This is a genomic window from Rhizobium sp. LEGMi-198b, from assembly GCF_054114205.1.
On sequence record NZ_JBSYVH010000005.1, the window covers coordinates 172,596 to 287,938 of the forward strand.

The 115,343-nt window shown below is 57.0% G+C and carries 96 protein-coding genes and 7 pseudogenes (1 of these 103 only partly in view); 35 read left to right on the top strand and 68 right to left on the bottom strand.

What is annotated here, in order from left to right; translation table 11 throughout:
* Together ACXHXG_RS20050 and ACXHXG_RS20055 are read left to right on the top strand one after the other, a co-directional pair.
* Positions 1-458, top strand: the 3' portion of a protein-coding gene (locus tag ACXHXG_RS20050) for a CDP-alcohol phosphatidyltransferase family protein (RefSeq protein WP_457900420.1). The gene continues 163 nt to the left of window position 1, outside the view; only the last 458 of its 621 coding nucleotides appear in the window; the start codon falls outside the window, past its left edge; its stop codon occupies positions 456-458.
* A 433-nt stretch (positions 459-891) separates the two neighbouring features.
* A complete protein-coding gene (locus tag ACXHXG_RS20055) occupies positions 892-2,517 on the top strand; it encodes an asparagine synthetase B family protein (RefSeq protein ID WP_457900421.1) in 1,626 nt (541 codons plus the stop codon).
* A 296-nt stretch (positions 2,518-2,813) separates the two neighbouring features.
* Here ACXHXG_RS20055 and ACXHXG_RS20060 read toward each other — a convergent pair whose 3' ends face one another.
* The 7 genes from ACXHXG_RS20060 to ACXHXG_RS20090 form a co-directional block, all read right to left on the bottom strand.
* A complete protein-coding gene (locus ACXHXG_RS20060) occupies positions 2,814-4,286 on the bottom strand; it encodes an alkaline phosphatase family protein (RefSeq protein WP_457900422.1) in 1,473 nt (490 codons plus the stop codon).
* 257 nt (positions 4,287-4,543) lie between these two features.
* Positions 4,544-5,548 carry a membrane dipeptidase gene (locus ACXHXG_RS20065; protein WP_457900423.1) on the bottom strand — a complete coding sequence of 335 codons (1,005 nt, stop codon included), beginning with the start codon at positions 5,546-5,548 and terminating at the stop codon, positions 4,544-4,546.
* A 76-nt stretch (positions 5,549-5,624) separates the two neighbouring features.
* The gene (locus ACXHXG_RS20070) at positions 5,625-6,428 is read right to left on the bottom strand and encodes an ABC transporter permease (protein ID WP_457900674.1); all 804 of its coding nucleotides are present in this window, start codon (positions 6,426-6,428) and stop codon (positions 5,625-5,627) included.
* 69 nt (positions 6,429-6,497) lie between these two features.
* Positions 6,498-7,433 carry an ABC transporter permease gene (locus ACXHXG_RS20075; RefSeq protein WP_457900424.1) on the bottom strand — a complete coding sequence of 312 codons (936 nt, stop codon included), beginning with the start codon at positions 7,431-7,433 and terminating at the stop codon, positions 6,498-6,500.
* On the bottom strand, positions 7,433-8,425 hold the full coding sequence (locus tag ACXHXG_RS20080; protein WP_457900425.1) for an ABC transporter ATP-binding protein: 993 nt from the start codon (positions 8,423-8,425) through the stop codon (positions 7,433-7,435). The genes ACXHXG_RS20075 and ACXHXG_RS20080 overlap by 1 nt, the downstream gene beginning before the upstream one ends.
* Positions 8,422-9,447: an ABC transporter ATP-binding protein gene (locus ACXHXG_RS20085; RefSeq protein WP_457900675.1), complete on the bottom strand. Its 1,026-nt coding sequence runs from the start codon at positions 9,445-9,447 to the stop codon at positions 8,422-8,424. Before ACXHXG_RS20085 ends, ACXHXG_RS20080 begins: the two co-directional genes overlap by 4 nt.
* Positions 9,448-9,488: 41 nt before the next feature.
* Complete coding sequence (locus tag ACXHXG_RS20090; RefSeq protein ID WP_457900426.1) at positions 9,489-11,060, bottom strand: ABC transporter substrate-binding protein; 1,572 nt, start codon at positions 11,058-11,060, stop codon at positions 9,489-9,491.
* 578 nt (positions 11,061-11,638) lie between these two features.
* Here ACXHXG_RS20090 and ACXHXG_RS20095 point away from each other — a divergent pair.
* From ACXHXG_RS20095 to ACXHXG_RS20110, 4 genes are all read left to right on the top strand, one after another.
* Positions 11,639-12,556, top strand: coding sequence for a LysR family transcriptional regulator (locus ACXHXG_RS20095; RefSeq protein WP_457900427.1), 918 nt, complete (start codon positions 11,639-11,641; stop codon positions 12,554-12,556).
* Positions 12,557-12,673: 117 nt separating this feature from the next.
* Positions 12,674-13,912, top strand: a complete 1,239-nt coding sequence (locus tag ACXHXG_RS20100) for a pyridoxal phosphate-dependent aminotransferase (RefSeq protein WP_457900428.1) — start codon at positions 12,674-12,676, stop codon at positions 13,910-13,912.
* Entirely contained in the window at positions 13,887-14,759 is an 873-nt protein-coding gene (locus ACXHXG_RS20105; protein WP_457900429.1) for an isocitrate lyase/phosphoenolpyruvate mutase family protein, read from the top strand. The genes ACXHXG_RS20100 and ACXHXG_RS20105 overlap by 26 nt, the downstream gene beginning before the upstream one ends.
* 115 nt (positions 14,760-14,874) lie before the next feature.
* Complete coding sequence (locus tag ACXHXG_RS20110; protein ID WP_457900430.1) at positions 14,875-15,318, top strand: hypothetical protein; 444 nt, start codon at positions 14,875-14,877, stop codon at positions 15,316-15,318.
* Here the strand turns inward: ACXHXG_RS20110 and ACXHXG_RS20115 are convergent.
* The gene (locus ACXHXG_RS20115; RefSeq protein ID WP_457900431.1) at positions 15,301-17,313 is read right to left on the bottom strand and encodes a DNA/RNA non-specific endonuclease; all 2,013 of its coding nucleotides are present in this window, start codon (positions 17,311-17,313) and stop codon (positions 15,301-15,303) included. The genes ACXHXG_RS20110 and ACXHXG_RS20115 overlap by 18 nt on opposite strands.
* Before the next feature lie 173 nt (positions 17,314-17,486).
* Between ACXHXG_RS20115 and ACXHXG_RS20120 the strand changes: the two genes are divergently transcribed.
* The 3 genes from ACXHXG_RS20120 (at position 17,487) to ACXHXG_RS20130 (ending at position 22,414) form a co-directional block, all read left to right on the top strand.
* Positions 17,487-18,353: a S1/P1 nuclease gene (locus ACXHXG_RS20120; protein ID WP_457900432.1), complete on the top strand. Its 867-nt coding sequence runs from the start codon at positions 17,487-17,489 to the stop codon at positions 18,351-18,353.
* Positions 18,354-19,994: 1,641 nt separating this feature from the next.
* Positions 19,995-21,935 carry a HAMP domain-containing methyl-accepting chemotaxis protein gene (locus ACXHXG_RS20125; protein ID WP_457900433.1) on the top strand — a complete coding sequence of 647 codons (1,941 nt, stop codon included), beginning with the start codon at positions 19,995-19,997 and terminating at the stop codon, positions 21,933-21,935.
* A complete protein-coding gene (locus ACXHXG_RS20130) occupies positions 21,935-22,414 on the top strand; it encodes a chemotaxis protein CheW (RefSeq protein ID WP_457900434.1) in 480 nt (159 codons plus the stop codon). Before ACXHXG_RS20125 ends, ACXHXG_RS20130 begins: the two co-directional genes overlap by 1 nt.
* A gap of 552 nt (positions 22,415-22,966) precedes the next feature.
* Here the strand turns inward: ACXHXG_RS20130 and ACXHXG_RS20135 are convergent.
* Both ACXHXG_RS20135 and ACXHXG_RS20140 read right to left on the bottom strand, forming a co-directional pair.
* Entirely contained in the window at positions 22,967-23,401 is a 435-nt protein-coding gene (locus ACXHXG_RS20135; RefSeq protein ID WP_457900435.1) for a hypothetical protein, read from the bottom strand.
* Positions 23,402-23,410: 9 nt separating this feature from the next.
* On the bottom strand, positions 23,411-23,959 hold the full coding sequence (locus ACXHXG_RS20140; RefSeq protein ID WP_457900436.1) for a hypothetical protein: 549 nt from the start codon (positions 23,957-23,959) through the stop codon (positions 23,411-23,413).
* A gap of 265 nt (positions 23,960-24,224) precedes the next feature.
* Here ACXHXG_RS20140 and ACXHXG_RS20145 point away from each other — a divergent pair, with 265 nt between their 5' ends.
* The 3 genes from ACXHXG_RS20145 (at position 24,225) to ACXHXG_RS20155 (ending at position 27,416) form a co-directional block, all read left to right on the top strand.
* Complete coding sequence (locus ACXHXG_RS20145; protein WP_283052041.1) at positions 24,225-24,392, top strand: hypothetical protein; 168 nt, start codon at positions 24,225-24,227, stop codon at positions 24,390-24,392.
* Between the two features lie 88 nt (positions 24,393-24,480).
* The gene (locus ACXHXG_RS20150) at positions 24,481-25,464 is read left to right on the top strand and encodes a SctD/MshK family protein (RefSeq protein ID WP_457900437.1); all 984 of its coding nucleotides are present in this window, start codon (positions 24,481-24,483) and stop codon (positions 25,462-25,464) included.
* A gap of 23 nt (positions 25,465-25,487) precedes the next feature.
* On the top strand, positions 25,488-27,416 hold the full coding sequence (locus tag ACXHXG_RS20155; RefSeq protein WP_457900438.1) for an FHIPEP family type III secretion protein: 1,929 nt from the start codon (positions 25,488-25,490) through the stop codon (positions 27,414-27,416).
* A gap of 34 nt (positions 27,417-27,450) precedes the next feature.
* Here the strand turns inward: ACXHXG_RS20155 and ACXHXG_RS20160 are convergent, their stop codons facing one another.
* The 17 genes from ACXHXG_RS20160 to ACXHXG_RS20240 form a co-directional block, all read right to left on the bottom strand.
* Positions 27,451-28,248: an EscU/YscU/HrcU family type III secretion system export apparatus switch protein gene (locus tag ACXHXG_RS20160; RefSeq protein ID WP_457900439.1), complete on the bottom strand. Its 798-nt coding sequence runs from the start codon at positions 28,246-28,248 to the stop codon at positions 27,451-27,453.
* Positions 28,235-29,044: an EscT/YscT/HrcT family type III secretion system export apparatus protein gene (locus tag ACXHXG_RS20165; RefSeq protein ID WP_457900440.1), complete on the bottom strand. Its 810-nt coding sequence runs from the start codon at positions 29,042-29,044 to the stop codon at positions 28,235-28,237. The genes ACXHXG_RS20160 and ACXHXG_RS20165 overlap by 14 nt, the downstream gene beginning before the upstream one ends.
* Positions 29,045-29,054: 10 nt before the next feature.
* A complete protein-coding gene (locus tag ACXHXG_RS20170; protein ID WP_004672590.1) occupies positions 29,055-29,324 on the bottom strand; it encodes a flagellar biosynthetic protein FliQ in 270 nt (89 codons plus the stop codon).
* Between the two features lie 71 nt (positions 29,325-29,395).
* On the bottom strand, positions 29,396-30,049 hold the full coding sequence (sctR, locus tag ACXHXG_RS20175) for a type III secretion system export apparatus subunit SctR (protein ID WP_457900441.1): 654 nt from the start codon (positions 30,047-30,049) through the stop codon (positions 29,396-29,398).
* On the bottom strand, positions 30,049-31,068 hold the full coding sequence (sctQ, locus tag ACXHXG_RS20180; protein ID WP_457900442.1) for a type III secretion system cytoplasmic ring protein SctQ: 1,020 nt from the start codon (positions 31,066-31,068) through the stop codon (positions 30,049-30,051). The genes sctR and sctQ overlap by 1 nt, the downstream gene beginning before the upstream one ends.
* Positions 31,068-32,384 carry a FliI/YscN family ATPase gene (locus tag ACXHXG_RS20185; RefSeq protein ID WP_457900443.1) on the bottom strand — a complete coding sequence of 439 codons (1,317 nt, stop codon included), beginning with the start codon at positions 32,382-32,384 and terminating at the stop codon, positions 31,068-31,070. The genes sctQ and ACXHXG_RS20185 overlap by 1 nt, the downstream gene beginning before the upstream one ends.
* The gene (gene sctL / locus ACXHXG_RS20190) at positions 32,377-32,940 is read right to left on the bottom strand and encodes a type III secretion system stator protein SctL (protein ID WP_457900444.1); all 564 of its coding nucleotides are present in this window, start codon (positions 32,938-32,940) and stop codon (positions 32,377-32,379) included. Before sctL ends, ACXHXG_RS20185 begins: the two co-directional genes overlap by 8 nt.
* Positions 32,937-33,563: a hypothetical protein gene (locus ACXHXG_RS20195; RefSeq protein ID WP_457900445.1), complete on the bottom strand. Its 627-nt coding sequence runs from the start codon at positions 33,561-33,563 to the stop codon at positions 32,937-32,939. The genes sctL and ACXHXG_RS20195 overlap by 4 nt, the downstream gene beginning before the upstream one ends.
* Before the next feature lie 2 nt (positions 33,564-33,565).
* On the bottom strand, positions 33,566-34,369 hold the full coding sequence (sctJ, locus tag ACXHXG_RS20200; RefSeq protein WP_457900446.1) for a type III secretion system inner membrane ring lipoprotein SctJ: 804 nt from the start codon (positions 34,367-34,369) through the stop codon (positions 33,566-33,568).
* A gap of 5 nt (positions 34,370-34,374) precedes the next feature.
* Positions 34,375-34,851, bottom strand: a complete 477-nt coding sequence (locus tag ACXHXG_RS20205) for a hypothetical protein (protein WP_457900447.1) — start codon at positions 34,849-34,851, stop codon at positions 34,375-34,377.
* A gap of 50 nt (positions 34,852-34,901) precedes the next feature.
* Complete coding sequence (locus ACXHXG_RS20210) at positions 34,902-35,150, bottom strand: hypothetical protein (RefSeq protein ID WP_457900448.1); 249 nt, start codon at positions 35,148-35,150, stop codon at positions 34,902-34,904.
* A gap of 371 nt (positions 35,151-35,521) precedes the next feature.
* Positions 35,522-38,359: a hypothetical protein gene (locus tag ACXHXG_RS20215; RefSeq protein ID WP_457900449.1), complete on the bottom strand. Its 2,838-nt coding sequence runs from the start codon at positions 38,357-38,359 to the stop codon at positions 35,522-35,524.
* Between the two features lie 305 nt (positions 38,360-38,664).
* A complete protein-coding gene (locus tag ACXHXG_RS20220) occupies positions 38,665-41,232 on the bottom strand; it encodes a hypothetical protein (protein ID WP_457900450.1) in 2,568 nt (855 codons plus the stop codon).
* 1,233 nt (positions 41,233-42,465) lie between these two features.
* Positions 42,466-43,437, bottom strand: coding sequence for a helix-turn-helix transcriptional regulator (locus ACXHXG_RS20225; protein ID WP_457900451.1), 972 nt, complete (start codon positions 43,435-43,437; stop codon positions 42,466-42,468).
* Positions 43,434-43,715: a hypothetical protein gene (locus ACXHXG_RS20230; protein ID WP_457900452.1), complete on the bottom strand. Its 282-nt coding sequence runs from the start codon at positions 43,713-43,715 to the stop codon at positions 43,434-43,436. Before ACXHXG_RS20230 ends, ACXHXG_RS20225 begins: the two co-directional genes overlap by 4 nt.
* 773 nt (positions 43,716-44,488) lie before the next feature.
* The gene (locus ACXHXG_RS20235; RefSeq protein WP_457900453.1) at positions 44,489-47,428 is read right to left on the bottom strand and encodes a sensor domain-containing protein; all 2,940 of its coding nucleotides are present in this window, start codon (positions 47,426-47,428) and stop codon (positions 44,489-44,491) included.
* Between the two features lie 1,064 nt (positions 47,429-48,492).
* Positions 48,493-49,125, bottom strand: coding sequence for a TetR/AcrR family transcriptional regulator (locus tag ACXHXG_RS20240; protein WP_457900676.1), 633 nt, complete (start codon positions 49,123-49,125; stop codon positions 48,493-48,495).
* A 121-nt stretch (positions 49,126-49,246) separates the two neighbouring features.
* Here ACXHXG_RS20240 and ACXHXG_RS20245 point away from each other — a divergent pair, with 121 nt between their 5' ends.
* Positions 49,247-49,990, top strand: coding sequence for an SDR family NAD(P)-dependent oxidoreductase (locus ACXHXG_RS20245; protein ID WP_457900454.1), 744 nt, complete (start codon positions 49,247-49,249; stop codon positions 49,988-49,990).
* A 183-nt stretch (positions 49,991-50,173) separates the two neighbouring features.
* Positions 50,174-51,106 (top strand): zinc-dependent alcohol dehydrogenase family protein, encoded by a 933-nt coding sequence (locus ACXHXG_RS20250; RefSeq protein WP_457900455.1) that lies wholly within the window; start codon positions 50,174-50,176, stop codon positions 51,104-51,106.
* Positions 51,107-51,342: 236 nt separating this feature from the next.
* On the opposite strand, the gene iolE is transcribed toward ACXHXG_RS20250, so the two are convergent.
* The 7 genes from iolE to ACXHXG_RS20285 form a co-directional block, all read right to left on the bottom strand.
* Entirely contained in the window at positions 51,343-52,260 is a 918-nt protein-coding gene (gene iolE / locus ACXHXG_RS20255) for a myo-inosose-2 dehydratase (protein ID WP_457900456.1), read from the bottom strand.
* A gap of 54 nt (positions 52,261-52,314) precedes the next feature.
* Positions 52,315-52,608 (bottom strand): MurR/RpiR family transcriptional regulator, encoded by a 294-nt coding sequence (locus tag ACXHXG_RS20260; RefSeq protein WP_457900457.1) that lies wholly within the window; start codon positions 52,606-52,608, stop codon positions 52,315-52,317.
* Positions 52,609-52,662: 54 nt separating this feature from the next.
* Positions 52,663-53,682: a Gfo/Idh/MocA family oxidoreductase gene (locus ACXHXG_RS20265; RefSeq protein WP_457900458.1), complete on the bottom strand. Its 1,020-nt coding sequence runs from the start codon at positions 53,680-53,682 to the stop codon at positions 52,663-52,665.
* Between the two features lie 20 nt (positions 53,683-53,702).
* Positions 53,703-54,497: a TIM barrel protein gene (locus ACXHXG_RS20270; RefSeq protein ID WP_457900459.1), complete on the bottom strand. Its 795-nt coding sequence runs from the start codon at positions 54,495-54,497 to the stop codon at positions 53,703-53,705.
* Between the two features lie 85 nt (positions 54,498-54,582).
* Positions 54,583-55,371, bottom strand: coding sequence for an ATP-binding cassette domain-containing protein (locus ACXHXG_RS20275; protein WP_457900460.1), 789 nt, complete (start codon positions 55,369-55,371; stop codon positions 54,583-54,585).
* Positions 55,371-56,492 carry an ABC transporter permease gene (locus tag ACXHXG_RS20280; RefSeq protein ID WP_457900461.1) on the bottom strand — a complete coding sequence of 374 codons (1,122 nt, stop codon included), beginning with the start codon at positions 56,490-56,492 and terminating at the stop codon, positions 55,371-55,373. The genes ACXHXG_RS20275 and ACXHXG_RS20280 overlap by 1 nt, the downstream gene beginning before the upstream one ends.
* Before the next feature lie 117 nt (positions 56,493-56,609).
* Entirely contained in the window at positions 56,610-57,563 is a 954-nt protein-coding gene (locus tag ACXHXG_RS20285) for a sugar ABC transporter substrate-binding protein (RefSeq protein WP_457900462.1), read from the bottom strand.
* A 180-nt stretch (positions 57,564-57,743) separates the two neighbouring features.
* On the opposite strand from ACXHXG_RS20285, the gene ACXHXG_RS20290 reads away from it, so the two are divergent.
* Complete coding sequence (locus ACXHXG_RS20290; RefSeq protein WP_457900463.1) at positions 57,744-58,739, top strand: LacI family DNA-binding transcriptional regulator; 996 nt, start codon at positions 57,744-57,746, stop codon at positions 58,737-58,739.
* A 577-nt stretch (positions 58,740-59,316) separates the two neighbouring features.
* Here ACXHXG_RS20290 and ACXHXG_RS20295 read toward each other — a convergent pair.
* Entirely contained in the window at positions 59,317-59,730 is a 414-nt protein-coding gene (locus tag ACXHXG_RS20295) for a winged helix-turn-helix transcriptional regulator (RefSeq protein WP_457900464.1), read from the bottom strand.
* 63 nt (positions 59,731-59,793) lie between these two features.
* Here ACXHXG_RS20295 and ACXHXG_RS20300 point away from each other — a divergent pair, with 63 nt between their 5' ends.
* A complete protein-coding gene (locus ACXHXG_RS20300) occupies positions 59,794-60,204 on the top strand; it encodes a DoxX family protein (protein ID WP_457900465.1) in 411 nt (136 codons plus the stop codon).
* A 386-nt stretch (positions 60,205-60,590) separates the two neighbouring features.
* Positions 60,591-61,601 carry an AraC family transcriptional regulator gene (locus ACXHXG_RS20305; protein WP_457900466.1) on the top strand — a complete coding sequence of 337 codons (1,011 nt, stop codon included), beginning with the start codon at positions 60,591-60,593 and terminating at the stop codon, positions 61,599-61,601.
* Positions 61,602-61,899: 298 nt separating this feature from the next.
* Here the strand turns inward: ACXHXG_RS20305 and ACXHXG_RS20310 are convergent.
* From ACXHXG_RS20310 to ACXHXG_RS20335, 6 genes and pseudogenes are all read right to left on the bottom strand, one after another.
* Positions 61,900-62,573 (bottom strand): annotated as a pseudogene (locus ACXHXG_RS20310) (methyl-accepting chemotaxis protein); the annotation flags it as partial.
* Complete coding sequence (locus ACXHXG_RS20315) at positions 62,534-62,803, bottom strand: hypothetical protein (RefSeq protein WP_457900467.1); 270 nt, start codon at positions 62,801-62,803, stop codon at positions 62,534-62,536. The pseudogene ACXHXG_RS20310 and the gene ACXHXG_RS20315, both read right to left, overlap by 40 nt.
* On the bottom strand, positions 62,800-64,224 hold the full coding sequence (locus tag ACXHXG_RS20320; protein ID WP_457900468.1) for a methyl-accepting chemotaxis protein: 1,425 nt from the start codon (positions 64,222-64,224) through the stop codon (positions 62,800-62,802). Before ACXHXG_RS20320 ends, ACXHXG_RS20315 begins: the two co-directional genes overlap by 4 nt.
* Before the next feature lie 445 nt (positions 64,225-64,669).
* Positions 64,670-65,872 (bottom strand): aminotransferase class V-fold PLP-dependent enzyme, encoded by a 1,203-nt coding sequence (locus ACXHXG_RS20325; RefSeq protein ID WP_457900469.1) that lies wholly within the window; start codon positions 65,870-65,872, stop codon positions 64,670-64,672.
* 1,022 nt (positions 65,873-66,894) lie between these two features.
* Complete coding sequence (locus ACXHXG_RS20330; RefSeq protein ID WP_457900470.1) at positions 66,895-67,236, bottom strand: hypothetical protein; 342 nt, start codon at positions 67,234-67,236, stop codon at positions 66,895-66,897.
* 592 nt (positions 67,237-67,828) lie between these two features.
* The gene (locus ACXHXG_RS20335) at positions 67,829-68,404 is read right to left on the bottom strand and encodes a TetR/AcrR family transcriptional regulator (protein ID WP_457900471.1); all 576 of its coding nucleotides are present in this window, start codon (positions 68,402-68,404) and stop codon (positions 67,829-67,831) included.
* 215 nt (positions 68,405-68,619) lie between these two features.
* Between ACXHXG_RS20335 and ACXHXG_RS20340 the strand changes: the two genes are divergently transcribed.
* Both ACXHXG_RS20340 and ACXHXG_RS20345 read left to right on the top strand, forming a co-directional pair.
* Entirely contained in the window at positions 68,620-69,474 is an 855-nt protein-coding gene (locus tag ACXHXG_RS20340) for an MBL fold metallo-hydrolase (protein WP_457900472.1), read from the top strand.
* A gap of 536 nt (positions 69,475-70,010) precedes the next feature.
* A complete protein-coding gene (locus ACXHXG_RS20345; RefSeq protein ID WP_457900473.1) occupies positions 70,011-70,619 on the top strand; it encodes a DUF2026 family protein in 609 nt (202 codons plus the stop codon).
* A gap of 63 nt (positions 70,620-70,682) precedes the next feature.
* On the opposite strand, the gene ACXHXG_RS20350 is transcribed toward ACXHXG_RS20345, so the two are convergent.
* The 4 genes from ACXHXG_RS20350 to ACXHXG_RS20365 all read right to left on the bottom strand — a co-directional run bounded on the left by ACXHXG_RS20350 (position 70,683) and on the right by ACXHXG_RS20365 (position 77,685).
* Positions 70,683-72,143, bottom strand: coding sequence for an HlyD family type I secretion periplasmic adaptor subunit (locus ACXHXG_RS20350; RefSeq protein ID WP_457900474.1), 1,461 nt, complete (start codon positions 72,141-72,143; stop codon positions 70,683-70,685).
* On the bottom strand, positions 72,140-74,317 hold the full coding sequence (locus tag ACXHXG_RS20355) for a type I secretion system permease/ATPase (protein WP_457900475.1): 2,178 nt from the start codon (positions 74,315-74,317) through the stop codon (positions 72,140-72,142). Before ACXHXG_RS20355 ends, ACXHXG_RS20350 begins: the two co-directional genes overlap by 4 nt.
* Positions 74,318-74,380: 63 nt before the next feature.
* Positions 74,381-76,981, bottom strand: a complete 2,601-nt coding sequence (locus ACXHXG_RS20360) for a Tle-like phospholipase domain-containing protein (RefSeq protein WP_457900476.1) — start codon at positions 76,979-76,981, stop codon at positions 74,381-74,383.
* Complete coding sequence (locus tag ACXHXG_RS20365) at positions 76,981-77,685, bottom strand: hypothetical protein (RefSeq protein WP_457900477.1); 705 nt, start codon at positions 77,683-77,685, stop codon at positions 76,981-76,983. Before ACXHXG_RS20365 ends, ACXHXG_RS20360 begins: the two co-directional genes overlap by 1 nt.
* Before the next feature lie 1,225 nt (positions 77,686-78,910).
* Between ACXHXG_RS20365 and ACXHXG_RS20370 the strand changes: the two are divergent.
* A pseudogene (locus ACXHXG_RS20370) lies at positions 78,911-79,126 on the top strand (flagellin); the annotation flags it as partial.
* Here ACXHXG_RS20370 and ACXHXG_RS20375 read toward each other — a convergent pair.
* From ACXHXG_RS20375 to ACXHXG_RS20395, 5 genes and pseudogenes are all read right to left on the bottom strand, one after another.
* Positions 79,110-79,490, bottom strand: coding sequence for a recombinase family protein (locus ACXHXG_RS20375; RefSeq protein WP_457900478.1), 381 nt, complete (start codon positions 79,488-79,490; stop codon positions 79,110-79,112). The pseudogene ACXHXG_RS20370 and the gene ACXHXG_RS20375 sit on opposite strands and share 17 nt — an antisense overlap.
* 8 nt (positions 79,491-79,498) lie before the next feature.
* Entirely contained in the window at positions 79,499-79,756 is a 258-nt protein-coding gene (locus tag ACXHXG_RS20380; RefSeq protein ID WP_457900479.1) for a hypothetical protein, read from the bottom strand.
* 91 nt (positions 79,757-79,847) lie between these two features.
* Positions 79,848-80,150: pseudogene (locus ACXHXG_RS20385) on the bottom strand (ATP-binding protein); the annotation flags it as partial.
* A gap of 21 nt (positions 80,151-80,171) precedes the next feature.
* Positions 80,172-80,353: pseudogene (locus tag ACXHXG_RS20390) on the bottom strand (IS21 family transposase); the annotation flags it as partial.
* Positions 80,354-80,643: 290 nt separating this feature from the next.
* A complete protein-coding gene (locus ACXHXG_RS20395; protein WP_457900480.1) occupies positions 80,644-81,678 on the bottom strand; it encodes an IS110 family RNA-guided transposase in 1,035 nt (344 codons plus the stop codon).
* A 168-nt stretch (positions 81,679-81,846) separates the two neighbouring features.
* On the opposite strand from ACXHXG_RS20395, the pseudogene ACXHXG_RS20400 reads away from it, so the two are divergent.
* Positions 81,847-82,071, top strand: a pseudogene (locus ACXHXG_RS20400) (transposase family protein); the annotation flags it as partial.
* A gap of 324 nt (positions 82,072-82,395) precedes the next feature.
* Here ACXHXG_RS20400 and ACXHXG_RS20405 read toward each other — a convergent pair.
* From ACXHXG_RS20405 to ACXHXG_RS20430, 6 genes are all read right to left on the bottom strand, one after another.
* Positions 82,396-82,833 carry a hypothetical protein gene (locus tag ACXHXG_RS20405; protein WP_457900693.1) on the bottom strand — a complete coding sequence of 146 codons (438 nt, stop codon included), beginning with the start codon at positions 82,831-82,833 and terminating at the stop codon, positions 82,396-82,398.
* Positions 82,830-84,002 (bottom strand): Fic family protein, encoded by a 1,173-nt coding sequence (locus ACXHXG_RS20410; protein ID WP_457900481.1) that lies wholly within the window; start codon positions 84,000-84,002, stop codon positions 82,830-82,832. The genes ACXHXG_RS20405 and ACXHXG_RS20410 overlap by 4 nt, the downstream gene beginning before the upstream one ends.
* A 262-nt stretch (positions 84,003-84,264) precedes the next feature.
* The gene (locus ACXHXG_RS20415) at positions 84,265-84,684 is read right to left on the bottom strand and encodes a hypothetical protein (protein ID WP_457900482.1); all 420 of its coding nucleotides are present in this window, start codon (positions 84,682-84,684) and stop codon (positions 84,265-84,267) included.
* Positions 84,685-84,710: 26 nt separating this feature from the next.
* Positions 84,711-85,460 (bottom strand): sulfite exporter TauE/SafE family protein, encoded by a 750-nt coding sequence (locus ACXHXG_RS20420; protein ID WP_457900483.1) that lies wholly within the window; start codon positions 85,458-85,460, stop codon positions 84,711-84,713.
* Between the two features lie 166 nt (positions 85,461-85,626).
* Positions 85,627-85,917, bottom strand: coding sequence for a hypothetical protein (locus ACXHXG_RS20425; protein WP_457900484.1), 291 nt, complete (start codon positions 85,915-85,917; stop codon positions 85,627-85,629).
* Between the two features lie 418 nt (positions 85,918-86,335).
* The gene (locus ACXHXG_RS20430) at positions 86,336-87,331 is read right to left on the bottom strand and encodes a helix-turn-helix transcriptional regulator (protein WP_457900485.1); all 996 of its coding nucleotides are present in this window, start codon (positions 87,329-87,331) and stop codon (positions 86,336-86,338) included.
* An 817-nt stretch (positions 87,332-88,148) separates the two neighbouring features.
* Here ACXHXG_RS20430 and ACXHXG_RS20435 point away from each other — a divergent pair.
* Positions 88,149-88,343, top strand: a pseudogene (locus tag ACXHXG_RS20435) (PIN domain-containing protein); the annotation flags it as partial.
* 311 nt (positions 88,344-88,654) lie between these two features.
* On the opposite strand, the gene ACXHXG_RS20440 reads toward ACXHXG_RS20435, so the two are convergent.
* A complete protein-coding gene (locus tag ACXHXG_RS20440) occupies positions 88,655-89,758 on the bottom strand; it encodes an aminotransferase-like domain-containing protein (RefSeq protein ID WP_457900677.1) in 1,104 nt (367 codons plus the stop codon).
* Positions 89,759-89,917: 159 nt separating this feature from the next.
* Positions 89,918-90,058: pseudogene (locus ACXHXG_RS20445) on the bottom strand (GntR family transcriptional regulator); the annotation flags it as partial.
* Here ACXHXG_RS20445 and ACXHXG_RS20450 point away from each other — a divergent pair.
* The 5 genes from ACXHXG_RS20450 to ACXHXG_RS20470 all read left to right on the top strand — a co-directional run bounded on the left by ACXHXG_RS20450 (position 90,057) and on the right by ACXHXG_RS20470 (position 95,571).
* Complete coding sequence (locus tag ACXHXG_RS20450; RefSeq protein WP_457900486.1) at positions 90,057-91,340, top strand: MFS transporter; 1,284 nt, start codon at positions 90,057-90,059, stop codon at positions 91,338-91,340. The pseudogene ACXHXG_RS20445 and the gene ACXHXG_RS20450 sit on opposite strands and share 2 nt — an antisense overlap.
* Positions 91,341-91,430: 90 nt before the next feature.
* The gene (locus tag ACXHXG_RS20455) at positions 91,431-92,675 is read left to right on the top strand and encodes a lysine N(6)-hydroxylase/L-ornithine N(5)-oxygenase family protein (protein WP_457900487.1); all 1,245 of its coding nucleotides are present in this window, start codon (positions 91,431-91,433) and stop codon (positions 92,673-92,675) included.
* 174 nt (positions 92,676-92,849) lie between these two features.
* On the top strand, positions 92,850-93,629 hold the full coding sequence (locus tag ACXHXG_RS20460) for a phytanoyl-CoA dioxygenase family protein (RefSeq protein WP_457900488.1): 780 nt from the start codon (positions 92,850-92,852) through the stop codon (positions 93,627-93,629).
* 21 nt (positions 93,630-93,650) lie between these two features.
* A complete protein-coding gene (locus ACXHXG_RS20465; protein WP_457900489.1) occupies positions 93,651-93,971 on the top strand; it encodes a cupin domain-containing protein in 321 nt (106 codons plus the stop codon).
* A 10-nt stretch (positions 93,972-93,981) separates the two neighbouring features.
* Positions 93,982-95,571 (top strand): class I tRNA ligase family protein, encoded by a 1,590-nt coding sequence (locus tag ACXHXG_RS20470; protein WP_457900490.1) that lies wholly within the window; start codon positions 93,982-93,984, stop codon positions 95,569-95,571.
* 374 nt (positions 95,572-95,945) lie between these two features.
* Here the strand turns inward: ACXHXG_RS20470 and ACXHXG_RS20475 are convergent, their stop codons facing one another.
* Positions 95,946-96,368, bottom strand: a complete 423-nt coding sequence (locus ACXHXG_RS20475; protein ID WP_457900491.1) for a type II toxin-antitoxin system VapC family toxin — start codon at positions 96,366-96,368, stop codon at positions 95,946-95,948.
* Complete coding sequence (locus ACXHXG_RS20480) at positions 96,365-96,619, bottom strand: type II toxin-antitoxin system Phd/YefM family antitoxin (RefSeq protein WP_283060663.1); 255 nt, start codon at positions 96,617-96,619, stop codon at positions 96,365-96,367. Before ACXHXG_RS20480 ends, ACXHXG_RS20475 begins: the two co-directional genes overlap by 4 nt.
* A 283-nt stretch (positions 96,620-96,902) precedes the next feature.
* Between ACXHXG_RS20480 and ACXHXG_RS20485 the strand changes: the two genes are divergently transcribed.
* On the top strand, positions 96,903-97,511 hold the full coding sequence (locus ACXHXG_RS20485) for a J domain-containing protein (RefSeq protein ID WP_457900492.1): 609 nt from the start codon (positions 96,903-96,905) through the stop codon (positions 97,509-97,511).
* Between the two features lie 336 nt (positions 97,512-97,847).
* Here ACXHXG_RS20485 and ACXHXG_RS20490 read toward each other — a convergent pair whose 3' ends face one another.
* From ACXHXG_RS20490 to ACXHXG_RS20510, 5 genes are all read right to left on the bottom strand, one after another.
* Positions 97,848-98,906 carry a nucleotidyltransferase family protein gene (locus tag ACXHXG_RS20490; protein ID WP_457900678.1) on the bottom strand — a complete coding sequence of 353 codons (1,059 nt, stop codon included), beginning with the start codon at positions 98,904-98,906 and terminating at the stop codon, positions 97,848-97,850.
* Positions 98,907-99,995: 1,089 nt separating this feature from the next.
* Complete coding sequence (locus tag ACXHXG_RS20495; RefSeq protein ID WP_283060753.1) at positions 99,996-100,286, bottom strand: hypothetical protein; 291 nt, start codon at positions 100,284-100,286, stop codon at positions 99,996-99,998.
* 537 nt (positions 100,287-100,823) lie between these two features.
* Positions 100,824-101,279 carry a phasin gene (locus ACXHXG_RS20500; RefSeq protein WP_457900493.1) on the bottom strand — a complete coding sequence of 152 codons (456 nt, stop codon included), beginning with the start codon at positions 101,277-101,279 and terminating at the stop codon, positions 100,824-100,826.
* Complete coding sequence (locus ACXHXG_RS20505) at positions 101,251-101,424, bottom strand: hypothetical protein (RefSeq protein WP_457900494.1); 174 nt, start codon at positions 101,422-101,424, stop codon at positions 101,251-101,253. Before ACXHXG_RS20505 ends, ACXHXG_RS20500 begins: the two co-directional genes overlap by 29 nt.
* A 347-nt stretch (positions 101,425-101,771) precedes the next feature.
* Positions 101,772-102,176, bottom strand: coding sequence for a DoxX family protein (locus ACXHXG_RS20510; RefSeq protein WP_283060756.1), 405 nt, complete (start codon positions 102,174-102,176; stop codon positions 101,772-101,774).
* A gap of 536 nt (positions 102,177-102,712) precedes the next feature.
* Here ACXHXG_RS20510 and ACXHXG_RS20515 point away from each other — a divergent pair.
* Entirely contained in the window at positions 102,713-103,762 is a 1,050-nt protein-coding gene (locus ACXHXG_RS20515; protein ID WP_457900495.1) for an extracellular catalytic domain type 1 short-chain-length polyhydroxyalkanoate depolymerase, read from the top strand.
* A gap of 442 nt (positions 103,763-104,204) precedes the next feature.
* Entirely contained in the window at positions 104,205-104,414 is a 210-nt protein-coding gene (locus ACXHXG_RS20520; RefSeq protein WP_457900496.1) for a hypothetical protein, read from the top strand.
* Positions 104,415-104,598: 184 nt separating this feature from the next.
* Here ACXHXG_RS20520 and ACXHXG_RS20525 read toward each other — a convergent pair whose 3' ends face one another.
* The gene (locus tag ACXHXG_RS20525; protein WP_283061038.1) at positions 104,599-106,530 is read right to left on the bottom strand and encodes an adenylate/guanylate cyclase domain-containing protein; all 1,932 of its coding nucleotides are present in this window, start codon (positions 106,528-106,530) and stop codon (positions 104,599-104,601) included.
* A 341-nt stretch (positions 106,531-106,871) separates the two neighbouring features.
* Between ACXHXG_RS20525 and ACXHXG_RS20530 the strand changes: the two genes are divergently transcribed.
* The 5 genes from ACXHXG_RS20530 to ACXHXG_RS20550 all read left to right on the top strand — a co-directional run bounded on the left by ACXHXG_RS20530 (position 106,872) and on the right by ACXHXG_RS20550 (position 111,585).
* Positions 106,872-107,750 (top strand): aldose epimerase family protein, encoded by an 879-nt coding sequence (locus tag ACXHXG_RS20530; protein WP_457900497.1) that lies wholly within the window; start codon positions 106,872-106,874, stop codon positions 107,748-107,750.
* 372 nt (positions 107,751-108,122) lie between these two features.
* The gene (locus ACXHXG_RS20535; protein ID WP_457900498.1) at positions 108,123-109,205 is read left to right on the top strand and encodes a helix-turn-helix domain-containing protein; all 1,083 of its coding nucleotides are present in this window, start codon (positions 108,123-108,125) and stop codon (positions 109,203-109,205) included.
* A gap of 281 nt (positions 109,206-109,486) precedes the next feature.
* Complete coding sequence (locus tag ACXHXG_RS20540) at positions 109,487-109,759, top strand: hypothetical protein (protein ID WP_457900499.1); 273 nt, start codon at positions 109,487-109,489, stop codon at positions 109,757-109,759.
* A 397-nt stretch (positions 109,760-110,156) separates the two neighbouring features.
* Positions 110,157-110,762 (top strand): protein rhiA, encoded by a 606-nt coding sequence (locus ACXHXG_RS20545; RefSeq protein WP_457900500.1) that lies wholly within the window; start codon positions 110,157-110,159, stop codon positions 110,760-110,762.
* A 283-nt stretch (positions 110,763-111,045) separates the two neighbouring features.
* Positions 111,046-111,585, top strand: a complete 540-nt coding sequence (locus ACXHXG_RS20550) for a hypothetical protein (RefSeq protein WP_457900501.1) — start codon at positions 111,046-111,048, stop codon at positions 111,583-111,585.
* 94 nt (positions 111,586-111,679) lie between these two features.
* On the opposite strand, the gene ACXHXG_RS20555 is transcribed toward ACXHXG_RS20550, so the two are convergent.
* The gene (locus tag ACXHXG_RS20555) at positions 111,680-113,026 is read right to left on the bottom strand and encodes a M16 family metallopeptidase (protein WP_457900679.1); all 1,347 of its coding nucleotides are present in this window, start codon (positions 113,024-113,026) and stop codon (positions 111,680-111,682) included.
* Positions 113,027-113,033: 7 nt separating this feature from the next.
* Complete coding sequence (locus tag ACXHXG_RS20560; RefSeq protein ID WP_457900680.1) at positions 113,034-114,404, bottom strand: M16 family metallopeptidase; 1,371 nt, start codon at positions 114,402-114,404, stop codon at positions 113,034-113,036.
* Positions 114,405-115,343: the final 939 nt, after the last annotated feature.

Below are 115,343 nucleotides of genomic sequence, written 5' to 3' on the forward strand. Positions count from 1 at the left end.
AGACGAAGGACCGCCGGCGGCCGGGTGTGGCGGATTTCGGGAAGAGCTTTGACGGGTTCGGAGATTTGATCCACGGCATCCTATTCCCGTCGATCATCATCATGCTTGTTGGTCATGGGAGCCTGCTATCTTTCGTCGCCGTAGCCGCGTTGATCATGGCCGGCGCTATCCGGCTCAGCTACTTCGAGAATGTTGGTCTAACTTCGGATGCGAAATTCACCGGCATTCCGGTTTCATACGATGCGCCGCTACTGGCGTTGCTGCTTCTTGCGAGGCCGCAATTGCCTGATAATGCCTTTCCAACAGTAATGGCGATAGCCTTCATCATACTCGCACTGCTCCACGTCACGACCACAATCCGGGTCCCTGCTATCCGGGCAACCGCTTTGCCGATCGCGACTTTCTGTGCGATCGCCGGTTCGATCGCGCTTGCCATGGCAGCGGTGACGGATCGTTAAGCGGTCGAACATCGTGTGGATCCAGGCACGGAGAGAGAAATGAACGGACCTTGGAACCCCTGGGAAGTTGGGCGGGCTTCCGCCACACTCATTGACGTTGGAAGGAGTTTTCCACCTTCGAGCCCAGTTGTGAGAAAGGGGCTTTCATATCTTCTGAAAACCGAGATCGGTGATGCGGTTTGGTTTTCCTCGCTTTATCGCAAAAAGAAAGATCGCAACGCCGGCGCCGTGTGGCTCGCGGGCCAGATGGGTCGGAAGCCGGGGTCGGAAAGGATCAACCTCCTTACGATTTTCTGCCTACCATGGCTATTCAGGTACCGGCGATCATGGGAAAGCTGGCTCGCCTTTTATTGCACGTGCGACACTCCTATCCGGATTTCTGGCCGTTCCGACCATTTATTCGCAACCGGTTTGTAGGGGAGAGAAGACGACCATGAGCGGGTTTATCGGGTTCTTTGGCAAGGTCGGCCTTGATCTAAGACGAGCCGCGGACCTTCTCTCCCATCGGGGATGTCGATTACACGCATTCGAGGACGACCGCTTTGGCATAGCTATGGTCATGGACAGCGACAACGGCCTCTTCACCTCAGAGCACGTTACGGTTGCTGTAAGTGGAAACCCCTACTATTCGCCCGGGCGTCTCTTGTCCGCAAGGGAGCTGGCAGACGAGTACCTTTCATCAGGAACGGTTCAGGCATCAACTATTTTCGGAACGTTTTCCTTCGTTATTTTCGATTCAAAGGCTGAACGAGTTCTCCTTTATCGTGATGCGATAGGCATTACTCCGCTCTATGTTATGAGGCTGGAGAACACTGTCTATTTCGCAACGGAGTACAAGGCACTCTTAAACGTGCCTGGATTTCATCGCCAAATTGACGTCGGTGCCGTAAATCACTTCCTTTCAACAGGATGGAACGTTCATGGCACGACATTCTTTTGCGATATACGCCCTGTTCAACCTGGCCGGCTTGTTGCTCACGCTCCAAATGCGACAATCCTCAACAATCCCATGAATAGACGGATCGAGACGGACGGCACAAACAAGGTCACATCCGACGATCTGCTAGCCGCGCTCGATCAGTCGATTGATTCCTCTTTAGCCGTCAGCGGACCGAATATCGGCATCATGTTAAGTGGTGGAGTTGATTCCGCTCTAATTGCCGCACTTCTAAAGCGCAAGATTGGTGAAAAGCCTATCAGATCCTTCACAGTTGGATACGGTGAGAGCGATCCGGAGATTATTGGAGCTCGGCAAACCGCGCATGCACTAGGGCTCGACCATAGCGAACTCATCCTTTCCCTTGACGAGTTTGATAAACTGATCGCTCCAGCGATATGGACCATGGAGAACGTTTGTGGCTTCGACGAGTATCCATGTCTATTTGGCTTGCTACAATCGGTTAAGGGGACTGTTGATACCGTCTTTTCGGGTAACTTCTCTGACACCATATTCGCTGGCATGGCGACCCATCGCAAGATTTGGGAAGACGACCATGTGGCCCATCGTAAAAGTTCTGCGTGTGAAGACATCTCCAACGACACGCCGGAAGGCGCCGAACTTGTTTCCGATCCTTGGACTTATCCAGCACTTTCGCGAAATCTGACAGAGGAACTTTCGCGCGCGCTCAGGGAACGGGATGAGCGAATGAGTGCGCAGGAGCTGTTCGTAGCATCAATTGGTGCACACTTTATATTGCCATATGCTCATCCCGCGGTAATCAATGTGGCCATGCTCAGTACGGACGCGCAAAAGTTGAGCGCTGAAAGAAATAAAATCATTCTACGCGATGCTGCAAGCAACGTTCTGCCGTCTAGTATATCCGAACGTCAGAAGCATATTCAGCAGATGCCGTATGATCGAACGATGCAAGACTATTTACTGCATCAGCTGGACGGAATTCTCTGCAATAGCAGCTGCATCTCCCGTCGATATCTTCGGGATACGTATTTGATACACACGCGATCCTTGCTGAAGCGACATATAAATGTGACGAGCATTCAAAAGGCCTGGAACATTATTGCTTTTGAAACTTGGTGTCGGCTCTTTCTGCCGTCGTAATCGGCTTCGGAGGAGAACAATAGGATCTGACAATGCAGCAGTCCGGTGATCGGCGGGACATAGCCATTGGCCGTTGGCGAGTTCATTGCAAGCGTTGACTGCCCGTCACGTTTCGCGCTTGCTGGAGGACAGTACAACGCGGTTTTCGGGCTCGCCTCCTAAAGACGCGTTAGCGCATCGGGAAACGCGGCGAAGTTCGGCGCTGGGAAACCTGCTGCGCGAGGGGATACAGCCTTAAAAGGAAGAAGGAAGGCCAGCGGCTCAGGCCGCGACTTTGCAATTTCCCGACCATTGCGTCACCCGTCCGCGGTTCCGCTTTCGATATAGATCGTTCCTCCAACGTGAACGCGCTGCAGAACCTGCCTGAACTTCCCGAGCGTTGCTTCGAAGGCTTCGCGACGGACGTGCGGGAGTGGCTTCGAGCCATGGTCCAGAATTTCATGCAGAATCCGTCCCCTCATGCTTTCTGGCTTGGAAAATCCAAGAAGGTGCAGAATCGTCGGCGCAAAATCGCAGATACCGGTCGGAGCCGAAGAGATGGCACCTCGGCCAGAAAAGGCCGAGCCGGCTATGATAGCAACGGCGGCAAGCTCATTTGGATGCAGGCCGCCGTGGACACCAAGGCCCGATCGGCGGTCGTTGTCATAAAACGTGCCGCCCGCAAGCCCGAAGGAATCCACACCGTGGTCAGCACGGAAACAAAAGGAAACGTCCGGGGCGCGAACGTGATCGGCGAGGACGAGGTGATTGCCGAGACTGCCGGGAGCGATGCCCTCGGTTTCGTTTTTAGGGCGAGTGAAGATCGGTCCGCACCAAATCTCGCCCGCAATCGCCGCCACAAGACGGGCAACATGTTCGTCCCTTGGATCCGACAGATACAGCGCGCCGACCTGACCAGGCACGACGACGACATCGACATCCAGGCCAGGTGCTATGCCCGGCCGAAAGCCAGCAGCTCGCAAGCCGTCGGCGACGGAGACGCGTGTGTGGCCAGTGATGTGACCATGATCGGAAATCGCCATGATCTGCACACCTTCAGTTCGTCCCTCCGCTTCCCACCAGTCCAGGACCCGGCCGAACTGGCGGTCGCAGTGCGCGATGATCCCGCGCGTCGCCGCAGCGCCCGTGCCGTGGACATGGGACGTAATATCGGGCTCCCCAAAAGACAGGACGGTGACATCCGGTCGGTATCTCGGCCAAACCACGTTAAGGAAGGCCGAGGTGATCCAATCCTGCCCGGCCGCGTCAGGCTCGTTTTCGGGGGGTGCCGGCGGAAGCTCGCCCACAAGCGCTTCAGCTGCTCTCAGCACCCCGTCGGGTGTGCAGACTTCGCGGAAATGACCGGAGAGGCGCACATGGCCGAAGTCTTCGGCCTTATGGTGGAAGAAACGCGTCGTACCGGCCGTGTTGGTCGCCAAAACAGCCAAAGGGCGGCCGCGGGCGGCAAGGATCTCGCCAAGCGACGGTACGGACATAAGCCGCCCTTCGCTCGCCAAATCAAGCCTGCGCAATAATACCGCGTCTGACGTGTCGACATAGCGCGGCGGTGAGACCGAGCGATCGATATATTTGTTGCCCACCATTCCATGCCCCGCGGTCGTAGCGCCGGTAATGAGGCTCGGGAATGCGGAACGCGTTTCGCTGGGATAGATCGTGCGATGCTCTGACAGCGTGACACCGAGAGCCTGCAACCGGCAAAGGTTTGGTGTCAGATCAGGGGAAACGAGGTCCGGCCGAAGGCCGTCGAAGCTGACGATGAGAAATCGCATGAATTGTAATTCCAGTTGCTAAAGGGGTATAGGCAAATGTCACGTGCCGGATGGCCAGATCCGGCGACGACGTACAGCATGGACAACCATATTCGCTCTAATGGTGAACTAATCCTCGATCATGCATGGCCTTCATCGCGGTGGTATGGACGCCGCGCAAAGGCACGGCGGGTGGGGGCAAGTCCAAGTCCGCGTTGAGAGTTGAAGCCGAAAGGCGCCCTGACCAACGCCCGGCAAGCCGTTCGGATCATTTGCGCCTATCCGACGACCCTGCGAATGGACCGCAGCCAGTTTCCCCCGAGGATCGCTTCGATCTGCTCGCGCGAGTATCCGCGGTCGATGAGAGCAGCTGTGAGATTGGAAAGCCCGGCGATCGTTTCGACACCCTTCGGATACTTCAGATTGAAGAAGTCGTCGTTCGTTCCCCAGATATCGGGCCTCAGCGATCGCCAGCGAATGGATTCGGGCGGTTGAGTCTTGGAGGCGATCAAGCCATCGCTGTAATCAAGACCGAGGCCACAGGATGCGACGCCAAAACGGGACGTTATGTGATCCGCATGATCGATCAGGTCCGATACTGTGGCTTGGGTTTTGCGAACCGTGCGGGTCACGCAGCACAGGCCGATCATTCCGCCTTTCGCGACAACTGCACCCAGTTCCTCATCCTTTACGTTTCGGTCGTTGGGGTTCACCGAAAATGCATTGGCATGGGTGAACGTCGGATTGGCCGCGAGCTCTATTGCCTGCCGCCGGGATTGACGCCCGGTATGCGACAGGTCCAAAAACATCGGCAATTCGTTGACCGCGGCGATGAAGTCCTTGCCCAGGAAGCTTAAGCCCGCGTCATTCAGTTCCCCACAACCAGCGCCCAGCTTGTTTGATTGCGAATAGGTCAGTCCGATGAACCGCAAGCCAAGACGGAAAAGCAGGGACACTCTCCAGAGCTGATCATCGATCATCGAAGCTCCCTGCGTGCCCGGCATGACCGCAAGCTTTCCCTCTTTTGCTGCTCTTTCGATGTCGGCGCTGTTTAGCGCCAAATGGAGCAGTGGGCTCGCCTCGATCTTTCGAAGAGAGGTTTCAAAAGATCTCAGCGTGCTTTCCCAGTCCTGTTCGGCCGCGAAGGTGACATTCGTGGCGTTGACACCAGCGGTGAGGCAAGCCTCTGCGTAAGGCTCATCAAGGACATAATTGAGCGACAGGCAGTCAAACACGAAGCTGCTCTTGGTAATTTCGACGGCATCGTCGCGAACGGATTGCATCTTTATTGTCTCCTTGGCGTCTTATGCGGTTGTGATGCTTTGCCCAGCGACTTCTTGGCTGACGATCTGTTTGCAGTCACTGCAGTCCCTTGTCCAATCGGTCGCGCAGCCAGTCGCCCAACAGGCTGATTGAGAGCGTCGTCGTGACGATCAGCGCCGCGGGCGCAAACATGATCCAGGGCGCGCGGGTCATGTAGTCCCGGCCGTAGCCGACCATGTTGCCGAGGCTGGTCATTGGCGGCTGAACGCCGAGCCCGAGGAACGACAGGCTGCTTTCCATGAGGATGATTTCCGGAAAGGTCAGCGTCATCGACACGATGAGTGTGGAAGAGATATTCGGCAGAATATGACGGAAATAGACGCGGAACGGACTTGCGCCCAACTGACGAACGGCGCCGGCATATCCTTGCGCGCTCGCCGCAATCGCAAGCCCGCGGGAGATGCGGGCATAACGCTCCCAACCGTAAAGGCCCATCAATCCGATGAAGAGCGGCAAAGCGTTGCCGAAAAATGCCAGCACCGAAAGGGAAAGGATGAGAAATGGCATGGCTGCCTGGAAATCTGCCAGCATCAGGATCAACTGCTCGACGCGCCCGCGAAAATGCGCCGCGACAAAGCCCATGGTCGTCCCGAAGCAGGCGGAAATCAGCGTCGCCCCGAGAGCGACCAGAGCCGAGATCCGAACGGAGAAGATCAATCGCGACAGCACATCCCGACCGAGTTCGTCCGTTCCGAGCCAATGCCGTGGGTGGAACGGCGAGGACAGACGATTTGGCAGGTCAAGAGCCGTATATTGATAAGGCGCGATCTGATTGGCGAGCAATGCGACAAGCACGATGAGGCCGATCCAGATCAGGCTGGCGATGACCGCGAAGGGCATAGGACGATGTTGCCGCATCTTATGCTTGGGGACCGCCGTCTCGTTTACTTTTTCCATCATGGCCATAGCTCAGTGCCCTCCAGCCGGGTTGGCGTTGGCTAAGCGCGGATCGAGGAAGCCGTAGAGGAAATCCACGACGAGATTGGAAAGCACCATTGCGACGGCGACCAGCAGCAAAATGCATTGCACGACCGCCAGATCTCGCGCCGCCACCGACACCACCAGCAGGTTGCCGACACCTGGCCAGGAAAATACGCTCTCGACGACAACCGAACCCGCGATGAGATTGCCGACCATGAAGCCGACAATGGTCACCGTGGGGATTGCGGCGTTCGGCAGTGCGTGACCGCGCACGACCGCAGCCCAGGGAATTCCCTTGGCACTGGCAGTCCGTACATAGGGCTGTCCCAGCACCTCAAGCATTGCGCTTCGAACGAAGCGGGCGAGCACTGCGGCGCCGCCGACGCCGAGCGTGATGATTGGCAGTATGAGATGCTGCAGCCCGCCCGTGCCGCCGGTCGGCAGCCACGCAACCCAGATGGCGAGCAGTTGAACCAAAACCAGGCCAAGCACGAAATTCGGCACGGTATAACCCGCAACCGCGGTCACCATGACCGCGCGGTCGATGGCGCTGTCTCGGTGCAAGGCGGCGTAGACGCCGGCGGGAATGCCGATTGCCAACTTCAAGACGAGTGCTGGCAGGGTCAGTATGAGCGTTGCCGGGATACGGGAGAGGACAACATCGAGGGCGGGTCCGCCGCTGCGCATCGATCGGCCGAGATCGCCCTCAAAGATCGCAGCGAAATACTTGAGGTACTGCATCCAGAGCGGTTGATCGAGTCCCCAGCCCTGCCGAAAGGCGGTCATGGCCTCGGGTGAAGCGTCATCGCCCATGATGCTGCGGGCAGGATCTCCCGAAAGCCGGAGCACAATGAAGGCGAATGTAACGACCAGCGCGACCGTCAGGAAGGCGCGCAGGATACGTATGGCAAAATATCGAAACATCAGGGGCCAACCATCTTAAGCGGTAGGCTGGCATCGACTGCATGGCAGGCGACAGTCCGTCCGTCCGACAGGGTTGAGTACGAGGGGGAAATCTGCGCGCATTCCGCGCGCGCAATCGGACAGCGCGGGTGGAACGCGCATCCGGTCGGACGCGCCGCCGGGTTCGGCGGCTCGCCCTTGAGGATGATGCGTTCGCGGGTGCGTCGACCCGCAACAGGAACCGCCGAGACCAGCGCCTTGGTATAGGGGTGCGATGGGCTCGATAGCAGGAGATTCGTCTCGCCGACCTCGACGATGCGGCCGAGATACATCACGGCCATGCGCTGGCTGACCTGGCGAACGACCTTCAGGTCGTGGCTGATGAAGAGGAGGCTGAGACACATGTCCTTTTGCAAGTCCATAAGCAGGTTGACGACCTGCGCCTGGATCGACACGTCGAGAGCCGAGACCGGTTCGTCGCAGACGAGCAAGGCAGGCTGCATGACGAGCGCCCGGGCTAGAACAGCACGCTGACGCTGGCCACCCGAAATCTGAGACGGCAGGCTGGCCGCGTGGCTCGCACTAAGGCCAACGGCGCTGAGCATGGCAAGCGCCCTGTCGTTCCGCTCGGATGCTGGTCCGATCTCGTGGACGTCCAACGGCTCCCTTACCTGATCGAGAATGGTCAGGCGGCGATCCAGCGCCGCCAGCGGATCCTGATAGATCATTTGCATGTGCGCGCGCAGCCGGCGCCAGTCACGGGTATCCGCGCGCGGCATTTCCGCACCACGGAAGAGGACCTGACCGCTGTTCGGCCGTTCGATGCCAAGCGCGATCCGACCTGTCGTCGACTTTCCCGAGCCGGATTCGCCGACGAGCGCCAATGTCTCACCTGGTTGCAGAGACAGCGATACGTCGTCGACGGCGCGGATCGGAATTGTCCTTCCGAAAAGCCCCTGGCGGGTCGAATAGTTTCGCGAGATGTTCTGAAGTTCGAGAATGTTGGCCGTCATACGTGCATGCTTTCGCTGAATTTACGGATGTGCCGGTTTCCCGCGGCCAAACCGGAGATACAGGCGGAGAACCGTCCAGCTTCGGTCGCTATGAGTTGCGGGGCGGCTGTCTCGCAAGCGTTGGAGCGCTGGGAACAGCGGGGTGCGAACGGGCATCCCGGAGGCATATTTGCCGGATCCGGCACCTGCCCCTCAATCGGGAGAAGCCGATGCAATGCACCCTCGAAGGGCGGCAATGCCGCCAGCAGGCCTTGCGTATAGGGATGGTGGGGGTTCGCGAACATCGAGCCCGACGGTGCCGTCTCGACGATGCGGCCGGCATACATGACGGCAATGCGGTCGCATGTTTCTGAAACGACCCCGAGATCGTGGCTGATTAGAACAAGAGCCATGCCGGTCTCGCGCCTGATGGTGGTCAGAAGATCGAGTATTTGTGCCTGGATCGTGGCGTCGAGGGCGGTCGTGGGTTCGTCGGCAACCAGAACGTCCGGTTTTCCGGCAAGCGCCATGGCGATCATCACCCGTTGGTTTTGACCGCCGGACAGTTCATGGGGATAGGCGTCGAACCGACGGGCTGCATCCGGAAGGCCGACGAGGTCGAAAAGACGCTTTGTCTCCGCCCGGATGCTCGACCCGGAAACACCTTGATGGCGGGTGAGAACTTCGCCGATCTGCCGTCCGATCCGCAGAACAGGATTGAGTGCGCTTGACGGATCCTGGAAGATCATCGCCACGTGCCCGCCCCGAATTCTGTCGAGGTCGGCCGGGGCTGCCCTCAGCAGTTGTCTTCCGTCGAGGCGAACGCTCCCTCCCACCATCGCTGTCTTTGGCAGGAGTCCGAGAGCTGCAAGCCAGGTTACGGATTTGCCGCTGCCTGACTCGCCGACGATACCGAGCGCCTCCCCGCGCGCAAGCGTAAGGTCGACGCCCTGAAGAACCCGTACACCGCCGAAGTCGACGGTCAGGGCCTCAATCGAGAGCAATGATCCCGACGACGACGTCGCCGGGAAAGCGGGTGCCACCCTGGTGCCGGCAAGATGTTCCACTGCCGTCCCTCCAAGCTTCATTTGCGGGTATAAGCCGCATTGAACGGGCCGAAGTTCAGGTCGAGCGTCTGACCCGGCACCCAGGCAATGTCCTTGCGCTTGCCGTAGAACTGACCGGAACCGTGCAGGATCACGCAGGGCGGATCGTCCCGATCGACGATCTCAAGCATGCGCTTGATGATTACCCGGCGTGCCTGCGGATCGGTCGTCTGCTGCAGCTTCTCGCCAAGACCGAAATATTCTTCGTTTTTCCAGAGGCCAGCTTTAACGTTCTCGCCGGACGGCCCGAATATGCGCCACGGAAAACCGAGCGGGTCGGGAATTGTCGCGGTATTCGAACTGTCGTAAATCGCGTGAACCGGCTTTTTCTCAATCTGCGCGAAATTCTCCATCATCTGGATCTCGACGTTGAGCCCGACGGCCCGCCACATCTCAATCATGATCTGAGCGCCTGCGACCTGGTTGGGATAGTAGTTGTTCAGGAGCTTGTAGGTAATGGTTTCGCCCTTGTATCCGCTTTCGGCGAGGAGCTTGCGGGCCAAATCGGGGTCGTAGGCCAGGGCCGGGTAATCCTCGATGTAAGCCTCTCCAAAACTCGGGAGCTGATAGCCATTGGGGATGAGGAGCTTGTTTTGCCACAAAGCCTCTACCAGCGCCTTGCGGTCAATTGCGAGGCTGAGGGCGCGCCGGACCCCAACCTTGTTCAGCACCGGATCTGTCGTATCGATATTCAGCGCTCGGATATTTTGGACCGGTCCGCCTGCAACTTCGAGGTCGGCATGCTTTTCGATCTCGGGGAACATGTCCGGCGCGATGTCGGTGATGAAATCGACCTCTCCGGCAATCAGCGCGTTCATACGCGAGGCGGCCTCCGGAATGATCCGGAAATATATGCCGGCGTAGGGTGGCGTCCCGCCCCAATAAGCGTCGTGCGCGGCAAGCTTGACCTCGACATCAAGAGATTGGCTGACAATCCGATAGGGTCCGGCACCAACAGGCGCGGCAGTCCAAGCATCCCACGACCTCGCCGCGTCGAAGGCGCGTTTGCTGACGATTTCCGAGCCCCAGGAGGCCAGCCGCTTTTCCAGAAGAGCGTCGTCGTTTTTCGCGTGGACGATAACGGTGTGGCTGTCGATGATGTCGACCCTATCGATGGCACCCATTGTCTGCATGGCAGTCGACTTGCCTGCCATGCCTGGGCCAAGCAGGTGCTGCGGGCTGAAGCTGAAGGCGACGTCCTCGGCGGTGAACGCGCCGCCATCATGGAAGGTCACACCCTTGCGCAGGAAAAGGCGAACGGATTTCGCATCCAGACGCTCCCATCGTTCGGCCAGGGCCGGTCGCAATGCCATAGCGGGAGTCTGGTCGTAGGCGAGCAGTGTGTCGAACATCTGCGTCGCGATACGCCGTGTCGCAGTATGCGTATAAAGAGCCGGCTCGACAGCGGGGGGAAAGCCGGACAGGCCGATTTTCAGCGTCGTGCGATCAGCTGCCTGCGCCGGGGTGAAACGCGTTCCTGTCATTGCCAACACCGCGCCGGCGGCACCCGCGGTCATCAACTTGCGTCTTGTGAGGATCAGTTTGTGCATGAGAATTCCTTTTCGGCTGGCTGACGAAGCCCTCAGGGCTCCGCAATTGAAGCGTTTTCTCTGGATGGAAGGGCCGTTTCGCCCATTCAGGTCATGGCTACCGATCGGACGGAACGGTTCGAACCCATTGGATCGAGTCCAAACACATTCCGACGTCTCGTCTGAGCCGGTCTACCAAGCGCTGTGCACTACCAGCCGAAGTGGCCCACCGGACGTGATCAAGTCATTCAGGACTCCCCGGCGTCGTCACTTCGCGTCTGCACGAGTCCCGAGCGCAGTGCTGTGGGCCATCTGCTCAGGGACACAGTTCAGATCAGAGGTCGCGGCAAACGACGTCCGGATGGTATTGATTTCCCGCCATTGCATTCCCCTTCGTTTTCGAGGGCCTTGTACCAGGCCAGAAGTTTTGGCGTTGGTAGGTAGCTATTCGGCCAGTTTTGCTACATGTAAATGACGGACATCGAAAAATTCGATATCAAAAAGACGATTGCGGATGGATGTTCTTTTGCACCGCAGTCATGTGCGGAAAGAGAATGGACACCGCACCGAAGGGGATAGATCAGTGTCGATATTTGGAGATGAAGTTGGCTGACGAGAACGAATTGTCCCTGAATGCGGTGCGCGCCTTCGTGCAGGTGGCGCGGGATAACAGCGTCACACGCGCGTCGAAGACGCTCGGCATCACGCAGAGTTCGGTCAGCCGCCATCTTGCAGTTCTGGAGGAATATTTCGGGGCAAAGCTGATCGAACGGCGCGGTCGTCAGAGCCAGTTGACCGACTTCGGGCGGCTCTTCGCCGACGCGGTGGCCGAGCCGCTCGACACGATCCTGTTTACCGCCAGGCGAATGCGCCGCAACGGCAGGAAAGACGCTAACCGCCTGGTCGTGCGCACCTCGCTCGCGACCTTCGCCTATACGGTCCTCATTCCGAACTTGCGCGAATTCTCCAAGGAAATGGGCGGCGTTACAGTCGACGTCATCAGCTCTCTGTCTGCCCCCGCTTCGACGGACAGTTTCGACGTGCTTCTCACCCGCGACCTGATGCTGAGCGAACCGGGCGACCGCTGGGATGTCTACGATGAGCAACTCGTCTGCGTCGGTGCGCCTGACTGCGTCGCCGGCCGGGGCCTCAAGGCCCTACGCGACACCCCCGTCATCGCCGTCACCTCCCGCCCCGATATTCTGCCCACCTGGCTGCGCGGCCTAGACCTGAAAACCGCCGACATCACCTCCGGTGCGCGGTACGACCACCACTATCTCGCCCTTCCGGCGGTCACGACCGGGCATAGCCTGCTTGTCACGCCGCACATCGTGGTCGCGGACCTGATCCGGCAAGGTCTTCTGGAAGTTCTTGGCGGATCGCGCGCACCCAGCGGTATGCAATATCGTGCTTACGCGATTGACCGCAGCAGCAACCCAGATGTCGCGCGCGCCTTCTGCCGCTGGCTCACCCGACTTTGCAAAAAGATGACGGAGGAAGAGGTCTCGGGCAAATAACCGCGTCCGAATATCGCAAAATGCGATCGGTTTGACGCCTATACGCGATGCCAAAGCTGGCGAGCAAGCCCCTCTCCTCATAGTTCTCTGTCACGTCAAGAGCTACGAGGAAGTTCCGTGTCACTCATCGCCAAGAGACTTGCGGCCGTCCGGCCCTCCCAAACCAAGGCCATGACGGCCGCAGCCGCCGTCCTGAAAGAAAAGGGCATCGATGTCATCGCCCTAAGTCAGGGCGAGCCGGATTTCGACACGCCTGAAGCGGTCCAGAACGCCGGGATTGCCGCGATTAGAAACGGCAGGACCCGCTACACGCCCGTCGCCGGCGTCAAGCCGCTGCGCGAGGCAATCCGCGAGAAGCTTTCGCGCGACAACGGGCTCGACTACGACATCGAGCAGATCACCGTCGGCTGCGGCGCCAAGCAGATCGTCTTCAATACGCTCTTTGCAAGCCTCGACCCGGGTGACGAGGTCATCATCCCGGCGCCCTGCTGGGTGTCCTATCCGGACATGGTTCGGCTGGCGGGCGGCGAGCCGGTTCTCGTCCCATGCCATGAACACGTCGGCTTCAAGCTGAAGCCGCAGGATCTCGAAGCGGCGATTACACCGCGCACGAAGTGGCTGATGCTGAACTCGCCCAACAACCCGACGGGCGCCGTCTACTCCAAAACCGACCTCGCCGCCTTGGCCGAAGTGCTTCGCAAGCACAGTCACGTGCATGTGCTTGCCGACGACATCTATGAAAAGCTCGTCTACGACGTGCGCTTTGCCACGATGGCCGAAGCGGCTCCCGACCTGATCGATCGCGTCTTGACCGTCAACGGCGTTTCGAAGTCGAGCGCCATGACCGGCTGGCGGCTCGGCTATGGCGCCGGGCCCAAGGACCTGATCAAGGCGATGAACACGATCGAGGGCCAGACGTCATCGCATACGAGCTCGATTTCCCAATATGCCGCGATCGAAGCGATCGCAGGCGATCAGAGCTACATCGAAACCTTCGTTTCCGAGTTCCGCAAGCGCCGTGATTTCGTGGTCGAGAAGATCAACGAAGCCGAAGGTCTCAAATGCCGGACCCCGGATGGCGCCTTCTATGTCTTCGTCAACTGCGAAGGCGTAATCGGTAAGGTCACTCCTCAGGGCACGGTCATCACGGACGATATGGACTTTGCGATGTACCTGCTGGAGCAGTTCGGCGTCGCCGTCGTTCCGGGCTCAGGTTTCATGGCCTCACCCTTTATCCGCATCTCCTACGCCGCATCGATCGAAGAGCTGCAGCAGGCTTGCGGCCGCATCCTTGCAGCCTGCGAAGCCCTTTCCAAAAGCGAGAACACCTATGAGCAAAGCAAAGCAACTGCGTAACCGTATGGCCGAACGCGGCCTCGTCCACATCATGGCCGCACACAGCCCGCTTTCGGCCATTCTCGCCGAGGAAGCCGGTTTCGACGGCGTCTGGGCATCCGGCTTCGAACTGTCGGCGCTCTACGGCCTTGCCGACATGAGCTTGATCACGATGACCCAGCATCTCGACATGCTGCGCGCCATCGCCGGTCAGTCGTCCCTGCCGATCGTTGCCGACATCGACACGGGATATGGCAACGCACTGAACGTCATCCATGCCATTCGCGAATACGAAAAAGCTGGTACGGCGGCCGTCGTGATCGAAGACAAGACCTTCCCGAAGGTCACCAGTCTTGCTGCCGATGGCCGTCAGGAACTGCTGCGTATGACCGAGTTCCAGGGCAAGATCGAGGCCGCGGTTGCGACGCGAACCGACCCGGATTTCCTTGTCATCGCCCGCACGGAGGCCCTGATCGCCGGCCTTGGCGAAGAGGAGGCGCTGAGGCGCGGCCTCGCCTATGCCGAGGCCGGCGCGGACATGGTCCTGATCCACTCGAAGAAGAAGGACGCGGCAGAGATCGAGAGCTTCTCGCGGGTTTGGAAGGGCCCCGTCCCGCTAGTCATCGTTCCCAACGCCTACCCGGAACTCAATGCCACGCGCATTCGCGCGCTCGGCAATATCCAGATGACCATTTACGGCAACTACTGCATCCGAGCCGCAGTCAAAGCGATGCAGGACACATTCCGGCGGATCATTGCCGACGGCGGCGTCCAAAACGTCCACAGGGACATCGCTTCCGTGGAGGAAATCTTCCGAATTCAGAAGATGGACCGGGTCAAGTTCGATGAAAAGCGGTTCTTGAGATAGGAAGGCCTGCCCTCTGAATCTTGTTTTGCGGGTTGCTTCCGCCTCAGCCGCTATATACCCAAGCGAGTAAATCCTGAAAGAAAAGTTTTGTTATCCGAAGTTCAAGGTTTCAGCAGTGTCCAGCGTCAAAGAACATATGCTTTCCAATGACGGCCTTAAAATCTACTTCGGTTGCCGCGAGTGCGATGAACCAATCGAAGATCAAGTCGAGAACACCGCTTACGGTTGGACAGTCGATCGTGCATCCGATGGCGTTGGAACCACTGAAACCACAATCGCGTGCTCCGAATGCCAGACCCCGTACACTATTTATGTCGTTGCCGATGCGAGTGAAAAGCGCGTCTACATACCCGAGTTTCCGGACATTCCGGTACAGTTCCACGACGACACTTTCGACCATGATGACTACGATGAATTCCTGGCTGAATATGCGTCCTACGAACCCTTCGAGGTGTATGGGCAATCAGTTCGCGAACTCGCTGAATCACCGGCATGCGCACCGAGCCACGGTACGCACTGCGGTGTGGTCAGATCATCGGTCTCAAGTCGGTTTGCTTAAAACAAGCGTGTCGACAAGGCCTTCGGTCAGTCTTTCGCGCCCTCGACCCCGTTTCACATCGGCATTCAGCAAAGGGCCAAAATCGAGCGCAGTGAGGCGCACGATGTCGCTGATCGGCACATGCCATTCTTCGGCGGCTTCGAGCTCCTTCATGCTCTCAAGACTGCTCTGAATTTGCGCAACGAGGTCCTTTTGCCATTGCAGAAACCCCATGGCGACAAGCTTGTTCTGGTCGATATAAGCGATGATCTTCCAATAAGCTACCGGGCATTGAACGCCGCGCAAGACCGGATCTCGGGGATCTAGCACAGGGCCAGTGATGACAGTGAATTTTGCGCTGTGGCGGGTTGCCGCGTCAAGAACTGCGTCTTCAAGGTGCGCCCATGTGACCGTATTCAGACGATGCGCCTGCGGGGTACAGTTGGTCATATAGAAAGTGTCGTCATTGGCAATCCGCACGGTTCGATCATCTCCCCAAACAGGATCGAGGCGCCTAGTCAGATGACCATAGTCGAAATCTGTCCCGTCATAGATGATCCCACCGACCTGGGCATCGGGGGACAGTCGGCCATCGAACCACCAAACATCAGCAGCCTCGAGCTCCCCTGCTCGGGTCCTGACCGCTTCCGGCCGATCGGGGTTTCGGTCGGTACGCGCGAGCCTCTGAATGACCGATCCATCGATATTGACGGCGGAAAACCAGGCCAATTGTCGAGATGCCGACATCACCACGCTATAGTGCATATATTTCAGCTCGGTCGTATTGTCCGATAGCTTCACGACGTCCCCTGCCAGCGCTTCGGGGATTTTTGGCAATGGAACTTCCGACCCTTGACCAAGAAACCCAGGAATGTAGCCGGGGCGCGGCGGATTAGCGAACCAGGTCGCGGGCCTGACCCGAATGACGGTCTTGCTCTCCAAGGTTTCTTCGGGCTGTGCCTGCGATGCTCGGGCGACGACCAACGGAGCTTGCGGACGCCCGGAACCCTGTATCGTTGGATCAGACAGAAGCGCATAAAGTCTAGCTGCGTCACCGGACACGCGATCTGATTTTTGCAGCGCGTTCAATATCGCACTGATGCGAATGCCTTCGTTCGCCGATGTCTCCACGCCGCGCTTCTTTTCGCCGCTCGGCGCAGAGGCGTGATGAAGGCCAACCAACTGCCATTGCCTATTGAGTGCAGGCGAGCCTGACGAACCGATTTCAGTATCAGTCGTGTAATAAATGTATTGGTCAACCCGATCCACCATCTCGCTGTGGAACAGGCAGAGCTGCTTTTCGCGCCCTTGCGGGTGCTGGATGACCAAGACTGGCTCACCCTCGAGAATCTTATCCGTCGAGGGATTGAGCGGCAACCAACCGAAGTCGGAAAGCGGCTCTCCATTCACCCCTTGCGGCTGGACCGCAACGAACGTGAAATCGAATGCTTCGACCGGCGAGGTCACAAAGAGCCGCCCTGGGTCAAGTTTGAACCGTTTGGGTTTCAGCGGGTTTTCATTGGCATCGAGCTCATAATCAAACTGAGCGATGAAATCGACCGCAGTGTCGGCGTCGCCGATCACGTGATGATTGGTGAGGAGGATATTCGGCGCGACCAAAAAGCCGGTGCCGATCGGCTGCTGGCCATAGAGCAAGCGGCTGATTGATCGACCGGCACGAATGCCATGTTCGAGAAAGTTGACCGGATCTGTGTCATTGATCCCAACGATGGATTCGAGCTTCCGATCGACCTCGACCCGAGCTTCGGCGGGAGTGATGGTAGGCGGAATGGGTGCGGCTTCAGCTTCAGCCATCGGACGCACTGCCGCCCTGCCTTCAGCGACGGTCAGTTGCATCGCGCGTCGTACCGCCGAAGCTAGCCCAGCGGCCGCAAGAATACCATTCTCTTCGATCGAAGCCGACTTGGCGGCACGTTCCTTTTGACGTGCAGCGAAGCGCTCCGCAGCAAGGCGATCGAGATTGGCACGTTTACTTAAAACGGAATTGACATCCATGGTTATCCCCTACCCGCGACGTCTCCAGGTCGCGATAAATGATAACCCTCGCCTGTGACATCGTTATTGCAAACACAACTTTAGGAATAGAATAGGACGTCATATGGGTGTTATATACAAATGACGTAATAATTCTTTGCCGGATGCGACCACGTCACACAGGTCGGGAAGGTATGATGACCAATCCGGGGGGAGGAGCAAAGATGAAGGTTGTCACTGTTGCTGCCATACTAGTTGGCCTGAGCTGTGGTCATGCATTTGCTTGGGGGCAAGAAGGTCATTCAATCATCGCAGAAATCGCTCAGCGTAGACTTTCCGCAACAGCGCTTGCTCAGGTTAAGCGCATCCTTGGCGGCGAGGCATCAATGGCGTCCGTGGCCAGTTGGGCAGATGACGTGCGCTCCGGTCCCCATCCGGAGAGCTACAACTGGCATTTCGTAGATATTCCGCTCGCAGAAAACACCTATGATCCGATATCCGAATGCGCAGCCAGCCCAAAAGGCGACTGCGCGATCGCAGAAATCGACAGGGCCGAGCACGAAATTACCTGTGCGACGGATCCAATGCAACGTCGTGACAGTCTGCGCTACCTCATCCATTTCGTTGGCGATATTCATCAACCCTTTCATACCGTCGCGGACGGCAATGGCGAAAATGGCCTGAAAGTCGTCGTGAAGTTCGGCGGCTTGATCAAATCGCCGCCCAAGGTTTCAGATGACAATCTCCATGCAGTCTGGGACAGCACACTCATCCGGCAGACAACCTATGCCTGGGGCTCCTATGTCGATCGTCTTGAGGGGGATTGGCTCCTGAAACACCCTGAAGCGTCTCAGACACTGGATCCGATCGCCTGGACGCTCGAAGCTCACAAGCTGGCGCAGGACATGGCCGAAGGCGTCGACAACGGCGCAACGCTCGACAACGCCTATTACGACAAGGCCCTGCCCGTTGTCGACGAGCAGCTCGGACGCGCCGGGCTGCGCTTGGCGGCAGTCCTGAACCGCTGGCTTGGGAGTGCACCGGCGTGCCCATTGCCTTGAAAGCCGATCGCAGATCTTAGTACGGGTTGCTCCTTCGGGTTGCTACCGTGTCGAAGGGCTATTTCACTTAGGAAACGCGGAGATTGGTTTCATGGACGGCACCAGCGAGAATACTGCCGTCCCCGGCGCGCTCCCTGGCAAACTAGACACCAAGCAGCCGGCGACTCCGTCGGGTCTTCAGGCGCGCTTTCTGAAGCAGGCGATCATCGTCGTCCATGGCATGGGCGAGCAGCGCCCATGGACACCATCAAGGAATTCGTCAAGACGGTCTGGTAAGACGACCCGGTTGTAACGGCGAATGGGATGCCCAATCCGAGCGAGATCTGGAGCAAACCTGACGAACGGCTCGGCTCGCTAGAACTCCGGCGCATCACGACGCGCGCGAGCGTCAGTTCGTCGGCGTGTTCGACCATGGCGTGAGATCGGACTTTTTTGAACTCTATTGGGCCGACCTGACAGCGACGTTGGTTGGATACGCAACGAACCCTTCGCCGCGAACTTGCGGCGTGGCCAGCTGCAACGTCCGAGCAATCTCGCAGCGGTATATGGATCATTTCCGACTTCGTGACATTAGGATCTCCGCTAACCCACGCTCAGTTTTTGATGGCCGCCGATGAGGCGGATCTCAGAGAACGTCAAGAATCGCGGGAATTGCCGACGTCTCCTCCGGTGCGCGAAGTTCTCGATCCTGCGAATGCCACAGCCGCAGATGCCGCTGGAATGCCCCTTCATCTATGCCGGGGTCCTATCAGCTGTTCTCCATTCCGTGGCGAGACAAGGCAAAAACCTGGGAAATGCACCACGCTGCCGTCTTTGCCCTGGTTCGATGGAGCAACATCTACGACAGTTCGTCTTGGATATTCCGCGGTGACTTGATCGCGGGCCCGCTTCAAGATGCTTTTGGTCCGGGGATTATAGACGTGGACCTCAAGGTCATTCGTGGTCCCGTTTGGCACTTTAGTCATGCCGACTATTGGAAAAGCGGATCGGACACACGGCAATTGAAGGTTCTACGAGACGCCATCAATCTTCTCGATCGTCCACCAAGCGAGGTCACCTTCCTAAGTTAAAGGCAAAATGCCATCTTCGAATAAGTGGATCATATGGCGTTTCGACGGACGGGGGTCAAAAGGTCGTATCGAGCAGATCAACTAGATCGTCCAACGGTAGGGGATGGCATGGAAGCCGACGGAGAACTGTTCGAAACTGCAATCGATGAGAACGACGTCGGACCGTCGAATTTTGGCTAAGTAGCCATCGATGAACGATTTCTTACCCTCCGGTGGCTTCGGCCGTCGACAATCCGACCAGCTGAGATCGCACTCCGCCCTTGAGGGCGTAGTTTGACATCCCAGCATTTCAAGCGAGCGAGCTACGGCCTCCATGTCAATGAAGGACATCGAACCGCGTAGTGAGAGGAAATCGTCAAACCTCTGACACACTCATCGACGTTCCTCATCGAGAAAAGGCGAGCTGCTGATATCCAAATTTTGGCGGGGTATCCGCAAAACGCAATGAAGCCATGAGCCGCTGAACGACAAACGAGATCTTAAGTTCCCCTTAACCATCTCCAGCGGATTTCGGTCTGGCTCGATCAACGGGCATTTCATATTACTTTACAATTTTAAAAGGCATCGACATATGCGACTTACAATTAAATTGACACTCTTTGCCCTTTTTGGCGGTATTGCGGCAGTCTCCATTGGGCAGGGCCTGATCTCCGCACATAATCTCGCTGTGATCAGTGAGGCGAGCCGTTCAATCGCTGACGACACAGTCCCTTCCGTGCTTGCGCTTGGTCAATTGAATGCCGATTACGGCGACCTGCGCGTCGAGCACCAAGCCTATTTGCTCGCTGATGCCGAAAAGCAGCAGGTGGTCCTTGCCGATATCAAGGAAACAGAGTCGGAAATCGCCAAAGACCTGAAAGCCTATGAGCCCGCTGTTACAAGCGATAGCGAGAGGGCAATCTATCAACAATTTGTCACCGCCAACGCTGCGTACCAGCAAATTTGGCAGCGCGCAAAGGGGCTGGAGGACAGCGGCAAGGGCGCAGAGGCCACTGCTTTGCTTCTTGGCGACGGCAAGGTAGCCTACGACAAAGCGGGCGACACGATTCAGCAAGACGTTGACAAGAACGTGGCTGACAACAAGGCGAATCTGGACACGACAGGCGCCACCATCGCTTCAAGTTTCACCTCGACCTACGGTGCACTTGGCATTGCCGGCTTCGTCGCAGTTTTCGCTATGGTGCTGACCTCGCGCCGCGTGATCAAACCGCTGAGCCGGATGACCGCCTACATGAATGTGCTGAGCGGCGGCAAGGCGACGGAAGACGTGCCCGATCGCCATCGCCAGGACGAGATTGGTGGCATGGCGCAAGCGGTTGAAGTCTTCCGGCAAACGGCAATTTCAAACACCAAGCTCGAGGCTGAGGCGGAACAACGCCGCCGCATGGCGGAAGCGGACGGCGCCGCGAGACTGCAAAAGGCGGAGAATGAAGCCGCCGAAGTGCGCAAGGCGACGTCCAGTCTTGCCGGTGGCTTGAAGCGCTTGGCCTCCGGCGACTTGGCGTTCCAGCTCACCGAGACGCTGACTCCCGATTTCGAACCGCTACGGCTTGATTTCAACGATTCCGTTCGGGAATTGGGTGAGACCCTGACTGCGATTTCGCATGCGACGTCGACGATGGATGGCAGTTCACGCGAGATCAGCCACGGGGCAACCGAGCTGTCGAAGCGTACCGAACAGCAGGCAGCTTCGCTGGAGGAAACCTCCTCAGCCCTGGAAGAGATCACTGTCGCCGTGAAGAGCTCGACGGAGCGGGCGCTGGAAGCAAGCCACATGGTCGATGAGGCGCGCCGCAGCACCGAACAGTCGAGTGCCGTCGTCAGGGATGCAGTGGCGGCAATGGGGCGCATCGAGCAGGCCTCGGGCGAGATTGGCCAGATCATCAATGTCATCGACGAGATCGCCTTCCAGACCAACCTTCTGGCACTCAACGCCGGCGTCGAAGCAGCCCGAGCCGGCGAAGCCGGCAAGGGTTTTGCCGTCGTCGCGCAGGAGGTGCGCGAACTGGCGCAACGCTCGGCCAACGCAGCCAAGGACATCAAGGGGCTCATCAACCGCTCCAGCGAGGAGGTCACCTCGGGTGTCAAGCTCGTCACGGCGACCGGCGAGGCTCTGACACTGATTGAGGGGCATGTCGTGAAGATCAACGAGCATGTCAATTCGATCGCGACCGCTGCAAGAGAACAATCGACCGGGCTGTCCGAAGTCAGCACCGCCATCAATCAGATGGACCAAGTCACACAGCAGAACGCCGCAATGGTGGAGGAATCCACCGCAAGCACCAGCCAGATGGCGCAGGAGGCCGCCAAGTTGCGTGACCTCGTCGCCCGTTTCAAGTTGGATGGGGCGGCCTCTACGCAGTCTTCGGCGCTGCGTCAAATAGCGCGTGCGGCTACCTCCAGCAGTAAGCCAGTCACCTCACCGGCCCGCACGCTCGGCCAGAAACTTGCCAGCGCCTTTGGTGGCCGCGCGACTTCCGCAGCGATCGCAGAGCAGTGGGAGGAATTCTGATGTCTGACGCGGATCACCACGGAAATCATCCTTCAACTGCGACGCTGGAGATCATCGCCTTTCATCTGAGTGACCGGCAGTTCTGTATCAGGACCACCTCGATCCGGGAAATCCGGGGCTGGGCGGCGGCAACGCCGCTGCCCCACGCGCCGCCACATCTCCTCGGCGTCATGAACCTGCGGGGCTCCGTCATTCCGGTCATCGACCTTGCGGCAAAGCTCGGGGTCCCCAGCGCTGTCGACACCAGCCGTAGCGCCATTGTCGTTGTCGAAGTGGGGCAAGGCGTTATCGGGCTGGTGGTCGATCAGGTCTCCGACATCCTGTCTATCAGCGGCGATCGGATTCAGCCGATTCCGGATTTAGGCACCGCTTTTGATCCGGCCTTCGCGCATGGCATCATCCCGCTCGAACACGACATGGTCTGCTTCCTCAATCTCCACCACATGTTCGCCAATGTCATGCAGGCATCGGCGGCGTAGCACCAATCAGCTAAATCCAGTCTCCAAAAGGTTCATTGCTTTGGTAATCCGATACTGCGGATGGGCGCTACTGCCATTCGGGTTCCTCATTTCCGCAAAAAAACAATCCGTCAATGAAAATGATGGCGCCCATTTTCCTACAAGAACTGGAACGATGTTGATTGCCACTCCGTACCATGGCGTGCTTGCGACCCGTGAGCGAGAGACCAGTGGTTTCCGTTCGGACCTTGTCATCGACTTACAGTAAGCACACCCTCTGCAAAGTGACACAGAGTGGCGACATAGGTCGTTTACATCGCGGCCCGCCGGCACGTAAGGAACAGCTAGCATCAAGGACCAGCCTATTACAAATCCTCCGTAAAAGATCAGGATTTCGAACGGCGAGGCTTCATGCCCTGTCGATCCGGCAAGCCTTTTCTAAAATGCGCTGGTGGTCATTACCTTAAACACGTCGACATACTTTCTGGCACTTCGCCGCTGCTGGAAGAATTGATAGGCAACATCAAGTTCGAGAGCACCTTTCGACCGCAAGCGGGTTCATGGCTATAATCATTAATTTCCGTCGAACTCAGGTTTCGTCGTCAGTTTATACGCCATTTCCAGTGAAATTTCGGCGCGCACGACCGACTTTTGCGCATGGTAAAAATCGGCGGCGGCTTCATCTGCTCGTTCCTGAGCAGCGAACCGGGCGAGTTTGTGTTGCTCGCGCAGTGCGCCTGCATCCGCTTCATGGCCACGCAATACGGATTGGCGCATCAGGGCGTTATGAAGCTCAGCGGCGGAAACAAAACCGTCCTTGCGCAATTCATCTATGATGGGATTGCCTGCGGCCCGGCTTGCCGCGATGTCATGCGCCTCAGAGGCTCGCAGCTCTTCCTCTCTTGCCCGTTCGGCATCGCCGCGCGCCTTGGAGAGGCTGCGCGAGAGATTATCCGCCCGGAGGTTGCGTATCTCCAGCAACAGCCTGAGAGCCTTCGACGCCTTCATAGTTGCTTCTCAGGCGCCGTCGCTCGGTGTCAGGATTTCCAGCTTGCCGCCCTTGATAACCTTGATGCTGTCGGCGTGCTGTCGACTCAGCACATCTTCGACGGCCTTAATGAACACGCCCGGGCCGCGCACGAGCACCAATCCGCTGGCCGCATCTTCACGCAACGCATCGTCGGGCAGGACTGGGAACAGCGCGCGTATGGCATTTTGCTCGGTTTTCCAGCTGCGACCGCCGCGATCGAGGACAACGGTGGAGACCTCCTGCTTCGCCGCGATGATGACGTGGCTGCCATCATAGGCCACGAAGAGATTGCTAGCGTCTCCGAGCTTCACGAAGGCCTTGGCTCCGCTTTCCCGAACAGACCAGTGTTCGACCTTGCCGGTCAGCGTCCCGACTGTCGTGACCGGAATGCCGGACATGAAGGAAATCGTCTGGACGACATCGCCGAGCGGCAGCGATACCACATCGAGGCGCACCTCCCGATCGCTGGCCTTGGCCGATAAAGGAAAAGCCGCAAGCAGTCCGATAGCGGCCATGTAAACAAAACGCACAAACATCTGAGTTTACCTCTCGATCCGGATTTCCCTCGCCAATAACACGACAGAAGGAAGGCATGGAATACGAAATCGAAATCATTAATAATTATCTGATGTAGTGTCCCAAATGGCGGGGCGCTGAGAATACAACTATGTGACGACGCATATCCGTATCACGAAATTTCCGTCCCTATTGCGAATTAATAACTTTTTAACATAACCTATTGAAATCCATTTTGAATTCTGCAAGGTTCTCGCCGCCAAAACCATGCAAGGAGTTCAAGACATGGCTACTAGCACTAGTACTTCTACACTCGATGCGGGCGTCAGCTCCGCGATTTCGGCCTTCAAGTCCGCTCAGAACGAAGCAACGGCGCAGAGCCTGCAGGTTGCAACCGAGATCACCAAGATCAATGGTGTGGCGAACGCCATCAAGAAGATCGGTCCGGGCTGATTGAACGCAATGGCGAGACGGGTTCGCCCGTCTCGCCTCCCCCGCTCTCGAAGAAAACAAAGCCGCTCGACGGACGGTTCGGGAACAGATGGCTATAGATTCAGATCCCTCCTCGCCCACACTCAAAGGAGCCCCCGGCAATGTAGCTGCGGGCAACGCCGTGTCGGGCAGTCCCGCACCGGCTTTGCGCATCACGCGCGCCGGGCGCAGCGCCATTCTGCCGTTGACGACGGAGCAGCATGTTGTCGGCGGCAGCGCCGATTGCGACATGATCATCCTCGGCGACAGGCCAGAACCCGCCTTTGCCATAGGCCTGAAGGGTTCCCGTGGCTCCTACGTGGTGTCGCTCACGGCACTGCGGGATGGTCTCGCGGTCGACCGCCGCTCCATTGAACGTGATCAGACGGTCACCCTTAAGAAAAACCAGACCATTTCCTTCGACGGCACGACATGTGAGCTCGAAGGTCTCGGCGCCGAACGCGTGCGGTTCGCGCCGCGTCGGATCGCCGCTACCGGCCTTCTTGCGCTGGCGGCGATCCTTTTATTTGCCGGCCTTCACGACGACGATGCGCCGGCTCAACAGATCCCACTCGTCAAGGCTCCGACAGCACCCGAACCCGAGCCGTCATCGGCTGCGGTCGCCGCCGAAATCCGTCAGGCGATCCGCATGGCCCAGCTTCCCGAGAATTTGAGCGTGGTCGACACTCCCGCCGAAATTCGCATTGGCGAAGAATCGCCTGCTCTCAGCCTGCCCGACAAGGCCAAACTGCGCGGCATCATCGCCTCGATGAGCCGGCGCAGTTCCGTCTCCATCGTCGATCTGACCGCCGTCTCCTCCGGTCTCGACGGCTTCGTCGCCGCCGCCGGCTATACGCCCGTCAGGTTCATCATCGGCACGGATGGCCAGCGCTACGAGGAAGGCGATACGGTGCCCAGCGGCTGGCGAATAAAGGAGATCCGCAGCGACCAGTTGCTCGTTTCCCGTGATAGCGAGAACGATACGGTCTACTTCGCCCCCGCCGGGAATTCCGCGCCCAGGCTCGCCGAAATTTCCAGCAGCACACAAGAGTAGCAAATGGCATCGGAAGCCCGATCATGAAGGCAAGGTCGTCCGCCATCACCATGCTTGCGCAGCGCACGGACATGCTGCTTGCGGTGTTCTTCGCTTCCGTCGTCACAATGATGGTGCTGCCGCTTCCGACCGTTGTTCTGGATGTGCTGATCGCCTTCAATCTTGCCTTCGCCTTCGTCGTGCTGATCACCACGACCTATCTGAAGAGCGTTCTCGAAATTTCGACCTTTCCCGCTGTCATCCTGATCGGCACGCTCTTCCGCCTGGCCTTGACGATTTCTTCGACGCGGCTCGTGCTTGCGGATGCCGATGCCGGCGAGATCATCATGGCCTTTGGCGATTTCGTCGTCTCGGGAAACGTCGTCGTCGGCCTGATCATTTTCCTGATCGTGGCGCTGGTGCAGTTCATCGTGGTGACGAAGGGCGCTGAGCGCATCGCCGAAGTCGGCGCGCGTTTCACGCTCGACGCCATGCCGGGTAAGCAGCTCGCCATCGACAGCGACCTGCGTAACGGCCACATCAGCACGGAAGCCGCGCAGAAACGCCGGGCGCGCCTGGAGCAGGAGAGCCAGTTTTTCGGCGCCATGGATGGCGCCATGCGGTTCGTGAAGGGCGATGCGGTTGCCGGACTGGTGATCGTCGCAGTCAATCTCATCGGTGGTCTCGCGATCGGCATTTTCCAGAAGGGCCTGAGCTTTGCCGAAGCCGCCCGTCTCTATACGCTGCTGTCGATCGGCGATGGTCTCGTCTCGCAGATCCCCTCCATTCTGATGGCTGTAGCCGCCGGCATCGTCGTGACCCGTGTTTCCGATGACGGCAACGGCAGCCTCGGCAGCGATATCGGCCGCGAACTCTTCCGGGAGCCCCGCGCATTGGCGATTGCGGCAGCGCTGACGATATGCGCCGGCTTCGTTCCCGGATTCCCGACCAGCGTGCTCGGCGCGATCGGCGTGGGTCTGGCGGTCCTTGCCTTCGTGGTTCATCGGCGGCGCGCAGGCCAGCCCGCTGCCGGATCGACGAATGCGACGGAAAGCGCCAATTCCCATCCGCTCGACAGAACGAAATATGGCGATCCCGTCGTTGCAACCGTCTCCATGGAAACGCTTACGCGGCTCGAAGCAATGAGACTCGGCGAGATGCTGGACGGTCGTATCCGCATGGCGGCCCGCGCGGTCGGCGTCTCCGTGACGGTGCCGACGTTCAACGCCGATCCCCGTATGGCCGAGAATCTCATCCATCTCCAGGTCGAAAACGTGCCTGCCGGCCTCGTCAGCTGCGGTCCTGAACGAACGGTTGAACAGATCGCCGACGACATCGTGCGCATCGTCCGCCGCCACATCGGCGCGCTTTTCAGCGTCGACGATGCCGCGCAGTGGCTGGGCAGCCTCGAACCGCGTCTCGGCAAACTGGCGATCGATGTCGCCATCCAGGTCCCGCTGATGCTGACGGTCGCGGTCGTCAGGCGCCTGCTGGAATCCGGCGTGACGCTTTCCCAGCCGCGCGGACTTCTGGAAGTGATGCTGCACGCCGGCGTTGATAATGAGCCGGATGCCCTGGCCGAAAAGGCGCGTGCCGCGCTGGTCAAGCAGATTGCGTTCGGGCTTCTCGACCGGCGGGGATTGTTGCCGGCGCTCGTCCTTCCCGCCGAATGGGATCATGTCGTCCGGTCCTATGAGGCAGGCGGAGCGACCGAGAAGATCGAGATAGGCGAAAGACTACGCCTGCTTGCCGAGAAAACGAGACAGGCCCTGGAGGACGCCAATGAGAGGGGACACGATCCCGTCATCATCGTGCCGGGCGAGTTGCGCCTGTTTACCCAGACGCTGTTGCTCCGCCATAGCTGCCGCATTCCGGTAGTGGCGGTGGAAGAAATCGACAGAGACATAGCGATCGAAACCATCGGAGAGATCGGCTCGATCCATCATCAGCGCCTTCCGGTTCAAGCACGCTGAAACCGCGCCGTCGCATTTCGGCAAATGCCGGCTTTTATCGCCTGCCCGGCCGTTCCTTGCGCGGCGGGCTGCCGCGCATTTCCGCGCCGATCTGCCGGCGCGCCGATTTCAGCTTCGGATCTCCCTGGGTGTCCTTGTATTCCCGCCGCGCCTCGGTCTTGGTCATGCGATGCTCATGCCTGAACAGCGCACGCGAAATGCGGATATCGAAAAACGCCGCCGCCACCATGATGCCTGCGACAACGATAAGGATCGAGCCGAGAAGATGGGCTGCGGTGGATAGCGAGCATGCCTCTCCGCAAAGCGGCGCCCAGAAGATGCTGTTGAGGAAATAAAGGATTGCGCCGCTGCCGGCGGCGGCGAGCAGGGCAAACTTGGCAAGCCCTTTGATGAACTCCGCGATGCTCGACAGGGAAAAAAGCTTCTTGATGCCGTCAAACGGATTGAGCCGGGTGAAATCGAAACTCATATGTTTGAACGATACCGGAAATCCCTGTGCATCGAGGATCGAGACCACGATGGTCGCCGCGAGACCCATCGCCAGCGGCAGCCAGATCAGATCGAGCAGAGCCACGCCCGTTTCGCTCAAGCCCACGCCGACGGCATCGCTGAGATCGGCTCTCTTGATGGACTGCAGGCCAGAATCGAAACTGCGGGCGAAATCCGCGAGGATACCTTCCAATCGCCAGGTAACGTAGACGGCGATGGCGAGGACGGAGATCGCGACTGGGATTTCCTTTGAGCGTGGAACCTGGCCTTCGCGCCGAAGCCGGTCGAGCTTTACCCGGCTCGGCGGCAGGGTTTTCTCCTCGGTATCGTCATTTTTGGCCATTACCCGCCTCCAGCATGGCTTTCACCTCGTTGAATCCATTGATCCAGAGACCGTGGAAATAGCTGGAGATAAAGGCCGTATAGATGACAAGAACGACCGCGACCGCGAAGTTTTTGATGGCCGGCAGGCTGTCGTTCAGCGGGAATTGTTTGGACGAACGTCCGACGAATGCCAATGACAATTCGAGCGCGCAGGTGACAATCATAAACGGGGCGGCGAGCAAGCCGGCCGCCTTGAAGAGCCGCCCGAAAACGCCAAGGACCATGTCGAGCGGATCGTCGGGCATGACGGGTGTGAGCTTGAAGAGCGGCCAGAACTCGAACGACTTGTAGAAGATCGCAACGAGATCGATGATGCCGCCGGCGCTGACGAAGATCACCAGAGCGATCGACATCATCAGCGAACCGAGCGGCGCGGTTTCCAGCGCGTTGATCTGGTCGAAGAGATTGGCGGCATTGGCGCCACGATAGACATCGGTCATGTCGCCTGTAGCCTGGGCTGCCCAGAAGGGAATGCCGAGCCCCATGCCGACGAGCGCGCCGAAGCAGAGCTCCTTGATCGAAAGCGCGGCGAGATCGAACCAGGACGTATCGCCCAGAGCCAGCACCGAATAGGCGAAGGCGACGGAGGGCGCCGAAAGGCCGATTGCGAGCCCGAAACGCAGGATGCCGACGATGCTGAACAGCGAGAAGATCGGAAAGATCAGTAGGATCCCGAGCGCGCGGGCGGCGCCGAGCATAGCCGCGGCCGGTGCTGCGACCTCGATGCCGACGAGCGGAAGATGACCCGACCCCATCCGCGCCGCCTCACTGAACCATGGTCGGAAAGTCATTGAGGATATGGACGGAATGTTCGATCAGCGGGGTTGCCAGCACCCGGCCGAACAGTAGCAGGGTGATGGAGATCACGAAGATCTTGACGATCTGCGCGATGGTCTGTTCCTGGATCTGCGTCGCCGCCTGGAAAATTGCGATGATGAGGCCGAGAAGCGCCGCCAGGCCAAGAATGGGTCCGGCCAAGGCAAACGTCGCCATCACGGACATGCCGATTTCGGCGGCAACCTGATCTTCACCCATGAGCGTAAGCCTTTCTTGCGGAACCGGCTGATGCCCGAACCGATGCTTTCAGCGTTTTTGAGAGGGTGTGGTCACTGCGCATAGGACAGAACCAGACCTTCCAGCAATCGCCGCCAGCCGTCGATCGAGACGAAGAGCAGCAGCTTGAGCGGTGTGGAAACGACGGTCGGCGACATCATCTGCATACCGAGCGCGACCAGAATGGCGGAGACGGCGAAGTCGATCATCAGGAAGGGCAGATAGATCAGAAATCCGATTTCGAATGCCCGCGTCAGTTCCGAAACGAGGAAGCTCGGCGTCAGCACTGTGATGTCGTCGGAGGCAATGGGGGTAACCGGCGCGTTTGCCCAGATCTTCTGCGAGGCCTGCACGAAGAAGTCGCGGACCTCGGCATCGGAAAATTTCAGCATGAAATCCTTCAGCGGTGCCGTCACCTTGACCATGCCGTCCGCCATGCCGCCGATCGTGGCGAAATCGCCGCTATGGGCAAGCAGCAACTGCCAGCTGCTCTGCAGCACCGGGTTCATCACGAAGGCCGAGAGCACGATGGCGATAGCGAAGACCAGGAGATTCGGCGGCGTCTGCTGGATGCCGATCGCATTGCGCACGATCAGCAGGACGACCGAAATCTTGGTGAAGGAGGTTGCGATCACGGCAATGACCGGCAGCATCGAGATCGCCGCCATCGCCAAGAGGCTCTGCGCAAGAGGAAAGGTCTGTTCCATCAGTCGTGCAGCGCCGTGACGCGAACGGCGCTCAGTCCATCCACGGAGATGATTTCGCCGCGTCCGATGACACGTCCCTGGGCGATGATATCGACGGCATCCGACAATGGCCTGTCGAGATTGAACACGTAGCCTTCGCCGATCGTCTCGAGTGTGCGAAGCGGAAGCTCCAGCCGTCCTGCATCGAAGACCAGCTTGATCGGGATGCTGTTGACAGGCGACGGACGCGGCTCGCCCTGCAATTCCTGATCGACGGTTTCATTCGTCATGAAATGCCTCATTGGTCCGGTTGGCATCGACAGAAGCGGCTCAGTGAGGACCGTGCCTTTGTCCGATCGCATGCAGGTTGCAAGGTAACGTTCACCCGTGATCGCGATCACGGTCTCCGGCGCTCCCCCATCGATGACGATGCCGTCCCCCAATCGCAGGGATTTGATCTCAGCGACCGACAGGGCGGCATAACCGCGCCGGATGCTGACGGTCGTCGTCAGGGCATTGAGCGTGCGGCGCGGCAGGCGGCTCGCCCAGCCGACCAGCCCGCTAAGAAAAGCCTCGTTGAAGCGACCGTTCAAGGGCAGGCTCATGCCGTTCCAGCCGATTTCGAAGCCGAAATTGCCGCTGACATCCGGCTGCGGCTCGGCGCCGATTTCGAGCAGCGAAAGGCTGATGCCGATCTTGTTCTCGATTGCCTCGAAGGCCTCGGCGAATTGGTGTTCGACCACGGCCGCCTTTTCATACGGCGACAGCTTTTCCCAGAGGAGCAGCGGTTCAAGCCTTTCGGCCAGTAACCGCAATGCTCCTGCCGAAGCAACCAGCATGTGGTCCCGCTCGCCGACGCGGCAGAGAATGCCAACCGGATCGGCGATCCGCCCGGCTGCGATCTCAGGGGAGAGGGGACGAATGGAAAGTGCGTGGTCTCCGACGGGGATTTGCCAGGCGGCGCGCATCATCGTGTCGGAACGGGAAAAGAAGCTCTCGGCCATCGATGAGCGGGGCCATGCGGGCGCTGCGATATTCATCAGACAAGATCCTCGAGCGCTTCGACGATCGCGCCGAACGGCTGCGGCTTCCCCTGTCCGTTAAACAGGAACCGCTGGATGAGTCCGTGTTTGGCGATAGCCTCGTCGACGGCGGCATCGCGCCCTTCACGATATTCCCCGACGCGGATCAGCAGTTCCACTTCTTCATAGAGAGCGAGCAGGGAGCGCAGCCTGTCGGCTGCCTGGCGATGGCTCTCGCTCACCACCGCGCTCATCGTCCGACTTCGGCTGGCAAGCACATCGATCGCCGGAAAATTTCCGGCCCTGGCGATTTTGTCGGAGAGGACGATATGGCCATCCAGCAGCGACCTGGTTTCTTCGGCGATCGGATCGTCCTGCTCTCCGCCTTCGACAAGCACCGTGTAGAAAGCCGTCATCGTGCCATTAGCGCTGTTTCCGGCGCGCTCGAAAATTTGCGGCAGAACCGCGAATACGGAGGGTGGAAAGCCGCGCCGCACCGGCGGTTCACCCGCGGCAAGCCCTACCTCACGCAAGGCGCGCGCCATGCGGGTGACGCTGTCGATGAGGAGCAGCACATGTTTTCCCTGCTCGCGAAAATGCTCGGCGATCGCCGTCGCCGTCATGACAGCCTTAAAGCGCTCCAGTGCGGGCCGATCCGAGGTCGCGACGACCAGCGCAACATTCGATGGCGCACCTTCGGGCATGATGTCGGCCACGAATTCGCCGACTTCGCGGCCGCGCTCGCCGACCAGGGCGCAGACGATCACATCGGCGGCGCCGTTGGCGATGATCTCGGAAACCAGCGTCGACTTGCCGGCGCCAGGCGCACCGAAAATACCGATGCGCTGGCCCTGCCCGCAGGTCAGCAGTCCGTCCAATGCGGCAATTCCCGAGGCGAATGGCTGCCGGATGGGACGGCGCGACAAGGGATTGACCGGCTGAGCGTAGAGCGGCTGCCGGAAGCGCGCGCCATTGCCGGCAGGATTGGCGGAAGGACGCAGAATGTTCCCATGCGCATCGACGATTGCGCCAAGCAGGAAATCGCCGACGGAGATTGTGGGCTCCCGGCCGGTCGGGACGATTTCGGTGCGCAGCGAAATGCCGCGAGTTTCGCCGTGAAGTGAAAGAAGCGCCGTCTCACCGTCGATACCGACGACTTCGGCAAGGCCGATGCGCCCCCTGCCCGGCTCGTGCAATTCACAAAGCTCGCCGATCCGTACCGATGGGATGATTGCCCGGACGAGCAGGCCGGAAACGCTTTTCACGCGACCGCTGTGCCGTCGCGCTTCCGTCTCTTGGAGCGCCCGCTCCATGCGAACCAACGCGTCAACCATGGACGAGGACCTCGACCACGGTGGCGAGCTGGTCTTTCAGGCCAATCTGGCTCCGCCCCGCCGAGGTCTCCATGACGATCTCGCCGGGAACCATCAGCGGATCCGCCTCGATGCCAATGCGGCCATCGAGACCCGAAATCGCCTGGGCCATCACGGCCGCATCCTTGGGGGCGACATGCAGGGCAATCTCCTGGGCCTCGGCCGTCTCAGATATGGCGTGGTGGATCAATCGCCTCGTGCGCTCGTCGGCCTCCATCGACCCCAGGATCAATCCGATCGATTTCAGAACTACGGCCTCGATCCAGCCGTCGAGATTGGAAATCTCTTGTTCGGCTTTTCCGAGCGAGACGGCAAGCCGGGCGACCGCGTCGCGAACGCCCTGTTCGAAACCGTCGCGGTAACCGTCCCTGGCGGCCTGCTCGCAGGCGGCCGCGAGTGTGCCCTGCGATTGGGCGACCTCCTGGCGGGCAGCCTCAAGAATTTGCGCCGCCTCCGTGATCTGGCCAAAGCTCTCCGCCGAAATGATGCGGTCATGGCGTGCGAAGACCGAACTCATCGTCTACCGTTTTCCTGTATGGATGCGACATCGTCGACGGCCGCCGCCGCCAGGTCGAGAGCCGGACCTTTCAGCAGGGAAGCCGAACCGTTTTCGGCCATATCGCGCCAGCCTGCGGACCGCCAGGCTGCAGAGATCCCGTATTCGTCCGCTAGAACCGCGAGCATGGACCAGCCATCGGCCACGACGACATGACTTGCCAGTTCGCTCAGTAAATCCAGCGGGCTCGTCGCTATTGAAAGATGTGCGTGACCGAGAGCGAATGCGACCGCCTCCTCACCGAAGGCTGTTCTGAGCTTCGCAAGGGACGGGCGATCGACCCCGGGACAGAAGGCTGCGAGATGATAGGCGAGGCCTGCCTGGTGCGCTGCCTTTGCGCGCGCGGCTTCGGTCATGGAAATCAGGCGGCAGGCGCCATCCGAAAATGTCACGGGATCGCCATGGGCTTCCGCGATCTCAGTGAAAAGCCGCCGATGCAGTCGGGGCGACAAAAGCTTCCCATCAAGGAGCGGCCGGATTTCACCCCATCGGGCGGCCGACGCGATATCCGCGGAAAGCAGCGCTGCCTTGCGGACCTTCGCTGCATTCGAGATCGCCTCGCCATCGGAGCGGCGCGTGCGCATGCTCAGCGCTCCTTCCGCTGCGGCAATAGCAGCAGCAGGCATGCCCCGATGGCGAGGATGATTGCACCCATCACGCCGAGATTAGGCACCATGAAAGCCGAGAGGGCGCTTTGCGCCGTCGAGAGCGGCGCTGCAGCAGGTGCGAGCGCCACGGTTGTCGCCGGGGCAGGCGCTGCCGTTGCCGCCGGAGCCGGTTGCGCGCCGACCTCCGACCAGGGGCTGACCACCACCGAGACATCCTCGTAGGAGAGATCACGGATACTGTTGACCAGAACCGACCGACTTTTCATGTCAATCTCGGCGAGATTGGCGCCGGGGCGGTATTGCAGCACGGCGGCTGCCCTCGCCCTCTCCTTGATGAGCCCGCGGCCATTCTCCTCCGGCAGCACCACATGCACACGCGCCGAAGCGACACCGTCGAGCCCCGAAAGGGTTTCGGCGAGCTGCTGCTCAATGGCGTAGCTCATCCGGGCTTTCTGCTCGTAAGGTGTCACGAGGAAGCCGTTGCCGGGAAAGAGTTGGGCGACATTTCCGAACGACTGGCGCGGCAGGCCGGCGCCTGCGAGCAGCTCTATCGCCCGGGCATGATCGGCAGAATCGGCGATGATCGCATATGTCCCGCCCTTTTCGCCTTTCATCGTGACGGAGATCCCGGCGCGTTCGAGCAGCACCTGGGCGTCCAGCGCATCGCGCTTGTCGAGGCCGGTCAGCACGTCCTGGCTGCAGGCGGCGAGGAACAGGCAAAGGGCGAGCATCGTGGTCTTCGGAAGGACCTTGCGCGCTATCAAACGGGCCGATACGGTCATGATGCTTATTGGCCCTGCGTCAGCCGCTTGGAGGACGACATCACCGACTGAGTGAGCGACGACAGAAGCGTCGTGCCGGTCGCGAATTGCTGCGATTTCTCCAGCCGGTCGATCGATGCGGTTATGTCCTCGATCTTCGAGCCGCCGTGACCCTTGTCGGTGGCAAATCGCACCAGTGGCGTCTCAGGCTGGCCGGTTGCGGAAACGGGTATGAAGAATGCCGACAGCCGGTCGAGAATGCCGGAGGGATTTGTATTGATTTCCGCCGAATAGGACGGGGGAACGGCGTCGGATTGAGGCGCGATCTTGCGGCTCTGCGCGTTCGGAATGGATGTGAGTTCGGTTGGTCGGACGCCTGCGAAATCCGTCGGCTGCGGGCCGATCCGCTCCGCCACGATTGCCGAGGTCTTCAGGACATTGCCGATCGAAATCCCATCGACCGGCGGCGTGAAGGCGCGGCCGGAAAATTCTTCTCCACTCATTGCAATTCCTCAACTCGGTACACGTCAACTGCAAACGATGAACGGGAACGCTACTCGTCGCTGCCTTCGTCGATCGCCTCCTTGGCGAAATTGAAAATCGAATTGTTCAGCATCAAGGTGTTCGAGATCATACTCGGCAGAAACGCGTCCACGGCGGCGGAGAGAACCTCGTTCTCGCTGTTGGGATCGACCTTTTTCGTCGTACTGCTGGTGGTGCCTGTCTTGTCTGTCGTCAGCTCCACGGAGACGGAGTTTGCGGGCGTTAGGTTCAGGTCGGAATTCACTGCATCTACGGCCATATGAGCACTTCCATCGGGGAGTTATCAAAATGAATGCGTGTTTTGATATGGAGAAAAAAACGCCAGGTCAATTATATAAACTTAACAAATGGTTAATTTTTGCCATTTAGAGTATGTTTTGACAGTTTTATTAGATATTATATTATGATGTAATGCTTTTATACGAAAAGCGCATCAAATATCCAAAATACGCTTCACGTTATACTTGAACTATTGCGCAGAAGCGAGCGCGACTCCTCAGCACCGATGGCGAGACCGCACGACGTGCGATCGAACGCTAAGAGCTTGCAGAATGAGGCAGGCAAGAGACGACAAAGGCCCGGATCGGTGACCACCGACCGGGCTTTTGAATATTCAGAAAGCGGCCTGGGTCAGCCGACCACCATACCGCGGCGCTTCTCGACATCTGCGGTGATCGCATCCCAGTTCTCAGGCGAGAGCTCGCGCTGTTCCGGGTCGCGCGGCGCCGGATTGACGCCGCCCTTGGCGCCGATGATCGGACCTGTTTTGGCGTAGATGCCGACCGTATCGTTGACGGTGCGCTTGAGCATGTCGTTCATCATGTCGGTCTGCTTGTGGAAGGCCTTCTCCTGCTTGATGCTCTGGTAGATGGTGAAGCCCGACCAGGTTGCCCAGGATACCGCGCTAGCCACCGCAAAGGCGAAGGAGAAGCCGCCGGAGACCAGGGCAACCGTCGCGCCTGTGCGTCCGAGGAAGGTGGAATTCACCAGCATGTTGGCAACGCCTGTCAGGCCTTCGATCGCGCCAATCGTATCGGCCGAGACCCCGGTGCCCATGAAGATGAGGTCAACCGGGTCGCCCGTGCCGCTCGTAAGCCCTTGCAGGAACTGATAATATTCCACTGGCAACCAGGCGACGCCGGCGACGGCGCCGACCGTCGTCCCAGCATTCTTGAAGAAGGCGGAGAGGACGCTGCGCTGCGCCCGTGCCAGTTCGTCGGAAACGCCGGCGAGCGAACCAATCCCGTCCAGTAGCGAAAAATTCGAAGCTTTGATCGCCGAGCCGAGCGCACTGCCCATATGGGCGAGAGCGCCAAGGGCATGTAGAACGACGACGCCGATGCTGTCCCAGGTCGGGTTCGTCATGTTGAGACCCGCATAGATGGAACGAGAAGCCGTGAGCACCGACATCACGCCGGAGGACAGGGCCGCCTTGTATTTGGCTGGATCGACTCCTGCCGGCGCCAAAATGGCGGTCTTGTCGATCAATTTGGTAAGCTCGGTCTTGATCGTCTCGACGCTGCCGCTCGGACGCATCGTCGCCCAAAGCGCGGTGAAGATCGCCGTGAAATTGGTCTTGTATTGCGCCATGGCCTCGGCATTGCCCTTGAACAGGGTTTCCGCCAGTGCATCGAGGCTCGGGGCGATGATCTTCTTGATCGCATCCTCGGCGGTCTTGCTGTCGACGATGATCGGATCGATCACATCCGCGCCGGGCATCAGCGTCTTCATCAGGCCCGACATGGAAAGTCCCATGTCCTTCAGGCTGGATGTCAGATATTCGCTGTCGATATAGGGCAGATCGAGACTTTGGATGGTCTTGCTCCAGCCATTGTCCTTGGTGGCGAACATGCGCTCGGCGATCCAGGCGTCGCCGCCGCTGCCTGCAAAGAAGCGTCCGTCGCCTGAGCCGTTGGCGGCGATCCCCTTGCCGGCCAAGCCGGTGCCGATCATGATCATCGCCATGACGTCGTTGAACGAATAACTGGCGAGATTGCTGGAGGGCAGCGGCGAGATGCTCTTGTTCCATTCCGGATTGGCCGGCATCTTCGAGACGAGGCTGGCGCTCATGACGAGCCCTTCCAGTGCGGTCTGCACCGCATGGCGGTAGCCCCAGACTTCCTTGCCGCCAGGTGCTGCCAACTGCGACGTCAGGCGCTCGAGGTTGCCGGCGAGATCGCCGATGCCGATTTCTCCGGCACCCACCTTGTCGAGCAGCGGGGCGAGAAGCGCCTTGACGTCGGCCTTGAACTGATCACCTACATCGGCGCTGTCTCCCCCGTAAAACTGGTTGGCCATCGCCTGGATGGTCGGGTTGAACAGGTGGGTAATATTGTTGGGCACCACCCTGCCGAACTCGGAAGCCGCAACCTTCTTCAATCCCTCGAGGTCGATCTTGAGATCCGGAAACAGACTGCCGCCGAGTCCGGGCAACAGGTCGAAATCCACAACCGGCAGGATGGAGTCGAGCCCCTTCAGTTCCCGCTCGCTCTTATCGCCGGCCAGTCCCAACCGGATCAGGCCATCGAGCGCCGTCGTCGGATCGGAGATCGTCGGCAGCACGTTCTTGTCAAAGAACTCGGCATAGGTCTTGTCGGCGATCGCCGAGCGTTGCTTCACGAAATCGTCCGGAAGCACCATGGAATAGAAGCCGAGCGCGGAATTATATTCCTTGAGGATCGTTGCCGTGTCCTTGCCGGATTTGAGCCCGTCGTTCAGCAGGCCGCCATTGACGATGTCGCGCTCGAAGGCATCCTCGACCTTCCCGCGCAGGTCTTTTATCTTCTCATCGCGCGTGATCGTGTCGTTGATGATCTCTGAGGGATCCTTGTTGGTATCGGCCGGCGCAACGCGATAACCCGAAAAGATCAGCTTGAAGGCCTTCAGTGTTTTCTCGGTCATCAGCGAGTTGACGTCGGAATCCGAGCCGAGAATGGCGATCGACTTGTCGAGATCCTTCAGGATCTCCTGGTCGTTATAGATGCCGCGCTGGTTGTCACCGAGGCTATCCTTATATTTCCCGAAGATCGCCCTGGTCTGGAGAAGATCGAGATACATGATCAGCGTCTGCTCGGCAGTGTAATTCTGCGGGTTTTTAACGACGTCGATGCTTTCGAAAGACTTATCCTTGTCCTTCAATCCTTCCATGAAGCCCTGGTTGATCTCGCTCATGAAGTCGGAATTGAACAGGAGATCGATGACCGGCTGGATCAGCGCGGTAGGGCTGGAAGCGCCATTCGATGTGCCGGCCAGCGAAACGAACTTCGAGCTGGTCGTCTGCGCAGATGTCAACGGGAAAATCGTCGAGCCTGTCGTCGCCGTTCCGTCAGAGGCAAAAGGCGATGCCTTCTTGACCGTGGTGCTCGTGGTCTGGCCTGAGGAACTTTCGGAGCTCGAATTCGAATCGACATTTAGCCGGAGAAACGAAATCCCATCGGATTCCGAGGATGCTGGTGCGATCGATGACATGCGTTCCCTTTGATCTTCTTGTCCGCTTTTGCGGATCGACGTCGTTTACCTCGCATTCACTATATGAACGGCCTTTGAAAAATAATTCAAGTTTGAGATGCAGATACCCTCCAATTCGCGAAAGAAGCCAATAGAGGTCAGTCGAACTTTTGCGAGCGAGAAGCCGGTATGACGGGCGCTGAACTTTCCGCGCTTTCCACGCCACGGAGAGAAACTCCTCCCGAAGGAGAAGCTTCTGTTGCAACGGTCACGTGCATTTAATCTTGAGGGGCCCCGCCATCGGCAACTGAGGCCGCGATCTTTCTTCACCAGATGAACGACGGATCCGGCCGGAACTCGAGATACACGGACTCGCCCATATACCGCTCCAGCTTCTCGTTCAGCTTCTTTTCCGTCTCATCGAGCTTCTTCACGCCGTTGGCCATATCCCACAGACCAAGCGCCAGTCCCACGGCGGAGGCAACGAGGCCGGTGACCAGTCCGGCTGCGGCAAGACCGGCTTTCGCGGCGTTGCTGAAGATGGTGACCGCTTCCGGCGCTACTGTTCCGAGTCCGGAGAGGGCGCGGGACATGGCGTTGGTGAGATAGAGCATCGCCTCGGAGAAGCCGATGAGCGCATTGCCGGTGCCGGCAACCCCGCCGATGATTTCGAGCGCGCCCTTGGCGCGGTCACCAGCCTTAATTGACCGCGACGCCGAGTAGAAGCCGAGGCCTGCCATGGCGAGCCCGCCGGTGGCACCGAGGATCTTTCCTGCCGCTTCCATCGTTTTGGGCGAGAAGCTCATGGAGATACCCTTGCCCCAGCTGCCGGCCTCATTGCTGAAGGCGCTGAACGGCTTGCCCGCAACATCAAGGTTCTTGCCTAGCCCTTCCATCGTCATGCCGACGATTTGCGTCGCCGAGCCGACAGCGGCCGCGATATCGGTCGACGTCCACGTGCCGCCGACGCCGAGGCCGCGCGCCACCAGCACGCTCGACATGCTGAACATCTGGACGGCATGGACGAGGCCGGCCTTGTACACCTCGGCATCGATACCGGAGGGCGTACGGGTCTGGCGTGGCAGATCGAGCGAATCCTTGAAGGAGGCGAGTGCGTCGTCGAGTTTCATGCCGCCGCGCACCATGCGCAGAACGCCGTCAACGTCGCGCGCTATGTCCTGCGCCAGATTCTGCTTCAACTTTTCTCCGACATCCGCCGGGCCGTTTTTGCTGATAAAATCCTGGGCGAACTTGTTTGCCAATTGGCTGATGGCGTCGTTCGTCGCGCCATCCGAGCCCGACAACAAGGGCGCGAAATCGACCCCCTGGCCGTCGCCGATATAATGTTCCTTGATGATATTCGAGAAGGTGACGTTCGCGGCGCCGATATGCGCGTCGATATAATCCTGAGGCAGGAGATCGACGAGCATGTTGAGCTCGGAATAATAATCCTTCAAGGCATCGTCAAAGCTCTTGCCAGCGCTCAGCGCCCGGTCGATCGCCTTGCCGCCGCCGATATCGATCAGATAGGCATCTTCAATGTTGGTGAGCAGATCGGAATTCTCCGGGCGCTGCAGATATTCCTTCATGCCGCTCGCGAAGGTATCGGAGAGATACTGCTGCGTCGCAGGAGCGGCCGTCAGTTTTTTAATCCGCGCGTAGAGGTCGTTGCCGACGCGCTCGCCGTCCGGCACACTGTCGCCATACTGGTTCATATAGCCGGTGTACTGCTGCTTGATCTCGAGGAGATCGTAAAGCAGCGCCGCTTTCTGCTCCGGCGTTAGCTGATCGAGGTGGTCCATATTGTTGGGTGCGACGAAATTCCGGTCCACGTTCTTCACGGCGTCGCCGAGAATGCTGTATTTGAGTTCGTCTAGCTTCTTCAGCGTCGGCTCATAGGCGGTCGACGGCGTATAGCCGCGTAGCACGTTGCTTTCCAGGACGTCACTCTCCTCGATCGGGCGCTCCACGACCGGGTCGATAACATCCGACATGATGGACCCCATCTTCTTGAGGCTTGAGGTCAGGTATTCGCTATCGATATAGGGCAGGTCGAGACTTTGTATCGTCTTGCTCCAGCCATTGTCCTTGGTGCCGAACATGCGCTCGGCGATCCAGGCATCGCCACCGCTGCCTGCGAAGAAGCGACTGTCTTCGGGGCTATTGGCTGCGATCCCCTTGCCCGCTTCTCCGGTGGCGATCATGATCGCCACCATGACGTCGTTGAACGAATAGCCGGCGAGATTGCTGGAAGGCAGCGGCGAAACACTTGTGTCCCACTCGGCATTGGCCGGCATCTTCGAAACGAGGCTGGCTCCCATGACCAGCCCTTCGAGGGCCGTCTGCACGGCGTGACGATAGCCCCAGACCTCCTTGCCTCCGATTGCCGTCAATTGCGACGTCAAACGTTCCAGAAGACCGCCAAGGTCAGCCTGCCCGACTTCTCCCGAAGCGATCTTGTCGAGCAGCGGACCAAGAAGCGCCTTGATGTCGGCCTTGAACTTGTCGCGGACCTCGACGCTGTCCGACCCGTAAAACTGGTTGGTCATCGCCTCGACCGTCGGGTTGAACAGATGGGTGATATTGTTGGGGACGGTGCTGCCGAACTCGGAAGCCGCAACCTTCTTCAAGCCGTCAAGATCGATCTTGAGATCGCCAGCCGCACCGGTTTCGGTCGTGCTTGCATTAGCATCGGCCAGTATCGCGGAGCCGCCGCTTTTGGTCGACGTAGACCCGACAAAGACCACCTGTCCGCCGCCTGTCGGAGCAATCCTGCGTATTTCGCTTACGTCGATGGTTTTCGCCGATGCGGAACGATCGGTCACGTCTTTCTGGCCAGTGTCCACGACCAAGGCTTCAACCTCACCCGATCCGCTGCCAACGCGCTCCAACATTATTTCATCACTCCTGATCGACGGCCACACTCGGCTCTCGTTAGGTCAGAAGCTTTTCAGTTATGTGACAAAGTCGGACGTATTCGCAGAGCAGCATAAACTTATGACTACTCAACATAATTGGCATGGACAGCTAAGATTGGAAGCACACTGAATAGTTCGAGTTTAACAGATCATATAGCGATGACGAGACGCTGGGAACCGCTGAAGAGCGCGATGTTGCCTGGTCGATCTCGCAAGAGCCCGCAGTCGAAGGCTCAAACTCGCCAGCAAAGCTCACTGCGTCATAGGGGCCGAGCGTAGCTTCGCCCGTTACTCCCCAACCGAGCGCATCGGCTGCCTTTCCACCCTCGCTCTTCGCGGTGACCAGTGCGTCGCACTCCTCCCGAGATTGGGCCGATGCAGGCGCTTTGGGCAATTGCGATAGAAGCCTAGTCTCCAGCCCTGGAACCCGCGATCTTACACTCGGGTGTAACCTCGACGTTCTGGCTCCCCGCATTGGCACTGCCACCCGGAAGAAAAGCCAACAAAAGCGATGCGCCCAGGCCGAATAGCTGCCGGCCGCTGGTGTCACGATAGCCTCCGCGGGTAGCCTTTCCATGACATCGCCCATCTGAATCTGGCTAGGCACGACGGGATGCTGTCAGGCTTTCGAAATAGTCCGCGGGTGCCTTTGCGACCCAGCCCTGCCGTGTCGGAAACGCAATCGGCCCCAGTTGAACCGCGTGGAAAGGAAGCCGCTGACGGTCGCATTGATCGGCAGCTTCGCATGATAAACTCGACTGAGCTTTTCCGCGCGAGCAGTCCGTCATTGCGGCGAGGCCTGATCGCAGTATTAGGCTCGAACTCAACTGGCGGCACTTGACGAATCCGCCAAACCGACATGAGCAAAAAGCTGAGAGCTTTTCTCACGGATCTCGCCCTACGCGCATCGGAGAGAGCTGCCAGCAAGCGTCTCGTCTTCATCGACCAATCCTCGGGGCCCGTCGGCTGCGTACCATTTCACAGGCCTGGCAAATCTTTCCGCCAACCGACACGGCCAACGGCATATATCGAGGATGACACGTGACAGCTGCTGACGGAACCGGAGAAGGTTCGGGAATCTTCCTCTGCCTACGAGCCGCAACGAGCAGCTGAGTTCCTGAGGACTGCCGTTCTCCTTTGGCAGCCTACAGGGGCACGCTGCCAAAGGAGGCGTCGAGCCTTCTCGGTTTTAAGCCTATACGGAGGTGTTCAGGGTTGCCGGGCCAAATCGACGGATGGCAGCACACCGAATGCAGTGCGGTATTTATGGGAAAACCGGCCGAGATGGACGAAGCCCCAACGTCGCGCGATCTCGGCGATTGATGATGACGGCGACGCCTCAATCAAATCCCGGCGCACGCCTTCGAGCCGCAGTTGCTGAAGGTAGCCCATAGGTGTGACGTTCAGGAATCGACGGAAATTCTGGTGGAGAGCGCCCGTACTTACGCCGGCGGCGGCCGCCATATCCGAAACCGTTATTGGCATAGCAAAATGCGCTGTGGCGAAATCCGCAGCGCGCTTTATCTGGCGCGGCGTTATAGCATGGACCGGAAGATCGATCTCGGACAGGGAGTGACGGAGGTTTTGCACCATCAACAGGCTGAACATCTCCTTGAAGCTGGCGAGCGCGATCGGCGACATAGCGAGATCAGTACTGTCCGATGTGTTTTCCTTGAAGAACCTGATGAGATTAAGCAATTGTACCGCGGGCCCGGAGGTCATGTTTTGCAGCGGGTCAAACTCGAATCTCGTGGGAACCGCACGTTCATATGTTTTGACGAGCGCATCAACGATCACCGAACGCGGCACGCAGAATCCCTCGGCGACAGACGCACTACCGATCGAGACGCCTGAATAGCGATCAGCCGACGTCACCAGTCCACAGCTCGGCGTAACGAGGTGCCGTGCATCGCCGATCGATAGCTGATAATATGTACCGTGCTCGAGGAAGAACATGAAATCGTCGCTTTCGATATCGACCGAAAACTCCCGGGCTGCAGAACTTGACCCGGACCAGCCGCCAAAACCATCGATCGCATGCACCCTGAACGAAAAGAGAGCGCGACAATCACTACTGACGGGCCTGTATGCCTCGCAGCCCTTTTCCGTCGAGAACCACTGCACAATTTCGGCCGCGGTGAGCGGAGCTTCATTCAAATTCGCAATTAGGATTCCTGTCAAATGGCACCCATCTCGCGGTCCTTGTGTCCTCGCTGAATCATCCTTGGGTTGTTCTGATTGACTAGTCCCGATAGATCGGCTTTCCAATCCGCGCCCACGACCGTTTCAATCCTAATCTGTCCGGGATTATCGATCAGGGCCTCCATAGCCGATGAGCTGATCGGTTTGTTATTGCTGAATGTCACCGTTTGATGGGTCGTCTGCGAAAAGTTGTAAAATGCTAAGAATGCAGCATCAGAAAGCGCGAGACTGCCGACAACAGCGAGGGAACGGAACACGTATCTTCGTAAACTAATATTCACATTGGTCTCGAGTTGTTAGTGGTCCCGATCTGAACCGCATTAGCGCTCGAACGGCAGGAGTGAATGCTCTGTATACGAAGGATTATTCAGTTTTTGGATTCGCTTTTGGAAAACGGTACTCCACCGCTGCTAACCCCTCGGAAAGTAACGCATCAGGAGCCGGCGCTCGCCAGCATCGAGTCAATTTTCGAAGCAACCGTTCAGTTTTTTGTTTGAGTAATAGGCTGATCCACTGAACACCACGCGCATCCTGAACCGGCGGGCCTATCGGTCGGGACCCTGTGTAGGTATTGTCCGAACAAACAGGGCTTGCTCTTGGCGGCCTTGGAGCGGCACCTCGAATATCTACCGGGGGCCAATCGTGCCGAAAATCCTCACCGCCCGAAAGAGAGTTATGAAGATCGATCTTCAGCCAAAGATGAAGCAAGCACAGGTCTCACCTTCTCTATCACGATAGCTTGGAACTCGGCGCGCGCGTGGGGCGCAGATTCCGGGTCCTTACCGAAACGGATCTGTTCGTCTCAAGATCCTCCAAGAATGCGCCGATAAAAGGAGCGACCAAATCCCGCATTGTCAACTGAGATGGGGATTTCCCAAGGCGTGTCTGTGCGAACACGAACAGGAGCATGAAGGTGTCGCGATAGGAGGCAATGGTGTTGGAACTTACGCCGCGATGCCTCATGAGCCGATCTGTGAACCACCGCTCGATCCGAACTTCATGCCCAAACTTGCCAGGCCAAGGCCGTGGATCAACCGCCTGAATGATCCTCGAAATATTTGGCAAAGTCATGCAAAGCAACTGGCTTTCCAAAAAGATAACCTTGGCCGATTTTACAGCCGAAGCCATTCAGACTGGCGGCTTGTTCGTTCGTCTCGATGCCTTCTGCCACGATGGTCATTCTAAGCGCATCGGCGATCGACGTGAAAGCCTTCACCAGTTCGGTGCCACGATCATTCTTGCCCATTTGAGCGATGAAGAAACGGTCAATCTTAAGAACGTCGATGGGAAAACGACTGAGGTAAGCAAGAGCCGAATGGCCAGTCCCGAAATCGTCAATAGCAACGCTCAGCCCCATCGCCCGCAGCTTTTGCAGCGTCGTTTGAACACCGGGCTCGTCATTGAGTAGCAAGCTTTCGGTGATCTCACACTCCAACCATTCTGCTTGGCAACTAGTCTGCGTTAAGGCAATTTCGATCTGTTTCGCGAGATCGTTCTGCTTGAACTGCCGGGGCGAAAGGTTGACGGCAATTTTCAAGGGCTTCAGACGCTTGGAGTTCCAGTCGACAGCCGTTTGCGCGGCTGTTCGAATAACCCAATCGCCAATCTCAACGATGGTTCCATTTTCCTCAGTGATGGGGATGAAGGAATCGGGCATCAGAAGTCCAAGCTCAGGATGCCGCCAGCGCAGTAATGCCTCGGCACCAATAATCTCGCCGGACGAGAGGTCCACCTTCGGCTGGTAATAGAGTTCCAGCTCTTTGTTGGCACATGCTGTGTGCGAGGCGTTACCAAGGTTCACCCGTAGCCTCGCTCGGGCGGTAAGCGCTTCATCGTAATACTGAAAATTGTTGCGGCCTCGCGCCTTCGCCTCATACAGTGCGGCGTCTGCGTGCGCAAAGAGATCGCGAGGGGAGGCGCCATCGTCGGGATAGCAGGCTATCCCCAGACTGCCCGATACTAGCATATCGCGACCCTCCATATGGAAAGGGCGGGCAATCGCCGCCAACAGCCGGTTGGTGATGTCCGATACATTTTGCCGGTGTCCCACATTCTGCAGAAAGATCGCGAATTCGTCGCCGCCAAGACGGGCAAAAGTGTCGGATTGCCGCAGCTCGACAGAGAGACGCTCGGCGACCTCGCACAAGAGCTGATCGCCTGCCGCATGGCCGAGTGTATCGTTCACGTCTTTGAAATTGTCGAGATCCAGTATGACGAGCGCGAATTGCACATCCTTGGCTTCAGCATCAGCAAGTGTGGTTTCAAAGACGCGATTGAACCAGGCCCTGTTGGGAAGTCCGGTAAGGGGATCGCGATAGGCAAGCTTCTCTATGTCCTCCCTGTGCGAAACGGCTTCTGTAATATCGCGCATCACTACCAGAACGGTTGACACCTTGCCGTCGGCATTGATTTCCGGTGTAAAGTGGGCATGCAACCAATTGTGTGATCCGGACGAGGATATATAACTCGTCTCCAGGTCGGCTTCTTGGCCGGTCCTCAGGACCGATCGCAGCGTGTCAAGATAGTCAGTGGGAATCCCTGTGATATCGTCTTCGGTCGCAGGGAGACCGATGACATCCTTTGGATCAATTCCCCTCAGAAAGCGGCGCATCGCAGGATTGGCATGCAGTCGGCGAAGTTCGCAATCATAACGAATCATACCATCAGGGGAGTGTTCCACGAGAGAAGCGATTTCGCATGATTGCCGCTTCAGTGTTTCCTCCATGGCCTTACGGTCATGAATATCTAGGAGCGTCCCCACCACCCGGAGCGGCCGACCCTGTTCGTCGCGTTCGAGGATCTTGCCGATATCCTCGACCCACTTGTATGACCCATTTCGTTGTCGAATGCGGATTTCAGCTCTGTGCAGAGGAGTATCGCCGTTCGTATGTTGCATCCGGCTCTCAACATAATCCTTGATATCCTCTGGATGGATGCTGGCGAGCAAGCTTTCGTCAGAGAAAAGTTCCTTCAACTCAACATCGAGGATTTCGCAGGTGCGTGGTGAGTAGAATGCCCCATTTTGGTTGCTGTTCCATTCCCATATGCCAATTCCGGTACTTTCAAGCGCGAGTTCGGAACGAATCTGAGACGTAGATAACTCGGCTTGCGTTTTCCGGAGCTCCGTGAGGTCCTGCACAAAAGCGAGCAAGCACAGAGTTTCGTCGGGTCGTGTAAGATCCCCGGAGATGATCGCTATCTCGACCCGAGTATCGATCAGATGCCCGTCGCGATGGAAGTATTGCTTAGAGATTGTGGTACGTCCGTTGCCCGCCTGTAGAAGAGCCTGCATCGCCTCGCGATTGACGCTGATATCCCCGACGGGCGTAACTTCATGGACGTACCCCCCGGAAAGCTCCTCACAAGTATAACCCAGCATTGCTGCGAGTGCGGCATTTACTTTCAGATAGCGACCATCGGAACCGATAAGGGCAGCACCAAACGGTCCAAATTCGAATGCTTCGCGGAACAGCCGTTCGCGCTGATCTACACTGTCAAGTTCGTATTCATATGCAACACCTGCGAGAATCCTCGAGTGGCGGTAGTGTCCACCCTTATGGCATCGAAACTGAACGAATTTCACGAAGGACTCGGGTATCCGAATCTGTAGTGTTAGCTCTTGCCACTGATCGCTGTTCGCCGGGACTTGGCGGAGAGCTATCTCTTGCAGCCAAGGCGCCAGCGCAGCACGTACGGTACCCCGCATGTGCTGCCGATCGACTTGCTCTGGTAACTGGTTGAAAAGTCGATCGAGCTCGGCGGACCACCACAGATCACCCGTTGCCATGTCGAATGACCAAGAAGCCAAATTGGCTGTCGATACGTAGAAAATCTGATGGCTTCTTTTTCTATCAACGGCAATGACCTCAACCAAAATGTCAGAATGCTCCGTCTTGGCAAAGGAGTCGGCCGACTGAACCTCCAATCGCTTGAAGGCCGGACGGGTTGTGTGGACGTGTTTTCCAATCATGAGATCGATTTACGACAAGCCGAAGCCTGTGCCCTTCTAAGATTTTTCCATTTGTCTCATGCACAGTTATTCTCGATTTCCCGGACCAGGAGGCGTGATGCAAAACTGATGGCTACCGAATTGCAATGCGATGAATACGAGTATCGTTGCAACTGCGGCGCGCTCCCATCCCCGAAAACGCCGCCAAGCCCATGGGAAGTCGCATTCCAGTCATGTACAACTCAAGGCGATGATGTTGACAGCGATGCTGATAGCTAATAGCCGCGCAAATAAGAGAGAGATCTTGCTTAGGATTTTGATGTTGTTGAAGGCAAACATTAACATGCTCTTTCCTGGATTGCCGTCCGACTTTTAAGATACCACTCGCGCTGTCCGGAGCGCGCAGAACACTACGCAATCGTGCACTTCAGATTTTCGGGATAGCCGCCGCGAATCATTCGGGCGGGAGTTCGACGTCAACAGCGGCGATTCATAATTGAGTGAGCGGATGTCAATCGGTGCAGTGCGTCGTCTGGCACCAACATCTGCAGTATGAAAATTAACAAGATGATATCTCGGTACCGACGGCGAGCTTTCCGTGTATAAACCGGATAGAGTTGAAGTAATTGGATATTGCTATCTGATGCCTGTCTCTGCTCAGGTTTGCGGTCGGTGGCAAGTTCGAGTGATAGGCAATGCTGTTGATTGAGAGATGGCCAGAACATCCAGTATGATGTCCGATACTAGAAATAAGAGGAAGCGATCCGTGACGATTTCGATGTTGGGCATCGACATGGAAAGAATAGCTGCAGCGTAGCAATAAGGCGCAGTGATTGTGCCCCACAGTGCGACGGCTCATCGAGTTTGGTGGCGAGATGTTGAAGTGCGTCGGTGAGATGGAGGCTTTTTGCTGTGCTCACCACGTCGGACGGATTCCCGTCCCGGAATAAGGAGGTTGACTGATTTTGCCAGGTAGACCCACCACGCACGGGCTGAATGCGCGGCGGCGCAGCTACGACGGCGTCATCCGGGCCGGAGCCGCGCCACATCCGCAACATGGCTGAGCTGTTGTGGGCGAGATCAGATTACTTTCGTGCAGAATTCCGGTCTAGTTTGTCACCGACAGTGATCGCCCCATAGCGCAACCCGTCCATGAATAAGCCCACCATACGCTGCGGATCAATCGGCCCACCGCAACTCGGAGGCACGCATAACATCCCGACGCCGTGCAAGAGTTCGGAAACCTTCACACCAGCTCGTATTTGGCCGTCGGTAGCTGCTGCATCCAACAGCTTTTGAACCAAGGGGCCAAGTCGCTCCAAAAAATATGCGGGCAGACCCTCCAGTGCCGGATCGCCCGAATTGAAGGCGGCCGCCAGCCCACGATGTGCGGCTATGAAATCAACATAGTGCTTGACCCATAGCTCAAGCGCCTTGCCCGGCGGGTTTTCAGCGGCCAGCATCTTCGCTGCCTCAACGGACTCATCAACTTCTTTGCGAAAGACCGAGACAACAAGATCGGAACGCGTCGGAAAATGGCGGTAAAGCGTGCCGACACCGACCCCTGCCCTGTCAGCGATTTCGCGTATGGGCACGTCGAGCCCAGCCTCGGCAAACACCTCCGATGCTGTTTGAATAAGCGAACCAATGTTGCGTCGTGCGTCGGCTCGCCGGCGCCTACCCGCCACCTGTTCCCCAGCATCATTGGACGATGTCATTTCCTCGGACAATTTTTGACCCCTTGATAAACGGAACATGATTCCGTATATGGCTAAGCGGACGATCGTTCCGTATATCGCATGAAGGATCGTTCTTGCCAAGTCCACATGGAGAATAGACATGCATAACAAACCAGTCGCGCTCGTCAGCGGAGCAAACAAAGGGATCGGCCTGCAAATCGCAAAAGACCTCGCGCAGCAAGGCTTCACTGTGCTTGTCGGTTCGCGACGATTTGAAGCCGGCGAGAACGTTGTCCAAAGCGTCGGACCCGATGCGCAAACCATTCAGCTTGATGTGACTGATGAAGCCTCGATCGCCCAGGCGGCGAAGCGAATCCGCGTGACCTATGGCCGTCTCGATGTTCTCGTGAACAACGCAGGTGTCGGACATGGTGGTGATCCGGGACGGAGCAATGCCCAAATCATGGCGGAAACGCGTTTGGCTGTCGTTGATCTGGACGAACTCCGGACCGTATTCGCCACGAACGTTTTTGGCGTCGTCGCGGTCACACAAGCGATGCTGCCGCTTCTTCGCGAGGCGCCGGCGGCAAAGATCATCAACATATCCAGCGCGACCGGTTCCCTGGCACTGAATAGCGATCATTCGAACATGCTTCGCCAGTACACCAGCACATACACGGCCTCGAAGAGCGCCCTAAATGCGGTCACGCAAGCGCTCGCGATCGAGCTCGAAGGCACCGACATCAAGGTTCACGCTGTTTGCCCGGGTCATACCGCCACCGACATGAGCGAATATGGCGGATCGGTCGAGGACGCAGCGCGCGAGCCGGTGCGGGTCGCTCTGCTTGGAACGGACAGCCCCACGGGCACCTTCTCGAATGCACAGGGTGCACTGCCTTGGTGAACTGGCTAGCGCGAGAGGCCGCTGATTGTCAGCGGCCTCTCGCGCTTGAATAGAACCTCATAATCACTCAAAAGTGTCGTGACTTTACGACGTGCAGCCCGTCGGGAGAAGCTCGTGTCTAAAACAGCAAAAATCGTACAATTCCATAAGCTCGGAGGCCCCGAGGTTCTCCAGGTCGAAGCCATGCCGATCCCCAATCCCGGACCGGATGAAGTGCGCCTCCGCATCAAGGCATTCGCGTTGAATCGCGCGGAAGCGCTTTTTCGCCAGGGACATTACATTATTCAGCCTCAGTTTCCGTCAAAGCTCGGCTATGAAGCCTCTGGCGTGATTGAAGCCGTCGGCCCAGGTGTGGACGAGAGCCTGATTGGGAAGGTATTTAACACCATCCCCAATTTCAGCTTCAGCAGTTACGGTGTCTACGGCGAAGTCGCTGTCGTGCCTGTCTCGTCGCTCGGCACTTATCCCGATCATCTCACGCCGGAACAGGGTGCCTCCATCTGGATGCAGTACCTCACCGCCTATGGGGCCTTGGTGCACATTGCGAATGTTGCTCGCGATGATTTCGTCATGCTTCCGGCGGCAAGCAGCAGCACCGCGATTGCAGCGATGGAGGTTGTGAAGGCCGAGGGCGGCACAGCCATCGGCCTTACGCGGGCTGCGAAGAAGAAAGCTGATCTTCTGTCTCTTGGCTATGACCATGTGATCGTCAGCGCGGATGAGGACGTCGTTAAACGCGCGACGGAAATAACCGATGGCAGAGGCGCCCGGATCATTTTCGATCCCGTTCTCGGAAGCGGCATCGAGGTGCTGGCTCAGACCACCGCCTACAAGGGCATCTACTTCGCCTACGGTCTGTTAGACCAGCGACCGACCCCTTTTCCGGTTTGGCCGACCATGTCGAAAGCCCTTACGCTTCGAGGCTGGGCATTCCCGGAACTGTTTCGCGACGCGGAGGCCTTGAAGAAGGCGAAGGATTATATTTTCAAACATCTGAGTGAGGGCACCCTGAAACCGACGGTCGGCAAGGTTTTTGCTTTGGACCAGATTGCAGAAGCTCACCGCTTCATGGACTCGAATGACCAGATCGGAAAAATAGTCGTGAAGATCGAATGATATTCCTCGCGATCAACTTTTTTGCTCGCGTTGCCCTGCCCGTCGAAGTCGCCGTGATACGCAGGAGGAGCACTCTGGAGGAGGTGGTCTGTAGTGGTTGGTCAGCGCCCGCCACTACTCATTAAAGCCGATCTCTGCCGCTGGCTGCTCTACGGCGTCGGCATACTGGGTTGTATCAACTGTCCTTACATCTCCAATCGGTATTCCCAGTCCGTCAGGAATGCCGTCGCTAGCGGTCACATCGAGTGGTTTGCAAAGACTGTTGATAGATGTGCCATCGCCTGCGTCACGGCGGCTTTCGGAGGTGCATTTGCCGGATCCTGTTCCGCCTCGACCACGAGCCATCCCTGATAGCCGCCATTTCGCACAAACGCCCCAACCTGAGCAAAATCCACCATTCCATCGCCTGGAACGGTGAACATCCCCGCCCGCACCCCCGCATTGAAGCTGAGATCGAGCTCGCGGACGACATCCATCACCGCGCCGCGCACGTCCTTCAAATGGATATGGACAATGCGGTCCCCGAAGCGGTCGATCAAGCGACCATAGTCAAATCCACCGGCAGCGCAATGTCCGGTATCCAGAAGAAGGCCGACCTCAGGTCCAGTCTTGTCGAAGAGGCGAGAGACCTCGTCAAAGGTTTCTGCGACCACCATCAAATGGTGATGGTAGGCCAGTTGCAGCCCATACTCGCCGGCAATGCGTCTCGAAAACTCCGTCAGTCGGGATGCATAGGCGGCAACATCCTCTTGAGGCATGATCACCCGCTCAGACATCGGAATGTTGAGGGGTGCTCCCGGCGCCATCATTGCAACCTCTCCATAGACCATCACGTTGCAATCCATAGCGCGCAACAGGCTGGCATGACCTGCGACAGCGCTCATTTCGTCGTGGATGCTCCCCTCTGCAAGTTCGCCGGAGTGCCAGCCGGACACAAGTGCAAGATCATGACCCTTTAATAGGGGACGCAGCACGCTCGCCTCACGCGGAAACTTTCTGCCAAGCTCAACGCCCTGGTAGCCGACGCCAGCCGCATCGGCGAGGCAGGACTCCAATGAGATATCCGCGCCTAGATCTTCAAGAACATCGTTCGCCCAGGAGAGCGGGCTGACTGCGAGCCTCACGCCTGCCGGTAGAAAATCAATGCTGTTCATGCTTCCTCCGTGATCGCGCCGCGCCAAGAGCAAGATCGACATGTTTGCGTTTGATTAGAATGGACGGTTGCTTGCCGCAATCGATCGCAGATGCTGCTGAAACAGCAGCTTGAACTCTTTGAAATTATCGAAGCCAAGGGCGCCCGCTACGCGCATGACTGTCGATGGCGACACGACGCACTCGCTTGCAAGAGAGCTTATGGTCCCGAACGCCACAATGTCTGGGCGTGCAAGCGCGGTACGTGCAACGCGTTCCTGTTGCTCGGGCAATCGCAGACCTGCGGCAACAATCATGCCCTTCAGCTCACTGACACTTTTTGGCTTCGTTAACGTCTGATGCGTGCTCATGAGACCGTTCTCGCGTAGGAATTATGGTGCGCCGGTATGCGGCGCACCGTGCTTTCATCTCAGAACGACCGGTTGCTTTTTCGAGACGGACTCAATGGATGCCAGCGCGATCGCCAGCGCATTGCGGGCATCGGCGCCACTGGGAGCATCCTTGAGCTCGCCGGTTCGCACTGAATTGACGAAGGACGCGAGTTGGGCGGTGTAGCCCTGAACGAAATGATCGGTGTCGCGCCGCCAGGTATTGTTGGACACGCCATCCTTGTCGAAGAGCGTCATGCTTGAGCGGCGGACATCGCCCATTGTTACCATGCCACCCGACCCGAAGACTTCGCCCCGAATGTCGTAGCCGTATAGAGCCGAGAAGTTCGCCTCTGCGACGGCGACGGAGCCATTGTCGAAACGGATATTCACGACGGCGGTATCGAGGAAACCCTTCTCCCTGGCGTCCGGCCGGACGAGCGCGTCCGCCATCGCAAAGACCTCGGCGGGCCTAGCCCCAGGGTTCAGCCAGAGCAAAGTGTCGAAGTCGTGGATGAGCGTCTCGTAGAAAATCGTCCACAGCGGGATCTTGTCAGGGTCGGTGCCGAAAGGACCCGGATCGCGTGTTAACGAGCGGATGAGCTGTGGCGTGCCGACCTTTCCTGAGACGATCGCGGCACGCCCTTCGGCGAAAGCCTGATCCCAACGCCGGTTGAAACCGACCTGGAGTGGGACGCCCGCGGCCTTTGCTGCAGCGATACCCCGGTCCGCGTCCTCGAGGGTAAGTGCCATCGGCTTTTCGCAGAAAATCGCCTTGCCCGCTTCAGCCGCCTGTACCAGAACGTTGGTGTGAAAGCGCGCGGGTGTCGCAATGATGACGGCGTCGAGGCCCGGATGAGCGAGCATCTCGGCTACGTCGGTAAAAGAGGAATCAATGCCAAGTTTGTCTGCGAGCTTCGCAGCCGCGCCGGGCGCAGGATCGGCGATCGTAACGAGATCGGCATCCACGAGCCGCTTAGCGACGCTTTCGCCATGGAAGGAGCCGATGCGTCCCGCACCAATAAGTCCTACATTAACGGTTTTGACCTTTGCCATGAGTTAGTCCTGTTTCCTGATTAGAGAGTAAATGCTTCGCGGAAGGCTACGAGCGCGTCGTCGGAGTCCCCGGCGGCCCAGGCTTCCATCCCAATCGGGCCTGAATAGCCCATCTTGCTCAGAGCCTTGGCGACGCCCTTCCAGTTGACTTCGCCGGTGCCCGGCTCGCAGCGTCCAGGGACGTCGGCGACCTGGATTTCTCCGATCCACGGCAGAGCCTTTCGGCACAATTCAATAAGGTTTCCTTCACCAATCTGCGCGTGATAAAGATCGAGGTTGAGACGAAGTCTGGGATGGTCGATGCTGGATACGAGCGCCAGCGTGTCCTCGGCGCGACCGAACGGAACCCCGGGATGGTCGACGGGCAGGTTGAGGTTTTCAAGGGTGAAGACGACGTTCTCCTCGTCGGCCATATCGACGATCCGGCTCAGGGTGTCTCGCGCCTTTAGCCACATCGCCCCGGTGACGGCTTCGATCGGCTGCACCGGTAGCCCGCGGTCGCCGAGACCAGTGCCGTGCAGATTCAGGCGCTGGACGCCGAGGCGCTTGCCGACCTGAGCGGTCTCGCGGGCGGTCTTCAGCAGTTCGTGCGCACCGTCGTCGTCAGTGAGCCGTCCCCTCAAGTAGCCGTTCATGATGGTGAACGATGCGCCCGTAGCCTCCAGTTTGGCGAGGTCGTGTTCGGGCCAGTTCCACAGCCCGACGCCGAAGCCCAGGTCCTTGAGCCGGGATGCGCGCCATTCGATCGGGCGGTCGCGCCACAGCATCTCGGCGCAGGCCGCCAGCGGAAACGCGGTGGTATTGGAGTTTCTCATTGGGGTTTTCCTAACTTTTGGACATCAGTGGTCGTGGCCCGGCGCCATCGCGCCGAACCGTGGCTGCGCTTTCGAAAAAGCCCTCTCAGATCGTTCCGCCAAGTTCCTCGGAGATGGACTGAAGCTCCTTGCCGCCGGCCATCAGATTCTGAAGGCCCTCGAGATTGATCTCGGCCTTTGCGAAAGTTCCGAGCGTCTTGCCACGATTCAACGCTGTGAACCTGTTGCCGACCGCATAGGCATGGCGGACATTGTGGGTTATGAAAATCACGCCCAATCCGTTGTTGCGCACCTGGTCGATGTACTTCAGCACCATCGAGGTCTGCGCGACGCCGAGAGCCGACGTCGGCTCGTCGAGAATCAGCACCTTCGCTCCGAAATAGACGGCGCGGGCGATCGCGACGCACTGGCGTTCGCCGCCCGACAGGGTGCCGACCGCCTGTTCGGGTTCGCGGACGTCGATGCCGATCTTTCGCATCTCCTCGCTCGTGACCCGATTGGCGAACTCCAGGTCCATGTATTTGAATGGACCGAACCCTTTGAGCGGCTCGCGTCCCATGAAGAAGTTCCGCGTGACGGACATCAGCGGGATCATGGCGAGATCCTGATAGACGGTCGCAATGCCAGCATCCAGGGCACCGCGCGGACCGTTGAAGGCATGCGGCTTGCCTTCGACAAGGAAGTCTCCGGACGTCGGCCTGAACACGCCCGACAGGGTGTTGATCAGGGTCGACTTGCCCGCACCGTTGTCTCCGAGTAGGCAGAGCACCTCCCCGGCGTTGACACTCAACGAGACGCCGTTGAGTGCAATGATCGAACCGAAGTGCTTCACGAGGTTCTTTACCTCGATGAGTGGCGTCTGGGTCGTGCTCATCAGCGTTCTCCCGTCACGCGCTTGCGAATGATATTGTTGAAGATCACCGCGGTCAGTAGCATGCCGCCGAGGAAGACGAGGTACCAATCCTGGTCGATTGACGTGTAGGTCAGGCCGATCAGCACCACGCCGAAGACGATAGAGCCGAAGAACGCGCCGATCGCCGAACCGTAGCCGCCCGTCAGCAGACATCCGCCGATGACAGCAGCGATGATCGCCTCGAACTCCTTCTGGAAGCCGCGACGGGCGTCTGTCGAACCGGCATCGAGAACAGTGAGGATCGCAACGAGGGTGGCGCACATGGCGGTCACGATGAACAGTGTCGTCTTGACGCGGGCGACGGGGACGCCGGACTTGCGGGCGGCCTTCGGGTCGCCACCGGACGCGAAAATCCAGTTGCCGAAGCGCGTGCGCAGGAGAACCCAGGTGGCGAGAAGAGCGATGAAGATGAACCAGAGAATTTCAACGGGAATACCGGCGACCTTCGGCGCTCCGCTCGGGAAGGTCTCGATGATGCCGCGACTGCCGAGCCAGGAGAACAGGCCGGTGAAGGCGTCGCCGGAGAAGAGAGGTGCGAGCGGGCTGTCGGCCGCAGCTTCCTTCATGCCACGCAGCTGCGTGGCACCGCCGCTTGCCCATTTCAAGCCGACAAGTGTCAGGCCGCGAAGGATAAACAGGAATGCGAGCGTCACGATGAAGGACGGCAGTCCGGTACGCATCGTGAGCTGGGCGTTGATCGTGCCGATGACCGCCGCGAATGCCAGCGCGATTAGGATTGCCAAGCTGAGCGGAAGATGAAGGACGACCAGAGCCGTGCCGAACACAAGTCCCGCGAATGCCACCATGGAGCCGATCGACAGGTCGAACTCGCCGCCGATCATCAGTAGCGCCGCGCCGATCGCAAGGATTCCGAGCTGTGCGGCTGGGGCCATGAAGTTGACGACACCCGCAAGCGTGAACATGGCAGGATTTGCAGTGAAAAAGAAAAATATCGTGACGAGCACAAGTCCGGCTACGGCGCCGAGTTCCGGGCGCCGCGCTAGCGCGGTCATGGTTGAAACCTTCTTCAGCCGCTCGTCGGAGCGGGTCGAAGCCCCGTTCTGTTCGTTGGCCAGCGTCATGGTCGTACCTCAGAAATATTTCGTTTGCGTGCAACGGCGCTCCGGTCAACCGTGACGGGATCGAAACGCGGGCGATGGAGGCAGCTCCCGCACGTGCGGGAGCTGCTGCGGGTCCGCTTAGCGGATGCCCCGGGAGGATTTTTCGATGACCGACGCGGCGGTATCCTTTTCGACGAAGCTCGGACCCGATGGGACGTTGCCTGCCGGGATCGTGCCGTAACGGGCGTAGAGCGCGAGGAAGGTCACGGGCAGATAGCCCTGTAGGTAGGGCTGCTGGTCGACGGCGAACAGCGCCTTGCCGTCGGCGACTGCCTTTAGAAAGCCGGCCGAAAGGTCGTAGGAAGCAACCTTGACTTTGTCGCCGGCGCCCATCTTCTCGACGACCGCAACCGCGCGTTCACCGACGAGCGGAGCAGACAGGCCGAGAACGACATCGATCGACGGATCGGAGGTCAGTGCAGCCTGAATCTTGGACTCGATTTCTGCCGGATCAGCAGTCGTCGGCAGGACCGTGACCTTGCCGCCTTCGAAGCCCTTCTCCGTACCTGCGCAGCGCTGGTCGAGCGCGGCGTTGCCGACTTCTTGGTTGACGCAGAGAACATGTTTCAGGCCGAGCGACTTCAGCTTCTGGCCGACCTTGATGCCTGCGGGGGTTTCGTCCTGGCCGACGTGCAGCTTAATACCGAGTTTCTCGGCGGCGGAAATGCCCGAATTCATGGAGATCACCGGAATACCCGCGGCCACGGCCTTTTCGATCGCCGGACCGAGCGCGTCCGGATCCGGATTGGAGATGACGATGCCGGCTGGGTGCTGATTTACGGCGGCTTCGATAAGCTGCGCCATGGCGACCATATCGAAGGTTTCCGGGGCGCGGTAGTCGAGGTGGACGTTGCTGTCTTTGGCCGCCTGCATCATGCCGTTCTTGACGATCGACCAGAACGGATCGGATGCCTGACCGTGTGTTACGGCGATTATGCTTGGCTGTTCCTCCGCCTTCACACCTACCGACCAAGATGCTGCAATACCGACAGCGATGGCGCACGAAGCAAGCTTCTTGATAAATGACTTCATTTCTTTCTCCTCCAAGCCGATCCAACTCCCATGGATGGCGAAAACGAATGCTACCGGGTGCATTTGCAATTGCTACCGGGTGCAAGCAGGTGCATCATATGATGGAATGAGTTAAAAGCAAGCAATCATTTCATCGAAATCGCAAATTGGAATGTTTGTTCCATTTTCTTCGGAGGCGTAATGCGCAAGCGAGCAACAGCGAAACAGGTGGCAGAAGCCGCAGGGGTATCGAAGTGGACGGTCATACGTGCGTTCACGCCCGGCGCATCCATCACCGAGGAGAGCAAGCGCAGAGTTCTCGAAGCCGCCGAACACTTGAACTACTCGCCCAATCTCCTTGCGCGCAGCCTTGCCACGAATTCGACGCATCAAGTTGCCGTGTTTGTCGACGACTTCGCGAACCCGCAGAAGTTGCCTTTTCTTGAAACGCTGACCGAGCGGCTTCAGGCCGAAGGTTTTGTCGCGATGCTGGTCAACATCAACAGCCATTTTGATCATATCCACGCCCTGCTCAACGCCAGCCAGAGGCAGGTCGATGCCGTTATCCTGTTCGGTACCGCCTTCCGCGACGAGACGCTGAACGATCGGCGCCTAGGCCGGGGAACCGCGCCGATGTTCGTCCTGGCGAGGGACAGCCAGATCGATGGTGTTCCTGCTGTCGTGTGCGATGCGGAACAGGCCCTGAAGGAGATGGTCGATTATCTCTATGACAAGGGTTACCGACGTCCTGGTTTTATGGCTGGAGCGCGTGCTCTTTCCACCGCCCTCAAGAGACGGCATTTTTTCACGGAGTTCTGGAGGCAGAAAGGCGTGACGGAAATCGTCGACATCGCCGCAGATCGGTACAGCGCGGCATCGGGAGCTGACACCGTCCGTAGATATATTCGCGAGAGCGATCCGAGCCAGCGGATCGACGTGCTCATGTGCGAGAATGACATTCTGGCGATCGGCGCGATAGATGAATTGCGCGGAAGCTTCGATCTGCGAATCCCTGAAGATGTCGCCGTGGTGGGGTTCGACAATTATGAGCTGGGAGGCGCATCCGCATACGGGCTGACGACATACGAGCAGCCGAAAGACGAAATGGTTGGGGCCATCGTGTCAATGGTAACCGGGAGAAGAGAGCCTGAGACAATGACTTTTCCGGGAAGGCTTGTCGTTCGGAAATCCGCCTAGCCACACCATGGTTACCGCCTACCGCGCGGGCAACCTCCCCACTTGCCGGCGCAGATTGCGCCGACCATGTCGCCGAAGAACTCATCGAACAACCCCAAGCACCAGAAAATACAGCGGGTTCATCGATATCGGACGACGGAAATAGTATGGGCAATGGTCTCACGGCCTGCGACATCGCCATCTGTGGTCAGGTCCAGCCAGCTCGGCCGAGACATGCGGCGCGCCGGGGTGGACAAGAGGCGACCCAGTCGCACGATGCGCCCCCGTCGGCACGCGAGAGTCGCTTTCCCGTGTGGGATAGGCCTTCGGAGAGCCTATCAATCCAGGTGCAGCCGTTCCATGGTCAGCATCACCTCGACGACGGACGCATCCTCCAGGAACGGTGCGGTGATGGGGCCGAGTGCCGTACACAGACTGCGCGCGCCGCTTTTCAAACTTGGCCGATGGTCATGTGAAGCGAGTCATCTCATCCCGATCTCTTCGGGGGAGAAGTCCGACAGTACGCCATACGTACTCAGTTTTAAAAGAGCGATTAGCAAAAACAGGAGAATGGCGGTGCCGTTCCCAGAACGGCAATTCAGGCGCTCTTTTTTGTATCGAACGCAAGCTGGGCGGCCTTGATGGTGGACTGATGAGCCATGGCCCACTTTCCTAAAGCCTCGACGGGCGCGCGCAAAGAGTGTCCGAGTGGCGTCAATTCATAGTCGACACGCGGAGGAATCGTTGGAAATACGGTCCGGGTAACGAGACCGTCCCGTTCCAATCCTCGTAGCGTAAGCGTAAGCATGTGTTGGGAAATACCAGCCACACCGCGCTTGAGTTGGCTAAACCGCCGTGGCCCATCACGCAACAACATGACGACAAGCACACTCCATTTATCGCCGACGCGCGCAAGCACTTCGTTAATGCCCGCGCATTCCGCTGGATGATGTGGAATGTCCCCAATGGTCATATCGGTCTGACTTAGTACAGAAATTTTGCCTTCTTGCATGCTCATCTCGGTCAGTTATTTTGCCTTGGATAAAGATCCATACCATCTAACTGGAAGTAAGTCATGACGCAAATTTCGAACTACCCGGCCTCGAACCGAGGCTCCAATATCACTGCCTGGATCCTTCAGATTTTATTGGCTCTCGCATTTTTTGCCGCCGCGGGAGCAAAATTGGCCTCGGTGCCGATGATGGTTGACGATTTTCAGCAAATAGGTCTCGGCCAGACTTTCCGATACGTCACGGCAATCGTGGAGATTATCGGTGCTGTTGCTTTATTGGCACCGCGTATGAGCGCCTTTGGCGCACTGTGGCTGGCCGCCACAATGTTTGGCGCTACAATGGCGCACTTGTTCCGGTTGCATACATCGCCGGCGCCGGCTCTTGTTTTATTCGCGCTTTGCCTTGTTGTTGCTTGGGTTCGCCGCGAACAGGTCGCACAGATGCTCGGGCATTTGCGCGGCTCAGGAAAGTAAGAAATGCCGAATGATTGAACTTCATCCCTTTACGAAGCTTCGTGCGGTTGGTCGCGGTTGGCTAAATGCGGCCCCTGACTTTGTCGACCGATTTTCGCGCTGGATCCGGAGATTCATTCGGCCCATTGGCCGCGTACAACAACGCTGGAATGGTACCGCAATTCTCCTCCCGGCGCATCCAGCTAACAAAGTCGAAATAGTCACTTTCGCCCACGATGGCGCGCCGAACACAAAAATTGGCTGGAAATGAAGGTTGTGCCTGAGCCGAACAGGCTCAGGCGACAAGCGCCAGCGGTGTGTCGTTGGGCAGATCAAAGCCACCGTGGACATGAACGAGACCCCAAAACGTGCGCTGAATGCGGCGGCCGATCAATATAGGAATGTGCATGCCGGAAAACAGCAAGCGGTTTTCTCTTAACTCCAAAGGCTCATCATTCGATGGAATGGTTGAAGCCCTGACTGGCGCCTTTGGCTCCTTCAACGCAGAACCTGTCGACAGATATTCAGACTTTCGCTGGAGCATAGATATCGCGACGTGTGAGCCAGCGGCCCTCATCACCGGATATCATGAGCATCCGTTTCAGTTTCAGGTTAATGCAACAGAGAATACCACCGAATACTTGTCGATCGTCTGTCCCCGGCGCGGCGGGATGGGAGTGCAGCGTGGCTCTTCAATGGCGGACGCCGGCCCCAAGAGCATGCTGATCTACAACAGCCTGGAAGCAGATTTTGTAAAGTTGCAGGGCCAGTCGAGTCTTATCGATGAACTTCTTGTTGATTGGAGGATCGTCCAGAAAACAATCGCCGAAACTTTTGATCGGGCCCCGAAGCGCTCCCTTGAGTTGCTCGCGCAGCTCGATGTTTCAACACCGGCCGGGCAGGCAATTGCAAATCTCGCAGAGTTCATGATTGTTAGCATGCGCAACAACGGTCCACTGACGCAATGTCCCTTGGCTATGGCGCGAGTAACGCAGGCGTTGGCCGACTTGGTAGTGCGTCTGGTGCCTCACCGATTGACTTTTCTTCTCGAGAAGAAGCCATCAGCAATCGTTCCCTGGCATGTCCGCCGGGCGATTGATTTCATGTACGCAAACATTCATTTGCCGATCACAATACCGACGATTGCCGAAGCAGTCGGTGTATCCGTGAGAACACTTGAGATTGGTTTTCGTGCCTTTAAGGAGACTACGCCCAATGCCTATCTCCAGTTGCTGCGGCTTCGGGCTGCGCGAGAAGATCTGCTTAAGGCCGATTATAACCAAACCATCAAGACGATTTGTCTGAAATGGGGGTTTGTTCACTTTGGGCGATTTTCTGCCGTCTACAAAGCCAACTATGGCGAAAGCCCTTCCGAAACGAGGAAACGAACACTTCATCCTTCGGGCGGTGATTTATGATCACCTGAATGCGTGGCAGGCGGCGAAAGATTACCGAAATGTCACGCAGATTTAGTTCGAACCGTTCGGCTGAAGAATCAGCCGAACGGTTCGAACGGCTATTCCACCAGTTTCGGGATTTCGACAAGTCTCGGCCGCCCATGTAATGACCGATGGATTTGAGCGCTCATCGCCTCGAGTTCATTGGTGAGAAGAAAAATTTGATGTCGCAGTTTCTCCAGTTCGGACATCGGCCATGAGGCAGAATCAAACTCACCCTTCGCAGGAGCGATCGTGGGGAAAGGGTCTCGGTTTTTCATCAAAACTCGCTCCATTCAGTTGCAACTGCCGCTGTTCCATCAAATGCCCGCGCAATTCGATTGCCCAGTGCTCGTGCGGGAGAAGCCACAGGCCGTGCCTCTTCAACGAGCGCCGGCTTCTGTGAGATTTCGTTTCCGATGGCAAACTGGCGAAGAAGATGGAACAACTCGTCTGCCTCCTTAGCCAGGCCATGCGCCACCGCTGCGGCTTGCTCAACCATGGCCGCTTTTGTTGTGTTCCCTGGTCCATTGTGTTCACTGCGGTGTTGATTTCCTTTAGACCGGTCGCCTGTTCTTTCGACGCCTGAACGATGGCACCAACGTTGCCGTCGACCAACTGGACCTGCGCCACGATTTCTTCCAAAGCCTTGCCTGTTTCACCGACGAGACTTACGCCGTTTTTCACATGATCGTTTGAGTTGTTGATCAGCGCCTTGATTTCCTTTGCAGCCTTGGCGGACCGCTGCGCCAGTTCTCGGACTTCCTGGGCAACAACAGCGAAGCCCTTGCCTGCCTCACCAGCGCGCGCTGCCTCGACACCTGCGTTGAGAGCCAGGAGGTTCGTCTGAAAGGCGATCTCATCGATAACGCCAATGATGTTGCCAATCTCAACGGCAGAGGCTTCGATCTTGCTCATGGCTTTAACGGCATCCCGAACAACACGTCCGGAACGCAATTACGTTCCCTAGCTTCATCCTCTAGTCTCTGGCGCTCGACAATTGCCCTTTTGGCCTCGGCGTCTGCTTCACGCGCGGCCTTCGCGGAAATCGCATCCCGCACACCCGCAACCGCACGCGCCGATTTCCCAATTTCATCGCTGCGTGTCTCCAGGCGGGGATCACCAGCGATATCCGATTTCCGCATCAGATGCGTGCGCGTCGACTGGCGCCGTTCGCTGTTCACGCGGCTCTTCTGTCAGCGCGCTCGTTGCGTTCGAGGGAGATTCGGAAATGCGCAACCAAGCGACGAAGACCACTCATTTGAGCCATCATCGTTCGTGTCGCACCGTCGGTTTTCTCCGCCATTTCCGCGTTCTTTTGCGTAATCTGGTCCACGTTGTTAACGGCGTTGCCGATCTCCGAAATTCCTGTCGATTGCTCCCGCGATGAGACGGCGAAGGTGGTGCTGTGTGTGGAAATTTCGCTAATCCGGCCGGCAATCGTTGTCAGTGCGGAGCCTGTCTTGCCTACGAGCGACACGCCTCTTGCGACCTGATGCGATGAGTTGTTCACGAGCGACTTGATTTCCTTGGCAGCCCTCGCGGACCGCTGTGCCAATTCGCGCACCTCCTGCGCAACGACCGCGAAACCTTTCCCTGCCTCGCCCGCACGTGCTGCCTCGACACCAGCATTGAGCGCGAGGAGGTTGGTTTGGAAGGCGATCTCGTCAATTACCCCGATGATCTGGCCGATCTGATCGGAAGCTCCCCTAATTGCGGCCATCGCATCGATAGCCTCCTTTACAACGCCAGAGGATTGCTCCGCCCATGTCTTGGCGTCGGCCGTGATGTCGACCATCTCGGCGGCACTCTCGGCCGACCCCTTGACTGTCGCGGTCAATTCCCGTAGGGCGGACGAAGTCTCCTCGATGGCGCTGGCCTGTTGTTCTGCACGACTGCGTAACTCCGCCGCCGAACGGTTCAAAATTCCAGTTTCAGTGGCCATCTCCTCGACGGCTACTGAAATCTGGCGGATACTTGCTTCCAACTTCGTGGCCATCTCGTTAAAGTCCTGTTTCAGTCTTCCGGTCTTCAGTGGCAGATTCGTAATTCTGAAAGTGAGGTCACCGGCGGCAAGTGCCGCAAGGGCCTGACCGATCGTTTCAATCGTCTGTCGGTCCTCGTTGGCTATGCGCTCAGCAGCCTGTGCGGCAATGACTTCTTCATGCACATCGGCTAGCGAGCCGCAACTCACAACCGTTTGCCCGCCGGAAAGTACACGGCTGCCGCCGGTATTGCGGAACCATCGATAATTTCCGTCTTTCATTCTTAGCCGGTAGGTTGTGCGAAACCTCCCGTCGCCGGTCGGATGAGCCAAATTATCAGCATAATCCCCGAACACGCGTGATATATCGTCAGGGTGAATGCGTTCTGAAAAGGATTCGAGTCGGTTGGGAAATTCCGCTTCCATGTCTGCCCCGACCAGACGGCGTACCTCAGACGACCAGATGACGGTGTTGTCGCCTGCTTGATGATCGTCGACCCTGCTCGTAGCATGCCAAAGGCCAATACCGCAGACCTCTTCCATTAAGGCCGTGCGCTCCTTTAGGGCGACGAGTTCATCAATGACATTCCCATTTGTTTTGCGGCTTAAAAGTCTTAACATAAAATAAGTCTCCGCGTTTCTTTTTCTTGTAAATCAAAGATGAACCTTCCAATTGGTTAACGTGGCGCGCTCTACTTTTCCTTCCCATAGTTGAGTGCGGAATTGGGATATTTTCTTCGCTGAGTTATAAGGATGGCGACTCCGTCGCAATAACCTGGCGTGATCTATTGTGCGCATGACAAATGCTGTCGCGTATGAAGGATTGCATGTGGAACGCTTGCACCGGGCGAGCGCGCAGAGTGACAGTGACCCTGAAGACCGTTATCTCTTGATAATGTAAGACTCGTCAGCGCTTTCGGCATTTGCGCTAACGAACGTTGCAGAGATGCTCCGACGGCCACCGGCGCTCCGGAACGGTGGTCCTCGACAATAATCAACGTGGTCGGTGCGAGCCGCCACCTCCAAAATAAGGTCGATCGCTGCTGATGGTAGGCAATCGCCCTTTCTATAGAGCGGATTGGACTGCCGAAGTGCCCAACGCATCGCGCAGCGCACTAACGAAAATGTCCAGATCGCTCTTCACCATATAAACGTGCGGGGAAACCCGTAGCCCCTCGATATCCTGGACCTTGCGATATTTCACATGGACGCGATATTTCTCCCGGAGGTCGCTCTCAAGCCTTCTCATATCCATGCCGTCGACGGAAAACAGGCCTATCGCACCCAACTCGTGTGTGTCGAGAGGGGTATGAAGCCTGAAACCTGGGATGTTGCGAGCATGCCCGATCCAGTATCGGGTGAGTTCGCGTAGTCTCGCATGTATCCTGGCTGCTCCAATCTCCTTATGGAGCTGGATAGCCGGTGCAATTCCACTCTGAATCGCCGAGTTATACGTGCCGAGGTTCCAGTGATCGAACTTGTCTATGCCAACAGCGGGTTGGTCGAAGGGCGCGAGCAATGGCCAGGTTTGGTCGATCCTTCGCCGGTTGACGATGAGCATCCCGTTGCCGACCGGCGCTCCCAGCCATTTGTGGAGGCTGGTGATGAAGAAGTCGCAGTCGAGTTCGCGAAAGCTGACCGGCATCTGGGCGAATGTCTGGGCGCCGTCGACGAGGGTAATGATATTTCGCTCACGCGCTAGATCGCAGAGGCGCTTGATGGGGAGAACACGTCCGTTCCAATGATACATATGCGTCAGCTGCAGCACGCGGGTGCGCGGCGTCATCAGTTTGACATAGGCTTCCACAACATCGTTATCGTCGTCCAGCAGATCGAAAGCGCAATTGAAGACCTCGATACCGTCGCGCTGGACCCGTTGAAACCATCCCTCGCGGACGCTCGGGTAGTCCCAGTCCGAAATAATCACCTGGTCACCTTTATCAAGCGGTATTCCGAAGATCGCGGTGGAAAGACCTTCCGATGAATTCCGGTTGAGGGCGATTTCGTCAGGCGAACAATCGATCAGTTCCGCCAGTTCGCGCTTTATACCAGGCAGCGCTGTATCGAGCTTGCTCCACATATTGTAATCGGGATTGCGGCTGATGAAGCGATAGGCGTCGATCATCGCTTCTTGGACCACCAGCGGCGGCGGGCTTACTGCCGCATTGTTCAAATTCAGAAGCGGTTGCTGTACGGGGTATTGATCGCGAACGCGCTTCCATGCGTCCTCACCTGCGCTTGCGGGCGCTGGATCTGCCATAATACTCATTCGATGAGGTCCCTCTACGTTCGCGCTTCCATGCTAGACCAACCCAACAGAGTGATCTGCCTATATCGCCTGCCGGTCGGAACTTGATGATAAAAACGGGCGCTTACGCGAAACAACGTGCGGTCCACCCTTTGAATAGAAGCCGACCATTCCTCACGATTGAGGTCAGGATTATTGGCTCGGGTTGTCTTTGAGAGCCGATAGATAGTGGTCTTGTCCTTGGACGCCGGACGATGCCTTCCGCTCTACCCGCGCGGCCAGATAAGAGCGAAAGGTGATTGTAAGCTGCTTTTCGGCTTCCCCACCGTCGGGGGGCCAAACTCTGTGGCAAAAACGGAATCGTCCCGAAAAGCGCCGCGGTCAATGTTTGGCAACCAGGCTCGGATCGGCAAGCGGCTGTCGCCGTGCACTCCGCCGCGCCGCCGTCGGGTTGCTGTTCGACGTGAGAACGGGGTGGCCATAGCCCGCAGGCAATTCCTCCGCCTGTTCGAAAAAAGCGAGATAGGCCGCCAACAATTACTACGATGCGTGTGTGTCGAAGGTGTCTAACCACCGGAAGTACCTGAAAGACGCATGAAATGTCGAACGAACAGTTGCCTCGGTGTGAAGCAAGTCAATAGCTGAAAGGTACTTCATTAAATCTGATGTCCTTGATTTGGAGACAACTATTGGCAAATTGGGCGGCAAGGTCGCTGGCATCACCGCATTAACTCAGGAATGGGACTGGAGACAGTAAAGCTGTTCGCGAAGGCGCAAAAACGTCATTACCGGCCAAAATAACGCGCGATGCTCGAATGGAAATTACCGTGAACATCGTTTCAATCGGCAAAAACCGCATCTTAATTCAGCCGCGCGACGATTGTACAAGGCAAGGGCTGCCTGTTAACGGGTGCGTAGAGGAGAGAGGGCCGAACCACTCGTCGCGATCTCGACAAATGTGACAAATGGTGGCGGCTGCCAGACATTTACGAGAACAGCGGCAAGATCTCTGTGCAATCGCGAAGCTCAGCTCATAATCCGTTTCATCTACCGGCGCCTCTGATGCTAAGTAAAGGAAGATGAAGCAAAACAGGATCGCGGCATTCGCGCAGAGTACGGGAGAAACGCTCTTGCCTGTGAAATGGATAGTACCAGGAGGCGGGGGCCATCTGGCCTGACAAAAGGAAGGCAACCGGTCTGGTCAGGACGCCAATTAGCACAAAAATCAACATTAGAGTGGTTAAATCACCTTCACTCCCTGCTCCGCTCACGCCGGGCGCGGGGAAGCCTCCTAGCTTCGGGGCACTATATTCAATGAGCAGCAGCGCGGTCACGATCCTGTGCACGGCAAGTCCCGTCTGCGCATGTTTTGAAATCTCCTTCAAAGCAGTCTCCAGTTTCGATTCGTGCGGCCATAAATGCCTGGTCAATTGGCATTCGGATGAGAGTGCGTCTGGCCGTTAACACGGACCAGCCGAACCTTTCGCGCAAATATCGTGCCAAGAACGGGCCGAAACCGAAAGACGGTTACTACACAGGAACGGAAGTTTATGGTGCCTCGAGTGCTCCAGTTACTCGATGAAGGCTAGCGAACAAGGGGCTATTCGATCTTTGACAGCCGCCTAGCCCGTGCTTTTGATGAGGGCGAGACCCCATGTTCTCGAAGAGCGCGCTGAATCCGGTCACACAAGCGCTTGCGATCGAGCTCGAAGGCACCAACATCAAGGTTCACGCTGTCTGCCCGGCCTCACCGCCACGGAGATGAGCGAATATGGCGGCACGGTCGAGGACGCAGCGCGCAAGCCTGTACGGTCGCTTTGGGTCGGACAGCCATATGGGTACATTCTCGAATGCGCAGGATGCGTCGTCCTGGCGATTCGATCCATATCGCCTGCCGCTGATACCAATGACATCGCCGCGCTCGAATAGAACCTCATAGTCACTCAACAGTGTCGTGACTTTGCGACGTGCCGCCGCCTAGCTTCCCGAAACTCCGCTCTGATGTGCGGAGAGATAGGAGCGAAACATGATTGTGAGCTGTTTTTCGGCTTCCCTACCATCGGCGGGGGCCAAAACTCGGTGACAGAAGGCCGGAACCGTTCCAAAAAGTGCCGCGGTCAGCGTTTGAGCAACCAGACCCGGATCGGCAAAGCGAGCATTGCTCGCACTCGACAGTGCTGCTCCAATTGCGGCTGCACTTCGCCGAGCCGCCACGTCGATCAACGCGCGAGCATCGAGTTCCAAGGAGATGCGGTAAAGGGCTGGAGAGAGCTCTGCCTGCGTCATCTGCGCTTGGAGATAGGCCTTCACCACAGCCTCGGCAATCGTCTCCACAGTGGCTTTGAGGTTTTGGTCACATGCCCTCTCGATGGCGGTTGCCAGCACCATGAGGTGCTTCTCCATAACCGCGAAGAGCAAGGCCTGCTTGTTCGGATAATATTGATAGAGAGTCCCGACCGAAACTCCCGCCCGCCGAGCCACGCGCGTGGTGTTCAGACCGATCATACCATCGCTCGACAAAACCTGAATGGTTGCTTCGAAAATGGCATCCACGGTGGCTCTGGATCGGTCCTGACGCGGTGATTTCCGGGGGGTTAGCGATTGTGGCGAGGCGTTTCCCATAAGCGAATCCAAAAGCTGAAAGATTGTTCATATATAACATAGGTTCCCACCGCTCCACGATCAATGCGGTTCACGTCGGGAGCGATCAGTATCAACGGGAGACCAACATGTGTATCGCGTGTTTTATGCAGACTACGCATCAAACAATGGCAGCAAAACTGGGGAGGCCAATTAGTTCGTCAGCCATGGAGGCTTTGATCGACAAGCCTGGGCCGATTGAAGTCGAGACGATCGCCAGCGCGGACTGGGTAGCCAATCTGTCGGGTCTCCTCAATCTGAAGGACCCCAAGGCCGTCCAGGCAGGGCTCAAGGATCGCGAGGAGCCGATCCAGATCTACATGCATCTTCTGCGGCATCCGAGCCGGGGATGTTATATGATCGATACGGGCGTTTCGAAGCGCTTTGTCCAAGATCCCAAGTCGGTTGGGGTCGGATGGACGGTCCGGAACTTCGCGAAACTCGACAAGATGAAAGTTCGGGTCGAACCTTCGGCGGCGGTGAGGTCAAAAGGTGTACCGCTCAAAGGCATCTTGATGACGCATCTTCATCTCGATCATATCTCCGGTATGCCAGACATCCCGACAGACATCCCGTTTTACACGGGCTTTGGCGAGGCCAATACCAAGCAATTTACCAACGTTTTCGTCCAGGGCATGGAAAACCGGTTCTTTGAAGGCAGGCCCGCGATCCAGGAGCTTCAATTTACCAAGGACCCGGATGGGAAATTCGACGGTGTGATCGACGTTTTCGGTGACGAGTCACTCTTTACCATCCTCACTCCCGGACATACCGCAGGCCATATGTCGTTTGTGGCCCGCACTCCTGAAGGTCCGGTTCTTTTGACAGGCGACGCCTGTCATACACGCTGGGGGTGGGACCATGGTGTGGAACCTGGAACCTTCACATTCGACCGGGTAAAGGAACGGAAGAGCCTGCTCGCGTTGAAGGCCTTGAGTGAGCGTCACCCCAATATGGTCGTGAGACTCGGTCATCAAACATAAACATTGTGCGGAGCCATCGCAGTCCCCGCCGTGAAAAAGTGGCGGCGGGGCTCTTGAATGTCCCCTCGAAGTTTCCGTGTCGTTGGTGCTCATCGTCTTCCCGTCAAACTTGGCGTCCGATGTCGCGCTGCTTCCCGGGCTGACGTTGCGCGGACACAGCAAATGGGGGATGAGTTGGGGTACGATTGGAGCGGCGGCAAAACACATTTCATTGATGATTGCAGCCGCGGCGCTGGCAGGCCCGGCTATAGTGCTCCTCCGCTCACTCATTGAGGCCAAGCCTGCAGTTGCCCAACAATTTCGCTTGGTCCATCAGCTTCCAAAGCTGCGTAGCTGATATCGCCGGCTCAGTTTGGCGATACGCTAGTGGTCTGCCATCCGCGCGGCATGATAGCGTGAACGAGAAAACGAGCGGCTTTCGTCCGGTTTCGTCATTGGTTTCTGCTAGGTGATCGCAACGGCGATATGCGTCGTTTACATCGCAGCCGTCCTCACGTAGGGAACTGCTCACATCATGGACCAAGAGGCAAACGGCCGTGCTGATCAAGCAGAGCGACTATCATCGGATCTATAGGGTCATCAACAGCTTGCTGAACAACGAAAACGCCAATCCTGCTGTGGCTTCCATGTATTTCAGCACGTTCGGGGCTTTCATCCTCCAACATCATTACAAGGTCCCGGCGACGCCGAAGGGTGGTCTCGCCGCTTACAATTTTGCAGGAAAACGCATCCTTTTCGCCGATCATCGCGAAGATGGTTACGTCTCCGGCGCTGGTGAAAACTTTCATTGCTGGGTGGAAGCGGATGGCTGGGCAATCGACTTCATGGCTCCAGCCTTTCCCGAAAGTGCGCAGGGTCTGGGAGTGCCTTCAAGGATGTTTCAGCGTCAGCTTTCATCAATGGCTCCGTCTATCAACGATCTCGGCCAATCCGGTGATTTTTTCTATCGCTTCGAGCTCGACGCGATGAGCCGACGATTTGCAGACTGGCGCAAGCATCCGATGATCGGAGATCTTGCAACCGTTGCCGCAAACTGGTTTCGAAAGTCTCCGAAGCAAATGCAGAGTTCAATCACGGTTCGAGATCAGCAGGGCAATACCAAGAACGTTCCGCTTATCGGCAATTCCCTTGCTGGTACGTGGTGATCTTTCAAAAAGTGATAGGAACCCCAAGGGCCGAGAAGCGCCGCTCTCTGTTGAGGACGATTGTCACCGTTCGCGCATGGCTTCTGATTCAACCTCAACAAGTGGCGAGAAAAGGTATTCGAGCAAGCGGCGTTTGCCAGTTTTGATCTCGACAGTCACGGTCATGCCTGGCGTTAAGGGGACTTGTTGACCGTCGGCGCTGATGCTGTTTCGCGACGGAGCAACAATGACTGGATAAACAAGATTTTGGGTCTGCCCGATCGGAGTGATGCTCGTACTCGACTTTGCCAGCTGCGTCGGATCATTTTCTGATATTTGCGCATCCGAGCTAGGAATTGAATCGCGCGCGACGCGGTTTACCGTCCCTTTGATCGTCCCATAGCGTGTGAAAGGGAACGACTCGATCTTGATGATCGCCTCCTGCCCTTCTCGGAGAAATCCGATATCTTTGTTCTCTGCGTAAGCTTCAATCTCCAGCGGAGCATTGTCGGGCACAATCCGCATCAATTGTTGCCCGGTCGTGACGACCTGTCCAACCGTGGTTACCGACAGCGCCTGAACAACACCGTCGATGGGGCTGGTGAGCGTCATATGTTCGATCGTGGCCTGCGCCTTGACCAACTGTTGCGTCTTGTCATCGGCTTGCCGTTCGGCGTCCGCTAGTTTTTGAGCGTTGTCGCTGATAAAGGCTTCGCGTGTTTTTGCCTTTTCTGTCTCGATCGTATCGAGAGACGCCACGATTTGGTTGAGCTGCCCATGATCGGACGCAAATGTCGCTTTTTCGTCCTGCAGACTCTGCAAGGCATCGATTAGTGTCGCCTTGGTCCCTGTGTTGCTTGCGATCAAAGTATTGTGCATATCCACTCTCTCCTGCAACGTTTGGATCAGCTCAGCCTCGGCTTGGGTGGTGGCCTGAAGTTTTTCGAGTTCCGCGAGCCTTTCCATCTTTTGAGACTGCAAACTCTGGACCTCAGCTCGCAAGTTGCGCAAATCGTCTTGGAGAACGCGATCTTCCCGAATGCGGATCACATCTGGAATATCCTTAGGCCACGCAACAACGGGCAGAAGATGGATATCCTCTGACTCAGCCGCGACTATTGCGGCATTTCGACGAAGAATTTCGGCACGACAGGAGGCCAAGCTAGCCGATAGGGCATCGACATCAGCGATGGCAGCCGTTGCATCCAGTTGCACCAGCACATCGCTCGCGCGAACGCGGCTGCCGTTGGCAACATTCATTGAGCGAATTCGGCCGGTTTCGAGCGGTTGGATGACCTTGACCTGACCCGCTGGCCTAATTTTCCCCGTCGCTATCGCGAAAATGTCGATTTGCCCGAAATACCCGAAAGCAAGAGCTGCGCCTGTAAACAGACAGATCATAACGATCAACATCATCTGAACCGGCGAGGCGGGCGTTTCGATGATTTCGAGCGCAGCTGGCAGAAAGGCGTTGTCGGGTCGATGCCGTTGAATACGCAGCTTCGCCGCTCGCTTTACGGTTTTCGGTGAGACGACCTCGTTCACGCCGGTTCCTCCCGGAACTGATCGGTCTGCAATGCCCAGAGATGCGCATAGAGACCTTTTGGTCGGCGAACGAGTTCATCATGTGAACCGACTTCCACTATGCGCCCATCGGCCATGCTGACGATGCGATTGCATGGCCGAACAGCAGCAAGCCGGTGAGCGATAATAATCACAGTCCTGCCCTGCACGATCTTCCTCATGTTGCGGTGAATGACGCGCTCGCTTTCGTAGTCGAGTGCGCTGGTCGCTTCGTCGAGGATCAATATGGGTGGGTTGGTTGCCAGCGCACGCGCAATTGCCAGTCTCTGACGCTGGCCTCCGGAAAGGTTGGCACCGCGCTCCTCGATGACCGTGTCGTATCCATTTGGGAGTTTGTCGATGAATTCGTCGGCGCCCGCCAATTGCGCGACCTGCATCACCAGAGCGCGTGGCATAGTGGGATTCGCGAGCGCGATATTGTCATGAATTGTGCGATTGAAGAGCAGGTTCTCCTGCAGGACGACGCCGATATTCCGCCGCAACCAGGCAGGATCGACCTGTGAGATGTCAGCTCGGTCAACCAGGATCTGACCGTCTTCTGGAAGGTAAAGGCGCTGGATTAGCTTCGTCAGCGTCGACTTTCCCGAGCCCGATGGACCGACGATGCCAATGACCTCCCCAGGCCGTATGGCTAGAGAAATCGATTTCAGGACCTCCGGCGCACCTGGTCGATAACGGAATCCAACGTTGCGAAATTCGATGGCGCCTCTCGGAGGCGGAAGATTGCTGGCGTTGGCTGAAGCAACGCGCTCAACCGCTGTATTGAGAATGTCGCCAAGCCGTTCGACGGAAACTTGGACTTGCTGGAAGTCTTGCCAGAGCTGCGAGAGCCGCAAAACAGGCTGCATGACCTGACCGGTGATCATGTTGAAGGCAATAAGGCCTCCGACAGTGAGATCTCCATCCATCACCGCCCTTGCGCCGAAAAACAATGTGCCAGCGGTGACCAGCTTATTGACATATTGGATCGTGTTCTGGCCGCCGGAAGCGAACATCGAAGCGCTAAATGATGTCTTCACATACGCTGCAAGCTTCTCCTCCCATTGAACCTGCATTGCGGGTTCGACAGCGGCTGCTTTCAGCGTCTGGATGCCAACTATCGTTTCCACCAGAAACTGCTGGCTTTCAGCCCCACGATTGAACTTCGTCTTAATCTTGTCCCGCAGGACTGGCCTGATTAGCAGTGTAATCAAGAGGTAAAGGGGGATTGCAGCCACAACGATAAGGGTGAGCTTCCAGGAGTAGGCCAAAAGCACGGCAATGAAGATGAGCGCGAAAAACAGGTCGAGGGCCGAGAAAAGAGCCTGTCCCGTGATAAACGAGCGGATCGTCTCCAGTTCTCGAACGCGCGCAACTGTCTGACCGGCAGAGCGGATCTCGAAGTAGCCTAAAGGCAGCCGGAGGAGATGACGAAAGAGCCGCTGTCCCAGTTCGACATCGATGCGGTTGGCGGTATGGGACAAAGCGTAGCTTCGCAGGTATTGCAATCCAACATCGAACAAGCCGAGGACGACAAGCCCTCCAGCAAGCACCGCAAGCGTAGAGTATCCCTTGTGGACGACGACCTTGTCGACGATCGCCTGAAAGAACAAGGGCGTCACCAGGGCAAATAGTTGAATGAAAAGCGACGCAAGCAGGACATGGGCTAGCGGTTTCCGGTAGCGCCAGATGGATGGGAGGAACCACCTGAACCCAAATGCCTTCGGATCAATTCCTTCGCCTCCAAAGCGGCGTTGCACTAGAATTATGCTTAGTTCGATCTCTGCCAGCAAAGCTTCGATGGAAATCTCTCTTGCATTTCGGCTTACCGGATCGACCAAGCGGTAATCCCCGGTTGGCGTGATTCCGCCAAAGAGGTTGAAGTGACCGCCCTTGAGCTTCACGACCGCAGGCACGGGAATCGACCGCAATCTTTTTGCGCTTTGCGTGTGAATCAGACGGGCTTTCAAGCCCGCAATGTTTGCGGCGCGGAGGAGTTCGGATTCTCCCGCCGGTTTTTCGCCCAAAGCAAGTTCTTGCGAAAGCTGGATGGGGTCCGCGACGATGCGGTAATAGGCGGCAATAGCGCAAAGTGCGGCGAGTCCGCTGTCAAGAGCACCCACGGTGGGGGGTGGCGCAGGGGATATGTCTTTCATGACGTCCAAGGGGTGTAGGAAGCAGAACCGGCGCTTTCACGCCGGTTCCCGCATTCCACGTTGTCAGGCTGCCTGCATAAAGTCGGAGGCCGTCAATGTCGGCCTATTATAGTCGGTAAGAAGGCTTGAATTGCCGACAATGTTATAGGATGACTGCCAGGTCTCGTCGGAGGATGAAAGGCTGGCCCCGAGTGAGGCCGGTTCAATACCTTCGATCGTTGGCATTCCGTGCGATGTGCCGACTGTCGCAGTCGACCATTCCGACACCGCGAATAGCTCGTCATGCCGCTGTTCTTCAACCTGAGACGAGTTATTGGAAAAGTTAATCCCGAAATCACCAACGTTGAAACCAATAAGCGACAGGCTTCCATCGGCAACCGCGTAGTGGGTCGTCACCGTTCCCGTCTTATTGTCCCATGACTCACGATCATAGTCTTCCGAACTATCCTGTGCGGTCATTGCGGTGAGGGTAAATCTCGTCTGCGGAGCCATCTCTTCTTCGGTGTCCGGATCAAATGACGGATCATACTCGCTTAGGCTGACATCATTGCCTGCCGACTGAAGCCCGTAATATTGGTAGGTAAAGTTGTCTTTCTCTATTGCGTCTGTAAACACCGCCTTGATCCCGGTGCTAGCGTTTGCATCCCCGACCATCTTCAGATGGTTATTTGGATCAACGCGCCGGATCGTGCCGCCGGTCATATTGGGATTATAGTCAGCGTAGTGCGCCTGCCCCGTATCTGTCATTGAAACATATTTGGTCGGGTCGCTGATAATTTGGCCGTTGTATTTGAGGATATCGGTAGCTGTCGGGTTGATAATGACAATCTCATCGTCAAATTGGCCACCAAAACCTGAACCCCATGGGTTCACCAGGTGCGCGTCGAGATAGGCGCTAATCTTCCCGGGATCGAGCGACAAGAAGTTGGTCTGGTCGATATCGCTCATTTGGAGAAGGAAAACGCCGACATTCTTGTCAGTCCCAGCTTCGAAATCAAAGCTGTCGGAACCGCTAGCACCGTAGACGATCGTCAGCGGTGCAAGGTCCGCTGAGTTGAATACGAAGTTTTCGGCGCTGTCGAGTTTCCCTTCCACCATATTCCAGCTGGTGGAGGTGGCGGTGCCCGACATGGTCGAGGAATCAAGCGTCACTGTGCCGCCGTTTTGTTCCAGGACAATGTTATTGCCCGCTGCTATGTCAAATGTGTCTGAGGCTTGGCCGACCATGATATTGGTGCCGCCCCCGCCGATGTACGTCGCGTTGCCATTGGGTGCGCCGATCAAAAGGGCTCCCCCCGCATTGCCGGAATAGGTCAACGCCGAGCTGGTGCCATCGAGTGTGACGCCACCTGCTGTGCCTACCTTGATCTCGGTTATGCCGGAAATCAGATTGCCTCCGGCAGCCCTAAAGAGGCTAGTGAAACCATCCTGATTGGACTCAGCCGGGGTCGGGGTCCCAACAAAACTCATGATCGCATCGATGACAGCTTTTCCAGCTCCCACAATGTTTGGTGCGACGGGAGTTTCCGTTTGGCTCGTCGACCATACGCCCGGCGACAGATCGACGCTGACCACATTGGAAACGCTATCCACCACACCCAGGGCAAGTGCTGCGTCAGTGGACTTCGCCGCAGCGAGTTGGCCAGCGTACTGCACGGCAATGTCGGAAAAATCTCTGTAAATCGCGCCGTCAGCGCTGGGATCGATATTTGCAGAAACAAGGTCGGAGAGATCGCCTGCGTCGTCAAAAAAGGCTTTGATTGCGACATCGCCGAACGGCATGGTCCCTTCGTCGATTGCTGAATAGGCAATCATTTCCTTCAACGCATCGGCGGAAGACGAGCCAGCAACGTTCTTGTATTGATCAACACCCGCTGCAGATGCGACATTGTCATTCCATAACTCGGGAAGCAAATAGGGAGCAATTCCGGCCCATTTTGTAAGGCCGTTATCGCTCGCATAAAGCAACATCGTCGCCAATGCCATGCTATGCAATTGCAAGCCACTAAGGTCGCCGGAATGCGTCTGTGGTTCCAGTACTGTCTCTTGAAGATTTTGTTGTAAGCGATCGAGGTAGTACAGAAACTCGCCGTCTGTATAGTAACCCTTCAGATTGGCTTCGCTAGGCGCCGTCGGTGCAGAGGACCCATAAATGGAATTCGCAACATCAGCGTTATAGTCCGGTCCCGGGAGCGAGGCCGCGTATGCAGCATTTGCGGCTGCCTCAAAGGCCATATTATCGAAAACGACTGTCTTTGCGCCATACAGATCTCCAACCAGCCCTGCCAAACCACCTCCCATAGAGTGACCGGTCAAAGTGATGTTGGAAAGACTTCCCGCCTGGTCCAGTACGGACTTGAATAATTTGATCGCTTCTACTGAGTCCTTCGATGCCGGGTTACCAAGGCCGGTGGCGTAGCCGTTCCAAACGTCGCTGTTGAGGAAACCGGCTATGCTATCTCCGAGAAGATTAGTTGTTCCTCGATATGAAATTGTATAGCTACTCCCGTTTTGATATACGGCCGCGTAGTAGTTCTGGTCTGGAATTGAATCATCCCTGATTTTTGTCCAATTTCCAATGACATTGCCCGTTTTAATTCCGGTTATGCCACTTGCGTCATACGCATTCATTGCAAGAATAGAATCCATTAAATCTGCGTCCATTACAGGTCATTCCTTTCAAGAGAACGAGGATAGTCGGATTGCAATGACTTCGATTGATTGTCTGTTTCTGGATATCGATAATGTGACGTCGATATATTTTCGTTCGACTTCTTTACGACCTCCTGCTTTTTGACCCAGGGAAGTAACTGATCGATCCCCGTTGAAACTGGCTCGTCTGTCAGCTTCACCGATGTGTTCATCAGGCGCACATTTTCCCCCACCAAAGTTCGAAGATTGTCCTGGTTGGCGATGACGGCGCTCTCGGGATCCGCCATATCGGTAAAGTAGATGATTGTAGGAACGTACTCCGGCGGCACGTTCAAAGGCTCACGGGGAAGTTCACTTATTTTTTTAAATGGCGGCAGAGCCCTAAACGCTTGAAACGGCATGTTTCCGGCTCTAAACGAGTGGTCGGCCACGCCAAGTAGAACAAACACATATTTTCCGTTGGAGAACTTGACGGGAATTGCCTGACCTTGAACCGAAATGGTGTACCCGCACATCCCGACACAGGGGATGTTACGGCGTACGGTAATGTGCACTACATTAGAACCGACGACCGGCTTCCCATTCTCGTCGAAGGTTGCCTCAACGCGATAGCTGAATTCATCTTCAGTGGCGGCGATTCTTTGCCACACCGCGAGGCCCGCGATCGCAGCAAGTATCAAGACCGCGACTATAAAGAATTTGTAGAGCCTTTTCATGTGCTTACGTTCTTTCAGTAAAAACGTCTCTCGAGAAAATGAAGGCAAAGGGGCCCGAGACGCCACGAGCAGAAACAGAAATTGTGACTATAAATGCGCGCATGGATTTTACGCTCGCCACCTAACGTCTCGCACTTTGGGCAACGCGCTTAGGGTCGAAGAGCGAACAAGTGACGACAGATTGAATTTTCCAGATGCGTAGTCTCCGAGAGCGTTATTGGCACACGCTCCCATCCACGCCTTGCGGGCAACAGCGGCATCAACTCTACTCCCGGATGGAAAACCGGGATGAAAACTCGGCCGATCGACAATACTGCTGTGGCAGGAAGTGATCGGTTTTAATTGTCTCTAATCCACAATGCCCAGAATGACATAGGTCATAGCTGGTGGGTGGATTGGTAAAATTCCAAGTAAAAATGAGGTACAATTACGCCACTCCCCAACAGAATGTTTAATCGACTTCAATAAGGTAAAGTTGCATTGGCTGAAATGAATTTCTAGGTTCACGATAGTTCGCGGCTTCGCCAGACACCAGTCACGTTTTTGAGGTGCCCTCGAAAATTGTATCCATGATGCGCACCAATAATCCATAACGCGCATAAAAATGCACAACGACAAGTTTTGAAAAATTGCTCCCGTTTCAACATTCACGCTCCTGAGGCTGGGGCCTGATTGCGATTGCAACAGAGCTATCATGAACCGAGACGATATATTGCACTGAACCGTTTGGGTCGGGACCTATATAAGCGTTTCTGTTCCGGGAATACCATTTAAGTATTAGTGATTTCGATACGGCGACACCTAGCTATAGGGTTGAAATCGGGGAAGTTTTCATTGCCCAGACCAGCGCAGGAGACGTACCGGTTGGCAGATCGCCTCGATAAAGGATGACCGTCGCTCTTGCAGCAGCGCCCCGATCGTCGCGCGAGCGTCTCCACGACAAAATGAGCGCAATATCCACTGGATCGAAATCCGGTTCGTCCGCTGCGGCAAGTTTCCGCACTCATTAGGCAAACATCTCCCCTTTCCGTTTCACCACGGGAGCAATTCAAATTTGATCTTTCCCATATCTTCCAGGGGGCCGAAACGTCCGCGACCAAGACGCTCCTGTTATGTTCCGTATTTGCGGAGAGTCATCACGGCCACTGTCGCCACAAGACCGCAGCGTAATATTGCTCCGTTTTTAGGGTGGTTTCCCCCTTCCATTTTGGTGCCTCCATTAACGAAACTGGGCTCTGCCGAGACGCGGATCTCGATGCAACAGGACTTCGCTTCGAAGCTTGGCGACGCGATCGACAGTGGCGTCGGTCGGCTGGTGGATGCCGACATGGAAGAGGTTTCGTCTCGAACGAAAGCCCTGCAAACGCAGCAGCAGCTCGCGATTCAAAGTTTGCAGATTGCGAATTCCGAACCGCAGACCATCATCAGCCTGTTCCAGTAACCGGGTTGCTGCATCCTTGCCCCAGGCGCTCCACTCCTCTGGCAACGGTCCTGGGATGAACAATGTACCGACTGGCGATATCCCGGACAGCGGCCCCCGCACCTAAAGCGTCATGAATTTCCTCGCATTGGGCGTCTGTCAGTACCCGTCGCCTCCCCGGTTGCTTTCCTCGCGCCCTCGCGGCTTCAAGACCTGCGAGGGTGCGTTCGCGGATCAGGGATTTCTCAAACTCCGCGAGCGCCCCGAACTTGTTGCTCTTGTGCCTGCAATTCGGCACGGAATGCATTTTCGGCCACACGTTTGGCTTCTTCCAGCTCGCGCGTCCTTTCAACCACAAGGAGATTGGCTCGTAGCTCGGCGGCATTTGCCGCCTCAAGAGCACGATGACACGCCTTCCTGGCTAAGGCTTCTGCATTTCTCAATCGCACGGCCCAGTGAGCCCGTGAGCAACGTCAGATGCATGATGCTCGCGGCCGCGTAGGATCTAGCAACCCAGGTCGGCAGGGAAAAGATACCATAACGCTGGCTGTTGGTGGCGATCAGACCGGCCCACAGCAATACAAATGCCGCGAGTTTGAGACTATTCTGGGCATCACGCGAGCGGATGAAATCCAACAGGGCAACGATCATAGCGGATGTGGTGAGAACCAAGATCACAGGCCCAGCCTGTTGATTTGCGCTGAGAAGTGACCCGGCATTTGCGCCGAGAATTGACCCGCTTTTATGTATGTTTCGGGTCGGTGGTTGTCATCAAGTTTTTGCTTTTCTCCTTCGTGGTTTTGGGCTCGTGGGCAGAGCTGTTCTTGAACCGGAAACTGTCGTTTCCGGTTTCGAGGATGTGGCAATGATGCGTGAGACGGTCGAGGAGCGCAATAGTCATCTTGGCATCGCCGAAGACGCTGGCCCATTCGCTGAAGCTCAGGTTGGTGGTGATGATAACGCTGGTCCGCTCGTAGAGCTTGCTCAGAAGATGGAAGAGCAGTGCACCACCTGATGCGCTGAATGGCAGGTATCCGAGTTCGTCTCCGTCTTTCTCAGGGTGTCGGTAGCGTTCGACATTGGCTTTTGGTTCATTGGTGAGTGTCAGTGCCTGGGCGCATCTATGGTCGGCGGCATGAAGGATTTGCCGTCGAAAAGGCGATGCAGCAAGTTCAGCACATGCGTCCTGGTCGGAACGCCGGACTTCAGCGCTATGTCGACAGCCGAGAGGACGGCTTGTTCATCGTTGTCAGTACCGGTGCAATACTCCTCATATGTGGAACGGTCCGCGATGCAAGGGGCTTCGTTGATTTTGTAAGGAACGGCTGCGGTCATATGTCCGGCCTTTTAGCGCGGCGTAGTGCCGCTGGCCTTGATGAAGTCCGCGGAGCGAAGGGTCGATCAATAGTACGCACTTTTCGTGCATTGAGGAGTCAACCTCTTTCGAGCCGGGATTCTGTCCCTCGGTTCATCAACTTTAGTTGCACCTTGCCTTCTTCGGCTGTCGCCGATCTCTGTGTCTTTCAATGAGCTGTGGCTTAGACTGCTGTCCTACGCAAATCGGGATCCTTGTATATTCCCCCTCTAGTGAGGAGCGCCCAAACTGTTCGCGCCATTTTGTTGGCCAAAGCCACGGCCACGACCTTGAAGGGCCGTCTCTCCAAAAGTGATTTCAGCCATGGACGGGCTGTGGGGTTTATCCGTGCACACCTGAGAACGGCAGTTGCGCCTACGACCAGCAACGAGCGCAACTCTGGATTTCCCATCTTCGATATCCCACCTAATCGCGCCTTTCCGCCGCTCGAGTGAGGTCTTGGTGTAAGACCTAACCATGCCGCGAAGTGGCGCGCGGATTTAAATCCGGCGGGATCAGGCACTAATGCCTTGATGGTGGCTGCCGTGATTACACCGACGCCTGGTATGGTAATCAAGCGACGAGAGTCCTCATCACGCTTAACTTCGCTTAGGGTTGCACGTTCAAGCTCAGCAACTCGCTCATCTAAAACCTCAATCTGGTCCGCTACGATGACCAGCCCAAAGCGCGCGGCCCCGGGCAGACGGCTATCGGCCTCGTCCCGGACAATTGATAGCAAAGACGATACCTTTTCTGCGCCGACTCCGGCAATGATGCCCAATTCCGCAAGGTGTGCGCGCAAAGCGTTGATGAGCTGTGTTTTTTGCTTCACTAACAACATCCGCGTCTTCAGAACCATGGCCGCGGCTTGCTGTGCAGCCGATTTCATTGGTACGAACCGCATGTTCTTGCGCGTCACCGCCTCGCTAATCGCTTCCGCGTCTGCGGCATCAGTCTTGCCTCGCTTCACATAGGGCTTGACGTATTTCGGCGGGATGAGCCGTACATCGTGACCAAATTGCGCGATTTCTCGAGCCCAATAGTGAGCACTCCCGCATGCCTCCAAGCCGACGAGACAGGAGGGAATTCTCTCGAAGAAACGCAACACCTCGTTCCGTCGAAGCTTCCGATTGAACACGGGCAGCCCATCTCCATCAACTCCATGGACCTGGAACACGTTTTTAGCCAAATCCAGCCCGATAGTCGTTACCTCTTTCATGGAATGGTCTCTCCTTGTCGTGACGTTGGTTCAACGGCCACAAGTTAGCATGTTGATGCTGCCGGTGGTGCGGACCGTTCCACCTTATCAATAGTGGGCACTTCCGCAATTTCGGTGCAACTTTCTGAATCCTATTGATTCGACACACGAATCAGCAGGAGCATGGAAATGGCGAAGCGCATTCTACCGTTGATCCCGCCGTCTTTGGTCGTCGATCACGTTCAGCAGTCGAGAGAGGCGATATCGATCGATTGTCGGTTCCGATCGACAGGAGCTAAATGCCCGGATTGTCGCAAGGCCTCGCATCGTGTTCATAGTCGTTACGAACGACACCTCGCGGACCTGCCGTGGCAAGGGCGAGCGGTCACGATAACCTTGCATGTCCGGCGCCTGCGTTGCAGTAACGAGAGATGCCGGAGGCGCATATTTGCCGAGAACGTTGGTGATGTGACCTGGCGCTATTGCCGGCGCACAAGACGCCTGGGAGACGTGCATCGCAGTATCGGCATGGCGTTGGGAGGAGAGGCGGGCATGAGATTGGTCACTCGCCTTGGCATGCCTGTGAGCGCCGACACCATTTTGCGGATTGCGCGGACCCAACCCTCTGAGAATTGCGAAGCGCCGCGTATCCTAGGCGTCGATGATTGGGCTTGGCGTCGCGGACAACGCTATGGAACGATCCTGGTCGATCTCGAAACGAACAATGTCGTTGATCTGTTAGACGTGCGCGCGTGTGCTCGCCTCCCGTATGCGTGTCCCGAAAGTCCGAATTGCGTCCTCAAATGCACGTGGTGTCTCGAGCTGCGCTTCATCGACCGAATCCAGAAAGAACCATCCCTCCTCCGTGGAGGCAAGCCAGCCTTCAAACTCTTCTGCGGTGCCAATCTCGAAGGCGTTTTCGAATGTGCTGTTCAGATGCTCGATGCGGATGAAGAACGCTTTTTTGCCCTTTTCCGACAATTTGCGTGCGCGCTCACGCGCTTCGAATGTCTTTCCCGCTCCAGGTCCAGCCAGAATGAGGACGCGATAGAGCGCCTCCAGCGCCGGCCGGCGCTGCGGCGCACCGCCTGTCAAAGTGCTGAGGAATTCCGAATCGCCGCGCTGCGGAGCAGCAGGAATGAATCGCCGAATGAGAATGACGTTCTGGTCCTTCATATACTTGATCCCGCGTTGGCTGGATAAAGGTTTGGAAACCATCGTTCAGCGACGTCAGCCGGAAAGGCGAGCCGCAATGGCGCCCTGTGCGAGGAGGCAGTCAACATTCCGCGCTCGACGAGAGCGGACGTAATATTGCGCGCTGCACGCTCTTCATATCCTGTCAGGGTCGGTATTTTCGAGCGCTCTACCTCGCCGGCGAGCACCGCCTCGCGCAGCACTTGGAAGCTGCCACGTGGGAGTTTTTTGCTGCGAATATCTTCTTCGAGATGGATCGCCATTCGCATGAGAAGCTTGTCCGTTTCGAGCAACCCGCTCATGAACCGTATCTGGTCGATCGCTCGATCTAGAAAAAAGTCGCAAAACGCCACCAGCCCGCTATGGGTGAGATTGCCCCTGCCGTCTCGATCGCCTGCGCGCGGACCATCGGCGCGCATGAGCAGGCCTTTGTAGGCCTTTTCCTCTCGCGCCAGCCCTCGGGCAACAGGCCAAAGACTCGTTCCGATGCCAAGGCGTTTCAAAAGCGCGTGCGACATCAGCCGCGCAACGCGGCCATTGCCATCAAGAAAGGGATGAATTCTCAGAAATCGGTGATGCACGGCGCCCACTGATTGGATCTGTTTCATCTTGGAGAGTGGTGGGGATTGATAGGCTCGATCGAAACGGACCATGAAGCGTGGTAGATCTGCGTGTTCAGGTGGCAGATGGCGCCCGACCTGAACGTCTCGATGACGCCATTCGCCGGGAACGATCGGAACGCGCTCGCCCGTCGATGGATTGGAGACCCAAAGCATTTCCGGAGGGAGACGCGAGCAGAACTCCTCATGGAGCCAAGACGCATAAGCTGCAGATGCCGGCCAGACATCTGGATCCTCACCAACGTCGATGAGTTTCTGAACATGGATATGGGCAACCGCTTCTTGCTGCAGCTCACGCCGCTTCGGCTCGTCGGAAAAGTTGTTTGCTAATGCTCGATCGATGTCGCGCGGATGAGTGTCGTGCCCCTCGATGAGATTGGAGTAGTAACAATTCATCGAACGCACGAGGTCGCCGATAGAATCGCGCAATTTCGGATGAACGCGGCCAGCAAGCTGATTTGCTTCCGCCACCAACGTCAAGACCTTGTCCTCTAGGGAGCCCTTGTCGTCCTCGGGCACCAAAGGTTCCATAAATGCTATATCCATGCCGGAATTAATGCCGGTTAGACTGCCGTTTGTAACGTCAATTATTTCATCGTATTAGTAAACACTTCTGGTATCTACATTGTCGGTTAAAATTCCGGATAGGCGCGATTTTCTACGGACATCGCTCGGCCTGGATTGGAATGACCAGTGGGGCCGATAGCAGACCGTCCGCAGTAGGACACCCAGTAGAAGTTGGTCACCGTCGTCGATGGTCGCGCTCGCAAGAGCTATGGCCACGGCAAAGCTTTCAATGATTGGGAAGTGCTGATCCGTGAACACCACGAAGGATTACATCGACTGGGCGGAATTCGAGCGAAATCAGTCGTCGTTGGCGTGCTATAATACGGCCGCCGCGGCGGGCAGAAGTCCGGCCGAGGAGGTCGCCACTGCTATCTGGCAGCTCACCTTCGGCCGTTGCAGTCGCGGCCTTGCCGTCGTATATGCGGGTCTTGCGCCGGGACGACCGATGTATTGTTGCGATCGGCCGAATCTTATGCTCGGATTGCAGCGTTGCCTTGGGTTTGTTGGAGCTCGCATCAACGCCGTCCTCGCCGAGTAGATCGTGCGTGTGGTAGAACCAGTAGCGATTGAGGCTGCCTTGCAAGCAGAGCGCATGCATCATCAGCGTCAAATCGAACGGTGACGTATCCACGAACTCGATCTTCAACAGACCCAGTATGATGCTGGGCTTCCTCAGCTCAACAGAAGCTTTGTGCCGGACACCAATAGCACGGCCGCGAGGATGAGCCTGAGGGTGCGCTCGGAGAGGTGCCGGCTACCTACAAGACTGCCAGCGACGCCACCTATGCCGACCGCGAGTAGCCACAGCGGGAGTGCCGACGGAATAGACTTGATCGATGCATAGGCACCAGCGAGAGCTGCTGCCGAGTTCAGCAGATTGTATGCGGCGGTAACGGCGGCGGTACGCCGCGCGCTAACCCAGTTCATTGCGAGGATGATCGGCGCAAGGAAGATGCCTCCACCTGTTCCGGTCGTTCCCGAGACGAAGCCGATCACCGCCCCCGTCAGCAGAGCGGGCAGGAAGGGAGGGGCCTCGGCGGCTTCGACTGCAACCTTTTTCGTTATCGCCGAGCAAATCATCTGTACGCCCGACAGGATCAGAATGATTCCGACGAGGGGATAATAGACGTGCATCGGCAACTGCACAGATCCGCCGAGCAGAGAGAACGGAAAGCCGAGCACGGCGAACGGATAGAAGGTCCGCCAGGAGAACAGCCCCGAACGACAGAACTGGAAGGTCCCAATTGCGGCGACGAGCAGGTTCAAGGCGAGCGCCGTGGGCTTCATCACCGTCGGCGCGAGCCCGAAGAGTCCCATAGCCGCCAAATATCCCGACGCTCCGGCCTGTCCGACCGCTGCATAGAGTGCCGCAACAATGAGGAACAGCAGGGCGAGTGATGTGGCTTCGTCAAAGGCAGTCAAGTTCCGTAGCCTCGTAATAGGTGAGGGAAGGATGGACTAGGTGCGTTGCAAGTGCAGAACCAATTACTACGACGTTGTCAGCGACGTTGGCTGCATCGAGACGATCTCGTTGATGTATGCGGGATCGCCGACGAGCACCACGGTTTCTATGCCAACTGATCGCCATCTAAGGCGTGTGGGGATTCATCTTGAATTGATGACGGCTGCGGCGAGATGGATGATTGCGGTGAAGCTTTCGTCCGTTGGCGATACGCTTGAAGCTTTTCAGCTTGCAGAAGAAATTCTCGATCAGGTGCCGCCATTTATAAAGCTTGTGGTCCAGAGGTAATGGCTTCGAGCGGCGGGAATGCTGGGAGATGACAATCTTAGCCGCGCGCTTGTTGAGGTCGTTGATGATTGCATCGCTGTCGAATGCCTTATCGGCAATCAGGCCTTCGAACTCAACGCTTTTGACCAAAGGCTCAAGCCCGTCGAACGATGTCCCGGCAAAAGCTCGAACCGCACCAGGTTGCCAAGTGCATCGGTCAAGGCGAGGATTTTAGTCGTCATTCCACCTTTCGATCGGCCTATGGCCTGGCTCTGAGGCCTCCTTTTGCGCCCTGGCCGTGGCGGTGGACCTTGACTAGGGTGGTATCGACCATTGCTTCGAGAACCCGCGCAGATTGGATCCCGTAACCTTATTCGCCTCGACCATGGCGACGCGGAGAGCGATCTTGGAACGGATGGATCCTGAATGCGTGGGAATTCAGCCAGAGCGAAATAGCCGATGCATTGCCCAGAGAGTTCAGTTTCTCTAGCTGGCAGATCCGTCGCCTTCAATTTGTCCATCATCGGGATCCGCGAACGCCGATATGGAACGGGTATCGACGTGTGCTTTATGACGCCGCACGTCGATTCTTCTCATAGCTGCGCCCGAGATCGTATTTCGGCAGGACGCCAAAAGCAGCACGGTATTCCTGAGAGAAGCGGCCCAGCTGTATAAACCCCCAGCGGCGCGCGATTTCACTGACTGTCGCAGATCGCGTCGCCGTCAACAAATCTTGGCGTGCGCCATCAAGGCGGAGCTGCCTTAGGTAAGCCATTGGGGTGACATTCAAAAATCGTCGAAAATTGATCTGCAGCGCCCGCACGCTGACACCCGCTGCCGCTGCCATATCCGTGATCGTGATCGGCATTGCGATATGTGCTCTCGCAAACTCCAGCGCTCTTCGAAGCTGGCGAGGGGCAATTGTCTGCACCCGCGATCCGGTGTCCGAAAGCGTGTGGGGCAGATTCTGCACCATCAGCAGACAGAACATCTCTTGGAAGCTGGTCAGGGCAATGGGAGAGACTACGAGGTTTTGATCGGCGCAAATCTCATCTCGGAAGAACCGCATGAGCTTGAAAAGATACGCCGCCGGTCCCGCCGTCAGGTCCTGCAGGGGAACGAATTCGAAATCGACAGGCGGCAGACGTTCGAAGGTGCTGGTCAGGGCCGCGTGTACCGCGCTCCTCGGGACGCAAAATCCCTCCGCAACGGAGCCTGCGTGAATATTCACCGCGGAATAGCGGTCGGCCGTCGTCAGCAGTCCCGCGCAGGGCGTGATAGCATGCCTTATGCCGCCTGTTGCCAGATCGTAGCAGGTTCCATGCTCGAGGAAAAACATGAAGTCATCATTCTCGATCGTGACGGAAAAGGCGCGGTCCGTTGAAGTCGATCCAGTCCAGCCCACCATTTCGCCAGCGCCATGAACACCGAATGAGAAGAGACCGCGGCTGTCGGTACTGAGAGGCCGATAGAAATTGTCCTGCTTTTCACCGTTAAGCCATTCGGACACTTCGCCCGTCGTAAGTGACGTCGCCTCGAGTTTAAGCGTCAAAATTTCGGTCAACTTGCCCTATCCCAATCACCTGTTTTTTGTCGCGCGCGCTCGCAGTGACGGCAAACAACTGGCCCCCTGTCAGCTACTAACGAAAAATTGATTGACCTCAAATAGCCTTTTCTGGCTATTTCGCTCATGTCTTCTTCATCGGACGAAGCGATTTGACCTTTGAGCAAGTGCGCCGCTCATGGCGCTATCAAGACGCGTATCAGTGTTTCGATGCGGTCCGTCTTTGCTCGGGGATTAACAGCGAGGCATGGCAATGGATGCAGCTTCCACAATATGGCGCTCGATCCAAGTTCCTTGCCGAGCAATCGCCCCAGCCAAATACCAAGTCCGCTTCCTCAATCACCGCCGGCGGATAGAGCCTGTCCTTATGCCGCTCACCTTTCTGGCGAGGGGCCGCAAAGTATGAGAACCAAGGCGATGTCTCTCCCAGTCCTATGGCGACACGTCCTTTCGCTCCTACGAACAGCGGTACGATCCTGCTCGCCGTTCATCGCGGGGATCGAACATCCATTGCGTTAGATCGCGCTGCTGCGCTTTTGAAGGATGATATCATGCCCTCTACACGCTGCACTGCTCTATAACGGCTTCTGGTGCACGCGCGACCGCAGCCTGCTAAGTCAGCCTGGCGCCGATGCCGCCAAAGTGCGGATGTATGAATTGTTTGGAAACGACTTGCAAAGCGTGGGGCCTTCTTTCGGATATAACCTCCCACTCTACGTCTGGTGCGCGGAAGTCTTAAAGGATTTTTTAGCTCAGCGTGCGCCCCTACCGAACCTTCAGTTGGATCGGAGCCGTTATCAGGGGGAGATGTTGCTTATCCAGCCGCACCCTACCTCTGGACGAGGCGGCCGTCCAGGCGGCCCAATGGCATGTGCCCAATCCCAAACCGATCAACGACGCCTATATCGCAGCGACAGCCTTCATCCCTCGTATGACGCTGGTCACACGCAACGTCAAAGATTTCGAGGGCATGAGAGTTGCACTCGTCAATCCGTGGAAGCATTCGATATAATATTCTTAAGAATCCCACGGCGATCGCTCGTCTGATCTGCGAACAACAATCATTGCATCGCGCTTAAGGATGGAAGCGGCGCGCTCGCATGCGCAGTTGAACATGTGAAAATCGCCTCCCCGCGCGCGGATGCATGGGAAGAAGATCAGCCAGGGCGAGATCGGCACGTGCGTTCCGCCGAGATCAGTTCAGATCTGCCGAGATGCGAACGGAATCTCGGCATGACCGCGAGCTTCCGATGGCCAAAGGTGATCGGACCTGCTGCTTCCCGCACGGCGGCATGACTGCCCTATTCCTCCTGTTATCCGAGATTAAAGTTTATGTTTAATAGCCTGGCTGAGGCGCTTTGCGCCCTCAACAAGAGTGGTGGGGTGGCCTGCGAAAGTTAGCCGCAGGAACGAGCCTTCTGGGTCCGCGGGAAACCATGCGCGACCAGCGCTGATGAAAACACCGTTCCGGGCCATATCCGCAGCGAGCGCGACATCGCAGACGTGATCCGGCAAACGCAGCCAAAGGTGCATGCCTCCGGTCGGCACCTGAAACGTCACGCAATCTCCCGCTTCCTCGCGCAGCGCGCCGACGAGTACATCGCGCCGCTCGATTAGGGCAGCGCAGGCGGCCTTGAGATGACGCTTCCATCCTGGCGCGGAGACAACGGCCAAAGCTGCCGCTTGCAAGGGGCCGGAAACAAAGAAGTCTTGACTAGCGCGAGCCACCTTCAGCCGTGCCAGGGCCGCTCCTCGTGCCATGACGGCTGCGACCCTCAAACCGGGTGCAGCTGATTTGGCAAGGGACCTAATATAAACAACGTGTCCATGGCGATCACCGGTCGCAAGCGGAGCCGGTGCATTGCCTGTCAGGTCGAGATCGCGCGCCCAGTCGTCCTCGATGATGAAGGCGCGCGCCTCTGCCGCGATGTCGAGGACAGCAGCTCGCCGCTCAATCGACGTCACGACGCCCGACGGATTGGAGAAGGTTGGTTGGCTGTAAAAGACCCGGGCCCCCGTCTGTTGGAAGGCGTCCTCCAGCAGTTCCGGTCGCACTCCGTTTTCGTCCATAGCTACGGGAATGACTTCAAGACCCGCCGCCCGGGCAGCCGAAATGGCGCCAGTATAGGTCGGCGTCTCCACAAGGATCGGACGTCCAGGCGGTACGAGTGCCCGTAGGGTCGCAGTGATCGCCGCCTGCCCGCCGTTGCATATGATGACGTCATGGGGCGAGAATACGGCGCCGTTTCCGATCTCTCGCGCGAACCAAGCCCGCAATGACTGAAGACCCTCGATCGGCAGTCGATCCCAAAGATCGACACGACCTGCGGCTCGACGGAGCGCGTGTGCCAAAAGGCCAGACCCCTGTAGATCGGGCGGCAGGTAGCCCATGCTCAAGATCAGGCCGTCGGCTGGTGGAAGTGTCAATGAAGTTTCCAAAAAAACACCGTCTCCACGCGCAGCTCCAAGCGCCACAGATTGCCAAGATAAGTCGACAACTTCGGAGGGACTTGCGGGCGCTTCGCGAACGAAGGTTCCTTGGCCTGGACGAGGCTCGATCAGGCCCTCGCTGACGAGTTGGGCAAATGCTCGCTCCACCGTAGCGGGACTGACATTGAATTCTTTCATGAGAGAACGCACGGAGGGCAGTCGAAGCCCTGGCTTTGCCGAGGCTATCTCCCTGCGCAGCGATTGTGTAACGGCCGCTAGTCTGTTATCTATTTTCATGAGAAAGATAGATAACGCTACTGAGCAAAAAAGGGAAACGCTTTCGCCCGTGACGCTTGTCACAGCCGAGACAAACCAGAAGCTACTTGATTGGTTGCCGGCGAGCGTTTTGGTGCCTTATCTCATTACCGCCATCGCACTCGCCCTCGCCTATGGTTCAAGCTTTCTGCTTGTCGACGTTATGCGATCTGCAGGCTTTCAGGCATCTTCCGCCGGAGGCGTCGTCAGTGCAGGAACCGTCGCGACCCTGATCGGTGCTGTATTCGCGGGGCGACTGGCGGAATATACCGGTATCTTGCCCCTCGTTGCAGTCTCTTCTCTTATCATGGCGGCCGCGATGACCAGCTTTGCGCTGGTCGGAACTGGCGGTCTGGCGTTTGCCTATGCCGGTGGCGTCCTGCTCGGTTTTGGTTGGGCGGTCTGTTACACGCTCGCTCCAATCCAGCTCATTGATCGCCTCAAACCTTCCGCTCGCCTGGAAGCTCTGACTCTCCTTTCAGGATCCCAAATGCTTGGCATCGGCGGATCGGCTCCGCTCGGTCACTTCATTGCTGACCAGACAGGTGATGCCGGTGCTGCCTACGCATTTTATGCCGTCTTCTGCTTAGTGGCCGCGGTATTCGCCATGTTCGTAAAGGCTCGTTTGAAGCGTCAGCCGCAACTTTCCGCACGCGCCGTTGCTCTCTCCGTCCCAACGAGCCTGTCCATTTTACGCGGGAAAACGGTGTTGCCGGTGATCATGATGGGAATTGGTGCTTGTACATTCGCTGGTCTGTCCACGTTTCAAAGCATATATGCCGCATCCCGAGGACTTTCACCCAATGTCTTCTTTCTGACATTCACTGTCACAACGGTCGCATTGCGGTTTTCGCTCGCGTCGATGATCGGAAAATTCCCGCTCGCTCGCCTGGCGCTCGCTCTCTTCGTAACAACGCTGATTGGGATCGGACTTCTGGTTTTGAACTCGGGAAGCGCGCTGCTGTATGTCGTCGCCAGCGTTCTCTTTGCCGTAGGCTACGGCCTCACCTATTCCACCTTGAACGCCATGGTGGTGAACCTTGCTGGCGATCGTGGCCTGTCGATCGCAGCTGCCTCCCAAGTCTTCGCGCTCGCTTATTTCGTGGGATCGTTCGGCTTCCCGTATTTCGGCGGCATATTAATTGCAGCTCATGGCATCGATGTCGCAATGCTCGTAATGGCAGGGCTCGTCGCTATCAACATCGCTATCAACATCGCTATCAACATCGCTATCATCAGCCAGACAGTTTGGAGGCCGATGTAAGAAACCGATCTCGTTCTAATGGTTGTTTTCGCTCCATTGCTCGATCGGTTGCTGCGCTCAACGCATGTTTTTTGACCATAGGAAGATTCTATGGAAATTCTGGATCTCATCGGTATTGGCATAGGGCCCTTCAATCTTAGTCTTGCTGCACTGGCGCATCCGACGCGCCTGCGCACGATTTTTTTCGAAAAGGAATGCAGCTTCGTTTGGCATCCGGGACTGCTGCTGCCAAATAGTCGCCTGCAGGTATCTCCGCTGAAGGACTGCGTGACGCTTGCAGATCCCACCAGTCCGTTTTCTTTCCTCAACTATCTTGCAACGCACGGACGACTTTACAGTTTCCTGAACCGGCGCGACGCAACGACGTCACGTAGTGAGTTCACAGACTATTTCCAGTGGGTTGCAGATCACTTGCCCCGCCTTCGGTTTGGCGAGGAAGTCACCGACATCGCCAAATTCGACAAGGGTTACCGCGTGACGACGACCCGAGATGACTATCACGCACGCGCGGTTGCGATCGGGGTGGGTGTCGTTCCGAAAATCCCCGAATGCGCCAAACCCTGGCTGGGCGATAAGGTCTATCATGTGGCGAGCTATCTCCATCAGTCACCAATCGATGTGGGTGAACGCGTAATGGTTGTCGGCGGCGGCCAGAGCGGTGCGGAGGTCGTCGAACACCTGTTGGGCAATCCCGATGTGCGCAAGATCATATGGGTGACATCACGGGCGAACCTGTTCACGAGGGACGACAGCGCTTTTGTCAACGTGGCGTACACGCCGTCTTACAGCCAGCGCTTTCATTCGCTGCCACTTCAGGAACGTCGGGCTATCGTCGATGAAGAGTTGCTCACCAGCGACGGCATTTCAGCGGAATTGTGCAATCGCATCTATGAAATTATCTATCATCGCAGCGCGAGCGGCTATAGCGACGATATCATTCAGCTGCTGCCCGCAGTCGTTATGAAGGAGTTGTCTCCTCATCCACATGGTTGGCAAGCGCTGTTGGCCTCGCGTGGCGCCCCTTTGCGAACAGTAGAGGCCGATCGTATCGTACTCGCCACCGGTTTTCAGCCTCGCTCGCTTCCGTTCATCGATCGCCTATTGGCTTCCGCCGCCATCGAAGATGGCCTGCCGGTCGTAGATGAAGATTACGCCGTTCAATTCAACGACAGTTCCCCAGGCCACGTGTATCTGCAGAACCGGACGCGCGTCCAAAGTGGCTTGCAGAGTGTGAATTTGTCACTCGTAGCGTACCGAAATGGTCGCATCGTCAATAGCCTGCTTGGGCGTGATCACTATGCGAACGTCCCAGATCGGCAGATCTTCGGGGGCTAGATTGATTACCATGCAAGACACAAGAGGATGAATCATTCTCCGCAAAAGCAATGCAGCTCGCCGAACAGCAACGTGCACAAGGATAAACGGGCGACATTCCATGAACCTGCAAACTGCCTGGCCCGAAGGGTGCAGCTTTGTCAGGCAGATCAATTCTGATGAGGAGACTTACCCATGTTAACTGAAGCACAAAAAGCGACATGGCATAAAATTGGATACGTCAAGTTAGAGGAATTTTTCGACCAGGAAAATCGTGAACGTCTCTCAACTCTCGTCGAAGATATTTCGCGCTGGGACATAAGTGACGACAAATGGTTGATGTGGTTCGAGAAAACGACGGACAACAGAAAGATAATTTCGAAGGTCGAGAACTTCCTTGAATTTAATGCCCCTCTGCGTGATCTGATGCTGGCTGATCACCGGATCAAGTCCATCGTCGAGTCCTTGCTGGAGGAAGATGCCCGGATGCTCAAAGAGCTGTTGATCTTCAAATATCCCGACAGTGGCGGCTATCGCCCGCATCAGGACATCTACCATGTCCCACATAAGCTGCCGGACCGGATGGTGCATGCAATTGTTGCAATCGCCATCGACGATTCCGGCCCGGACAACGGAGGCCTTTTCTTCAGCCCTGCAAATCATAAGAAGGGTGTATTCCCGATGGATGCCGGCGGCGTGATTTACCCCGACATCGCGGAAACGTTCGCCTGGGAGCCGGTATCATGGAAGGCCGGCGACATTTTCATCTTTGACGATTATGCGCCTCATTATTCAAAACCTAATAAAAGTGAAAATTCGCGAAGGGTAATTTACCTGGTGTTCCAGCGCGCCTCCACCGGAGGGCCAACGCGGGCCGAGTACAACAAACTCAAACGCGCCTACAACCCTCCCGAGGGCAAGGTCTCCGACATCGACGAACTCAAGCCCCCGAACGGCATTTTCTATCGCGAGTGAAGCACCGGATGAGAGGCAGACATGTATACGAAACAGATCGACGGCTCAATCATGCGCCCGGAGTATGGCGTTCTGGTGTGCCGATTGCTTGAACATCTGCCGCAGACGGTCGCAACGGGCTTCGGCACATCGATTGTGGAGGTGGTGGCGAACGGTGCAGTCGATCTTCATTCGCACCCAGAGCATGAACTTTGGGTGTTGATCTCGGGCAGTGGCGTGTTCGAGGCCGACGGCGAAACCACGGAGGTCAGTGGGAACACGCTGCTCTACATCGGGCCACACCAAAGGCACGCTATCAAAAACAGCGACCCTGAAACCAGTCTAAAGTTCCTTTCGATATGATGGGATTGACTTGAGCGCAAAGCAACAAACTTATTTTGCCTGCTCTGCGCCCCCATGCCCGAACGGAAAGCTGCATCTTGGGCATATTGGAGGGGTGTACCTGCTGACAGACGTGTTCGTACGCTACCAGCGTATGGTAGGCAATACTGCCTACCACGTAACAGGTGCGGATGAACATGGCACTTACACGCTGTTGAAAGCCCGCAAGCTTGGCAGGCCGGTTGATGACGTTGCACAAATGCACATTGACGAAATCCTGCATTGTCTGCGGGTAGTGGATATTGAGCCGGACGTATTTGTCAGGACTTCTAGCGAAGATCACAAAGAGCGGAGTCTCGCGATTTACGATCAACTAAGAGCCTCAGACAACATCGAGCTGCGGGACGGAGAGCAGTTGTATTGCGAGACGTGCGGAGAGTTCGCAGCAGACTCACTTGCGATCGGACGGTGCCCGGCTTGCAATGCGGAAACAGATAGTAACCTTTGCGAAGTTTGTGGCCTCGCGCTGCAGCATAATCTACTACACAATCCCATCCACACCGCATGCGGCTGCAGCCTTATTTTGCGCCCGATCCGCCAAGTGCATTTTAACCTCAAGAAATTTGCTCCAGCGCTTGATGACGCCATTGAGACCAGCAGATGGCCGGAGACCATAAAATGCAAAGAACACGACTGGTTACGGACAAAATTGCGGTCATTGCCAATGTCGCGGCATTTCGATCGTGGTGTGACTTTGAGCTCACCGCCAGATGTGGCAGGTCAAACTCTACTGACGTGGTTTGAAGGATTGTGGTGCTACGAGACTGGAATCGAACGCATCTGCAAGCAAAATGGCGCGGATCTTGACGGCATTATGCGTGAGCCGGATACGAAACTCGTATTTTTCATGGGTCAGGATAACCGATTTTATTATACGATTGGCGTCACTGCTGGTTTGTTCGCGCGTGGTTACGCAATTCCAGACAATCATGCGATCCAGGACTTTTATAAACTCGAGAGCGCAAAATTTTCGACTGGCCGCGACCATGCTTTGTGGGCTGACGAGGTGGCTGCAGACATCGATACGAACGTGCTGCGCTACTACCTAGCCAGCATCGCAAAGCCATTTGGCAGAAACGACAACAATTTTCTGATCGAGGGGCTGGTTCAGGCGGCGGTGCGCATTGATGCTTTCGAAACGGCTTTGCGCCGACACGCTGGATATAACGAGACGTTGGGGGTCGATAAACTCACGCGCGAGCAGAACCATAATGCTAAACGGTATTGCGAAGCCATGGAGGACACGCGCGTTTGGGATGCTCTAAATGCTTTAAACGCTTTTTTCGACGCTGCGAGTTTTTCAAGGACAGGTACCTTGGTCAGCGCAACGGAACTTTCGGTATTCCTCAGCCTTCTTTATCCTGTGACTCCGACACTTGCGGCTCGCTATGGTGCTTGCTTTTTCGGAACCGGATGGCGACCCGGGTTCTATGACGACGCTATCCAGCCAAGTTCAGGCTCACGGAAACCGATTGATTTTGCCCGATTTGCACACCCGGTTCCCGCCGCCTTTATTGCAGCTTACGAAAAACGATTCAGGCAACCACAGCCGGAGGCGTGACTTTGATCCTGTCTATCGCAGCGAGATCTGCACGGCGTTTTGACAGAGTCGAGTATTCAACTGCGCGCCGCGCACGGGGCATTAGGTAACCTTCTTATGCAGCGTTCGGCCGATCCTCCGGCAATTCCTCGATCACCGTACCCTCTTTGGACCGGATCTGGCGCCTCGTAGTGCGGCGCGATCGGGTTGGGAACGTGCCCGTGCGATGAGTGCTTTGTTAACGAGATCGATTTGTCATCGTACCATAGCCCAAGGTGGCGACTAAACTGCTCATTTGCCCAACCTTTTAGCCGCAATAGCGTGGCATCGGAAAATTGGCAATCTCAGCGATGACACCGAAAAAGACATAAGCTCGCGAATATCCACGCCCGATGTCATTCGCGCCATGGATCGACGACGATCACGCCGGTACCATCGAAATCTTGAACATTCCGGGTGACCACAGTTAAACCGTGAGCTAGCGCAGTCGCCGCTATCAAGGCGTCGGCTTCGTTGCGGCGATCTGGGATATGTAAGTGGGCACAGCGCGTCGCTATCGCGTCATCGATTGACAGAACTCGATCTGCGAACTCAGGGCGGACACGGCTGTCCATCCATGCCCGCAGGCGAGAACCTTGGGAAGCGTCTCGACGCTGGATGCTTAATATCCCGCGCTCAAGTTCCAAAATCGTAATCGCGGAAATGAATAGGTCGTTGGAGTTTTGAGCACCGACCCACTTCGTCACATTCGGATCAGCTTTACCGTCTCCGACTTTACGCAGCTCGGAGACGACGTTTGTATCCAGCAGATACTTCAAGACAGATCGACTCCGCGAGGTGCAATTTCGGCTCGGGGTGGATCGAAATCGATGGCTGACAAACCGGGCATTGAAAGAGCATCGACAAGATTGCGGCGCTTGCCGGTCAAGCGCTCGAACTCGCTGTAGGTCATCAACACATGGGACGGCTTCCCGCGATCCGTGATAACCACGGGCCCTTTATTGGCAGCCTTCTTTGCCCTACTCACGTCGTGATTCAACTCCCGGCTAGATAAACTCGTGATGCCCATAGCAGCCTCCATGTAGGAACATGCCTACATATAGGATATTGTTTGCTGCGAGGCAATGCCCGCCTTGAACCACTTGGTTTGAACCGACCGGCCCATATTTTAAATGCCCCAGCTGCCTGGGAGTGTGTGATCATTTCCGCTTTCACTTGTCTCGGCGTCGGATTGGGAACATAAGGTTGTCGTAGTTCGGGATGCTGCCCCGTTAACTCAGATGAAAGTCAAAGGATCGGCGTTTGCGTCGAGCAATCTTGTCGTGTCCGGCAGTAGGGCCGTATAAGACGCTATGACTTCTGATTCAAAGATTTTTGTCGGCCTAAGACCGACGCGGAAGAAACCGGCTGAACATCGCGAAACAAGTGGCCCGAGATGCCAATGGGACGGGTGCGACAACCAAGGCATGCATCGCGCTCCCGTAGGAGCAGATGCTGAGGGGCTGTATTTGCTGTTTTGCCGTAGCCACGCAAAAGAGTACAGCGAGGGCTACAATTACGTAACGAAACTGTCGAACCCTGTCACCGCCCGCTACCAGAGAGAAGCGGCAAATGGCAGCCGTCCTAGCTGGGGCGTTAGAGTCAATCACTCTTCTGAAACGCCCCTCCCCTCCTCAATTCGCTCCGGGACCGCGAAAACGATCAATGCAAGAAAAAACGCTATACAAAGGCAAGCGGCGAAAGGGGTCGTTCAATCCCGCAAACTTAAGGTGCTGGAAGCAAAAGCATTCGAAACTCTCGGTCTTTCACCGAGCGCAACGCCGGATGAAATTAGAAGCCGTTACAAGCAGAGGCTCAAGATGCACCATCCCGACGCAAACGATGGAAACCGCGCATCGGAGGAGGCGCTTCGGGCGACGATTGACGCCCGTAGAATCCTGAAGCTCAATGGCTTCTGTTAGGTGCGATACCCACTGGAGCGCCTTGAAAGGATACGAGCCCCCGCCGCGCTTTTTGCTACGAGTAATTAGTTTTATCGCGTTCTATTTTAACGCCAATTGATCGTGCGTAGGTAGAAGAGGAACGCAAGGCTCAAGGTCGAAATCCGAATGTTCCCGCTCGACCTGTCTCCCGCTGGAAACAGACTGTCGGAACCGTCGAGGTGGCAGAGCAAAAGCGGAGACTGCAGCAGGAGCAAGATTGTAAGTGCGAGGAGGAGCAGAAGCCGAAGGGGCCGACACTTTAGCCCGCTCCCCTCCGAAACGAATGAGGCCCGCCTTTTCGAGCGGGCCTATTCTTTATTTCTTGAGAATACCAACCATCCGATTGACAGCGCCCCAATAATCCTTGTGCATGGTTTCGGCTGACTTCGAGATCGCCAGCTTCCAGGCAGGCCCGCGATCCCATGCCTCTTCCAGGGAGTCAGCCAGTGAAGACCCATGCCCTGTGACCGGCAGGGCGTCGAACAGCATTCCTGCCTGTCTCAGGTCTTTATCCCGTTTGGCCTGGCCACCAGCGTCATTTTGGCGGCGACCGGCAATGATGAGCTTATGCACTGCATACCTGGAAGGATCAGGAATGACCACCGAGACACCGGCACCATGTAGCAGTATCGAACGAACGGGATCGCGGATCAAGAAATCCATGAATCTTAGCGGTTCGGCCGACGCGCCACCGAGAGCGGGCATGTTGGCGGGTTTGTCCGAATATTCTTCGGCTCCCCTGTTCGTCGTCACGAATTCGACCCGATAGCCGGTTTGATTCCGGAAGGCATGAGATCGAGAGCTACCGCTGATGTGCGGCACGGCCCGGAACGTTGGATCAAGCCCTTTCAGGAGATCGATGATCGGCGGCAGTGAATCCGCCACTTCGGCGGAGATCGCGAAATCCTGGGCTAGATCTGCATCACCTGTTAGGATCGCCGCTGAGGGCAGACGGATGCCGAGATATGCCGAGTAGCATTGAAATGCGACCGTGCCGATGAGAACACCGCGCAGTCGGAAGAGACCGGCCTTGGCAAGCGCTTGTACGACATCGCCGGTAAAGCGATCAGCAGCGATCAAACCGGCTTCCCGCGTCAGCGTGGAAACGAACTTGCGGCGGGCCTTATAGTCCGCCTTCTCGCCCTTAAAGGTTTCGACCCGTTCCGAAATCATGGGATCGTCGGCAGGCCCGACATACCGCCGCTTCTGCCCGCCCTCACCGTCGGGTTGGTCGAAATACCAATAACGCCGACCATCGACAGCCACCGGCACGAATCTACCCGCCGGGGGGAAGTCTTCCGCCCAATCGTCATCGAATGCCCGTTGCTGAAGTTCAGCGACCATGGTCCGGAACATGAGATCTATCTGCTTGATCATAGCGGCCCCTATATCGTTTCCGCAAATCTAGTATAGGTGCGATCTTTGAGCAAGCCGTGGTTGCTCACACCCTATGGGCACTGCCCCGCCTCTTACTCCTCTAACGCCAATCAATACCAAAAGGCATCCCTATATTGTTTTCGCGAATCTAGTATAGTGCCGTCAATCAAATCGCACACCTTGAACGGAATCGAACCTTTGGCACGTTCATCGATCGCGGGCCCCTTTACTTGTCACTCCGCGTTGCGCGGCGCGGTTGGGTGGATTTTTGGTTGCTTCACGCACCATTGTGGCGTTCCCCGCCGGTATTTCCAGGCTTTTCAGGGTGTTGCCGGCAAGTCCATGGCGCATGCAGGCGCATGGAACACAAAAGAAAAAGCCGAACGCCCCATTCGCTCGTCCGGCTTCTCCCCGCGACTACCTACCACAACCAAGGGCAAACGGTCGGGTAGCGGTCGCTAGTCGAGCGCTCTAGCGCCGGCTGCCAAGGCAGCTTGCTGTCAAACGGCCCAGCCGCAGTAAGCGGCAGCAATTAGCGTTCGGGCGGCCCCCATGGTGCCTTCCATCCATAACGGGTAACGCTCGTGCCTTCCCTCTGCAGCACCTTGTCATTTACGAGCCTCTCTAGGGCACGAGCAAAATCAGCGTTTGATAAATCAGTGTTTGCAACCAGAAATTCCGGTAGCATGTCCCAACTGTTCACATGACCGTTGCTGTCCTTCAGCTTGTGGTAAGCGGCCATCACTGCTTGGGCTGATTTAATCGTTCGGTATGGCATCTCCCTTCCTTCCCTCACCCTGGAAATAAGATGCGCGCTGCATTTGGCGTGCCATGGAGGCGGGGCACCTCATTAGGGAGCAGTAGAAAGAATTCTCCACCTCCTCACCATAGGTCCTCGACAAGTGTCCCGTCCCATGCCACGGCGCGATTCTCGCGATCGCATTTGATACCGAGACCATGCGGATCCTTTGTGATCAAAGCGACACGCTCGAGGCCAAAAACAGTCTTGCTGCCGATTACATTCTCATGATCGCGGCCGATTGCGAGGATCAGCCACTGCGCGCGATCCTTCCCTATATTGCCACGCTAGATACAAGCGACGACATCGCGCGCCAACATTTCCTCATAGGCAGGAAGCAGGGCGGCAAGCGCAGCCCTCTCAATAGCCGAGTTCACCGGCCACCAAACGGCATAGCGACTTTCGACCTTGGCACTCGGCGCGTAGACCCCTAGAATCCCTTCTGCGTGCTTAACCAAATGGACACCGCTGACCCTCAATCCAAGGTCGGGCAACCATATGTCACCCACGGCCAGGATTTCATAGCTGTGGCTACCATTGTCTCTCCATTTTCGAATGTACAAAACGTCAGCTCTCATGCGGGCGATCCCATCTGCGATAATACGGGATCGCTGCGGGTAATGTGCATGCTTGTTTTCTGAAACTCCCACATGGACAGCCTCCACCTCGCGGATCTGACATGCTGCTCGCCATCCGCCGTCGGCTTTCACAGCAGCTCGCGCTCACATTCACATCGCCAGAGCTGAAAACTTTGGACCCTGCTCTGATATCCACGAGAGCGATGTTCGTGGGTCCGTTCTTGCCTTGGTGGCTCGACAAGGCCTTACACTGACAGGACGGACTCACTCACTCGAAACAACCCGCCGTTAGCTCACCGTTTCCACGATTTCATAGCTTCTGAGAAGGCCCATGCCGATATTGAGCGCGATCACCAGACTGGCTTTGGTGTGATCGCCGCCGTAATCGCAATCCGTCAAGATAATTTAAATCGTGCTTAAACTTCGTCAGAAGAAGCTTGGATCACGATCCGTCGATCGGCGCCGATCTCAATAGACCTGATTGAGCACGGTATACACCAACAGCTCCCACCGTCGGTGTTTTAGTACGGCGTCGCTCTACCTCGCCTGGAGGTCCGTCAAAACTTTGTCAGACGCATCCCTGATCGGCTTTGAAATCTCCGCCGCCGCCTTGGTAGCCAGCGCCCCGAATTCCTTGGCGTTCTCAATACTTGCTTCTACGCGCTTGTGCAGGAAGCTCGACTGCAGTTCGAGGATCTGCGATGGCGAAGTTGCGCTCAGCAATGCTTGTAAATGCGAGAAGCCGGCCTCCGTATTGGCCTTCAGTGCGGCGACCGTCTTTCGTGAAAATTCGTACCCGACCTGTTTCGTAGTTTCGAAGATCGGGGTGAGTATTTTCTGGCTCTCTTCAGTGCTCGAGGCAAATTTCAAAAAGACCTCGGCCAACTGTTTGTTCCCCTTTTCTACGGCGTCGCCGATCTGATCGGCCATCTTGAGAGGCGACGATGCTAAGTTTTCGATAGTTTCAAAGGATCTTTCTGAAACCTTGGTCATTGCGTTTTTTCTCCTTCTTGACGTTGGTGTCACCGACGATGTCGACAGGAACCGCGACGATCTTGGCGAAGTCGGGGTTTGTACTGCCGCCCGTCGGCCATGCGTGACTATTTCGTGGGATGCGGATTTGAAATAGATCTGGCATTTGCCCGCCGTTCCACTCGTTTCATGACCCGACATCACATGGTTTTGTTGCTTCTGGTCGCCAACGAGGATACGCAAACTTCATGCCAACTGTGAGTACGCCTCAAAGCGGGTTTCTGCTTGCGGTCCCGGTGGCTTAGCAGCTGCGTAGAGGAGAGAGGGCCGAACCACTCGTCGCGATCTCGACAAATGCGACAAAGGGCGGTGGCTGCCCGACATTTGCGAAAATAGCGGCAAGATCTCTGCGCAGCAACCACGGGTTCACCCATAGTCTCCACGCAATTTGGATCGCTTTGTGCCCAGTCATTTAAGGTTATTGTCGGACCCCTTGAGGTCGCGAAGCCCCGATCATATCACTTTGATCTTGGCGTCAAGGCTCCACGCTCCCGGACCGGCCAAAGCCAGGTAGAGGAACACGAAGCAAAATAGGATCGCGGCATCGCCGCCATTAAGCACGGGAAAGATGCTATTGCCCGGCAAATGTATCATCCAATAGGCGACGGCCATTTGACCTGACAAAAGAATGGCGACCGGTCTCGTCAGAACGCCCACCAGAACAGCCAGGCCGCCGATCACCTCCAGAAGACCCGCAGTCAACATGAAGGGTGATAAACCACCTAAACCTTCTGTTCCGGCCACGCCGTCTGAAGGGAAGCTAAATAGCTTCATGGTGCCATGTTCGATGAATAGTAGCGCGGTAACGATCCTCAGCACGGCAAGTGCCGTCTGCGCGTGTTTCGAAACATCCTTCAAAGCAGTCTCCACTTATTGTTTGTCTCGTCGTAAATGCCTGGTCGATTGTCATTCGAATTAGATTGCGCCGGGGCCGTTAACACGGACCACAGCGGATCTTTCTCGCAAATATCGTGCCAGAGGAACGGCCGGAAACGTATGATGGTGCTATGCAGGAGGGATAGGGCTTCTGGGTGCGAAATCGTGGCAAACGATTTTGAAGCTTTGCAGAGTCAATATTCATAGGGCATCCGCGGCATCGACAAGGTCGCCGTGTCTGTCAATCATCTGCTGACCTTATTCGGACGAACGCGCACCGCTTGATGGGTAAGCATCCTGCGCCGATTTCGATTAGCCAGCGTAGCGGGCGCGGCCCCGAGGTTAAGGACAAAATCTACTCACAAAGCTTTATCGAAGTCGGCGTGCGTTCCGCTGAGTTTAGGCGGATACGCCATATTAGTAGGACAAAGCAGCCGAACTAGCGTATTGTGCAATGCAGCACGAAGAGCATCTTGCTACGTGTCCATGATCGCCTCCGGCGACAACAAGGAGGCGATATGCGATTCCTTTTAGACGGATTTAAACGAGTTGCTAGATCTCATAAAAGGAGCGCCGCCGCTCCGGGGCCGGCGACGCTGTCCCCGCTGCAAAGCTTCGGTTCAAACCCCGGAGCGTTGCAAGCGTGGTACTATGTTCCCGAAGGCCTGACGAAGGCGCCGGCGTTGGTGGTGGTTCTCCATGGATGTGGGCAGAATGCTGCTGGCTATGATCAAGCCGCGGGGTGGTCGAAAGTCGCAGAGGATTTCGGATTCGCCGTGCTTTACCCGGAACAGATTCACACGAACAATCCCAAGCTATGTTTTAACTGGTTCAACTTAGGCGATATTCGCCGAGGCCAGGGAGAGGTGCACTCCATATGGCAGATGGTGGAGACCATGACCACCGAACATGGCATCAACCGTGATCGAATTTATATCACCGGACTGTCGGCGGGCGGCGCGATGGCGAACGCCGCCCTTTGCGCCTATCCCGAGACCTTTGCCGGTGGCGCAATCATCGCTGGCCTTCCTTATGCCGTTGCTACATCAGTACCGGCAGCCTTCGATCGCATGCGTGGGCACGGCATCCCCAATGAGGAATGCCTGCAAGGACGGTTGGCCGAAGCCTCGCCTCATATAGGTCCCTGGCCGACGATTTCGGTGTGGCACGGCACAAGTGACGGGACAGTCGCACAAGCGAACGCCAGTGCGATCATAACTCAGTGGAGCCGCGTCCATGACGTCCCGCTCAATCCCTCGTCGCTGAAAACCGTCGACGGGCACAAAAGGCTGGCCTGGCGAGATCGGTTCGGCAGGGACGCAATCGAGCTTTACCTCATAGAGCGCATGGACCATGGGACGCCACTCGACGTCGCATCGGGTTACGGACAAATCGCGCCGTATATGCTGGACGCGGGAATCTCCTCCACCCTCCACACTGCGCGCTCGTGGGGCCTGACGCCCGCATTTCGACGACGGCCGAAAGGGATTGGCTACGTCCGGCCAACAAGGCTACCTCAGGTGACCGGCGATCTCAGCCGCACTGGTCGGAAGACATTCAAGTGGTGATCGAAAAGCAGGATTAATTCGCTGACATCGCCAGCTCGGGACGCGGGAAAGCCTGCTCTGCCGACAGGTGCTAAATCATTGATTTGGATTTCTACCATCCTCCAGGTTCGATGAGGAGCGCTCACGGCAGGTCCAGACGGAACCCATTGCCCATTATAAGAGCCTGAAGCACGGACGATCGCTCGGTTTATCACCAAGATCCACCCGCGTGGTGGCGATGGCAAGCAGTGTGGGAGATCGGTAAAACGGTCGTGAGGCCAAACTAATCGATCAGCCTTTCTGTTGAAAGCCGTTCGTCGCCAAGAGAACGATTCTACCGCGCCGAGGCCATTGCAGAAGCCGCGTAACCACCAACGGTGCGATTTGTGAGTGCCAACAGCGGGGACAAGCAAGCCGATGCGGTCCAAGTGCGCGGGCCGTCCGCAACGCAGACAGTCAATACATGCGTGAACATCTGACGAAGTGCGGAGGCATCATTCTTCCTTCAAGCGACCGAACACACATCATGAATGAGCTTATCGCGACCTTTCCCGATCTGCCGGAGGTTGCCCCCAGGTCTTCTGCGGCGGCCTGCTGGCAGCAAATTGAATTTATCTCCGAAAAGATACCGGCGCTGGACAAGGCACTTCATACGGGTGTCAAACAAGGATGATCTCACCACACGACTTGCGACGACCGCTGTCTCCTCGTTCAGAACCTCATTTCCTTTTCCACCCAAACCCGCAATCGAACAGACTGCCAAGCGTCGAATGCCTCTCACCGCTATTTCAGTGACCCGAAATTTGCGGTCTTATGCAGCAACAGCCACCAGCGGCTCGCAAGCGTGTTGCACTGTTCTATGGCTGCCCGAGAGGGTTCGCCTTCTCCGCCGCGCATTCCGGCAGTCGCATAGGTTTGGCGAGTTTCGCCAGCGCCTCGGGCTTGCCGCATGCCGGGAAGCCGGCGAGTGGCATCGTCTCTATGAATCGGTTGCGTTCGATTGTGCTGAGGCCGGGTTCATTGATCATGCTCTCGATGGTTAATTCAGGGTGCTGCTTGAGAGCTTCCATGGCTGAAGCTTTCGCCTCATCGGTTCGCCCCAGTGCCGCAAGCGAGCTGCTGCGGACGACCCAGGTCCATCTTTGGTAGTTGTTGGGCGTCATGCGCTCCAGCATCGTCACCGCCTCGTCATACCGCCCCGCCATGAAATAGGCGGGTGCGAAGAAGTTGGAGGCCCACATCGGATAGTTCGGGTCGAGCCGCATGACCTTGTCGACCATTTGAGCGCCGCGTTCGGGTTCGTTGAAGCGTGCGGCAAAGCCGCTATAGAACGTCAGGATTTCGGACGAGCCCGGAGCCAGGCGAAGGGCGGTGTCGAATTCGGACTTGGCGCGGCCCATGTCGCCTCTATTGGCAAGGCTCATCGCAAACACTGCGTGGGCTTCGGCGTCGCGTGGATCAAGGCGCACCGCGCGTTCGGCCACCTCGGCGGCCACCTTGCGGTTGCCCTCGGGATCGACGCCGAACACACCCATCAGATCATGCGCGTGGTAAAGTTCTACCCAGGCCCGCGCCAGCCCCGGGTCCAGCTCGACGGCGCGGTTGAGAAAGGTGATGGCCTCCTCATCATCGGCCTTGGTGAGCTTTTCGATCTTCTCTGATCCGAGCAGGTAGTAATCATAGGCGTTAAGGTTGTCGGGCCGTTTGCGTTTGGCTGCGGCCCGCCCGGCCTCTTGAATCAGCCCGACGCCGCCGCCGAGGCGGTTGGCGACCTGCTCTGCGATTTCGGTCTGAACGGCGAACACGTCCTCGGCGGGCCGGTCCCAGTTTTCCGACCAAAGATGGCGGCCGGTTTTGGCATCGATCAACTGCGCCGTGATCCGCACCCGGCCACTCTGCCGCTGGATCGAGCCTTCCATGACAAAGCCGACATGGAGCGCAGTTGCGACCTGGAGGGGATCCACCGGCTTGCCCTTATAGGCTTCCGTCGAATTTCGCGCCACCACCTCGAATTCGGGAAACCGCGCGAGGTCGGTGATGACGTCCTCGGTCAGGCCATCGGCGAGACGGCCGCTCGCTTCGTCGCCACCGTAATTTTCAAAGGGCAGCACCGCCACCGACGGCTTGCCGATCAGAGGCTCCGGCTGCAGGAACCACCAGGCGGCCCCGCCGCCTGCCAGAGCCAAAACGACGATCGCCGCTGCAGTTGTCCCAATCCAGCGCGGCATCATTGCGAGAAGCGGGCGACGCACCCGTTTGCCGTCGAGCCTCAACCGATACATCCGCACCGGGCGGCTGATGTTTTTGACCTGCTGCTCGCCGGCGAAATCGAGCGGCCAATCGAGTTTGCCCTGAAGATGATCATATGCCGTGCCCGACACCACCACGCCGCCCGGTTCGGCCAGATGCTCCAGCCGCGCGGCGACATTCACCCCGTCCCCATAGACATCGCCATCGACCAAGGCGACATCGCCGAGATTGATCCCGACGCGGAATATGATGCGCTCGGGCTCCGGCAGGCCGGCATTGCGCGCCGCCACGGCATTTTGAAACGCCGCAGCACAGGCAACCGCATCCACCACGCTGTCGAATGCGACGAGTGCGCCATCGCCCATCAGCTTGATGACGGTGCCATGGCGCTCGGAAATGGCGGGATTGATCAGCTCGACGCGGATCGCCTTCAGCCGCTTGATGGTGCCGGCCTCGTCGGCCTCCATCGCCTTCGAGTAGCCGACCATATCCGCTGCGAGGATCGCGAGCAGCTTTCGGTCGAGCGCGGGGGTGCCCATCATCGTTGCCTTGCATGAACATGCAACAGTGTCGACAGTCTACACCCACGGAAGCGCCGCAACCAGCACACCGCCAAAACGGCATGTCTGCTTGCGGGCGAAGCGGCCACGAACTCGCTTCGGCCGGTGGCATCTGCTACCGAACTCCGCGAATTTGCTGGCGCGCGAATGTGAAATGCTGAGCAGATGCGCCTGAGGTGCCGCACCTTTCAAATAGCACTGACATACAAAGGACGCATGAAAAGTCACGGCTTCTTTTTTCTTAATTCAGCCGCGTGACGATTGTAGAAGGAAAGGATTGCCCGTCTGACGATTCTGAAGGTTTTAAGGTAACAACATTCATGCACGATGCTGTCGCTATTCGTTCCGGTATTGCACAGGCAGTTATCAACCGAAAAGGAGCAGAGCTAATTGGGTGGCAGGTCGGTGCAAACGACCTCCTCTGGTCGCGGCGCCCCCCAGGTTGGAACCAAGCTTGCCCCCTGATGTTTCCTTCATGCGGATGGAGTGAGTCTTCGCTTGTCGAAATAAAAGGGTCATCTTATCCGATGCCTGTTCACGGCTTCATCAGCATGCAGGAATTTGACGTGGTTTCCAGTTCAGAAAGCGAGGTGACTTTAGAAACATCTGACGATGAATTCACGAAAACAATGTATCCATTTTGTTTTATTTTCAGAATTACGTATAAAATCGTAGATAGTCGACTGAACATCGATATTTCCGTAAAAAACACCTCCGATAGTTCGTTCTTGCCTTATTCGATCGGAATACATCCGGGATTTAGATGGTCGTTATCGTCTGCGCGCAAAGATACCTGGCGGCTGCAATTCGAGAAATTGGAATCCCCTCTCGTCCCATGCATATCTTCCGAAGGTCTCATTCAAGGTAGTCAACGGAAAATTTCCCTCAACGGACGGTACCTTCATCTAAACGAAAGCCTTTTCCAAAATGAAGCCCTTTGTTTTTTGAATGCAAACAGTAAATGGCTGTCGCTTGTTGGGGAAAAGGCCACCATTAGAATTGACGCGCCAGATGCACGTCACTGGGTTGTATGGTCTCTCCCACAGCAAGACTTCCTCGCGTTGGAACCATGTACGGGTCACGGTGACATGGAGGGCAGACGCATCCCATTTGACGAGCGGGACTATAATGTCAACCTCGCCCCAGGAGAAGAGCAGCTATTCCGAGTACGATTTGAGTTTGCGCAGCATGCAAGTTAGTCTTCAAAAGACTCGCACTATAGGGCATATCAGCGGCGTTGCGTTCACTCCTCTATTTGACCAGCTTGTCCGCTGAAGACCCACGCCCTCTTCGATAAGTGTTGAAACAAAGGACATGCCAATGCCTTATCGCATGCTGTCGATGCTGCGGAAGGCTTCGCGTTTGAACAAAGTTCCCAGGAGCAGACGTATAGACGTATTTCCATGACGGTTTGTCACTGTCTCCCGGAGACGGTCTGCGGCGCAACAGTCCTGCAGATCACCGCGCCATTAATAAAGAAATATCTAAAATGTATAAACTGAATATGTTTATACGTTTGCAAAATCAAATCGTTAGCTGCAACTATGCCTCTTCCGTTTGGGGAGGGACCTGTGCATACATCGGACGAACTCACCTCTGCGACGAGCGGAGAAAGTGCAGTCCCGAGCTTTCATTTTGCCACGGCGGGTAATCGCTTTCCCTTTGAGGCATGGCGTTCTCTTCTCATTGTACTGTTCGACAGTTTCCTGCCGGATAAATCGCCATCCGGCGGGTTCGAGGCCAGTCTCATAGTCCATCACTTCGGCACGTTTCTGCTTTGCCGGAGCGTTGTCGACGGCGGGCGATATCGGCGGACGCCGGCCCGCCTTGCACATGATGACATCGACCACATTGTCATTTCCTGCCTGCTGCGTGGCGCTGTCACGCTGGCCCCCCCTGCTGCCCGGAGGCTATGTCCGGGCGACGTGGCCGTGCTGGATCTCTCGGCGCCAATGGCTTTTGCCATGAAAGCGGCAGAGACGATGCACTTAATCCTTCCGCGCACCTTGCTTCCATCGGCAGTCGCGCCGGTGCAGCCGATTCCCGGCCGGATCCTTACCAAGGACGCCGCGATGGGCATAATTCTGCGCACGTTTCTGGAAGCGTTGTGCGGGGCCGCACGCAGCCTGTCCGCCGGCGAGTTGCTCGCTCTCGGGGCCTCCGTACCTGATCTGCTCGCGTCATCGCTGGGACCGGGTGCTGCGGTTACACCAAGGGACGCAAGGGGCAACCTCTCGCGCCGCCTACGCCGCCACATCGAGGAAAACCTGCATCGCCGTGACTTGAGCCCGGCCGGGTTGACCCGGGAGCTGGGTGTTTCCCGCAGCCAACTCTATCGCCAATTTGGGACAGAAGGCGGTGTCGAGACCTATATCCGCCGCCGCCGTCTCAGACGCTGCCTACTCATTCTTTGCGATCCGCGCCATGCTGACCGCCGCATCGCCGACATCGCCTATGAAATGGGTTTCGCAGACGAGGCCCATTTCAGCCGTCTGTTTCGCCGAGCCTTTGGACTTTCTCCGAGAGCTGCCCGGACCGCCGCCCGGCTGGGCGAGGGACCAGGGGTGGGCGAGGGATTAGGGCTGGGCACATTGTTGCCGCCGCCGGGTGGCGCCTCGTTCGCACGTTGGCTGACCGGACTGGGCAGCAGCTGACGTCTTGCCGCGAACGTCGGGACGCTGGTCCAAGTTTTTGGAACGCCAGCCCACAGACACCCCCGGATGGGCCACGTAGGATCATCTCAACTCAAAAGGACAACCGAGCGACAGCCTTCTAAAAGGAAGCGGATCAATGTCTAAACCGATTGCAATCACCCACGCGGGCAACGCACCCGTGGCAAGCGAAATCAACTTAAGCCTGACTGTCATCAACAGGTCGAGCGCGCCGGGCACACCGTATTTCAGCGTCTTTCCGCCGAAACTGAAAAGCCTCGCACTTGAGACAGACGCAGATCATCGCGCCCCTCGTGTCCGGCCCGGGCACGCAGGCCTCCGCCTCAGATCCTCAACCGATCGGCGGAAGCGGGGCGCTGACCCCGCGTGGCAAGGCGCTCGTCGGTGCGCAGAAGACAAAGGTTTCGCTGGGCGATAGCGTGAGAGCGCCCTTGAGCAACGGCACCGTCTTCTGTGTCCGGAAAAACGAAACCTCGAAGAAAAACACGCACGTGACTTTCGCTTCGGGAACCTCGACGTACGGTTTATCGGCCTGACCGCCGGACCTGCGCCGATCCTTAGGCGATCCAGAAAGCCTGGGCTCGCACAGCCTTGAACCTGACCTGTCGCCGACGGCTGCTTTTGATTTTTGGCAGGCCCTTCCGGTTCCAAAGTCCGATCAATCGGACATGAGCCGCGCAACGAACATCTGTTTCATAAAGGGTCCGGAAAGCGGCGATCCCGCGGGCCAGCACACAAATCACCGTGGGCGGGACGACCTGATCGTCCAAACCGCCTGAACCGATCGACCTTCCCGGCCTCACGTCGCGAGCCGGGTAGCCCTCGCCGCTTTTCCTTCACTCGCGGCGAGGGATAGACCGGCACCGTTCCAGCCCCGGGTGGTGCCGGTCACACCCTAAGTACCGGGCAATACTCAAACGAAAGGAAGTGCAAATGAAATATTCCCTGACCTGCATCAACAACTCGCAGCTTCATGGCAGCTTCGCGGTCTTCCAGAAAGCCCCGCCGACCACGATTCCTGGCGACGTGTTTTCGCTCGCCTGGTTCGCCCGTGCGACCGCACCAGGAAGTCGCGTAGCGTTTACATGGGAGATCGAATACAGCTTCGTCTGGTCGGAAACCGGGCTATTGCAGCCTGGCATCAATTTTTCGGCTACGCAGACCGTGCCTGCCGATCCGGATCGCCAGAACCTGATCCAACTGACGAAGGATCAGTATAGTGCGACAACCTTCGGCAAGCAAAGCGGCGGGGGCGCGCTCGGTTCGCTCACCATCCACCAGCTGTCCAATGTCGAACCCGACAAAACTTCCGTCGGTATCGGCATGTCCGGCTCGGGCACCTTTGCTGTCCAGGCGGCTCCCAACATGACGGCCGTCTTTACCCCACACCCGAATTACTGGGTTGTCTTCGGCAATTATGAGACCGGCGACGTGATGGACATCCAAGATGTGACCAACGCCGTCGAGGTCACCTATGGTGGCTCGCTCACGTCCCGGACGGCGGTCCTCGACATCGAAAATCTGATCAGAATTTCCTGATCTTGGACCGACGGCGGCTGGCAAGCCGCCGTCACCCCGGCAGGTCGCAACGCAGTCTGGAGCACAGCCCTCGAACTGCAACAGGTTGAGAGCACCCTCCCCTCACCAGCGGCATCGACCCCGGCCTAATCCAGTTCTGGAGGCGACCACCATTGGTCTCTCACAACACCTTGAAGGGTAAAGGCGGGGCTTTCCTCCAACGCCTACCCGATCCGGCAGAACGCGCCGCTCCGCGTCTTCATCAAGAGCGAAGCGTTTGCCAATTATCGTGAAAGGAACCGTTATGAACAGCAACAAGCAACGCCGTGGCGTCATCTCAATCATATTTGCAATGCTGGCAGCCTTGGCTGTAGAAAGTCCCGCCAGCGCCTATTCCGTCTACCGCGGAGTGGTGGCCAATCCTCTCCGTCATGTGATCTGGGACGAAAAGAATTTTGGAGTGAGTGGCGCTACTCCAAGCTTGTCTTTCTTCCATTATGCAGATGACGCGGCCGCAAGAGCCGCACTGCCTACCTTCCAGTGCATTATCAAGATCGATCTAGGCAACATCGCCCCACCGCCGGCACCGGGTCACCACCTTCTCGTCGGGAATGCGGGCATAGCGGTCGGTGCCTTCACTGTCGATCAACCCCGCGTGTTTCCCTGGCAGATCGATTTCGACAACAACCCAGCCGGTCACTGGAGCATTGCAAGAGGCGCAATCTCAAATGGCAACAACAACGCAGCCTCAAGGGTGGCCGCGGCCGGTATCGCTAATCTTGTCTTCTTCAACAATCCGAATATTGCCGTCATCAATGGGAACACGATTGGTTGTTCCCGATAGTTCGACCATAAGATGACCTTCGCCAATCAATGAAGTGGCCCTGCTGCCGGATGCGCACCCGGCAGCATCTACCTCGATCTTTCTCCATAGACCATCATCTTTTGCGCCCTTCTTGCGGCGGTCCGACGATCATGACGGCAGGGTCGGCGGAGAGAAGCCGTCTCGCGGCGGAGCGGACGTCGTCAATGGTTACTGCCTGGATCAGCTGTTCCCGCCGCTCGATATAGTCTATCCCAAGATCTTCCAACTGGATCTCGACCAAAGTGCCGGCAATAGCCCTGGATGAGTTGAGGTTGCTGATCGCAAAACTGCCGATCGTATTTTTCTTTGCAGTTTCGAGTTCTCTTTCGCTGACGCCGTCCTTTACCATCTGGCTCACCTCGGCTTGAATGAGGGAAAGCGTCTCTGCGGCCCGATCTGGGCGGACCCTGGTATAGATTGCGAGCGTCGCGGAATGGGCATTTGTCACGAGGGTAGATCCGATGCCATAGGCGAACCCTCGCTTCTCGCGCATTTCGTTCCAGAGCCTGGACGTGAAGGCCCCACCTCCCAAGGTCTGGTTCATAAGATAGGCTGCGAAAAACTGTGGATCCTCGCGGCTGATCCCCGGGTAGGCTAGCCGTAGCTGGACCTGAGGCAAGTCAAAGGCGATCCGAATTTCCTGCCCTAGCTTTGGTGCGGTTTCGATGACTGGCGTTAGGTGCGGTTCGGCCGGCAACTCGCCGAATATCTGATCCAGATCGCGCTTGAGGGCGTCGGCATCGATTGCTCCCGCCACGGCGATGACGAGGTTGCCGCGGGTGAAAAGCCGCTTATGAAAAGCCTTCAGATCTGAGATCGTGATAGCGGCCAAAGATTGCTCTGTGCCCTCTTCCGGGTTGGAATATGGATGATCGCCGTAGATCGCCTTCGCCCATGCGACCTGCGCAGCCTTTTGTGGATCCTTGGATTCCGCCAGGATGCCGGAGATGATCTGAGCACGGATGCGATCGACGGGCGATTGATCGAAGCGCGGCTGTTCGATGGCCAGACGAAGAAGATTGAACGCACTATCCTTCCTGTCGGCGAGCGCACGCATGGAGCCGTAGATTGTATCGCGGCTGGCGCTGAAGCGCATCTTAGCGCCAGCATCGTCCAGTCGTTCCTGAAATGTATTGCTGTCAAGGTCGCCGGCCCCTTCGTCGAACAATCCGGTCATGAGGTTGACGAGGCCCTCCTTGCCAGGAGGATCTTGGGTGCTGCCACTTTCTCGGAACGCGAAACGAATGGTGACAATCGGAACTGAATAATCTTCCACCAGCCACGCTTTGATCCCACTCGCTGTCCTGACTTCCTGGATGGCCATGGTCGCGCACGCGGGCGCAGCCGCAAAGCCCAGCAAGACAAGAGCGACCAGTAGCGGTTTGGCCACCCCGAGCCGCAGTCCGTTGAACATCATCATCGACTTTTCAATCTCCTGAAGAGGTGTTTTCCCGCGGCAGCAGATATGCCGCCACCGATTGATCCGGGTTAAGATATTTCTCGGCAACTGCCTGCACCTGCGCCGTCGTTACCGCACGAATTCTCTCCTGCCATTCCTGCACATCCTCCACAGTACCACCGGTGGCGACCGCAGCCCCGTAGACAATGGCCATCTTCGCGGGATTGTCGCGTGCGAAGATCATCGAGCGCACGAGGCGATCTTTGGCCTTGTCGAGCTCCAAATCCGTAACTCCGGCCCGGATGATTTTCCGAACTTCGGCGTCCATCGCATCTTTCACCGCCTCGATCTTCGCCTCGCCCCGCGACGAGCCGTAAATTGTGAAAGTGGATGGATCGACCGAGGTTCCCTGGAAGTGGGCACCGGCTGAGGAGGCTGTTCCTTGTTTCACCACGAGTTCCCGATAGACCCGGCTGCGCATTCCTCTGCCGAGAATTTCTGACAGAAGATCAAGGGCCTCCGCTTCGCCCGGCTTGGCCGTTCTGTAGGACGGCACCACCCAGGACTCTTCGAAGCTCGGCACAGTCACCCGAGAGTCGGTGAGCACGACTGTCCGCTTGGTGTTCTGCTCCGGTTCTTGCGGCCTAATGCGCGAAGGAAGGTCCGAGCCGCGCGGTATAGCCCCGTATGTTTCCTCCGCCAGCTTGCGCACAGTCGCAGCGCTCACGTCGCCTGCCACGACCAATACCGCGTTATTTGGCGCATAGTAGCGATCGTAGAACCCTACTGCGTCTGCGCGATTGAGCCCTTCCATCTCGTGCATCCAGCCGATCACCGGGCGCCCGTAAGGATGGTTCTGATAGAGGGTCGCTTGCATCTCCTCCTCGAGCAGTTCCTCGGGATCGGTTTCGACGCGGGAGCGCCGCTCCTCGAGTATGACATCGCGCTCGGGCGAGATCACCGCATCGCTAAGCACGAGATTACGCATCCGGTCAGCCTCGAATTCCATCATCGTTCCGAGCGCCGCTGGCGTGACAGTTTGAAAGTAGGCGGTGTAGTCCGACCAAGTGGAGGCGTTCTCCTCACCGCCGATCTCCGCCACCTTTGTATCGAATGTGCCGGCCGGGTGCTTTTTCGTACCCTTGAACATCAGATGCTCCAAGAAATGAGCGATGCCGGATTTGCCGGGTGGCTCATCGGCACTTCCGGCCTTGTAAAGGACGATCTGCGTGACGATCGGCGCCCGGTGGTCAGGTATGACAACCACTTCCAAGCCATTGTTCAGCAAGAAGTCGCTGATCTCGGATTGGCCTGGCGGAGCCCCGACCGCCGCTTCCGCGGTTATCAGACTCTGCAGCGCAGCCACGCTTAGGGCAAATGCACGAATATACGATTCCATCCTAGTACGAGTCATTGGGCATCCCTGATGTTGCTTGGTGGAGAAGCGTCTTTCCAGAGCTGGAACGCCGTGCGTTAGAATGGACTGGCGACATAGTGTCTTCTACTGGCATCTAAATATTTCCGCGTGATTCTCTTTGGTTGTCCCCGTCAGCAGAGGATCGGAAGCAATATGCGTGCCGGACGAAAATTCCTTTTGATTTTAACAAAACAGGTTGAATCTAGCCGGCTGACGGCATTCAATATTGTCTGATATCGGACAAGGCTAAGTGCCATTACCCACTGTGTTGTTGGCATTTCGTCAGTCTTCACCAACTTGCTTGGCGATGGGATGTAGGTGTGAGGACGAATTTTTAAAACACGCTGTCGAAATAGACAGCATTGGACCCCTTGGTTGGCGATGACGTTTGAGCGCACGAGCAGCTGATAAACGGCGGGTGAAGTGCGGGAGTGTTTTCGATTGGGGTCCCTAATCGATTGCGTGTTGCATGCCCGGCCCCGAGCGAGGGGTTTCGCTCGACTTTTTATGTCCATATCCGTTGCCGGAGGTCATCGCGCCTACTCTCAGTCTTGCGTTCGCGCGGGAAGATTTCTGCTTTGGCACGAATAATGCTTGGCTCACCCGGAAGTCGCCTAGACGGAGGAAGATCTATGAGCCGCGCCATTTCATCCGCAACCATCCCAGTTAGGGCTTGCGCCTCGCCGTTTGCGTTCTACGCGATCCATCTGGAAGATTTCTCAAGTACTGGTGGCGCGACTTGGAGTCTTTGGCAAAATCAACATGCATCCACGTGAGGATCAACATTGGGTCGTCCTCGAATGTCGAATTCCCATGCGGAGGCGAATTTCACAAATGGGTGCAACGCCACGGCAACCCGCGCGGTGATCCATGGCGCAGATGAGCGGGATCCGAACAATCAATTTTTCCCATCAGCCGCAT

Bases quoted from the DNA above. Each gene is read 5' to 3' on its own strand.
- ACXHXG_RS20055 (WP_457900421.1), top strand. From the start codon at position 892: ATGAGCGGGTTTATCGGGTTCTTTGGCAAGGTCGGCCTTGATCTAAGA.
- ACXHXG_RS20060 (WP_457900422.1), bottom strand. From the start codon at position 4,286: ATGCGATTTCTCATCGTCAGCTTCGACGGCCTTCGGCCGGACCTCGTT.
- ACXHXG_RS20065 (WP_457900423.1), bottom strand. From the start codon at position 5,548: ATGCAATCCGTTCGCGACGATGCCGTCGAAATTACCAAGAGCAGCTTC.
- ACXHXG_RS20070 (WP_457900674.1), bottom strand. From the start codon at position 6,428: ATGCCCTTCGCGGTCATCGCCAGCCTGATCTGGATCGGCCTCATCGTG.
- ACXHXG_RS20075 (WP_457900424.1), bottom strand. From the start codon at position 7,433: ATGTTTCGATATTTTGCCATACGTATCCTGCGCGCCTTCCTGACGGTC.
- ACXHXG_RS20080 (WP_457900425.1), bottom strand. From the start codon at position 8,425: ATGACGGCCAACATTCTCGAACTTCAGAACATCTCGCGAAACTATTCG.
- ACXHXG_RS20090 (WP_457900426.1), bottom strand. From the start codon at position 11,060: ATGCACAAACTGATCCTCACAAGACGCAAGTTGATGACCGCGGGTGCC.
- ACXHXG_RS20095 (WP_457900427.1), top strand. From the start codon at position 11,639: ATGAAGTTGGCTGACGAGAACGAATTGTCCCTGAATGCGGTGCGCGCC.
- ACXHXG_RS20105 (WP_457900429.1), top strand. From the start codon at position 13,887: ATGAGCAAAGCAAAGCAACTGCGTAACCGTATGGCCGAACGCGGCCTC.
- ACXHXG_RS20115 (WP_457900431.1), bottom strand. From the start codon at position 17,313: ATGGATGTCAATTCCGTTTTAAGTAAACGTGCCAATCTCGATCGCCTT.
- ACXHXG_RS20120 (WP_457900432.1), top strand. From the start codon at position 17,487: ATGATGACCAATCCGGGGGGAGGAGCAAAGATGAAGGTTGTCACTGTT.
- ACXHXG_RS20125 (WP_457900433.1), top strand. From the start codon at position 19,995: ATGCGACTTACAATTAAATTGACACTCTTTGCCCTTTTTGGCGGTATT.
- ACXHXG_RS20130 (WP_457900434.1), top strand. From the start codon at position 21,935: ATGTCTGACGCGGATCACCACGGAAATCATCCTTCAACTGCGACGCTG.
- ACXHXG_RS20135 (WP_457900435.1), bottom strand. From the start codon at position 23,401: ATGAAGGCGTCGAAGGCTCTCAGGCTGTTGCTGGAGATACGCAACCTC.
- ACXHXG_RS20140 (WP_457900436.1), bottom strand. From the start codon at position 23,959: ATGTTTGTGCGTTTTGTTTACATGGCCGCTATCGGACTGCTTGCGGCT.
- ACXHXG_RS20145 (WP_283052041.1), top strand. From the start codon at position 24,225: ATGGCTACTAGCACTAGTACTTCTACACTCGATGCGGGCGTCAGCTCC.
- ACXHXG_RS20150 (WP_457900437.1), top strand. From the start codon at position 24,481: ATGGCTATAGATTCAGATCCCTCCTCGCCCACACTCAAAGGAGCCCCC.
- ACXHXG_RS20155 (WP_457900438.1), top strand. From the start codon at position 25,488: ATGAAGGCAAGGTCGTCCGCCATCACCATGCTTGCGCAGCGCACGGAC.
- ACXHXG_RS20160 (WP_457900439.1), bottom strand. From the start codon at position 28,248: ATGGCCAAAAATGACGATACCGAGGAGAAAACCCTGCCGCCGAGCCGG.
- ACXHXG_RS20165 (WP_457900440.1), bottom strand. From the start codon at position 29,044: ATGGGGTCGGGTCATCTTCCGCTCGTCGGCATCGAGGTCGCAGCACCG.
- ACXHXG_RS20170 (WP_004672590.1), bottom strand. From the start codon at position 29,324: ATGGGTGAAGATCAGGTTGCCGCCGAAATCGGCATGTCCGTGATGGCG.
- sctR (WP_457900441.1), bottom strand. From the start codon at position 30,049: ATGGAACAGACCTTTCCTCTTGCGCAGAGCCTCTTGGCGATGGCGGCG.
- sctQ (WP_457900442.1), bottom strand. From the start codon at position 31,068: ATGAATATCGCAGCGCCCGCATGGCCCCGCTCATCGATGGCCGAGAGC.
- ACXHXG_RS20185 (WP_457900443.1), bottom strand. From the start codon at position 32,384: ATGGTTGACGCGTTGGTTCGCATGGAGCGGGCGCTCCAAGAGACGGAA.
- sctL (WP_457900444.1), bottom strand. From the start codon at position 32,940: ATGAGTTCGGTCTTCGCACGCCATGACCGCATCATTTCGGCGGAGAGC.
- ACXHXG_RS20195 (WP_457900445.1), bottom strand. From the start codon at position 33,563: ATGCGCACGCGCCGCTCCGATGGCGAGGCGATCTCGAATGCAGCGAAG.
- sctJ (WP_457900446.1), bottom strand. From the start codon at position 34,369: ATGACCGTATCGGCCCGTTTGATAGCGCGCAAGGTCCTTCCGAAGACC.
- ACXHXG_RS20205 (WP_457900447.1), bottom strand. From the start codon at position 34,851: ATGAGTGGAGAAGAATTTTCCGGCCGCGCCTTCACGCCGCCGGTCGAT.
- ACXHXG_RS20210 (WP_457900448.1), bottom strand. From the start codon at position 35,150: ATGGCCGTAGATGCAGTGAATTCCGACCTGAACCTAACGCCCGCAAAC.
- ACXHXG_RS20215 (WP_457900449.1), bottom strand. From the start codon at position 38,359: ATGTCATCGATCGCACCAGCATCCTCGGAATCCGATGGGATTTCGTTT.
- ACXHXG_RS20220 (WP_457900450.1), bottom strand. From the start codon at position 41,232: ATGTTGGAGCGCGTTGGCAGCGGATCGGGTGAGGTTGAAGCCTTGGTC.
- ACXHXG_RS20235 (WP_457900453.1), bottom strand. From the start codon at position 47,428: ATGATTGGAAAACACGTCCACACAACCCGTCCGGCCTTCAAGCGATTG.
- ACXHXG_RS20240 (WP_457900676.1), bottom strand. From the start codon at position 49,125: ATGACATCGTCCAATGATGCTGGGGAACAGGTGGCGGGTAGGCGCCGG.
- ACXHXG_RS20245 (WP_457900454.1), top strand. From the start codon at position 49,247: ATGCATAACAAACCAGTCGCGCTCGTCAGCGGAGCAAACAAAGGGATC.
- ACXHXG_RS20250 (WP_457900455.1), top strand. From the start codon at position 50,174: ATGCCGATCCCCAATCCCGGACCGGATGAAGTGCGCCTCCGCATCAAG.
- iolE (WP_457900456.1), bottom strand. From the start codon at position 52,260: ATGAACAGCATTGATTTTCTACCGGCAGGCGTGAGGCTCGCAGTCAGC.
- ACXHXG_RS20260 (WP_457900457.1), bottom strand. From the start codon at position 52,608: ATGAGCACGCATCAGACGTTAACGAAGCCAAAAAGTGTCAGTGAGCTG.
- ACXHXG_RS20265 (WP_457900458.1), bottom strand. From the start codon at position 53,682: ATGGCAAAGGTCAAAACCGTTAATGTAGGACTTATTGGTGCGGGACGC.
- ACXHXG_RS20270 (WP_457900459.1), bottom strand. From the start codon at position 54,497: ATGAGAAACTCCAATACCACCGCGTTTCCGCTGGCGGCCTGCGCCGAG.
- ACXHXG_RS20275 (WP_457900460.1), bottom strand. From the start codon at position 55,371: ATGAGCACGACCCAGACGCCACTCATCGAGGTAAAGAACCTCGTGAAG.
- ACXHXG_RS20280 (WP_457900461.1), bottom strand. From the start codon at position 56,492: ATGACGCTGGCCAACGAACAGAACGGGGCTTCGACCCGCTCCGACGAG.
- ACXHXG_RS20285 (WP_457900462.1), bottom strand. From the start codon at position 57,563: ATGAAGTCATTTATCAAGAAGCTTGCTTCGTGCGCCATCGCTGTCGGT.
- ACXHXG_RS20290 (WP_457900463.1), top strand. From the start codon at position 57,744: ATGCGCAAGCGAGCAACAGCGAAACAGGTGGCAGAAGCCGCAGGGGTA.
- ACXHXG_RS20295 (WP_457900464.1), bottom strand. From the start codon at position 59,730: ATGCAAGAAGGCAAAATTTCTGTACTAAGTCAGACCGATATGACCATT.
- ACXHXG_RS20300 (WP_457900465.1), top strand. From the start codon at position 59,794: ATGACGCAAATTTCGAACTACCCGGCCTCGAACCGAGGCTCCAATATC.
- ACXHXG_RS20305 (WP_457900466.1), top strand. From the start codon at position 60,591: ATGCCGGAAAACAGCAAGCGGTTTTCTCTTAACTCCAAAGGCTCATCA.
- ACXHXG_RS20320 (WP_457900468.1), bottom strand. From the start codon at position 64,224: ATGTTAAGACTTTTAAGCCGCAAAACAAATGGGAATGTCATTGATGAA.
- ACXHXG_RS20325 (WP_457900469.1), bottom strand. From the start codon at position 65,872: ATGAGTATTATGGCAGATCCAGCGCCCGCAAGCGCAGGTGAGGACGCA.
- ACXHXG_RS20340 (WP_457900472.1), top strand. From the start codon at position 68,620: ATGGCAGCAAAACTGGGGAGGCCAATTAGTTCGTCAGCCATGGAGGCT.
- ACXHXG_RS20355 (WP_457900475.1), bottom strand. From the start codon at position 74,317: ATGAAAGACATATCCCCTGCGCCACCCCCCACCGTGGGTGCTCTTGAC.
- ACXHXG_RS20360 (WP_457900476.1), bottom strand. From the start codon at position 76,981: ATGGACGCAGATTTAATGGATTCTATTCTTGCAATGAATGCGTATGAC.
- ACXHXG_RS20365 (WP_457900477.1), bottom strand. From the start codon at position 77,685: ATGAAAAGGCTCTACAAATTCTTTATAGTCGCGGTCTTGATACTTGCT.
- ACXHXG_RS20375 (WP_457900478.1), bottom strand. From the start codon at position 79,490: ATGCCGCCGAGCTACGAGCCAATCTCCTTGTGGTTGAAAGGACGCGCG.
- ACXHXG_RS20380 (WP_457900479.1), bottom strand. From the start codon at position 79,756: ATGATCGTTGCCCTGTTGGATTTCATCCGCTCGCGTGATGCCCAGAAT.
- ACXHXG_RS20395 (WP_457900480.1), bottom strand. From the start codon at position 81,678: ATGAAAGAGGTAACGACTATCGGGCTGGATTTGGCTAAAAACGTGTTC.
- ACXHXG_RS20405 (WP_457900693.1), bottom strand. From the start codon at position 82,833: ATGAAGGACCAGAACGTCATTCTCATTCGGCGATTCATTCCTGCTGCT.
- ACXHXG_RS20410 (WP_457900481.1), bottom strand. From the start codon at position 84,002: ATGGAACCTTTGGTGCCCGAGGACGACAAGGGCTCCCTAGAGGACAAG.
- ACXHXG_RS20450 (WP_457900486.1), top strand. From the start codon at position 90,057: ATGAGAAAGATAGATAACGCTACTGAGCAAAAAAGGGAAACGCTTTCG.
- ACXHXG_RS20455 (WP_457900487.1), top strand. From the start codon at position 91,431: ATGGAAATTCTGGATCTCATCGGTATTGGCATAGGGCCCTTCAATCTT.
- ACXHXG_RS20460 (WP_457900488.1), top strand. From the start codon at position 92,850: ATGTTAACTGAAGCACAAAAAGCGACATGGCATAAAATTGGATACGTC.
- ACXHXG_RS20465 (WP_457900489.1), top strand. From the start codon at position 93,651: ATGTATACGAAACAGATCGACGGCTCAATCATGCGCCCGGAGTATGGC.
- ACXHXG_RS20480 (WP_283060663.1), bottom strand. From the start codon at position 96,619: ATGGGCATCACGAGTTTATCTAGCCGGGAGTTGAATCACGACGTGAGT.
- ACXHXG_RS20485 (WP_457900492.1), top strand. From the start codon at position 96,903: ATGACTTCTGATTCAAAGATTTTTGTCGGCCTAAGACCGACGCGGAAG.
- ACXHXG_RS20495 (WP_283060753.1), bottom strand. From the start codon at position 100,286: ATGAGAGCTGACGTTTTGTACATTCGAAAATGGAGAGACAATGGTAGC.
- ACXHXG_RS20500 (WP_457900493.1), bottom strand. From the start codon at position 101,279: ATGACCAAGGTTTCAGAAAGATCCTTTGAAACTATCGAAAACTTAGCA.
- ACXHXG_RS20505 (WP_457900494.1), bottom strand. From the start codon at position 101,424: ATGCCAGATCTATTTCAAATCCGCATCCCACGAAATAGTCACGCATGG.
- ACXHXG_RS20515 (WP_457900495.1), top strand. From the start codon at position 102,713: ATGCGATTCCTTTTAGACGGATTTAAACGAGTTGCTAGATCTCATAAA.
- ACXHXG_RS20520 (WP_457900496.1), top strand. From the start codon at position 104,205: ATGCGTGAACATCTGACGAAGTGCGGAGGCATCATTCTTCCTTCAAGC.
- ACXHXG_RS20525 (WP_283061038.1), bottom strand. From the start codon at position 106,530: ATGGGCACCCCCGCGCTCGACCGAAAGCTGCTCGCGATCCTCGCAGCG.
- ACXHXG_RS20530 (WP_457900497.1), top strand. From the start codon at position 106,872: ATGCACGATGCTGTCGCTATTCGTTCCGGTATTGCACAGGCAGTTATC.
- ACXHXG_RS20545 (WP_457900500.1), top strand. From the start codon at position 110,157: ATGAAATATTCCCTGACCTGCATCAACAACTCGCAGCTTCATGGCAGC.
- ACXHXG_RS20550 (WP_457900501.1), top strand. From the start codon at position 111,046: ATGAACAGCAACAAGCAACGCCGTGGCGTCATCTCAATCATATTTGCA.
- ACXHXG_RS20555 (WP_457900679.1), bottom strand. From the start codon at position 113,026: ATGATGATGTTCAACGGACTGCGGCTCGGGGTGGCCAAACCGCTACTG.
- ACXHXG_RS20560 (WP_457900680.1), bottom strand. From the start codon at position 114,404: ATGGAATCGTATATTCGTGCATTTGCCCTAAGCGTGGCTGCGCTGCAG.